The organism is Bacteroides sp. ET336, from assembly GCF_024733815.1.
In the GTDB taxonomy this organism is placed as follows: Bacteria; Bacteroidota; Bacteroidia; order Bacteroidales; family Bacteroidaceae; genus Phocaeicola; species Phocaeicola cellulolyticus.
This window is the reverse complement of sequence record NZ_JANRHK010000009.1, coordinates 1-115,343: the sequence shown is the minus strand read 5'-3', so window position 1 is coordinate 115,343 and position 115,343 is coordinate 1. Positions and strand designations below refer to the sequence as shown.

Annotated in this window: 90 protein-coding genes, 5 tRNA genes and 1 pseudogene (1 of these 96 running past the window's edge); 57 read left to right on the top strand and 39 right to left on the bottom strand. The window is 40.6% G+C overall.

Annotated elements, in window-relative coordinates; translation table 11 throughout:
• The 4 genes in view from NW213_RS09985 to NW213_RS09970 are tightly spaced (at most 48 nt apart) and all read right to left on the bottom strand, a layout consistent with a single transcriptional unit that may run on beyond the window.
• On the bottom strand, positions 1-1,098 hold the 5' portion of the coding sequence (locus tag NW213_RS09985) for a glycoside hydrolase family 32 protein (RefSeq protein ID WP_204394523.1). 477 nt of this gene lie to the left of the window's left edge; 1,098 of the gene's 1,575 nt are visible here — the first part of the coding sequence; its start codon is at positions 1,096-1,098; its stop codon lies beyond the left edge, outside the window.
• A gap of 20 nt (positions 1,099-1,118) precedes the next feature.
• On the bottom strand, positions 1,119-2,519 hold the full coding sequence (locus tag NW213_RS09980) for a DUF4960 domain-containing protein (protein WP_204394525.1): 1,401 nt from the start codon (positions 2,517-2,519) through the stop codon (positions 1,119-1,121).
• Positions 2,520-2,543: 24 nt separating this feature from the next.
• The gene (locus NW213_RS09975) at positions 2,544-4,277 is read right to left on the bottom strand and encodes a RagB/SusD family nutrient uptake outer membrane protein (RefSeq protein WP_258322661.1); all 1,734 of its coding nucleotides are present in this window, start codon (positions 4,275-4,277) and stop codon (positions 2,544-2,546) included.
• A 48-nt stretch (positions 4,278-4,325) separates the two neighbouring features.
• Complete coding sequence (locus tag NW213_RS09970) at positions 4,326-7,376, bottom strand: SusC/RagA family TonB-linked outer membrane protein (RefSeq protein ID WP_375338133.1); 3,051 nt, start codon at positions 7,374-7,376, stop codon at positions 4,326-4,328.
• A gap of 442 nt (positions 7,377-7,818) precedes the next feature.
• Between NW213_RS09970 and NW213_RS09965 the strand changes: the two genes are divergently transcribed.
• Both NW213_RS09965 and NW213_RS09960 read left to right on the top strand, forming a co-directional pair.
• Positions 7,819-9,102: a voltage-gated chloride channel family protein gene (locus tag NW213_RS09965; protein WP_258322659.1), complete on the top strand. Its 1,284-nt coding sequence runs from the start codon at positions 7,819-7,821 to the stop codon at positions 9,100-9,102.
• Positions 9,103-9,266: 164 nt separating this feature from the next.
• Positions 9,267-10,328: a choloylglycine hydrolase family protein gene (locus tag NW213_RS09960; protein ID WP_258322677.1), complete on the top strand. Its 1,062-nt coding sequence runs from the start codon at positions 9,267-9,269 to the stop codon at positions 10,326-10,328.
• Positions 10,329-10,387: 59 nt separating this feature from the next.
• On the opposite strand, the gene NW213_RS09955 is transcribed toward NW213_RS09960, so the two are convergent.
• The gene (locus NW213_RS09955) at positions 10,388-11,293 is read right to left on the bottom strand and encodes a nucleotidyltransferase (protein ID WP_154043382.1); all 906 of its coding nucleotides are present in this window, start codon (positions 11,291-11,293) and stop codon (positions 10,388-10,390) included.
• Positions 11,294-11,419: 126 nt separating this feature from the next.
• Here NW213_RS09955 and NW213_RS09950 point away from each other — a divergent pair, with 126 nt between their 5' ends.
• The 6 genes from NW213_RS09950 (at position 11,420) to NW213_RS09925 (ending at position 24,425) form a co-directional block, all read left to right on the top strand.
• Positions 11,420-16,021 carry a translocation/assembly module TamB gene (locus tag NW213_RS09950; RefSeq protein WP_258322658.1) on the top strand — a complete coding sequence of 1,534 codons (4,602 nt, stop codon included), beginning with the start codon at positions 11,420-11,422 and terminating at the stop codon, positions 16,019-16,021.
• Positions 16,002-18,326 carry a BamA/TamA family outer membrane protein gene (locus tag NW213_RS09945; protein WP_258322676.1) on the top strand — a complete coding sequence of 775 codons (2,325 nt, stop codon included), beginning with the start codon at positions 16,002-16,004 and terminating at the stop codon, positions 18,324-18,326. Before NW213_RS09950 ends, NW213_RS09945 begins: the two co-directional genes overlap by 20 nt.
• 26 nt (positions 18,327-18,352) lie before the next feature.
• Positions 18,353-19,195 (top strand): peptidylprolyl isomerase, encoded by an 843-nt coding sequence (locus tag NW213_RS09940; protein WP_375338132.1) that lies wholly within the window; start codon positions 18,353-18,355, stop codon positions 19,193-19,195.
• 6 nt (positions 19,196-19,201) lie between these two features.
• The gene (locus tag NW213_RS09935) at positions 19,202-20,452 is read left to right on the top strand and encodes a pitrilysin family protein (protein WP_258322657.1); all 1,251 of its coding nucleotides are present in this window, start codon (positions 19,202-19,204) and stop codon (positions 20,450-20,452) included.
• Entirely contained in the window at positions 20,449-21,768 is a 1,320-nt protein-coding gene (locus NW213_RS09930) for an MATE family efflux transporter (protein WP_258322656.1), read from the top strand. Before NW213_RS09935 ends, NW213_RS09930 begins: the two co-directional genes overlap by 4 nt.
• A 104-nt stretch (positions 21,769-21,872) precedes the next feature.
• On the top strand, positions 21,873-24,425 hold the full coding sequence (locus NW213_RS09925) for an ATP-binding protein (RefSeq protein ID WP_258322655.1): 2,553 nt from the start codon (positions 21,873-21,875) through the stop codon (positions 24,423-24,425).
• Positions 24,426-24,439: 14 nt separating this feature from the next.
• Here NW213_RS09925 and NW213_RS09920 read toward each other — a convergent pair.
• Positions 24,440-24,757 (bottom strand): annotated as a pseudogene (locus NW213_RS09920) (glycosyhydrolase); the annotation flags it as partial.
• A gap of 369 nt (positions 24,758-25,126) precedes the next feature.
• Between NW213_RS09920 and NW213_RS09915 the strand changes: the two are divergent.
• The 3 genes from NW213_RS09915 (at position 25,127) to NW213_RS09905 (ending at position 31,904) form a co-directional block, all read left to right on the top strand.
• Positions 25,127-28,267, top strand: a complete 3,141-nt coding sequence (locus tag NW213_RS09915) for a TonB-dependent receptor (RefSeq protein WP_258322654.1) — start codon at positions 25,127-25,129, stop codon at positions 28,265-28,267.
• 11 nt (positions 28,268-28,278) lie between these two features.
• On the top strand, positions 28,279-29,982 hold the full coding sequence (locus NW213_RS09910) for a RagB/SusD family nutrient uptake outer membrane protein (RefSeq protein WP_154043390.1): 1,704 nt from the start codon (positions 28,279-28,281) through the stop codon (positions 29,980-29,982).
• Positions 29,983-30,197: 215 nt separating this feature from the next.
• The gene (locus NW213_RS09905) at positions 30,198-31,904 is read left to right on the top strand and encodes a DUF5597 domain-containing protein (RefSeq protein ID WP_375338131.1); all 1,707 of its coding nucleotides are present in this window, start codon (positions 30,198-30,200) and stop codon (positions 31,902-31,904) included.
• A gap of 56 nt (positions 31,905-31,960) precedes the next feature.
• On the opposite strand, the gene NW213_RS09900 is transcribed toward NW213_RS09905, so the two are convergent.
• From NW213_RS09900 to NW213_RS09870, 7 genes are all read right to left on the bottom strand, one after another.
• Positions 31,961-33,241, bottom strand: coding sequence for a murein hydrolase activator EnvC (locus tag NW213_RS09900; RefSeq protein WP_258322653.1), 1,281 nt, complete (start codon positions 33,239-33,241; stop codon positions 31,961-31,963).
• A 6-nt stretch (positions 33,242-33,247) separates the two neighbouring features.
• Positions 33,248-34,072 carry a DUF4292 domain-containing protein gene (locus NW213_RS09895; protein ID WP_258322652.1) on the bottom strand — a complete coding sequence of 275 codons (825 nt, stop codon included), beginning with the start codon at positions 34,070-34,072 and terminating at the stop codon, positions 33,248-33,250.
• Positions 34,073-34,082: 10 nt separating this feature from the next.
• Positions 34,083-35,867: a tetratricopeptide repeat protein gene (locus tag NW213_RS09890; RefSeq protein WP_258322651.1), complete on the bottom strand. Its 1,785-nt coding sequence runs from the start codon at positions 35,865-35,867 to the stop codon at positions 34,083-34,085.
• A 13-nt stretch (positions 35,868-35,880) separates the two neighbouring features.
• A complete protein-coding gene (gene dut / locus NW213_RS09885) occupies positions 35,881-36,315 on the bottom strand; it encodes a dUTP diphosphatase (RefSeq protein WP_154043395.1) in 435 nt (144 codons plus the stop codon).
• Positions 36,316-36,368: 53 nt separating this feature from the next.
• Complete coding sequence (locus NW213_RS09880) at positions 36,369-37,700, bottom strand: deoxyguanosinetriphosphate triphosphohydrolase (protein WP_258322650.1); 1,332 nt, start codon at positions 37,698-37,700, stop codon at positions 36,369-36,371.
• Positions 37,701-37,836: 136 nt separating this feature from the next.
• A complete protein-coding gene (locus tag NW213_RS09875; protein WP_154043397.1) occupies positions 37,837-38,814 on the bottom strand; it encodes a GNAT family N-acetyltransferase in 978 nt (325 codons plus the stop codon).
• A gap of 27 nt (positions 38,815-38,841) precedes the next feature.
• On the bottom strand, positions 38,842-39,660 hold the full coding sequence (locus NW213_RS09870; protein WP_258322649.1) for a 1-acyl-sn-glycerol-3-phosphate acyltransferase: 819 nt from the start codon (positions 39,658-39,660) through the stop codon (positions 38,842-38,844).
• Positions 39,661-40,164: 504 nt separating this feature from the next.
• Here NW213_RS09870 and rsmH point away from each other — a divergent pair.
• The 15 genes from rsmH (at position 40,165) to NW213_RS09795 (ending at position 58,380) form a co-directional block, all read left to right on the top strand.
• Positions 40,165-41,079: a 16S rRNA (cytosine(1402)-N(4))-methyltransferase RsmH gene (gene rsmH, locus NW213_RS09865; protein WP_204390315.1), complete on the top strand. Its 915-nt coding sequence runs from the start codon at positions 40,165-40,167 to the stop codon at positions 41,077-41,079.
• A gap of 8 nt (positions 41,080-41,087) precedes the next feature.
• A complete protein-coding gene (locus tag NW213_RS09860; protein ID WP_154043400.1) occupies positions 41,088-41,444 on the top strand; it encodes an FtsL-like putative cell division protein in 357 nt (118 codons plus the stop codon).
• Positions 41,444-43,558, top strand: coding sequence for a penicillin-binding protein (locus NW213_RS09855; RefSeq protein ID WP_154043401.1), 2,115 nt, complete (start codon positions 41,444-41,446; stop codon positions 43,556-43,558). The genes NW213_RS09860 and NW213_RS09855 overlap by 1 nt, the downstream gene beginning before the upstream one ends.
• 43 nt (positions 43,559-43,601) lie before the next feature.
• Positions 43,602-45,053 carry a UDP-N-acetylmuramoyl-L-alanyl-D-glutamate--2,6-diaminopimelate ligase gene (locus NW213_RS09850; RefSeq protein ID WP_258322648.1) on the top strand — a complete coding sequence of 484 codons (1,452 nt, stop codon included), beginning with the start codon at positions 43,602-43,604 and terminating at the stop codon, positions 45,051-45,053.
• A 28-nt stretch (positions 45,054-45,081) separates the two neighbouring features.
• Positions 45,082-46,350, top strand: coding sequence for a phospho-N-acetylmuramoyl-pentapeptide-transferase (locus tag NW213_RS09845; RefSeq protein ID WP_154043403.1), 1,269 nt, complete (start codon positions 45,082-45,084; stop codon positions 46,348-46,350).
• A 10-nt stretch (positions 46,351-46,360) separates the two neighbouring features.
• Positions 46,361-47,695: a UDP-N-acetylmuramoyl-L-alanine--D-glutamate ligase gene (gene murD / locus NW213_RS09840; RefSeq protein ID WP_154043404.1), complete on the top strand. Its 1,335-nt coding sequence runs from the start codon at positions 46,361-46,363 to the stop codon at positions 47,693-47,695.
• Between the two features lie 12 nt (positions 47,696-47,707).
• Positions 47,708-48,991: an FtsW/RodA/SpoVE family cell cycle protein gene (locus tag NW213_RS09835; RefSeq protein ID WP_154043405.1), complete on the top strand. Its 1,284-nt coding sequence runs from the start codon at positions 47,708-47,710 to the stop codon at positions 48,989-48,991.
• A 142-nt stretch (positions 48,992-49,133) separates the two neighbouring features.
• Positions 49,134-50,264, top strand: coding sequence for an undecaprenyldiphospho-muramoylpentapeptide beta-N-acetylglucosaminyltransferase (murG, locus tag NW213_RS09830; RefSeq protein WP_258322647.1), 1,131 nt, complete (start codon positions 49,134-49,136; stop codon positions 50,262-50,264).
• The gene (murC, locus tag NW213_RS09825; protein WP_204390320.1) at positions 50,254-51,630 is read left to right on the top strand and encodes a UDP-N-acetylmuramate--L-alanine ligase; all 1,377 of its coding nucleotides are present in this window, start codon (positions 50,254-50,256) and stop codon (positions 51,628-51,630) included. Before murG ends, murC begins: the two co-directional genes overlap by 11 nt.
• Complete coding sequence (locus tag NW213_RS09820) at positions 51,627-52,361, top strand: cell division protein FtsQ/DivIB (RefSeq protein WP_154043408.1); 735 nt, start codon at positions 51,627-51,629, stop codon at positions 52,359-52,361. The genes murC and NW213_RS09820 overlap by 4 nt, the downstream gene beginning before the upstream one ends.
• Before the next feature lie 8 nt (positions 52,362-52,369).
• A complete protein-coding gene (gene ftsA / locus NW213_RS09815; protein ID WP_258322646.1) occupies positions 52,370-54,145 on the top strand; it encodes a cell division protein FtsA in 1,776 nt (591 codons plus the stop codon).
• Positions 54,146-54,208: 63 nt separating this feature from the next.
• The gene (gene ftsZ, locus NW213_RS09810) at positions 54,209-55,516 is read left to right on the top strand and encodes a cell division protein FtsZ (RefSeq protein WP_154043410.1); all 1,308 of its coding nucleotides are present in this window, start codon (positions 54,209-54,211) and stop codon (positions 55,514-55,516) included.
• 45 nt (positions 55,517-55,561) lie between these two features.
• Positions 55,562-56,011, top strand: a complete 450-nt coding sequence (locus tag NW213_RS09805; RefSeq protein WP_154043411.1) for a GatB/YqeY domain-containing protein — start codon at positions 55,562-55,564, stop codon at positions 56,009-56,011.
• 119 nt (positions 56,012-56,130) lie between these two features.
• Positions 56,131-57,048: an ABC transporter ATP-binding protein gene (locus NW213_RS09800; RefSeq protein ID WP_258322645.1), complete on the top strand. Its 918-nt coding sequence runs from the start codon at positions 56,131-56,133 to the stop codon at positions 57,046-57,048.
• Between the two features lie 33 nt (positions 57,049-57,081).
• On the top strand, positions 57,082-58,380 hold the full coding sequence (locus tag NW213_RS09795; RefSeq protein WP_154043413.1) for an ABC transporter permease: 1,299 nt from the start codon (positions 57,082-57,084) through the stop codon (positions 58,378-58,380).
• Between the two features lie 103 nt (positions 58,381-58,483).
• Here NW213_RS09795 and recO read toward each other — a convergent pair whose 3' ends face one another.
• The 3 genes from recO to NW213_RS09780 are packed head-to-tail and all read right to left on the bottom strand — an operon-like array spanning position 58,484 to position 61,145.
• Complete coding sequence (recO, locus tag NW213_RS09790; RefSeq protein ID WP_204390323.1) at positions 58,484-59,209, bottom strand: DNA repair protein RecO; 726 nt, start codon at positions 59,207-59,209, stop codon at positions 58,484-58,486.
• A 34-nt stretch (positions 59,210-59,243) separates the two neighbouring features.
• Positions 59,244-60,692, bottom strand: a complete 1,449-nt coding sequence (locus tag NW213_RS09785) for a catalase (protein ID WP_258322644.1) — start codon at positions 60,690-60,692, stop codon at positions 59,244-59,246.
• Positions 60,693-60,707: 15 nt separating this feature from the next.
• On the bottom strand, positions 60,708-61,145 hold the full coding sequence (locus tag NW213_RS09780; protein ID WP_258322643.1) for a flavodoxin domain-containing protein: 438 nt from the start codon (positions 61,143-61,145) through the stop codon (positions 60,708-60,710).
• A gap of 174 nt (positions 61,146-61,319) precedes the next feature.
• Here NW213_RS09780 and NW213_RS09775 point away from each other — a divergent pair, with 174 nt between their 5' ends.
• The 8 genes from NW213_RS09775 (at position 61,320) to NW213_RS09740 (ending at position 70,576) form a co-directional block, all read left to right on the top strand.
• Complete coding sequence (locus tag NW213_RS09775; RefSeq protein WP_258322642.1) at positions 61,320-62,204, top strand: LysR substrate-binding domain-containing protein; 885 nt, start codon at positions 61,320-61,322, stop codon at positions 62,202-62,204.
• 194 nt (positions 62,205-62,398) lie between these two features.
• A tRNA-Glu gene (locus NW213_RS09770) sits at positions 62,399-62,470 on the top strand.
• A gap of 42 nt (positions 62,471-62,512) precedes the next feature.
• A complete protein-coding gene (gene rpsT / locus NW213_RS09765) occupies positions 62,513-62,767 on the top strand; it encodes a 30S ribosomal protein S20 (protein WP_154043419.1) in 255 nt (84 codons plus the stop codon).
• 187 nt (positions 62,768-62,954) lie between these two features.
• Positions 62,955-64,916 carry a DNA topoisomerase (ATP-hydrolyzing) subunit B gene (gene gyrB, locus NW213_RS09760; RefSeq protein ID WP_154043420.1) on the top strand — a complete coding sequence of 654 codons (1,962 nt, stop codon included), beginning with the start codon at positions 62,955-62,957 and terminating at the stop codon, positions 64,914-64,916.
• Positions 64,917-65,177: 261 nt separating this feature from the next.
• Entirely contained in the window at positions 65,178-67,856 is a 2,679-nt protein-coding gene (locus tag NW213_RS09755) for a 4-alpha-glucanotransferase (RefSeq protein WP_258322641.1), read from the top strand.
• Positions 67,857-68,040: 184 nt separating this feature from the next.
• Positions 68,041-68,643 (top strand): ribonuclease HII, encoded by a 603-nt coding sequence (locus tag NW213_RS09750; RefSeq protein ID WP_204390327.1) that lies wholly within the window; start codon positions 68,041-68,043, stop codon positions 68,641-68,643.
• Positions 68,644-69,097: 454 nt separating this feature from the next.
• Entirely contained in the window at positions 69,098-69,535 is a 438-nt protein-coding gene (locus tag NW213_RS09745) for an Hsp20/alpha crystallin family protein (RefSeq protein WP_258322640.1), read from the top strand.
• A gap of 105 nt (positions 69,536-69,640) precedes the next feature.
• Positions 69,641-70,576, top strand: coding sequence for a DnaJ C-terminal domain-containing protein (locus NW213_RS09740; RefSeq protein ID WP_258322639.1), 936 nt, complete (start codon positions 69,641-69,643; stop codon positions 70,574-70,576).
• A gap of 37 nt (positions 70,577-70,613) precedes the next feature.
• Here NW213_RS09740 and NW213_RS09735 read toward each other — a convergent pair whose 3' ends face one another.
• A complete protein-coding gene (locus NW213_RS09735) occupies positions 70,614-71,006 on the bottom strand; it encodes an antitoxin HicB (protein ID WP_154043425.1) in 393 nt (130 codons plus the stop codon).
• A 39-nt stretch (positions 71,007-71,045) separates the two neighbouring features.
• Positions 71,046-71,234: a type II toxin-antitoxin system HicA family toxin gene (locus tag NW213_RS09730; RefSeq protein ID WP_154043426.1), complete on the bottom strand. Its 189-nt coding sequence runs from the start codon at positions 71,232-71,234 to the stop codon at positions 71,046-71,048.
• Between the two features lie 218 nt (positions 71,235-71,452).
• Between NW213_RS09730 and gpmI the strand changes: the two genes are divergently transcribed.
• Positions 71,453-72,967, top strand: a complete 1,515-nt coding sequence (gene gpmI / locus NW213_RS09725) for a 2,3-bisphosphoglycerate-independent phosphoglycerate mutase (RefSeq protein ID WP_204390329.1) — start codon at positions 71,453-71,455, stop codon at positions 72,965-72,967.
• 77 nt (positions 72,968-73,044) lie between these two features.
• Positions 73,045-73,626 (top strand): DUF3109 family protein, encoded by a 582-nt coding sequence (locus NW213_RS09720; RefSeq protein WP_258322638.1) that lies wholly within the window; start codon positions 73,045-73,047, stop codon positions 73,624-73,626.
• A gap of 90 nt (positions 73,627-73,716) precedes the next feature.
• On the opposite strand, the gene NW213_RS09715 is transcribed toward NW213_RS09720, so the two are convergent.
• From NW213_RS09715 to NW213_RS09705, 3 genes are read right to left on the bottom strand one after another with little or no spacing between them, the layout of a single operon-like run.
• Positions 73,717-75,432, bottom strand: a complete 1,716-nt coding sequence (locus tag NW213_RS09715) for an outer membrane beta-barrel protein (protein WP_258322637.1) — start codon at positions 75,430-75,432, stop codon at positions 73,717-73,719.
• 5 nt (positions 75,433-75,437) lie between these two features.
• Positions 75,438-78,446, bottom strand: a complete 3,009-nt coding sequence (locus NW213_RS09710; protein WP_258322636.1) for a tetratricopeptide repeat protein — start codon at positions 78,444-78,446, stop codon at positions 75,438-75,440.
• An 11-nt stretch (positions 78,447-78,457) separates the two neighbouring features.
• Positions 78,458-78,982, bottom strand: a complete 525-nt coding sequence (locus tag NW213_RS09705; RefSeq protein ID WP_154043433.1) for an NUDIX domain-containing protein — start codon at positions 78,980-78,982, stop codon at positions 78,458-78,460.
• Positions 78,983-79,255: 273 nt separating this feature from the next.
• Between NW213_RS09705 and NW213_RS09700 the strand changes: the two genes are divergently transcribed.
• From NW213_RS09700 to cysK, 3 genes are all read left to right on the top strand, one after another.
• Positions 79,256-79,720, top strand: a complete 465-nt coding sequence (locus NW213_RS09700) for an Lrp/AsnC family transcriptional regulator (protein WP_154043434.1) — start codon at positions 79,256-79,258, stop codon at positions 79,718-79,720.
• Positions 79,720-80,055 carry a DUF4491 family protein gene (locus NW213_RS09695; RefSeq protein ID WP_204401687.1) on the top strand — a complete coding sequence of 112 codons (336 nt, stop codon included), beginning with the start codon at positions 79,720-79,722 and terminating at the stop codon, positions 80,053-80,055. The genes NW213_RS09700 and NW213_RS09695 overlap by 1 nt, the downstream gene beginning before the upstream one ends.
• 82 nt (positions 80,056-80,137) lie before the next feature.
• A complete protein-coding gene (cysK, locus tag NW213_RS09690; RefSeq protein WP_258322635.1) occupies positions 80,138-81,070 on the top strand; it encodes a cysteine synthase A in 933 nt (310 codons plus the stop codon).
• A gap of 40 nt (positions 81,071-81,110) precedes the next feature.
• On the opposite strand, the gene NW213_RS09685 is transcribed toward cysK, so the two are convergent.
• The 6 genes from NW213_RS09685 to NW213_RS09660 form a co-directional block, all read right to left on the bottom strand.
• A complete protein-coding gene (locus tag NW213_RS09685; RefSeq protein ID WP_258322634.1) occupies positions 81,111-81,416 on the bottom strand; it encodes a nucleotidyltransferase domain-containing protein in 306 nt (101 codons plus the stop codon).
• A gap of 27 nt (positions 81,417-81,443) precedes the next feature.
• Positions 81,444-81,872 carry a nucleotidyltransferase substrate binding protein gene (locus NW213_RS09680; RefSeq protein ID WP_258322633.1) on the bottom strand — a complete coding sequence of 143 codons (429 nt, stop codon included), beginning with the start codon at positions 81,870-81,872 and terminating at the stop codon, positions 81,444-81,446.
• Positions 81,873-82,029: 157 nt separating this feature from the next.
• Positions 82,030-82,104, bottom strand: a tRNA-Val gene (locus NW213_RS09675).
• 36 nt (positions 82,105-82,140) lie between these two features.
• Positions 82,141-82,215: transfer RNA gene (locus tag NW213_RS09670), tRNA-Val, on the bottom strand.
• 35 nt (positions 82,216-82,250) lie between these two features.
• Positions 82,251-82,325, bottom strand: a tRNA-Val gene (locus NW213_RS09665).
• Positions 82,326-82,358: 33 nt separating this feature from the next.
• Positions 82,359-82,433 (bottom strand) — tRNA-Val (locus NW213_RS09660).
• A 458-nt stretch (positions 82,434-82,891) separates the two neighbouring features.
• Here NW213_RS09660 and NW213_RS09655 point away from each other — a divergent pair.
• Positions 82,892-83,860: a calcium/sodium antiporter gene (locus NW213_RS09655; protein ID WP_258322632.1), complete on the top strand. Its 969-nt coding sequence runs from the start codon at positions 82,892-82,894 to the stop codon at positions 83,858-83,860.
• Positions 83,861-83,941: 81 nt separating this feature from the next.
• Here NW213_RS09655 and trpS read toward each other — a convergent pair whose 3' ends face one another.
• Positions 83,942-85,033 carry a tryptophan--tRNA ligase gene (trpS, locus tag NW213_RS09650; RefSeq protein WP_258322631.1) on the bottom strand — a complete coding sequence of 364 codons (1,092 nt, stop codon included), beginning with the start codon at positions 85,031-85,033 and terminating at the stop codon, positions 83,942-83,944.
• 80 nt (positions 85,034-85,113) lie between these two features.
• Complete coding sequence (locus tag NW213_RS09645) at positions 85,114-85,752, bottom strand: lipoprotein signal peptidase (protein ID WP_258322630.1); 639 nt, start codon at positions 85,750-85,752, stop codon at positions 85,114-85,116.
• 321 nt (positions 85,753-86,073) lie between these two features.
• Between NW213_RS09645 and NW213_RS09640 the strand changes: the two genes are divergently transcribed.
• The 4 genes from NW213_RS09640 to carB all read left to right on the top strand — a co-directional run bounded on the left by NW213_RS09640 (position 86,074) and on the right by carB (position 92,277).
• The gene (locus NW213_RS09640; RefSeq protein ID WP_235327255.1) at positions 86,074-86,814 is read left to right on the top strand and encodes a (Fe-S)-binding protein; all 741 of its coding nucleotides are present in this window, start codon (positions 86,074-86,076) and stop codon (positions 86,812-86,814) included.
• Positions 86,811-88,178 carry a lactate utilization protein B gene (locus tag NW213_RS09635; protein WP_258322629.1) on the top strand — a complete coding sequence of 456 codons (1,368 nt, stop codon included), beginning with the start codon at positions 86,811-86,813 and terminating at the stop codon, positions 88,176-88,178. The genes NW213_RS09640 and NW213_RS09635 overlap by 4 nt, the downstream gene beginning before the upstream one ends.
• Before the next feature lie 2 nt (positions 88,179-88,180).
• Positions 88,181-88,795: an LUD domain-containing protein gene (locus NW213_RS09630; protein WP_258322628.1), complete on the top strand. Its 615-nt coding sequence runs from the start codon at positions 88,181-88,183 to the stop codon at positions 88,793-88,795.
• Between the two features lie 257 nt (positions 88,796-89,052).
• On the top strand, positions 89,053-92,277 hold the full coding sequence (carB, locus tag NW213_RS09625) for a carbamoyl-phosphate synthase (glutamine-hydrolyzing) large subunit (protein ID WP_258322627.1): 3,225 nt from the start codon (positions 89,053-89,055) through the stop codon (positions 92,275-92,277).
• 167 nt (positions 92,278-92,444) lie between these two features.
• Here carB and NW213_RS09620 read toward each other — a convergent pair whose 3' ends face one another.
• The 5 genes from NW213_RS09620 to NW213_RS09600 all read right to left on the bottom strand — a co-directional run bounded on the left by NW213_RS09620 (position 92,445) and on the right by NW213_RS09600 (position 97,749).
• On the bottom strand, positions 92,445-92,744 hold the full coding sequence (locus NW213_RS09620; protein WP_154043443.1) for a heavy-metal-associated domain-containing protein: 300 nt from the start codon (positions 92,742-92,744) through the stop codon (positions 92,445-92,447).
• A gap of 125 nt (positions 92,745-92,869) precedes the next feature.
• A complete protein-coding gene (locus tag NW213_RS09615) occupies positions 92,870-95,089 on the bottom strand; it encodes a TonB-dependent siderophore receptor (RefSeq protein ID WP_258322626.1) in 2,220 nt (739 codons plus the stop codon).
• Positions 95,090-95,205: 116 nt separating this feature from the next.
• Entirely contained in the window at positions 95,206-95,628 is a 423-nt protein-coding gene (locus tag NW213_RS09610) for a hypothetical protein (protein WP_154043445.1), read from the bottom strand.
• A gap of 131 nt (positions 95,629-95,759) precedes the next feature.
• Positions 95,760-96,824: a butyrate kinase gene (buk, locus tag NW213_RS09605; RefSeq protein ID WP_154043446.1), complete on the bottom strand. Its 1,065-nt coding sequence runs from the start codon at positions 96,822-96,824 to the stop codon at positions 95,760-95,762.
• A gap of 13 nt (positions 96,825-96,837) precedes the next feature.
• Positions 96,838-97,749, bottom strand: a complete 912-nt coding sequence (locus tag NW213_RS09600) for a phosphate acyltransferase (RefSeq protein ID WP_235340481.1) — start codon at positions 97,747-97,749, stop codon at positions 96,838-96,840.
• A 79-nt stretch (positions 97,750-97,828) separates the two neighbouring features.
• Here NW213_RS09600 and NW213_RS09595 point away from each other — a divergent pair, with 79 nt between their 5' ends.
• Positions 97,829-99,595, top strand: coding sequence for a gamma-glutamyl-gamma-aminobutyrate hydrolase family protein (locus tag NW213_RS09595; protein ID WP_258322625.1), 1,767 nt, complete (start codon positions 97,829-97,831; stop codon positions 99,593-99,595).
• A 70-nt stretch (positions 99,596-99,665) separates the two neighbouring features.
• Here NW213_RS09595 and NW213_RS09590 read toward each other — a convergent pair whose 3' ends face one another.
• Complete coding sequence (locus tag NW213_RS09590; protein WP_258322624.1) at positions 99,666-101,195, bottom strand: Gfo/Idh/MocA family protein; 1,530 nt, start codon at positions 101,193-101,195, stop codon at positions 99,666-99,668.
• A 371-nt stretch (positions 101,196-101,566) separates the two neighbouring features.
• Between NW213_RS09590 and NW213_RS09585 the strand changes: the two genes are divergently transcribed.
• Together NW213_RS09585 and NW213_RS09580 are read left to right on the top strand one after the other, a co-directional pair.
• Positions 101,567-101,794, top strand: a complete 228-nt coding sequence (locus NW213_RS09585; protein ID WP_154043450.1) for a winged helix-turn-helix domain-containing protein — start codon at positions 101,567-101,569, stop codon at positions 101,792-101,794.
• Between the two features lies 1 nt (position 101,795).
• Positions 101,796-102,017, top strand: coding sequence for a winged helix-turn-helix domain-containing protein (locus NW213_RS09580; protein WP_154043451.1), 222 nt, complete (start codon positions 101,796-101,798; stop codon positions 102,015-102,017).
• Positions 102,018-102,161: 144 nt separating this feature from the next.
• Here the strand turns inward: NW213_RS09580 and groL are convergent, their stop codons facing one another.
• The 3 genes from groL to NW213_RS09565 all read right to left on the bottom strand — a co-directional run bounded on the left by groL (position 102,162) and on the right by NW213_RS09565 (position 104,945).
• Positions 102,162-103,799, bottom strand: a complete 1,638-nt coding sequence (gene groL, locus NW213_RS09575; RefSeq protein ID WP_154043458.1) for a chaperonin GroEL — start codon at positions 103,797-103,799, stop codon at positions 102,162-102,164.
• A gap of 34 nt (positions 103,800-103,833) precedes the next feature.
• Positions 103,834-104,106: a co-chaperone GroES gene (locus NW213_RS09570; RefSeq protein ID WP_154043459.1), complete on the bottom strand. Its 273-nt coding sequence runs from the start codon at positions 104,104-104,106 to the stop codon at positions 103,834-103,836.
• 215 nt (positions 104,107-104,321) lie between these two features.
• A complete protein-coding gene (locus NW213_RS09565; protein WP_258322623.1) occupies positions 104,322-104,945 on the bottom strand; it encodes a Crp/Fnr family transcriptional regulator in 624 nt (207 codons plus the stop codon).
• A 132-nt stretch (positions 104,946-105,077) separates the two neighbouring features.
• On the opposite strand from NW213_RS09565, the gene hcp reads away from it, so the two are divergent.
• The 3 genes from hcp (at position 105,078) to NW213_RS09550 (ending at position 109,311) form a co-directional block, all read left to right on the top strand.
• Positions 105,078-106,757 carry a hydroxylamine reductase gene (gene hcp, locus NW213_RS09560; RefSeq protein ID WP_258322622.1) on the top strand — a complete coding sequence of 560 codons (1,680 nt, stop codon included), beginning with the start codon at positions 105,078-105,080 and terminating at the stop codon, positions 106,755-106,757.
• Between the two features lie 150 nt (positions 106,758-106,907).
• Positions 106,908-107,273: a BlaI/MecI/CopY family transcriptional regulator gene (locus NW213_RS09555; RefSeq protein ID WP_154043462.1), complete on the top strand. Its 366-nt coding sequence runs from the start codon at positions 106,908-106,910 to the stop codon at positions 107,271-107,273.
• A gap of 25 nt (positions 107,274-107,298) precedes the next feature.
• A complete protein-coding gene (locus NW213_RS09550; RefSeq protein WP_258322621.1) occupies positions 107,299-109,311 on the top strand; it encodes a M56 family metallopeptidase in 2,013 nt (670 codons plus the stop codon).
• A gap of 171 nt (positions 109,312-109,482) precedes the next feature.
• On the opposite strand, the gene efp is transcribed toward NW213_RS09550, so the two are convergent.
• Positions 109,483-110,049, bottom strand: coding sequence for an elongation factor P (gene efp / locus NW213_RS09545; RefSeq protein ID WP_204404571.1), 567 nt, complete (start codon positions 110,047-110,049; stop codon positions 109,483-109,485).
• Between the two features lie 192 nt (positions 110,050-110,241).
• Here efp and rpmH point away from each other — a divergent pair, with 192 nt between their 5' ends.
• The 7 genes from rpmH to NW213_RS09510 form a co-directional block, all read left to right on the top strand.
• Positions 110,242-110,403 (top strand): 50S ribosomal protein L34, encoded by a 162-nt coding sequence (gene rpmH, locus NW213_RS09540; protein ID WP_004292199.1) that lies wholly within the window; start codon positions 110,242-110,244, stop codon positions 110,401-110,403.
• 141 nt (positions 110,404-110,544) lie between these two features.
• Complete coding sequence (locus NW213_RS09535) at positions 110,545-111,195, top strand: PASTA domain-containing protein (RefSeq protein WP_258322620.1); 651 nt, start codon at positions 110,545-110,547, stop codon at positions 111,193-111,195.
• A 14-nt stretch (positions 111,196-111,209) separates the two neighbouring features.
• Positions 111,210-112,283: an RluA family pseudouridine synthase gene (locus tag NW213_RS09530; protein ID WP_258322619.1), complete on the top strand. Its 1,074-nt coding sequence runs from the start codon at positions 111,210-111,212 to the stop codon at positions 112,281-112,283.
• A gap of 15 nt (positions 112,284-112,298) precedes the next feature.
• On the top strand, positions 112,299-113,288 hold the full coding sequence (locus NW213_RS09525; RefSeq protein ID WP_258322618.1) for a D-alanine--D-alanine ligase: 990 nt from the start codon (positions 112,299-112,301) through the stop codon (positions 113,286-113,288).
• A 28-nt stretch (positions 113,289-113,316) separates the two neighbouring features.
• Complete coding sequence (locus tag NW213_RS09520) at positions 113,317-114,471, top strand: 1-acyl-sn-glycerol-3-phosphate acyltransferase (protein ID WP_204390351.1); 1,155 nt, start codon at positions 113,317-113,319, stop codon at positions 114,469-114,471.
• The gene (locus NW213_RS09515) at positions 114,468-115,124 is read left to right on the top strand and encodes a NigD-like protein (RefSeq protein ID WP_258322617.1); all 657 of its coding nucleotides are present in this window, start codon (positions 114,468-114,470) and stop codon (positions 115,122-115,124) included. Before NW213_RS09520 ends, NW213_RS09515 begins: the two co-directional genes overlap by 4 nt.
• 15 nt (positions 115,125-115,139) lie before the next feature.
• The coding region (locus NW213_RS09510) for a rhodanese-like domain-containing protein (protein WP_258322673.1) at positions 115,140-115,343 on the top strand (204 nt) is incomplete at its 3' end.

Below are 115,343 nucleotides of genomic sequence, written 5' to 3'. Positions count from 1 at the left end.
GTCTGATGTCTTATTATACTTATTGGCAAAACCGTCAACAGGACCTAAAGTAAGAGAACCGTCCTCATGCTGGATAAGCTTATGAGCAACAAGTGCTCCAGCCCATTCAGGCTCACTGTCGCTGCTCACCTCAGTATTGTCATTACCTTTTCTCGTAGGACACCATCCCCAGATATATCTGTCAGTACCATTAGAGGCAGTCTTGCCTGCATAGAAAGCTCTCGAGTCAAGATAACCGTTATGAGTGTCAGGCCATAAAGGATTATCATCATTAGGAATCACATTTCTAAGTTCGTCCAGTGTAGCAGCCTTGAAATACTGAACCCTTCTCTCATAGACATTCTGGTCAGAATATACCAAATACCACCAACTGCCCATCTTAAAGATATCAGCACACTCATAGAATCTGCCCCAACGGTTATTTAGGAAAACACCCTTGTCGGTCCATGTCATCAAATCAGCCGATGTCAACTCTGCAAGAACCCCTTTACCGTCCTTATTAGTAGAAACTATCATGTGAAACATTCCGTCTTCGCCTTTAAACACAAATGGATCGCGAAAATTCTTCACATCATAACCATAATCACTTCCCTGAAGGTAAAGTGTTCTGTTCTTTGTCCATGTACTGAAATCGGTAGAAGTGGCAAGCATTATAACTTCCTGAGATGGTGTATGGCCTGTATAGAAAGTATAATATGTTTTGTCCGTCTCATTGTATATAGTAGAACCTGTTCCTATAGCAGCATCAGCCTCAGACTTAGACCCACATGGAACCAGTTCGTCCAATGAAGTATAAGATGTAAAATCCTTAGTAGATACACCCCATATAGGATGGTAAGTCATATCAGGATTCGGACGTAGGTCGCGAAGGTACAAAATCTTAAAGTCCTCTGCTACCGGATCATAAAAAGGCATAGGATCGCCCACAAAACCAACGTATGGCTGATAAAACGTACCGAAAGTCTTCTCTTCTGTAGGAGAAAAATAGTTTGTAGTACCATCCCAGTCCTTTTGAGTAAGGACTGGAGATTCATCATTACAGCTTGCCATTGGCAGAGTCATAGTGGCCAAAAGCATTGTATATATCATATTTTTCATAAACTGTCTAAAAAATTGAATTATTCACCTTTTAAATAATTGATTGCATTCTCGGTCATCTTTGCCACATTACCGTGATACTTGTCGGCCGACACATCCACGCCATGAGCATACCAGTCATAACATCCGGAGCCGATACATACTATTCCGCCACGTCCGTCTTTAGGAAGATACTCCCATGCAACGATAGAGCCGTCGCCACCAAATCCAATAGCCTTGCCACCATGTCTTGACTCCCAATCAGCCTGAGTAGGATAACCACCCCAGTCCGAACCTATATGCCACTGTGCAGTACTGTTCGTAATTCTGTAGCCGGCGTCACAAGTATAAACTTTATCGTTCTCTCCATCGTTCATTATCAGGTTCTGGAACAGAGCATGACCCGAATTACTTTCGATAAAGAAACTCCACGGACCAGTAGTTATCTCGCCGCTTTCTTCCACCTGTCCCCAACAGTTGTTAGGATTGTTACCGTCAAGTGTAGCCCCCAGCTTCACAGCATAGTAAGTAGCAAATCTGGTCAGTAGTAGACTTCCTCCAGCCTCGTAGAAATCCTTCATAGTCTGTATAGCAGAAAGCGAAGCCGCAGCGTTTTGGTCGAATTTCTCCATATTGTCTATTCCGCCGTCAATATGCAGATGCCACCACATAACCTTACATTCGCTCAAATCTACAACACCCTTTGCAATATCGCTGAATGAAGCATACTGTGTACCGGAAACGTTACGCAACATCCAGTTTACAGCTTCCTTCTCTTCAGGATTCAATGCATCAACATTTTCGGCAAGACCTACATAAATCACTTCTGCCGCATCGGACTGAGTAACAACTACAGTATAAGTAATTCTTGCAGTATTGTTTTCAACCACGAATTCTACTGGCGAAGAATAATCCAAAGCCGAGTAATCAGCCGGAGAAACCACAGTAGTTCCCTCGTTCATTTCCAGGCTGGCAGTAAGAGAAGCGATATTCTCCGTAGTAGGAATTCTTACAGAGATAGTATGATTATCCTGATTTATAGATCCTACATATCCATTCAGCTTGAATGACAAAATTCTTGCGTCGTCATGCTTAACGCTGATAGTATAATCAAAAAAAGCATCTCCATTAGTAACCTTCACGCTCTGCGGAAAAGAGAAATTAATCTTATCGCCTATTTTTATTGTAGCTTGCGCACCCTCCGACAGTTCCAGCTGACTGACAGTCATTGCCTTTGTATCATAAGAGTAAGGAACCCCAATAGTAATACTGCCGTTCTTATTGTCTATAACACCTTCATACTGCTCGTCGAGCACAATTTTATTTATAAATGTGTCTCCATCCAACGACAGACTTGATTTGTTCTCGTTATTGCATCCGGACATTACCACTAGAAACAATGTCAGACACAATAAATATAATTTATTTATGTATGTTTTCATAACCGTTATCTTTTAATATATTGATTACCATCCTCCACAATTCTGTTCATAAATACCGTTGCTGGCACTTATCTGTGCAAAAGGAACAGGAAGATACTCATTCTTATTTTTAGTAAAGTGCGCATTAGAGTATATAGCACACACATCAGCTTCTGCTGCATAATATGCGTTAAGAACGCTTTCTGCCTCACCCCAACGAACCAGGTCGAAGAATCTGTCAGACTCCATTGCCAGTTCCACACGACGTTCAAACTTAAGTCTCTTCAATGCTTCTTCCTGTGTAAATGTTCCATAATATGGCTCTACATCGTATTTAACTCCGTATGCCGAAGGATAATTGGCTATCATCGAAGTAGAAGTCTTAGCTCTATTTCTCACACGGTTAATCAAATCAATAGCCTCTTGAATTCTTCCATCGTTAAGCTGGATAAGAGCTTCAGCTCTCATAAGCAACACATCGGCATATCTCAATACGATATGGTTCATAGGAGTTCCCCACCAAGAACCTTTTACAAGATATTCACTTTCAGGATCTACATTCTGTTTCAGAGTGACATAATAACCGTATAGTCCGTTACTTCTGCTCCATGTAGACGATTTATCCATTATAAAGTTAGAGTTGAACTCATAAGGAAGTCCTGGCATACCTACTGTAAGGAACAGACGAGGGTCCGCATTGTCTACACTCATGTCATAATCATCATCGTTGAAATTATCAAACAGCGGATGACCGTTATTGTCTGTCTTGAAAGCGTTCACTAGGTTCTGGCTAGGTTTATAGAAGTCGCAACCACCATCTGTCACTCCCGGAATATTAGGAACGATAAGACCATTAGACCAGTTACAGTTACCGTTTGTAGTACCATCATTGATAGAATACTGCATTGCCCACAAAGATTCCTTGCCGTTCTCATACTGAGGTTCAGGACGGAAATTATTATGGAAATCACTTTCCAAGTCATAACCACCTGCATTCATGATTGAAGCCTCAGTATATTCCACGACCTTTTTCAGGTCCTCAGCATTAATGCTTGTAACTTCATTTGTTTCCGGATTATCCTGTCTGTATGCCTTATACAGATAAGTCTTTGCTAGATAAGCAGCTGCTGCACCTCTTGTAGGTCTTCCTTTATCTGCTTGAGTATCAGGAAGGTTATCAAATGCAAACTGGAAATCGTTTGCTATCTGCTGCCAGCCTTCATCATTAGTATAAACAGTATTCGACAGATTATTATATTCCTCAGGAGACATATTTTCATCGTTGGCAATTACTATCTTCTTGAAAAGCTGTTTCAAAAGGAAATGACCATGTCCGCGCAGGAATCTCATTTCTGCTATTCTCTGCTGTTTTAGCGGATAAGTGCTTTCATCCATCTGATCGAGCAACTGCAATGCAGCATTCGCACGAGAGATACAGTTATAAAGTCTTTGCCACATATCGCTGATGTTCCATGCAGTAGTCATAATACCCTGTGAAACTTCAAGGTTATGGAACACGTCACCATCTTCTGTACCGTTTCCGCCTTTATAAGCGTCGTCTGAACGAACATCATAGTTCCACATAGAGAATGATGAATTTATATCCTCGGCTGAAATCCATATAGCATATGCAGAAATCACCAGATTGTCTACATATTCAGGGTTATTAAGCTGTTCATTATCTATCGTACCTTGAGGGGTGTGACGGTCAAGGAAATCAGAGCAACCTGATGATAGTAACATTAAACTTATAATGAATATATTTATATATGTTTTCATAAGTGTATGTTTGTAAGTTATTATATTTATAAAAGTTATTCCTCAGAATCAGAAACCAACGTTGATACCGAATGTCAAGTTCATAGGGATAGGGTAACCGTAGTTAGGGTTTTCCGGATCTACACCTGTAAATTCCTTGCTTGTGATAGTAAGCACATTCTGTGCACTAAGGTACAATCTCAATCTGTCTACCTTAAACTTCTGAGATATTGATTTTGGCAAGTTATAACCTAATTGTATATTTCTTAATTTAAGGAAAGAACCGTTTTCAACGAAGTATGTTGATACTCTCTTTTCATTATTAACGTCACTTCTTGTCAATGCAGGAATATCTGATGAAGAATTATATGGAGTCCATGCATCAAGAAGACGTTTACCCTTATTCAGGAAACCGATATTCAAACCGCTCCACAAGTCTGTTTCCTTCTTCAGGTCACTGATGATATCAACACCCTGTACACCCTGCCAGAACATTGTGAAATCAAAATCCTTATATTCGAAGTACATATTCAAACCGTAGCTGAATGCAGGTGTCGGATCATAGATCCACTGCTGATCTTTTTCATTGATTACACCGTTACCGTCCAAGTCACGCCAGCGGATACGTCCTACTCCGGCACCTTCCTGTACTGCATGATTATCAACTTCTTCCTGTGATTTGAATATTCCGTCTGCCACATAACCCACTTGCGAACCATTTGCATGACCGATGACACTTTCTACACCGTTACCACCGAATGTACCGTTAGCTGCTACAGTGATAGGCAAAGCAGTAATTTTGTTTCTATAAGTAGAGATATTAGCATTGAAATCATATTTGAATCCGTTGTCGAATGTTTTTCTATGACCGATATTGAATTCGAAACCTTTATTTTCCATTTCTCCGGCATTAATCCACTGGGTAGTACCTTCTCCCATAGAAGCGATACCCGCCATCTGAACAAGGATATCAGTAGTTTTCTTATAGAACCAGTCCAAAGATCCATATACCTGCTGATTGAATAATGAGAAGTCAATACCGATATTAGTCTGAGTTGTAGTTTCCCATTTTATATCATCATTACCCAACTGATTACGTTTAAATCCAGACTGAAGAGTCTTTCCACCGTTTGTACCTTCAATATCATAAGAAGTACCGTAACTCTGACCTCCTGATTCTGTAACGCCATAGTTAGGAACATAAAGAGTATAACGTGCAGTATTAGAAATTTCCTGGTTACCAGTCTGTCCCCAAGATGCTCTCACTTTAAGGTCATCAAGCCATTCAATATCTTTCATGAATTCTTCCTGACTCATACGCCATCCCAAAGATACAGAAGGGAAAGTTGCAAAACGATTATTCTTACCGAATCTTGAAGAACCATCCCTACGTACTGTCAATGAAGCCAGATATTTGTCATCGAATGTATAGTTGAATTTACCAAAGAATGATACCAATGAATAACCATCACCAGAACCGTAAGCCTGTGCTGTACCTACTCCGGCATCAGGCCACATGAAATCAGGATTCAGAATTGAGAAATCTTCTTTATAACCAGAGAACCATGTATTGTCTTCGTTATTCAACTCAACACCAATCATAGCATCACCTCTGTGCTTGCCTTTTTCGAAGTTATAAGTAGCAACGGCATTCCACATCCATCTCATCCAATGTTCCTGTTTTGCCTCAACAGCATTCTTGTCATTGGCTACGTTACCTTCAGTGATAGGATATGTGAATATTCTCTGTTGTTTCTGAGAATAATCGATACCAAAAGTAGAACGAACATTAAATCCTTTGAATAGATTAAGGTTGATGTATGCATCACCAAACATTCTCCAATAATAATATTTTGTATCAGAATTTCTCTCAAGGCGAGCTACCGGATTTTCACGGTCAGGATAACCACCTACCGGACCTGCATATTCTCCTTCGGTAGTATATACAGGCAAAGACGGATTGGCCTGCAACACATTCTGCAAGAAACCACCAGGTGCTACTACTTCAGAAGTTCTGTTGACAGTAAAATGCTCTCCTATAGTAAGGATGTTTTCAATCAAGTTATAATCTGAATTCATACGAGCTGAAAAACGTTCGAAATCAGAAGTCTTTATAATACCATTGTTCTTATAGTATCCTAAAGAGAAATAAGACGAGCCTTTCTCAGAACCATTGCTTACAGAAAGATTGTATTGCTGTATTACACCGGTACGGCTGATTTCGTCAAACCAATCTGTATCAGCAGAAGGAACGGTATTCGCAGAATCCAAGAAACGTGACATGCTGATTCCATGCAATACAGGAATACCATTCTGGTCGTATCCCCAATTATAAGAATATCCCAAAGCATTTGTATTCGGATCCTGACCATCGTTTACATAAGCTTGCCACATAGCCTGACCATATTCTCTGGCATTGAGGACTTCCATCTTGTTTGTGTACATGGAAGCTGATACAGAAGCGTCGAAATTAACTTTAATCTGACCTTGCTTACCTTTCTTAGTTGTTACAATGATAACACCGTTTGCCGCGCGCGAACCATAGATTGAAGCAGAAGCGGCATCTTTCAACACCTGAATAGACTCGATATCGTTACCATTCAACTCATGCATACCACCCTTTGTAGGCACACCATCAATAATGTATAAAGGGTCATTGTTGTTCAATGTTCCGATACCACGGATACGGATTGTTGTTGAACCGCTTGGGTTACCGTCAGCTGTAATATTCATACCTGGAACCCTTCCCTGAAGAGCTTTCATGGGATTGTTTTCGTTCTGTTTTGAGATTTCGTCCATACTGACAACAGAAACGGCACCGGTAAGGTCAGCCTTACGTTGAGTGGTATAACCCGTTACCACAACTTCTTCAAGTACCTCTGAATCTTCATTAAGCACAATGTTCATCATGCTTTCAGCTTTAAGAGTAACTGTCTTGAAACCGACAAAAGAAACAGTGATTGAACTTCCGGAAGCAACATTCAACGTAAATTTACCGTCAAAATCAGTAATAGTACCATTGGTATTATTACCATTCTCCACTATAGTTGCTCCAATTACAGGGAAATTATCAACGGCAGAAATGACCGTTCCCTGAACAACCAAATCTTGCGCATGCATGACTATGCATATAAATAAGAAGAGCGCAATAAGAAATTTTCTTTTTATGCTTTCCATACGCATTAAATAATTAGATTATTAATATTATTGTTTTAAAAAATTCTGCTGCAAATATAGAAATGTACAAGTAAGTACGTCATAAAAAATGTTTCACACCCAATAAAAAATGTTTCATGTATCATTTTTACATAACAATGAAACATTTGTTCTAATTAAGAGATAAAGCCTATTCTAATAAACATCTGATTTTCAATACATTATAAAACAATACTAAAACATCCTATCTTTCAATCAAAAATGAACTATCATTTTAATCAAAACGAAAAGGTATTTTTTTAAAACGTCTCAATCCATAAAAAAACACTCCGTATCTTGTAACAATCTTGTTATTATATAAATCATTTGAATTACTTTTGCGGCGTATTTGATTTTTTCAAAAAAAATGAGACTTAACAGAAATATTACAAGATTGAGAACAACTCCGGAGCAACTGCCTATATTATGGTACTTGCTGAAATGGACTATTATAGGTGCAATAGCAGGTGCATTGATAGGATCGGCATCAGCTTTGCTGTTAGCTTCGCTTAACTGGGCGACCGACTATCGTGAGAATAACCTGTGGATTATAGCTTTACTACCATTAGGAGGTCTGGTCATAGGACTGATGTACCATTATTTGGCAGGAACAGCAGCTAAAGGTAATAATTTCCTGATTGAGGAGATACGTTCATCTAAAAATATCATCCCTTTCAGAATGGCACCACTGGTGTATATTGGTACAGTACTGACACATCTGTTCGGTGGTTCTGCCGGACGTGAAGGTACAGGAGTACAGATGGGTGGAGCTATAGCCGATTTCATGTCAAGACTGCTGAAAATGCATCCTTACGACAGAAAGATAATGATACAGATAGGTATAGGAGCCGGATTTGCATCAATTTTCGGAACTCCATTGGCTGGAGCTGTTTTCGCTCTTGAAGTGATAATTGTAGGAAGACTGAGATATGATGCCATACTTCCGGTTTTCCTGTCGGCCTTCTTTGCTAATTTAACATGTCATGCCTGGGGGATAGCACATACTCATTACGTCATCAACTACACACCGGACATAAACATACAGACGTTATTGATTGTACTTGTGGCAAGTATCCTTTTCGGACTGGCAGCCATGACATTCTCACGTTTCATAGAGATATGGGGTGGTCTGGCTAAAAAATTTATAAGTTATCCACCGCTGCGCCCATTTATAGGCGGTATTTTCATTGCCTTGAGTGTTTATCTGTTGGGAACTACCAAATATATAGGTCTGGGCGTACCCACAATAGTAGCTTCATTCAGCGAAGTGCAGATGTGGTATGACTTTCTTCTGAAAATACTTCTCACCACGTTCACCATCGGAGTAGGATTCAAGGGCGGAGAGGTTACTCCATTGTTCTTCGTAGGTGCCACTTTGGGTAGTGCATTATCTGCCGTACTTCCATTGGATGTTTCATTGTTGGCAGGTTTGGGCTTCGTGGCTGTATTTGCAGGCGCCACCAACACTCCAATTGCATGTACTCTGATGGGTATAGAGCTGTTTGGTGCTGATGCAGCTGTTTACATAGGTATAGCATGTGTAACTGCATATATGTTCTCCGGACATACAGGTATCTACACATCACAAGTTATAGGAAGTCCGAAACATATCATTTTCTGGAAAAAGAAAAAAGGAAAGATGTTGGACTGATACTGTTTTTTCAAAGAAATCCTTGATTTTTATCAACAAAGTCTTTAATTTTGAGGATATAAGCAACAAAACTGTTATTTCTGTTGTTTAATATCATTAAAGAACAAAGACATTCACAGTTTATGAAAAAACAGATTCTTACAACCGGAAGATCAATTAAATTAATGTGTATCGCCGCTACCATTGCAGCAGTAGGCACAAATACGGCTAATGCATGTACGGGCATCACACTTACAGCCAAAGACAGTACAAAAATCCTTGCTAGAACAATTGAATGGGGAGGAAGCGACCTTAACAGCCAATACGTGATAGTTCCTCAAGGCTATACAGCACAATCATACATACCAGGCGGTATTGACGGTATGAAATTCACTTCGAAATACGGATACGTAGGTCTGGCTGTAGAGCAAAAGGAATTCATTGCCGAAGGGCTCAACGAAAAAGGGCTTTCAGCAGGCTTATTCTATTTTCCACGATATGGTAAATATGAGGATTATAATGCAGCATATAAAGAAGAAAGTATAGCCGACCTTCAGCTCGTGTCATGGATTCTCGGTGAATGTAAAAACGTGGAAGAAGTTAAAGACGCAATTAGCAAAGTCCATGTTATAGCCATTGATCCAAGAGCCTCGACTGTACATTGGAGATTTGCCGACACAACAGGAAGACAGATAGTGCTTGAAATAATAGACGGAAAGCCTGTGTTCTATGAAAACAAGCTTGGTGTGCTCACAAATTCACCCGATTTCAATTGGCAGATGACAAATCTGAACAATTATGTTAATCTCTTCCCGGGCTCGGCTCCTTCGCAAAAACTTGGAGAAACAGAGTTGTCACAGTTCGGTGCCGGAAGTGGTTTCCTAGGAATACCTGGAGATGTCACTCCCCCATCACGATTTGTAAGGGCTGCATTCTATCAGGCTACGGCACCAGTACAGGAAACTTCGGAAGAAACTGTTCTGCAGGGATTTCAGATATTAAATAATTTCGATATTCCGGTAGGAATAGAATTTGCAAAAGGACAGGTTCCGGTAAACATCCCGAGTGCTACACAATGGACATCGGCTACCGACATGAACAATCTGAAGATTTACTTCCGAACAATGTATAACAGTGCTATAAGAAGTATTAATCTGAAAGATATTGATTTCAAGAAAGTGAAATATCGTGCTGTACCAATGGATACAGAAAAACAACAGCCTGTGTTCAATATAAAGATTAAATAGACAAAAAAACGGATTGCCCCACAATAAGGCAATCCATTTATATATTGTAAAATTGCTTATCAGAACAATTTAGAAGGATATTCACCTGCATCTACCAATGCCTGCAATTTTTCAACTACACTAGGACGGTCTGCTGCATATGTTACACCGAACCATTTAGATGTAGTATCAAGAACCTTAACATTAGCAGTCTTTTCATTGATAAGTTTATTAACCATCAATGGAATAAAATACTCAGCCTTAAGGTTTTCCTTATTTGCATCAAGGAATTCAGTAAAGTAATCTTCTGAATATTTGAAATAGTCAGGAGTGAATCCCCACATATTCATAGAAACAGGTGTATTGTCATCAAGACCTACCCATTCACCATTTTCGTCCTTATAGCTTACAACACCATTTACACGCATGATTTCAGTACGTTCAACAACTGTAGTAAGGTTACCTTCTTCATTTGCAGAACATACGCCACGAGCTACAGAACCACTTTCTGACAAAGTATTACCAATACGGAAACCTACCATGCAATAGTCGTTCTTTGAACCCTCAGGAAGTTCAGACAAATATTTGCCCAATACGGCAAAACTGTCTCTTCCATAGAAATCATCTGCATTGATTACCGCAAACGGTTCTTTGATAACATCCTTACCCATAAGTACAGCATGGTTAGTACCCCATGGCTTAACACGGCCTTCCGGACAAGTATATCCGGCTGGAAGATTATCCAAAGCCTGGAAGACAACTTCTACAGGGATATGATTTTCATATTTGCTGAGAACGATTTTACGGAAGTCATCTTCAAAATCTTTACGGATTACAAATACTATTTTACCAAATCCACCACGGATAGCGTCATAAATAGAATAATCCATGATTGTTTCACCGCTTGGTCCGACTCCGTCAAGCTGTTTAAGACCGCCGTAACGGCTTCCCATACCGGCTGCCAATACAAATAATGTTGGTTTCATAAGTTTTATTTTTAGTTAGTAACTATGCAAAGATAGACATTTATTATTAATCACGTACTTCTTGAACAAATTATATTAATTAGTAGTTATTTTTTTAGTATATTCGCATCACAAACTGTCATTAACATGAAGAAATTTTTAAAATGGTGTGGAATAATAATATCTATTCCATTTGCTTTATTTATAATTATATCAATATTGATCTATATACCGCCTATACAGAACTTTGCTGTAAGAAAGGCGGCATCAATCGCTTCTGATGCTACAGGTATGGACATCAGTGTAGGAAGAATTTCACTTTCTTTTCCTTTGAATCTGGGAATCCATAATGTGACTGCCATACAGGAAAACGACACTCTTCTAAGTGCCGGGAAAATGACTTTAAAGGTTCAGATGAAACCTTTGTTCAGAAAACAGATTGAAGTTGATGCTTTAAAGCTGGAGAGTGTAAGCGTCAACACAAAGGACATGATTGAAGGATTCATGATGAAAGGTAAGATGGGAGAGCTTTATCTGGAATCGCACGGAGTAGCCTTATCACCGGAAACGGCAACCATCAACTCCTTTATAATAAAGGATACACATGTGGATATAAGCATAGCCGATACAACTGCCACAGATACAACTGCCAGCGAGCCTCTGTATTGGAAATTCATGCTGCAAAAGGCCAATTTTGAGAATGTAGCCGTAAATCTCAGTATGCCATTAGACAGTATGGACATGGGAATAAACATTGGTTCTGCAGTACTGACAGAGGGTATTGTAGATTTAAAGAAAGAGGCTTATTCTTTGCAAAAATTCAAAATCAGCAATTCATCAGCACAATATATTATTGGGGAAAAACAGCAGACTGAAGGTTTCAACCCGTCATTTATATCTCTTGCCGGATTAAATATAGATTTGAGTTCTATATATTATTGTGGTAATGCTGTAAATGCCGAGATCAAAGATTTCAAGATGAAAGAACATTCAGGACTGGAAATCACATCTGCAGGAGGAAAAATTACAGCCAATGATGAAAAGGTTGAAATTTCCGGGCTGGAACTGAAAACCACAGATTCGTACTTTTCTGTACAGGCAAATGCTGACTGGAACATCTCACAGATCAACAACGACGGCAGCATATCAGCCAGAATAATGGCAGACATCGGAAAGAATGACCTGTTCAGGTTCGTTACAGATATGCCTGAAGATTTAAAGAAAGATTTTCCTGCAGAACCAATACAGATAAGAGCCGGTATTGACGGAAGCATAAACGAAATGAAAATTACTGCCGTAAGCGCAGAAATACCGGAACATATTAAATTCACAGCAGGAGGATATGTGAATGATTTGCCGGACAGTACAAAAATGTCTGCACATTTGGATATGGATGCTGTTTTCCCTGACATGGCTTTTGCTAAATATTTTATTGGAACTGCAGTCATCCCATCGGATATGGTCTTAAAAGGAAGTGCCGATATAAGGAACGACAGTATAAGCGCATTATTAGGATTGACACAAGGTGAAGGTGCGATAAATCTCAACGCCGGCTTCATTCCAAAAACAGAATCATTTTTCGCTAAAATGGATATCAACGAACTGAATATCCATAACTTCATGCCGTCGGATTCACTGTTCAGAGTTACAGCTTCACTTATGGCGGAAGGAAAAGGTTTCGATATATTCTCGCCAAATACAAAAATGGGAATGGAAGCGGGTATATCATGCTTTGAATATGCCAGCTATTCTTTTTCCGGAATAAACATGAAAGCCGGACTGGAAAACTGTAAGTCGTCTGTAGCATTAAATATCAACGACAACACAATGGAAATAGGTTCCACACTGAATGCTGATATTTCCGCAAAAGAAATAGCGGCCCAAATGCGCACAGATATCAAACGTCTTGACTTGCATGGATTGGGACTTATTGCACAACCGTTCAAAATAGGACAAATAATAGACATTGATGCACATACAGACATGAATAACAGGCATCGTGCAAAAGTGTCTATAAACAACATCAAACTTATGACCGAAAAAAAGACTTTCAAAACGAAAGATCTGAACTTCGGTGTCAGTATGACAGAGGACTCCCTACGTACTTATATAAACTCGGGTGACATGACCATGCTGCTGCGTACAACGGGAGGAATAGATAAAGTTACGGGAAAAATAAGCAAGATTTCCGAACTGGCAGCCAAACAGTGGGAAAACAAGTTGATGGATCTTGAAGCATTGCGTACATTGTTGCCGGAAACATCGTTCAGGCTTTTTGCAGGCGACGACAATCCGTTTGCAAATACCATGGAAATGAGGAATATCGGATTCAAGAGACTTTATGCATCGCTAAATACATCCGAAAATAGCGGTATTAACAGCTCGGCATATCTCTATGGTCTGCATACGGACAGTCTGCGACTGGACACAATAACTTTCCGTGCTTCACAAGATTCTACAGGAATAATAATAGCTGGTGGAGTGAAAGCCAACCAGACGAAGCAACAGGAAGCTTTCAGTATAGCGTTGGATGGAGGTATATTCAACGAAAATGCACACATGCTTGTGAAATATGATAATGCACAGCAGCAAACAGGGGCACTGATCGGTATGAAGGCTGTACTTAGAGACAAAGGTATAAGCCTGCATATGTTGCCGGAAAATCCTATTCTGGTATATAGAAAATTCCATTTGAACGATGAAAACTATATTTTCCTGAGCGACAAAGGAAGGATACATGCAGATATGCGTCTGAACGATGATAATGGAACCGGATTGCAGATTTACTCTGTTCCAGATTCTACCGTTCTACAAGACGTAACTGTAAACATAAACAAACTTGATATCGGTGAATTCAGACGTATCATTCCATACATGCCACCTGTAGAAGGTATAATTAATGCTGAAGCACATTACGTACAGCAGAAGGAGGATATGTTCATGACAGCATTTGAGACAGATGTGAACAGACTTGCCTACGGAGGAAAGCCGCTTGGCAACTGGACTATGAGTGCTGTATATCTGCCTATGGAGAACAGTGGTCATCATGTGGATGGATACATAACACATAATGGAAACACTCTGGCAGAAATCAACGGACAGTACAATACACCGCTTACTGAAGAGGAAGAGGACAAGGTAAACGCACACCTGTCGATATACCGTTTTCCACTGGCACTGGCTGGAGCATTTGTTCCGGAAGAAATGGCACAGTTGAAAGGGTATGCAGGAGCAGACATATCTTTAAGCGGGTCAACATCAGCACCAGTCATAGATGGAAGTGTCACAACCGACAGCGTAAACGTGTTCATTCCTATGACATCAATGAACCTTAGATTTGAAAACAAGCCTATTACGGTAAAGAACAACAAGCTGATGTTTGACAAATATAGCATATTCTCAAGAGGCAAAAATCCGTATATAATAGACGGTAGTGTTGATTTTGCCAATATGGAGAATATGTATATGGATTTGAAAATGACTGCCAGAAACTTTGAGGTATTCAATTCAAAGAAAAACCGTACTTCAATGGTTTACGGGAAAATGTATATTGACCTCAACACTACCATAAAGGGTACACCTGACGCCATTTCGGTTAAAGGTAATGCCAATATTTTGGGTAGCAGTGATTTCACATACATACTCCGCGAATCGCCTCTGACGGTGGAAGACCGACTGGCTGAGACAGTAACATTCGTAAACTTTGCAGATACAGCCTCCGCACGCAGAAAACCGCTTCAGGAAATGCGCCCAGGCGGTATAGACATGCTTGTCAACCTGCATATTGACCAGGCTGTACAATGCCGTGTCGATATTAACGAGAGCGGTTCCAACTATATGGAAGTGGAAGGTGGAGGAGATCTGGCATTCCAATATACTCCCGACGGAAACATGTTGCTGAACGGACGTTACCAGCTGATGAGCGGAGAAATGAAATATGAAATGCCAGTCATACCGCTTAAGACATTTAAAATACGCGAAGGAAGCTACATTGAATGGACCGGAAACGTAATGGACCCGAAACTGAACATCCAGGCGTACGAAAGGACAAGAGCTTCAGTAACTCAGGAAGGCCAGGCTGCAAGAATGGTAAGCTTTGATGTGGGCGTAAGTATCACCAACAGACTAAACAATCTGGGATTTGAGTTTACAATCGAAGCTCCTGAAGACGGTTCAATGCAAAATGAACTGGCTGCAATGTCAGCGTCACAGAAGAATAAGGCTGCGGTAACAATGCTCGTAACAGGCATGTATATTTCAGACAGTTCGACAGCTAAACTGGATGCCAACAGTGCGCTTAACTCATATCTGCAAGGACAAATAAACAGCATTGCAGGAAATGCCCTAAAGACAATTGACCTTAGTGTGGGTATGGAAACAACAAATGCGACAGAGACAGGCGACACACGTACAGATTATAATTTCCAGTTTGCAAAACGTTTCTGGAACAACCGTGTGCGTGTAGTAATCGGTGGAAAAATTTCCACAGGAAATGCTGCAGTGAGAGACGAATCATTTATCGACAATATATCATTGGAATACAGACTGGACAATAGCGGTACCAGATATGTCAAACTTTTCCACGACAAAAAATATGCAAATGTCCTTGAAGGAGAAGTGACAGAAACAGGAGCCGGTATCGTTCTTAAAAAGAAAGTGAGCCGTATAAAGGACTTGTTTATATTCCAAAGAAAGAAAAAGAAGATTAATGAAACAGAGGAAAAAGGAAATGAAAATGAGAATAAATAACATAGTTGTGGCATTAATAGCCGTTTTAGGCTTTGCAGGATGTTCCACCACAAAAAATCTTCCTGAAGGCGAAACTCTTTATACCGGTATAAAGAGAATAGAAATAAACGAGAAAGACGAAAGCACCAATGGAGAAAAGACTATTGAGGAGGTGACAGCCGCAGTAAGCGTTGCACCTAACAATTCTTTCCTTGGAAGTGCGAAATACCGAATTCCCATTCCTTTCGGATTATGGATATACAATAATTTCCAGAAATACGAGAAAGGGCTGGGAAGATGGATATTCCGTAAAATGGCTGCCACTCCAGTCACGGTATCGTCTGTAAACCCTGACACGCGAGTAAAAATTGCATCCAATCTGCTTAAAGATTACGGATATTTCAACGGCAATGTGACTTACACTGTTGATAGCACACGTAACCCAAGAGCCGTAAAACTGAGTTACCAGATTGATATGGGAAAACCATATTACATTGATACCGTACTGTACGAAGGTTTCACAGGACGTGCCGACTCACTCATCAGGAAACACTTTGATGAAAGACTGATACACAGAAATGACAATTTTGACGTTACACGTCTGAATGAGGAACGCGAAAGGCTTGTTACATTATTCAAGAATAACGGGTATTATTTCTTCCGCAGCGAATATATCACATTTTTGGCAGATACACTTATGCGCCCCGGATATATCAATCTGAAGATTATACCAAAGAGCAACACACCTAAAGAAGCCAAGACAAAATATATAATAGGAAAAACCGATATTAATCTGATTGGATACAACGGAGAACAGCCTGACGATTCAATTTGCGCTAGAGACTTCACCGTACATTATTTTGGTGAAAAGCCGGAACTAAGATACGGCGTTTTAAGGAAAAGATTCCTTTACAGAAGTGGTGAGACTTACTCGCAACTCAGGATGAACTATACCCAGGAAGCACTTGCCAGACTAGGCGTATTCAAATTCAACGAGTTCCAATATACACCACGTAACGGATCGGATACCCTGGACATAAAAGTGAATTCGATGTTTGATCTGCCATACGACAGTGAACTGGAATTCAACCTGACGACCAAAGACACGAAACAGACAGGTCCGGGAGCCAAATTTAATCTTTCCAGAAAGAACTTCATGCGTATGGGAGCATCATTGAATCTGGAATTGAAAGGTTCGTATGAATGGCAGACAAGCTCCACAGTTGACGGACGTAGTTCTGTGATGAATTCATACGAACTGGGAGCTGCTCTGTCATTGGATTTTCCACGTCTTATCCTTCCATGGATAAAAAACAGGATAGATCCGTTCCGTTTCCCTTCAAATACCAACTTCAAGGTTTATGCCGAGCAGATTAACCGAGCTCGATATTTCAAGATGTTGTCATTCGGTGGAACCGTATCGTACAGTTTCCAGCCTAAAAGGAGTATAAAGCATTCTGTAACTCCTTTGAATCTGGCATTCAATACGCTGCAAAACAGTACGGATGAATTCAATCAGATAGCTGCACAGAACCCGATGCTGTTCTACAGTTTGAGTGACCAGTTCATCCCGTCGCAATCATATACTCTGACATACGACAACTCATTCCGCAAACGTAAGAACCGCTTGTGGTGGGAAAACTCACTTACCAGTGCAGGTAACGTGACATCACTGATTTATGCAGCTTTCGGACAGAAGTTTACAGAGAAAGACAAGAAACTTCTTGGTACACCATTCGCACAATTCCTGAAATACTCGTCGGAAGTAAGAAATACAATTTGGTTCAACGACATGCATCAGCTGGCATTCAGAGCTATGGGAGGAATAATTTGGTCGTACGGTAATAAGACGATAGCACCATATACGGAACAGTTCTACGTAGGAGGAGCCAACAGCATACGTGCGTTTACCATACGTTCAATAGGTCCGGGAAGATATCGTCCTTCGGAAAACAACACATATTCATACGTCGATCAGACCGGTGATATAAAACTTGAAGCCAATATGGAGTACCGTTTCAGAATATTGTCTAAATTTGCAGGCGGAAACCTGAACGGTGCGGTCTTCCTGGATGCCGGTAACGTATGGCTGCTAAGGGAAGATCCAGCACGACCGGATGCACAATTCACATTCAATCATTTCTTCGACAGTATAGCCCTAGGTACAGGTGCCGGAATAAGATATGACCTTGACTTTCTGGTTCTACGCTTAGATCTAGGTATTGCCCTCCACGTGCCATACGATACAGGGAAGAAGGGATATTATAATATTCCACGATTTAAAGACGGAATGGGACTGCATTTTGCAATAGGTTATCCGTTCTAAAAAATAAATGACTAAAATTTAAGACCATGACAAGAACTTTCATCACTATAATGATTGCCATCTTCATGACGGCATGTGCAGGAAACAGCAAATCAGAAAAAAAGATAAATATGGAAAATGTAAAGGAAACATTAGTATGCCTGGAAACTACTATGGGCAACATCACAGTGAAGCTGTATGACGAGACTCCAAAACACAAGGAAAACTTTATCAAACTGGTGAAAGAAGGTACATACGACAGTACACTGTTTCATCGTGTCATAAAGGATTTTATGATTCAGGCAGGCGATCCGCTTAGTAAAAATGCTACTGACACAACAACACTGGGAAGCGGTGATGTAGGCTACACTATCCCTGCAGAATTCAACAAAAACCTTTTCCACAAAAGAGGCGCCCTTGCAGCAGCACGTCAAGGCGATGAAGTGAACCCGGAAAGAGAATCATCAGGATGCCAGTTCTATATAGTGACAGGAAGAAAATTCAGCGAGGCACAAATGATAAATATGGAAAACCATATGAACGAAGCCCGTCTGGAAGAAGTCTTCAATAATCTGGCACGCAAACACATGAAAGAAATATACAAGATGCGTAAAGCAGGCGATACTGAAGGGTTGCTTGAACTTCAGGACTCTCTCGAATCGCAAGCACGCAACATCGTTGATAAAGAACCTGCACTGAGATATACCAAAGAACAGAAACAGGCTTATACCACAATAGGCGGTGCACCTCATCTGGACGGAGCATATACTGTATTCGGTGAAGTCGTTGACGGAATGGATGTTGTAGAAAAGATTGAGCAGGTAGGAACAAACCGTGCCGACCGTCCGAAAGTAGATATCCGTATCCTTAAAGCTACAGTGATTAATTAAACAGACATGATAACTGTAAACCGTCATATACTTGAAAATGGACTACGCATTGTACACAGTGAAGATACCACCACACAAATGGTGGCACTGAACCTGCTGTACGATGTGGGAGCAAGAGACGAACACCCTGAACATACGGGGTTTGCTCATCTGTTTGAACATCTTATGTTCGGAGGTTCAATAAATATTCCTGATTACGACACTCCTGTACAGAATGCCGGAGGGGAGAACAATGCGTGGACCAACAACGATATAACCAACTATTATATTACTCTGCCTTGCAACAATGCGGAAATAGGTTTCTGGCTGGAAAGCGACAGAATGCTGTCGCTTGACTTCAATGAAAAAAGCCTTGAGATACAAAAGAATGTGGTGACAGAGGAGTTCAAACAAAGAAACCTGAACCAGCCTTATGGTGATGTGTCGCACATTCTGAGGGAGATGGCATACAAGACACACCCCTACCGCTGGCCTACAATAGGAAAAGAAATAAGCCATATAATGAATGCTACACTGGAAGAGGTGAAAGACTTCTTCTATAGCTTCTATGCACCAAATAATGCAATACTGGCAGTCAGCGGAAATATCACATTCGAAGAGACAAAACGTCTTGCTGCAAAATGGTTCGGTGATATCCCTGCCAGAGACATCAAACCTAGAGAACTGCCACAGGAAGAGCCTCAGACAGAAGAACATCGCGTCACTGTATTCCGTGATGTTCCGGTGGATACACTCTACATGGCTTTCCATATCTGCGGAAGAAGAGACAGCAGTTATCATACATTCGACATCATGTCTGACATTCTTTGTAACGGACGTTCGTCACGTCTCATTCAAAGACTGGTAATTGAAAAGAAAATATTCAGTTCCATAGATGCATATATTTCCGGAAGCATAGACAGCGGACTTTTCCATATAACTGGAAAGCCATGTGACGGCATCAGTCTGGAAGAAGCGGAGAAAGCCGTTTGGGAAGAGCTTGAGGATCTGAAAAATCATCCCGTAGAGGAATTAGAGTTGGAGAAAGTAAAAAACAGATACGAGAGCGAGCAGATTTTCAGCAATATAAATTATCTGAACGTAGCAACAAATCTGGCTTTTTTTGAACTTATAGGCAAAGCGGAAGACATCAATGATGAAGTAAGGAAGTACCGTTCCGTATCGTCCGAACAAATAACCGAGATGGCAAGAAAGTGCTTCATCAAGACAAACAGCAACATTTTATATTACAAAAAAGCATCAGACGAAATAGAATGAAACAACACTACCGTACCCTTCTGGCACTGGGAATCCCTATAGTTATCGGACAAATAGGAGTTATAATACTGGGATTTGCCGATACACTGATGATTGGTCATCACAGCACTACAGAACTGGCTGCAGCAAGTTTTGTCAATAATATGTTCAACCTGGCAATAATCTTCAGTACAGGTTTTTCGTACGGGCTTACTCCTATTGTGGGTAGCCTGTTCGGACGCGGCATGCGCAGTGACGTAGGCCGTGCATTAAAGAACAGTCTTGCAGCCAATACACTGCTTGCCGTACTTGTGTGTGGAGTTATGGCATGTGTTTATGCAGCCATTCCACGAATGGGACAACCGGAAGAACTGATTCCGTACATCCGCCCATATTTCCTGATTCTGCTTGCCTCAATACCTTTTGTATTATGGTTCAACGGTTTCAAACAATTTGCCGATGGAATAACAGATACCAAGGTTTCGATGTGGATTCTTTTAGGTGGAAATGTACTTAATATCATAGGTAACTATATCCTTATATACGGTAAACTAGGATTCCCTGAAATGGGACTTTCAGGAGCCGGTATTTCTACTCTCACATCAAGAATTCTGATGGTAATAGCTTTCGTCACGCTGTTCTTCATGACCGACCGCTACAAAGAGTTCAAGGAAGGATTCAAACGCGGAAGAATAAATAAAGCGGAATTTGCCCACCTTAATAAACTGGGATGGCCTATAGCCGGACAGATGGGAATGGAAACAGCATCATTCAGCCTCAGCGCCATCATGATAGGATGGTTGGGAAGCATGGAGCTGGCATCCTATCAGATTATGATGGCCGTATCGCAAGTATGCTTCATGATGTATTATGGCATGGGAGCTGCGGTTTCAGTAAGGATAAGTAATTTCCACGGACAAGGAGATATGGAAAACGTACGCCGTACGGCAAATCACGGTTTCCACATTATACTGGTAATGTTACTTATGACCGGTATCCCTATATTTTTATTAAGGGAACACATCGGAGGCTGGTTTACAGACAGTGAAGAAGTTAGCCAGATGGTAGCAAGCGTCATTTACCCGTTCCTGCTCTACCAGTTTGGAGATGCACTACAGATAAACTTCGCAAATTCATTGCGTGGTATAGCAGATGTAAAACCTATGCTCCTGTATGCATTCATAGCCTACTTCGTAATCTCTCTGCCTGCCGGATATATTTTCGGTTTTGTTCTAGATGGAGGACTAACAGGAGTATGGATGGCATTTCCTTTCGGACTGACCAGCGCAGGCATCATGTACTGGCTACGTTTCAGGGAAAAAACTACGATTGCTTAATAGTTGTTAGTTGTTGGTTATTTGTTTTTAGTTTCCAGCCGCATGACTCTAACAACTAACAACTGAAAACTCATAACTTTTAATTATTAATTCTTAATTACCTCATGTTTTCCACCAAGACCAAACTGGCATTCGGATATATCATCCTGATTATCCTACTCTTAGGAGCTATAGGATATGTATATAAGCAGATGAACCTCCTTACGCAACCTACCGGACTGGAGGAAAGCATTTATAACCGCCGCCGTACGACACACAATATCATAAGCTGGTTATACGAGACTGAAGTTATAGGTCAGGCACTCCGTACTGGAAGTTCGGATGAAATATGGCTCTACACCAAAGCCATGAAAAGAGTACATCTTTCGCTTGACACTCTTAGAAACCAGCTAACCGACACTGTACAACAGGCACGTATTGACACTGTAAACATGCTCTTGCGCGACAAGGAGCGTAACATGCTGGCTGTGTTGGATGCCATGAGCACTACTCCCACCGACATTATCTACAGAAAGCAACTTGACAGCCTTCTGCACGAACATGATTCTCTCATTACAGAAAGTCATGTACGCCGTCGTGTGGTGACACATCACAACACATATACCATTCATCATGAGCCTAAAAGTTTCTTCCGACGCCTGGCAGATGTTTTCTCTCCCGGTAAAGCAGACTCTACGGAAGTGAGCAATGTAGTTGAGGAAGTATTCACCGACACAATTGATCAGGTATTCAGTCCGATAGACACCATTGCATCAATGCTGTCCGGAATACAAGACAAGGTATTCCAAACACGTCAGGATGAGCTTCGCACTCTAAGTTACAGAATAAACCGTCTGAAAATAGCAGGAAGCCACCTAAGCCGACGTGTAAACCAACTGCTTGAAAGCATAGAACAAGACGAACAGGAAGCCTTGGCAGCACGTATGTATCACGAACAGTCCATACGCCGCGATGCAGCTCTGGCAATGGCAGGCATATCCGTTGCTGCAATAATACTCGTTCTGGTATTCTTCACGATAATATGGAGAGACCTGACACGCAGCAATCACTATAGGAATGAATTGGAAAAGGCACGCGACTATGCCGAAAACCTGCTTATGGCACGCGAGAAACTGATGCTCACCATTACACACGACATAAAGGCTCCTGCAGGCTCGATAATAGGATATACAGACCTGCTGGAACGTCTTATAACAGACAAACGGCAGACATTCTATCTTAACAGTATGAAGAACTCTGCCCAACACCTTCTGGCCCTCGTTACGTCATTACTTGACTATCACCGCCTTGAAGCCGGAAAGATGGATCTTAATCCGGTAGCGTTCCGTCCATACAGACTGATGGAAGATATATACAACAGTTTCCTTCCACTGGCTGAGAAGAAAGGAATCACACTGTCATACGTTCCTGATTTACAGCAAGACCTTACACTTGAAGGTGATCCTTTCCGCATAAGACAAATAGTGGAAAACCTGTTGTCGAATGCCCTAAAATTCACAAACGAAGGCAGTATCACTTTAAAGGTTTCATATTCAGGTGTACGCCTGACATTCAGCGTAGAAGATACCGGCTGCGGTATGAGCAAGGCCGAGCAGGAAAAGATATTCACCGAGTTCACACGTCTGCCAGGAGCACAGGGACAGGAAGGATTCGGATTGGGACTTTCAATTACCCGCAAATTAGTTGAACTCCAGGACGGAGAAATAAATGTAGAGAGTACACCGGGACATGGCAGCTGTTTCAGTGTAATAATTCCATTGCCATCATACGTTCACGAAAAGCCGGCAGAAGAAAAAGAAATTGAAAATCCTGTATCATTCATCTCTGGAATACGTATTCTCATAATAGACGATGACCGCATCCAGCTTGGTCTGACACGTGACATGCTGTTAAGTCTTACCAACACAAGCAAGGATGCAATGCCTGATATTGTATGCTGTCAGCATCCGGAAGAAGTATTCGAACATATCAGAAAAGAGAAATTTGACCTTCTTTTCACAGATATCCAGATGCCTGCCATGGATGGTTTCAATCTTCTGGAAGCGATACGCGCACTTTCTTGCGAGCAAGCCAAGAACATCCCTGTAGTGGCAATCACCGCACGTGCCATTCCGGATGATGAAGGTTTCCGTGCAAGAGGTTTTGCAGCCGTACTACGCAAGCCATTCAGCCGCAAAGATATCATTAACGCAATAAGTCTGGCACTAAACAAGAGATCTATTGATACGTCAGAAATCAGTGATTCAACGAAGGAGTCTGTTTTACCTTCAGACAACATTCAGCCATCTGAAGAAAGTATTACAGAAAATTCTTCCAGACAAACAACGTTCAATTTTTCACGTCTTACAGAATTTTCTATGGACGATGAAGAAGCCGCACGCTGCATACTCAATACGTTTGCCGAAGAGACACGTAAAAATATCATCAAGATGAATGAAGCCATTGACAAAGGAGACACCACAGAAATATGTGCCATAGCACATAAGATGCTCCCTACATTTATTATGATAGAAGCACGCGAAGCAATCCCTGCACTCCAATGGCTTGACGAACATAAAAATAAAGGCACAGACCCTGCTACAGCAGAGGCCCATGCCCATACAGTGATACGTATTGCACAAGAGGCAATAGAGGTTATACAATCAGAAAGTAAATAATAAATTCTATCTGATTATTTTCTTCTACATTCCGATTCGTTCATATAAAGATATGACTTTTCATATCCCCCGAAGTCAACAACGATTTTCTCCAATACAACCGCAGGATCATGTGGCATAAAATCAAGCACATACATTCCATCATCCGATGCAGGGAGAGACAATGTCACTTCATTCTCCACTACCCTACGGGCCACTGTCGGATAATATATTGTATATATGTTCTCAGGGTTTTCATTTAGATTAGCATTAAAGTTAACCCTTTCTGCTTTTGCCCCTCTGAAACCGATAGAATATTCATGGCGGATGAAAGCAAGGAAGGATTTTAGTATACCTATACTTAATTTATTCTTGAAGAATTCTTTTAATTATTACGATGTAAATAAGTATAAATATGTTATATAGCATTTTACTACATCTATTGTTACATACTTGATAAAATATATAACATTTATCTTCTTTTCTATTACATCTAGAAAACAATTGGTAACGTCTGAAATTTTATCTTATTGATTAATACGTACCTTTGTATTGTCGATAACAATTGTTTTACTTTAATATACTAAGTATGAAAAACGGTTCAATTTAAGTATATAAAAAAATTGTTATTAGGTTACTTATTACCTATATATTAATTAATAGAAGAAGTGATATTAATTTATAAAACTTAATACTTAATGTTTAATTTAATTATTTCAATCATGAAAAGCACAAGAAATCTGAAACCTTTATGGTTATTGATGTTTTTTTGCCTGATACCTTTTTGGGCAACAGCACAGACCGTAACTATTAGTGGTAATGTTAAGGACTCGGCAGGTGTACCGGTAATCGGTGCCAGCGTGCTAGAAAAAGGTACTACCAATGGTATTATCACCGACTTTGACGGAAACTTCACTTTATCTGTAGAAAACAATTCTACACTCGTTATCTCTTTTGTCGGATATAAGACACAAGAAATAATTGTAAATGGTCAGACTTCGTTCAATGTAATATTAAAAGAAGATACAGAAGTATTGGAAGAAGTTGTAGTCGTTGGCTATGGTGTTCAAAAGAAGAAACTTGTAACAGGTGCTACAGTGCAAGTTAAAGGAGATGACTTACAGAAGTTAAACACTGTAAGTGCTTTAGGTGCATTGCAGAGCCAGAGTCCTGGTGTTAACATAACACAAAGTTCAGGTATGCCTGGAGAAGGATACAAGGTTAATATCCGTGGTATGGGTACTATTGGCTCTTCAGCACCTCTATATGTTATTGATGGTGTGGCAGGTGGAGACATCAATATGCTTAACCCATCAGATATTGAATCTATTGATGTATTAAAAGATGCCGCTTCGGCTGCAATCTATGGTGCCCGTGCAGCAAACGGTGTAATCCTTGTCACAACCAAACAAGGTAAAACAGGAAAAGTGCGCGTATCTTATGACGGATATTATGGTGTACAGCAGATAGCCAAGAAACCGGAATTATTGAATGCCAAGCAGTATATGGAGATAATGGATAGAAAAGACGGCGCATACGATTGGGAAAGCTTACTTCCGTCATACCTTTATGATTCTATTATGGACGGTTCATGGAACGGAACAAATTGGCTGGATGAAGCCACAAACAATAATGCACCCACCCAGAACCATGCATTCAATATTACAGGTGGAAATGAATTCTCTAAATTCTCATTAGGTTTGTCATATACTTCTCAGGAAGGAACCATTGGTAAACCCGTTGAACCTAACTATGAACGTTATACATCTCGTCTAAATTCAGAACATGTAATTTTGAAGAACAATGATTTTGATGTTATCAAGTTCGGAGAAAACATGACCTACAGCTATACAGAAAGATCAGGTATAGGAATTGGTAATATATATTGGAACGACGTCCATAACTTCCTTGTAGCAAATCCTTTGATGCCTGTTTACGACAGCGAAGGCAATTATTATGACCAGGACGACAAAGTAGCAGAAGGTTGGGGGTTTGAACCTAATGCTGCCAACCCTATTGCTTCGATGGTTTATCAAAGAGGTAAAAACCTTACAAGGAATCATGCTTTCCGTGGAAACTTCTATTTGGAAATACAGCCAATAAAGAATTTAAAATATAAAACCAGCTTTGGCTATCGTTTCAATTCATCAAGTTACAGATCTTATACAGACAAGTTCAATTTATCTGCAGCTACAATAAATACAAACGATAAAGTAACACAAACTCAGAGCATGGATTTAGCATGGACATGGGAAAATACTTTAAGCTATAGCCTGAAAAAGAACTATCATGCTTTTGATGCCGTTATCGGTCAGTCAATGGAAAAATGGGGTATAGGAGAAAATGTTTCTGCTACAAATGCAAACTCATTGTTCCCAGGACTGTTTGACTACGCTTATTTGAGCAATACACAAGGTATTAATTCAAGTTTGACAACTGTCAGCGGAGCACCTCAGACAGCAGGTCGTCTAGCTTCTTTCTTCGGTAGAGTTAACTACAACTATAACGAAAAATATATGTTCTCTGCAACTTTACGTGCCGATGGTTCAGGAAACTTTGCAAGAGGAAACAGATGGGGCGTCTTCCCATCATTCTCAGCAGGTTGGGTAATTACTAATGAATCGTTCATGGAAAGTGTTCAAAACTGGATGGACTTTTTGAAAATCCGTGCCAGCTGGGGTCAGAACGGTAACTCAGACATAACTAACTTCCAGTATCTTTCAACTATTGCTTTTGATGCCCAGAACTCATATGTGTTTGGAACAGATAAAATTACACAAACTACAGGAGCTTATGCAAATATATTGCCAAATAAAGACATCTCATGGGAAACATCAGAACAGTTAGACTTGGGTATTGATGCACGTTTCTTTAATTCCAGACTTGGATTAGCTTTCGATTACTATCACAAAGTAACTAAGGACTGGCTTGTTCAGGCTCCTATCCTTGCCAGCTACGGTACAGGTGCTCCATACATAAATGGTGGTGACATTGTAAACAAAGGTTTTGAAATAGCTTTGAACTGGAATGAAAGAATAAGAGACTTTAATTATGGTATCAATTTCAACCTGTCACACAATAAAAACGAAGTTACAAGAATCGCCAATACAGAAGGCATTATCCACGGTCCTAGCGATGTGCTTACAGCTATGAGTGGCGGTGAAATTTACAGAGCCGAAGTCGGTTATCCAATAGGATATTTCTGGGGATATAAAACTGCAGGAGTATTCCAGAACCAGGCACAAGTAGATGCTACAAAAGCTAAATTATCAACAGCTGCTCCAGGTGAACTTATATTTGTTGATGTAAACGGTGACGGAGAAATATCAGAGGCTGATAAAACTATGTTAGGTGATCCAAACCCTGATTTCCGTATGGGATTCTCTTTCAACCTCGGTTATAAAGGATGGGATTTGTCTGTTACAACTAACGGTGCTTTCGGACAGCAAGTTGTAAAATCATACCGTCAATATTTGGGTGAAACAAAACAGAACTTTACAACAGATGTTTACGAATGCTGGAATGGTGAAGGCACATCAAACACTATGCCGTCTATCTACAAGATGGAAAGTAGCGAAAGCTGGAAAAACTTCTCTGACATTTTCGTTGAAGATGCCAGCTATCTGAGAATACAGAACATCACATTAGGATATGATTTCAAGAAATTGTTCCCTAAAATGCCTCTTGAACAAGCCAGAATATATTTGTCTGTTCTTAATGCTTACACATTCACAGGTTATTCTGGTATGGATCCGGAAGTTGGTGCAAGCGGTAACGATTCTTATAGCTGGGCTTCAGGTATAGATTTAGGTTTCTATCCAAGTCCTCGTACATATATGGTTGGTGTAAATCTTAAATTTTAAATAGTATAGTCATGAAACTAAAATATATATACGCAGCAATTTTTGCAGCACTTACATTAAACAGTTGTGAAAACTTTCTCGATACTGAGAATTACACACAGAAAACTACAAGTAACTTCCCTAAAACATCTGAGGATATCAGTATGATGTTGTCAGGTTTGTATTCAACATTGAATCATCAAAACAGACAGCACACTGTCAATATATACTATGTGGCAGGAGCAGCTTCAGACGAATTATTCGGCGGTGGCGGTTCTGCAGATAAAGCATTCCAAATGACAGACAAGCTTTTAAATGTAGGAGTTGATGCATTCCAATCATTCTGGGAAGAAAATTATAAGGGAATATATCGTGCAAACATGATACTTGAATACGTTGGCAATGTAACTGATTGGGTTGACGAAGCAACGAAAAATCAGGCTATCGGCGAAGCCAAGTTCATGAGAGCCTTGCTTTATTTCCAGATGGCACAAATGTTTGGCGAAGTTCCGATGCCGTTAACTTCTGAGGCGCAAAACCTGCCAAAATCTTCTGCCGAAGAAATATATGCCCAAATAACTACAGATTTGAAAGAATGTATTGAAAGCATGCCTGACAAGAAATATTCTCCTGATTTCTCCGGTCATGCAACAAAATATGTAGCAGAAGCTTATATGGCAAGGGTATTCTTATTCTACACTGGTTACTATAAGAAAGATACATTACCTTTGGCTGATGGTGGAAGTGTTACAAAAGATGAAGTTATAAGCTGGCTGGAAGATTGCAAGGACAACGGTGGTTATGGTCTTGTAAATGATTATAGGGAATTATGGCCATATACTAATCCTTATACTATAAATGACTATTCTTATACAAAGGGGCAAAATGCAATTGACGGTACAAAACTGGCATGGGAAACGGATGTGAATAATGAAGTGCTTTTCGCTACTAAATATAACGTATATGGTTCATGGGATGATGTAAGTCTTTCAAACATGTTTCCACTTTTCTATGGTCTCAGAAATCAGGATTACGCCAAGACTTTCCCATTTGGCCAAGGTTGGGGATGTGGAACTGTAAACTCGGTATTATTTAATGACTGGTTGGCAGACGAGCCTAACGACCCAAGACGTAATGCTTCTATCTTAGATGTTAAAGAAGAAGGAATAACATATTCATGGGACGGTAATGACCAAATGGAATATACAGGATATTTCCAGAAGAAATATATGAATATAAATGCTAAAGCATCTGATGGTTCACTTGTGGTATATTCATATTTAATGTATGGTGCACAAAACAATATGCAGCTAGGTCAGACTCAGGATTTGGTAATGATGCGTTATGCCGATGTTCTTTTAATGCACTCTGAATTGACAGAAACAGCAGATGGCTTGAATAAAGTACGTAACAGAGTAGGACTTCCAAGTGTTGACTATTCACTGGACAACATAAAAAAGGAAAGAAGATACGAACTAGCATTCGAAGGTATCCGTTGGTTTGACCTTATGAGATGGGGCGATGTAGAAACTCAGTTGGAAAGACAGATAGGCGTAAAAATCATAAATGCCGGAAAAGAAACTACAATGCAATCATTCGGTGGCGGATTTACCAAGAGATATCAGGAAACTGGTGGTTTCTGGCCAATACCTAAATCTCAGATGGATTTGTCAGGCGGTGTACTAGTTCAGAATAAAGGATGGGGTACTACTGATGCGGAATTCTTAGGCTGGTAAAAAATCTAAATTCAAAATACTTAAAATAAAACCGACATATATCGTAATTAAAAAAATTGATATATGCCGGTTTTTTTATACTCATTAATATAAACAACGAATATGTTACAAATGCTTCCGTATATATTACATACAACACCATTTTTACATCAGATATTATTATTTTGAAGAAATAAAATAATTTACCTTTGTCTCATTCTCAAAACATAATATCAATGAAAAAACATTTATTATCCATGGCATTATTTTTTGCCATATCAGCATCGTATTCACAAGAACTGCCTCATTGGACCAGACAAGGGACAGCCACACAAATAACAGTCAATGACAAGCCCATGCTCCTCCTGGCCGGTGAACTTGGAAACTCCTCGGCTTCATCGCCAGAAGACATTGAGAGTATATTTCCAAGATTAAAACGTATTGGACTGAATACAGTACTTGTACCGGCTTATTGGGATCTTATAGAGCCGGAAGAGGGGAAATTCGACTTCTCACTCATTGACAAGACCATCACTGAAGCAAGGAAACAAGATATGAAAGTCGTTTTCCTATGGTTCGGCGCATGGAAAAACTCCATGAGCTGTTATGCACCGCTATGGTTCAAAAACAATTACAAGAAATATCCACGGTGTTATACCGAAGCCGGAAAGCCACTGGAAATAGCCAGTCCATTTTCAGAAAATGTTTTCGAAGCAGACTCCAAAGCTTTCGTAAAACTGATGAGTCATATAAAGGATTTTGATTCAAAGGAGAATACGGTAATCATGATTCAGGTGGAGAATGAGATAGGTATGCTGGAAAGCGCCAGAGACCACTCAAAGATGGCTGATAAGCTGTTCAAATCTCCGATACCTGAAGAGCTGAAAAAATATCTGAAGAAGAATATCAATACTCTTCACCCATGGCTGAAAGAAAAATGGCAGAAAGCCGGTGGAAAAACGGAAGGCACATGGGAAGATGTCTTCGGAAAAGACATTTTCACTGATGAAATCTTCATGGCATGGCAATATGCCGCATACGTAGAGAAAATGATTCAGAAAGGAAGGGAAGTATATAACCTGCCAATGTATGTCAATGCAGCGATGAACAGCCGTAACAGGAAACCGGGCGAATATCCTTCAGCAGGACAGCTTGCACACCTTATTGATATATGGAAATGTGCAGCTCCAAGCATAGACCTTCTGGCTCCGGACTTGTATGACAAAGGATTTGTGGATTGGGTTGCACAGTACAAACTTCATAACAATCCGCTTTTCATTCCAGAAATAAGACTCGAGCCTAATGATGGGGTGAGAGCATTCTATGTGTTCGGACAGCATGATGCCATAGGCTTCAGTCCTTTCTCAATAGAGGATGCTCCCTACGACGGCAATTACAAACTCACCAAGGCCTATGCCAAACTTGACGAACTTATGCCTCTGATTATAAAATATCAGGGTAAGGAACAGATGAAAGGCATATTATTCGACCAGACGAACAAGGAAAAGAACATAGAATGGGACGGGATTATGCTTTCATGCAAGCATTTCTTCACTCTTCCTTGGGATGCCCGTGCCACTGACGGAAGTGTATGGCCCGAAGGCGGAGGTATCATAATAAAGCTTGACAGTTACGAATATATTGTTGCCGGAAGCGGTATTGTAATAGAATTCAAAAATCCTGATGAATTGAAGGGATTTATACAGAAGAAGCTTGGTGAGGACGGTTTCATTGCTGCCAGTGGTAATACCGCCAATGAAGAAAAATGGTATGCGGAAAAACGTATAGGAATAGGTTCGGTAGATGAGGTCAGTATAGACGAGGAAGGAAATATGAAATATTTGCGCCGGCTTAACGGCGATCAGGATCATCAGGGCCGACACGTCAGAATTGGAGTCGATGACTTCAGTATTTTACACGTGAAACTATACGAATATAGATGAGCGTTCATTTAATTTAAAACGACAGTTCATTTTACATCGAATGAACTGTCGTTTTTTTATCTTGCTATCCAAAGCTCTGGATTAAGCTTTTCTTTCTCCTTTCGTAACTGAAAATGAAGTACTGTATTGCCGTCTGTATCAGTATTTATCTGCCCTATTACATCACGCGTTTTCAACTGGCTTCCTTGTTTCACTATCACTGATTCCAGATTACAATATACGGAGATATAACTTCCGTGACGAACCAGAACATTTGCCAGACCGTTATATTGGAACACAGCAGTAACTTCTCCATCAAATATGGTACGTGCCATCGCACCGGATTTAGCCTTAATGTCTATACCTTTATTATCTAGACGAACATTTTTCAATCCTTCCACCTGATACTGACCGTAACGACCGACAATTACATATGGACCTGTAACCGGTATAGGAAGTCTTCCTTTATTGCGTTCGAATGTTCCTGATAATTTACGGTCCGAATCATCAACTTTATAGACGTCCATCTGTTCCTTTTCTTTCTTGACACTTTCACCTGCAGGCTGTTTTTTAGTCTGTGCTTGTTTACGCCTGCGTTCCTCCTCTGCCCTTTTACGTGCCGCTTCTATTTCTATAGCAATCAGACGGTCTATTTCCGCATTAAGCCTGTTTGCAGCCTTACGTTGTTTGTCCAACTCACTTCGCAGTTGTATCTGCTTTTTTTGCATAGATGCAAGCAGTTTCTTTCTGTCAGCCTCTTGAGTTTCAAGTTTCTTTTTCTCGGCTTCCTGATGTTTAAGCAAGGCAATCTTTGCCTGATAGGTTTCTTCGGTCACCTTCTTCTTCTCCTGAATCTCAGACATTTTCGCCTTTATTTCCTCACCTTTAAGACGCTGGAAGTTGGCATACTGTCTCACATAGCGCAAGCGCCGGTACATCTGACTCAGATTATCTGCAGAGAAAATGAACATAAGTTTTTCCTGTATAGAGCTGTTACGATGAAGATATTTGAGGGATTTTTCATAACCGGCACGTTTACGTTCCAAATCTCCATCCAATACTTTCATCTCACTTTCCAGACGGTTTATTTCCTGCTGAATGCTATTTACATCACTCTGTATAGCTGATAGATAGCGGCGTCTTTCGGCAATCTGTCCGCTTATAAGAGCCAGATTGTCCAACTGGCTTTTAACGTCCTTCCCTGCCGACTGCAAAAGTGTTTCAGATTCGTTTATGCGCTGATGAAGTTCATTACGTTCCTTCTCCAACTGCCTTATCTTGGGAGTTGACTGTGCACAAACAAACTGTACAAGTTGTATGCAAATAAATAGTAATATGTACCTTGACGAAATATACATCTTTGCTTACTGTTTTATAAATAGTTTCAACAGTTCCTGTACTGACATTTTTCTATATTTTGATGATAGTTCAGTCTTGGAATCCCAATTGGAATCTGTATTGACACGGGATAATTTCATATCCAATGAATACTTCTTGTCAGTTCCTTCGGACATCATCTCTATAGACTGAGGGAATACGTCATTTCCCAACATGGTGAAATCCGCATAACGGCAATGAAGCGAATAGGGCAAGTCTTTAAGCGCTATGACCGTCTCTTCCAGACGACCGTCTGTGGCAGACGTAAAGAAACTGTACCCTATACGCTTTGTTCCTTTCACCTGCAATCGAGCCCTGTCTGCATAAGGAGACAAAGTAAATCCGGAAGCATCAGCCACTGAAAGCTTATCTTTTCCGGGAATAAATATTTCATTCAATATTAAAGACTGGAGAATATTAAAATCCAGTTCAGTATTCAGAAGACTGCTTATTTCGGCAAAACCTAACTTAACATAACGCTTGTTCATCCTGTCAACTGCCATGATTTTATCAGGAGTTATGTCTATACGTGCCACTTCTATACCCAATATAGGAGCCACACTGAAACGTATTATCTCACCACGACGCACACGCATATTTGCATTAACACTCATAGGCGAGGATGAGCCTACATTCAACTCTATACGGGCACGGGCGGTCAGATTATCACGTGATGGAGTCCACTCTATCACCTTTTCCATATATTCAGTTCCGGAAAGACCACCAATCGTAGTATTACGCAATGTATTCCTGGAAGTTGAACACGATGTCAGGATTAATACAAGCAGAACTATGTAGCTGATTTGTTTCATAAAAGCACTATTATTCAATGTATTTACGCAGGGCTATTTTCTGTTTCAGTCTTTTTATCTCTTTTTCGGGACGTGGAGTTGCACCCTCTTCCTTAGAATCATCAATAGTTAAAGCTTTCTTCCACAACTCCAGGGCCTTTTCCTTCTCTCCCAATTTAAAATATATGTCACCGCAATGCTCTACTATTACCTGACTGCTGTCGCCACCGTTTTTCATCGCCTGTTCTATATATATGCGTGCTTCAGTAAATTTACCTTTTTCAAACAGTATCCATGCATACGTATCCAGATAAGTAGAGTTTTCAGGCTCAGCTTTAACAGTCAAGAAACTCATCTCCTCAGCCTTATCCAGATTTGTACGTTCTACAGAAAGATAGTAGGCATAATTGTTAAGTGTATTGATATTATTAGGATTATATACCAAAGAAGAGTCGTATGCAGCATAAGCCTCAGCCTTCATTTCACGCGAATGATATAAATCGCCCAGTATGGAATAAAAATCCGAAGCTATATTCTTATCACTCTTTTCGTTTATCTGCTGTACTCCTTTTTTGAACACTTCAAGAGCCTTTTCTGTCTGGTCTTTCTGATAATGCGCCAAACCCAGATAGTAATAAAACTCCATAGCGTCAGGATTATATACCAATGCCGGAGTCGCCACACGTATAACTTCATCAAGATTGTTATCCGCTATGGCATAACTTAGCAATTGAAGTCTGGCTGGTTTATTTTCAGGATCAAGTTCCAGTACCTTATTCAATACAGGAACTGATTCTTTTTCCATTTTCTTTGTTATAAGATACTGTGCATAAAGCATCGGCACATCGGCATTCGGCTGTTTTCCAGTCAGTATTGTCTCAAAAAGGCTTATGATTTTTGTACTGTCCTTATCTGTCTGTTCCGATTTTACTATAAGCTGACGCATAAAGTCAAGCTTGAGTTTTGTATCTACATTCTCATTGACCAGAATTGAATCAAGCTGAATGTTATACAAGCTGTCCTGACCGGTTTTCTGATAATATGAAGCCAGAGAAACCATGGCAGGCGCATAATCAGGTTCTTCTTTAAGAATATCCTGATATACTTTCAGGGCCTCTTCATTGCGTCCGTTGCTGAGATAAACATCTCCAAGCACCGTACGATAACGCATATCGTATGGATATTCGTCCACCAACGACTGTATTTCCATAAATGCCTTATCCATATTGTCCAACTGGAGATATGCACGGAATTTCTCCATACTTATCTGCTCTGATTTTCCGTCAAGTTCTTCTATGCGGTCAAGTGTAGAGACAAGGCTGTCATAACTCTTGGTTCTGTTATATAAGTCTGCCAGTGAAAGCAACGGTTCCAGACGTGACGGAAATATCTGTGCCATATCCTCATATACAGATATAGCTTTAAGCCAGTTTTGCTTTGACTGGTAATATGAAGCCAATGTCTGCTTATACCAAAAATTGGTATCATCCGAACGAGACGCCTGTTTCAAAGCTTCTTCTCCTTTGGCCTCCTGTCCAAGGAACATATAGAACTGTGATATTTCATACAAAACGGCAGCCGACTGCGGATATATGTCCAGACAATGGGTATATAGCTGAAAAGCAGCATCGTATTCCCCCTTCTGTTTCATACGGACAGCTTCCAGAAAATAATAGTCAAACTTTCGGCGTTGTTCGTATGTCAAAGGATCTTTCAATTCAGACGATACCTTATTAGCGCGCTGTTTTCTCTGATTTAATGTTCCACATGACGAAAGCAACGGCAATATAAGAATTAATAAATAAATGTACTTCATTGTTTTTATATTATTATTTCTTTCCGCTGTGACCGAATCCTCCTGCTCCACGCTCGGTTTCATCAAGCGTATCTGTCTCTTCCCATTCAGCCTGTTCATGACGTGCTATGACCATTTGAGCCACACGCTCTCCGTCTTCTATTACAAAAGGTTCGTTAGACAGATTTACAAGTATTATACATATTTCACCCCTGTAATCGGCATCAATAGTGCCCGGGCTGTTCAATACCGTTATACCTTTCTTTATTGCAAGTCCGCTACGTGGGCGCACCTGTGCCTCATATCCTTCAGGCAGAGCTATATAAAGACCTGTCGGAACAAGACAACGCTGAAGAGGTTGGAGTGTTATTGGAGTATCTATATTGGCACGAAGGTCAAGACCTGCCGAAAGAGGTGTTGCATACTGTGGCAACGGATGTTTTGACTTATTGATAATTTTAATTTTCATACGAGTAATATTTTTACGTCACAAAGTAAATAGAAATATTTTATTTCTCAAAATCAAACGGCAGGCAGGCTGTTCCCGTTAATTTTTCTATACAAATCAAGAGCATATACATCTGTCATTCCGGAAATATAGTCCAATACCGCTATTATTCTTCCGTAAAGCGTAGGAGCAGAAATGTCATACTGGGTAGATACCCTGTTTATCAACAGCTGAGAATATGCCTTTTCAGGGTAGCGTACGGCTTCTATCATCAAATCGGTAAGTGTGGATATCACCTGATAACCTGCCAATTCTATGTCAACCACATCTTTAGAGCAATATATACGCTTGAATGCAGTTTCCGAACATGTTTCGTATGCCTTTCTGACATGTTCGTCAAGATGACTTATCAACGGGCCTGTAAAAGTACCGTCCAATATGCTTTCTTCATTTTCTACGAACACACGTGTACACTCCTTTACCAATATTCCTATAGCCGTACTTCTAAGATATGCTATCTGTTCGTTCGTATCAGTCACCATAGAACATATCATGTCTGTGCGTTCAAGCCTTTCTTTGCTCAGAAAACCTCTATACAGCTGTTTTGTTTCTTCGGTTGTCAGGATTTTAAGCTTATGCGCATCCTCTATATCCATCATCTGATAACAAATGTCATCGGCAGCCTCAACAAGATACACTAAAGGATAGCGCGCATATCTCACCGGTTCTCCGTCTTTGCTAAGTCTTATAATACCTAATTCATCAGCTATCTTCTTGAAATATTCTTCTTCTGTGATAAAGAAGCCGAATTTCTGTTTCTTTCCCGCCAGAACTGAAGAATAGGGATATTTTACAATCGAGGCCAGAGTGGAATATGTCATTACGAATCCTCCCTGACGACGCCCCTTAAACTGATGCGTAAGCAAACGGAAAGCATTGGCATTTCCCTCAAAATGTATGATATCGTTCCATTCTTCAGGAGTAAGCATGTCTTTCAATATCTGTCCTTTTCCTTCCGAAAAATAAGTTCCGATAGCTTTTTCACCAGAATGTCCGAAAGGAGGATTACCAAGGTCATGGGCAAGACACGCAGCCGACACTATTGCTCCTATCTCACTAAGATGAGTATTTGCCAGTTCAGGATGTTTTTCAAGAAGTCTTTGAGATACCTCATTCCCCAACGAGCGTCCCACGCACGACACTTCCAGGCTATGGGTAAGACGGTTATGAACGAAAATGCTTCCCGGTAGCGGGAAAACCTGAGTTTTATTCTGCAATCGGCGGAAAGGAGCCGAAAACACCAGTCTGTCATAGTCACGCTGGAACTCGGTTCTGTCATCCTTACGCAATTCGTGAAGATGTTCCAGACCGAAACGTTTATTTGATATAAGTTGTTGCCAATTCATGTACATTTGTATTAACTATGCAAATATATAGTTTTGTTTCCCAATATTCAACTTTTTGATAATCAATAAGACTTACACACAAAAAGGGCAGAGATAGAAACCTCTGCCCTTACATATATTATAATTCATTTTAAAATTATCTGACAATCGGATTTGCTCCTGATGTTAAGTTCAATGCTTCAGGATGCTCTTTAATATAAGATTCGATATGACGCACACGCTTTTCTTCCAGAATTTCATCTACCGCTATAAGTATTCCTGTTTCCTCCACATCGCCAAAACCGTAATTGATGGCTGTACCGAACATACGCATTGTAGGTGACAGACTCATATAAGCATTAACCAAAGGAGGTATGTTATATCCTAACTTACGTACTTCAGTATTAAGAATCTTATAATCTTCCTTGAACGTATCGCAGCAGAACAGTTTTTCAAGTACTTTCTCGTCAGTCTCTATTTTAAGAGGTTGTTCCGGCAAAATAAGTCCGTCGGGATCATTAAAATGTTTGTTCAGGAAATAAAGTATCATGTCACGACCAAATCTGTTATAACTTGGATACATTGTCATCTTACCGAAAAAATATTTCATTTTAGGATTTATAACTGTAAGTGCTCCAAGTCCGTCCCATAAATTGTCAAGGGCAAACAATCCCTTAGAACCGGCACGGCTAGACTGATATTCCAAAGTTACAAATGAACGTCCTAGTTCAACAGTGTATGGCATGTATTCTTTAAGGAATTTTTCTGAAAAGTTGAACATGTGGGCAGTTGCTAATACAGGCTTGCCATGTTCGTCGAATTCCACCTCATCTCCAAACAGATAACGATAACCACCAAGTATCTCTTCGGCATCAGGATTCCATACAACCAGCTGTTTGTAAGGATTTTCCATCAAGTCATATTCGTCAAGGTCAAGCGATTTACCGGTACCTCCACCCGCCTCACGGAAAGCTATCTCGCGAAGACGACCAATTTCTTTAAGGACATTAGGAGAGTCTTTCCATGTAACAATATATATTTCATTGTTACTTTTATTGGTAAATCTCAATCGTTTTTCTTCTGTCAATTCCGATTTAAGGACTTCCTTGTCAATCGGAGCAATAATATCTTCCATATATCTTCTTGTTTATTTTCTTCTTTTCTATAACTTGTAAACAAGTTCGCGGACATAAGCTGCCCATGCTGCCTGAGAGCGCGATTTATCGAATGTCTGCCAAGGTATAGGCTTTCCAATAGTAATCTTAAACGTCTTATGTCTGTTCTTATACATCTCGTCAGCAAGATACAGCATGGCAATATTGAATTTTATGCCAAAAAATTTGCACAAATTTGCCAAATTATAAAAGAAATCGGAGTTTCTTCCCTCAAAATGAATAGGTACGACATCTCTCTGAGTTTCTACACTCTTCGCTATAAAAGTTTTCTTCCATTCCAGATCCCTTATTACGCCATTACGTCGTCTGGAACACAAACCGGCAGGAAACATAATGATATGCTGATCGGAACGAAACCCCGCTTCTACCATACGCGGAAAACCCCTTGACTGGGAACCTGTTTTATTAATCGGAATACAAAGCGGAGCAAGTCCGTGCAGATTCATCAAAAGGTCATTTACAAGGTATTTTATTTTTCCATCATAGTGTTTGCCAAGAACATAGCCGAGAGCAATACCGTCCTGACCTCCCAAAGGATGATTGGAAACGAATGTACATAATCTGTCGTCAGGCAGGTTTTCCAGTCCTTCAACCTCAAGCTTTATGTCAAGATAGTCCATACATGCTTCCAGAAAATCCACTCCTTTCTTATCAGACACGCTTGACAGGAATGCATTTATCTCATCCTGATGAACTATGCGTTTAAGATAAGAAACAACAAAACGAGGAACACGACGAGCTTTGCTGCCCGCTTTTTCCTTTAATATTTTATCAATATCAATCAGAAAAACTGAACCGTCTGACATATTAATTCTTGTTTTTTTGAAGTTATACAGCGCAAAAATAGTGTATCTTTTGCAAAAAGTTACACTTTCAACGGAAAATTATACAATAATACGCTAAAAAAGATGTAATAATATATTTTAGGGAAGGAATTTTACAATTGGTTTAAATATTCTTTTTTATGCTACGAGGAGTAGTATTATTACAGAAGTAAGTTAATAAACAGGTGCCGACAATCGTCGGCAGAGCGTATCATAATGGTCAGCAATGCATACCACGATGGTCAGCAGCATTACCGTCCATCGTCAGCACCACCCCAAAAGGCACTGGTTTCTCCTCGATACACTAAATTTGAGTAACACTAATAATCCAAACAAAAAACTAATGCCAAATTCATATTTTCTTACCATACCTGTTGATAACTTTTAGAAAGATTTTCCGTTTTCGGTAGCTAATCTTTGTAAGGAAATTTATAATTTTACGCCTAAATTGGATAATAAGGTATAAAGCATAAAAAAACGACATATATGGACGATGTAAAACAGACATATCACGTACCTGTCCTACTGGAAGAGAGTATAGATGGACTGAACCTTAAAAAGGGAGGAATCTATGTTGACGTTACTTTCGGAGGGGGAGGTCACTCCAAAGAGATACTGCGCAGGATGGACAAAAGCTGTAAACTCTACAGTTTCGACCAGGATGAGGATGCCGAAAGGAACATTGTCCATGATGAAAGATTCACATTTGTCAGAAGCAATTTCAGATATCTGAAAAATTTCCTCAAGTATTATGGTGTTGAAGAAGTTGACGGGATACTGGCAGACCTTGGTGTTTCATCGCATCATTTCGATGACTCAGAAAGAGGGTTTTCATTCAGATTCGACGGAAAACTGGACATGCGAATGAACAAAAGAGCCGGTATGACTGCAGCCGATATATTAAACAATTATGATGAAGAGAAATTGGCAGATATTTTCTACCTATATGGAGAATTGAAAAACAGCAGAAAACTGGCTTCGGTAATAGTCAAAAGAAGAAGCGTAAAACCTTTTGACACTATTGGTGATTTTCTTGAAACGGTAAAACCGCTATACGGTAAAGAAAGAGAGAAAAAAGAGATGGCAAAAGTATTTCAGGCTCTTAGAATAGAAGTAAATCAAGAGATGGAAGCCCTGAAAGAGATGCTGTATTCAGCTACAGAAATGCTTAAGCCGGGAGGAAGACTGTCAGTCATTACCTACCATTCACTTGAAGACAGAATGGTAAAGAACATAATGAAGACAGGGAATATCGAAGGAAAAATGGAACAGGACTTTTTCGGAAACGTAAAGACCCCATATAAGACAATAAACAATAAAGTCATTGTACCGGACGATGATGAAATAGAAACAAATCCACGTTCTAGAAGCGCGAAACTGAGAATAGCAGAAAAAAGATAAATTAAATTATGAGTAACAAAGGCGACACAAAAAATGAACATAAAAGCGCGAATATCACCTGGGGTAGTATTCTGGGAGGAGATATTCTGGCTCATGACTTCTTCAAAAGACAGGTCAACTTGCTATGTCTGATTGTGGTGCTTACAATTGTATATATCGACAACAGATATTCAAGCCAGAGAGAAATGATAGAAATAGACAAGCTCAAAAAGGAACTGACAGACATCAAATATGATGCTCTGACCATTTCATCTGAACTAACAGAAAGAAGCAGGCAGTCAAAAATTGAGACCTATATTTCTGAAAAGAGCACTCCTTTGGCTACTTCTACAAAACCACCATACTTGATCAAGGAGGATTATTGATGATACCCGGACATAAAAACCTAACTCTAAGATATACGTTTTTCGTACTGATTATGGCTTTACTGGCCATAGCCGTAATAGTTAAGGCAGGCATAATAATGTTTGCCGAAAGACAGTATTGGAAAGACGTTGCCGACAGGTTCGTCAGAGAAAATGTAATTGTATTCCCTACAAGGGGTAACATAATATCGTCCGACGGTAAACTTATGGCAAGCAGTCTGCCGGAATTCAGAATATACATGGATTTCAAGGCTGGTGGCGTACAGAAAGACACAATGTTGATGAACCACTTGCAGGAAATATGCGAAGGACTGCACAGAATATTTCCCGACCAGAGTGCCGCTGAATTCAGAAGAACAATACTGAAAGGGAGAAAAGCCGGAAGCAGAAATTATCTGCTTTATCCTAAAAGGATTTCCTATATCGAGTACAAAGAAGTGAAAAAGCTTCCCGTTTTCTCACTTAGCAGATACAGAAGCGGACTTCATGAGCTGGCTTATAACCAAAGAAAAAAACCGTTCGGTTCACTTGCCATGCGAACATTAGGAGATTTGTATCCGGACACAGCTTTGGGAGCAAAAAACGGTCTGGAACTGACATATGACAAGTATCTTAAAGGAGAAGTTGGTATTACACACAGGCAAAAGGTCAGAAACCAATATCTGAACATTGTAGATAAGGCACCTGTTGACGGATGCGACCTGATAACAACAATAGATGTTGACATGCAGGATATTGCCGAGAAGGCATTGGTAGATCAGCTGACCAATCTTGAAGCTGAAGCCGGTGTAGCAATAGTTATGGAAGTAAAGACAGGAGAAGTCAAGGCTAATGTAAATATGACAAGAGCCGGAGACGGGAAATACTACGAGATGAGAAATCTTGCAGTAAGCAACCTTATGGAACCCGGTTCTACATTCAAGACAGCATCAATAATGGTGGCCATGGAAGACGGATACATAACACCCGACTACGAAGTAGATACGGAAAAAGGTATTGTGAACATGCATGGCAGCAGGATGAGAGACTGGAACTGGTATAAAGGAGGATATGGAGTAATTGACGTTACAAAAATCCTTGAAGTTTCTTCAAATATAGGTGTTTCAAAGATTATAGACCATTTTTACGGTGATAATCCTCAGAAATTCATTGACGGTCTTAAAAGAATGAGCATTGACACTCCATTGGAACTGGGATTTACAGGTGAGGCCAGTCCAAGAATTTTAGGTCCTAAAGAAAGATACTTCGCAAAGACTACCCTACCATGGATGAGTATAGGATATGAGACACAGATTCCTCCTATATATATACTCAATTTCTACAATGCAATAGCAAACGACGGAAAGATGGTTAAACCCAAGTTCGTCAAGGCTATCACAAAGGATGGTGACATTATAAAGGATTTCCCGACAGAAACCGTAAACGAACAGATTTGTTCTGAAAAGACTTTGGAACAAATAAGAGCAATACTTAAAAGTGTTGTAGCAAACGGACTGGCAAAACCGGCAGGAAGCAAACTGTTCAGTGTATCCGGTAAAACAGGAACAGCTCAGATCTCACAAGGAAAAGCGGGTTACAAGAGTGGAGGAACGAAACACCTTGTAAGCTTTTGCGGTTATTTCCCTTCTGAGAATCCGATGTACAGCTGCTACGTAGCTATACAGGCCCCAAAGGCTAGTCCGTCAGGAGGTGTGCAGGCAGGTAGCGTATTCAGCAAGATTGCGGAACGTGTTTATGCAAAACATCTGTTCTTCGATTTGGCACAAGCCAAAGACTCGACTTCAATAATGATTCCTGACACAAAAAACGGACTCAAAAGTGAAATTGCATATATATTAAACGAATTGGATATCGACTGCAACGAGCCTGGAGATGAAATTGTATGGTGTAAAACTGCAAATGGCAGCAACAGTGTTCAATTGAGCGAGCTCAACACCAATGAGAAATCCGTTCCTAATGTAAGAGGAATGGGAGCTAAAGATGCAGTATTCCTCCTGGAAGAAAGAGGTCTGAGAGTAAGAATAAGCGGTATGGGTAAAGTTGTCTCACAAAACATACCACCCGGAAGTACCGTAAGAAAAGGACAAACCATAACATTAACCCTCAGACAATAAGAATACATAAGTACAAGAATTAACAAACTAAAAGTTCAAACATATGTTACTGAAAGAACTATTACAGACAGCCGGAAAATATGAAATATCCGGTTCTGACGAGATTGAAATCAACGGTATAGAAATAGATTCAAGAAAGATAAAAGACGGCAACGCATTTATAGCAATCAGAGGTACACAGGCTGATGGTCACGACTATATCTCAAAAGCCATTGAACTGGGAGCAAAAGCCATTATATGCGAAAAATTGCCTGAAACTACTATAGAAGGCATAACATATGCTATTTTCAGCGATACGGAAGATGCGGTAGGTAAAATTGCAACCACATTTTATGGTAATCCGACAGAAAAACTAGACTTGGTAGGTGTAACAGGAACTAACGGAAAAACTACAATCGCTACATTATTATATAATATGTTCAGAGCTTTCGGATATAAAGCAGGACTTATATCAACAGTATGCAATTATATCGACGGGGAAGCTATACCGACAGAACACACTACTCCCGATCCTATCACACTTAATCAGCTGCTGGGAAAAATGGCAGACGAAGGATGCAAATATGCTTTCATGGAAGTCAGTTCACATTCTGTAGCACAAAAACGTATAGGCGGGCTTAAGTTTGCCGGAGGAATATTTACCAATCTGACCAGAGACCATCTGGATTATCACAAGACCGTAGAGAATTATCTGAAAGCTAAAAAAGCATTCTTCGACGGGCTTCCAAAGACTGCATTTGCCCTTACAAACGCAGATGACAAGAATGGAATGGTAATGGTACAAAATACAAAGGCTAAAGTAGCCACCTATTCCCTGCGTACCATGGCAGACTTTAAAGGTAAAGTTCTGGAAGACGGATTTGAAGGTATGTTGCTGGATATAAACAATACAGAGGTAAATGTACAGTTTATAGGCAGATTCAACGCATATAACCTTTTAGCTGTTTACGGAGCAGCAAGTCTGCTTGGCAAAAAGCCTGAAGATATTTTATTACAGCTGAGTACCCTCAAACCGGTAAGCGGACGTTTTGATTCACTGCGTTCACCTGAAGGCTACACGGCAATAGTTGATTATGCACACACTCCGGATGCACTTACTAATGTGCTGGATGCTATACACGATGTGTTAAAAGGCAGAGGTAAGGTTATAACTGTAGTAGGAGCAGGCGGCAACAGAGACAAAGGTAAGAGACCTATTATGGCCAAAGAGTCTGTAAGACAAAGCGACAAAGTAATAATTACATCCGACAATCCACGCTTCGAGGAGCCGCAAGATATCATAAACGACATGCTTGCCGGACTAAATAAAGATGAGATGAAGAAGGTCGTTGCCATCACAGACAGAAAAGAAGCTATACGTACAGCTTGCATGATGGCTTCGCAAGGTGACGTAATTCTGATTGCCGGAAAGGGACATGAGAATTATCAGGACATAAAAGGTGTGAAATATCATTTTGACGACAAAGAAATAGTAAGAGATATTTTCTCTAATTGATTATAACCAATAATTTTAGAAGAACTGAATGTTATACTATCTGTTTAAATATTTAGAGCAATTTGACTTCCCGGGTGCGAGAATGTTCGGCTATGTCTCGTTCAGAGCTTTAATGGCTGTTATCCTGTCGCTCCTTATTTCTGCAATTTTCGGTGAGTTTTTCATTAACAAGCTAAAGAAAAAACAAATCACCGAGGTACAAAGGGATGCATCGATAGACCCTTTTAACGTAAACAAGAAGGGGGTGCCTACTATGGGAGGAATAATAATCATAGTAGCGATACTGATACCATGCCTGCTTTTAGGTAAACTGCATAACATATATATGATACTTATGCTGATTACAACCATATGGCTTGGTACATTGGGCTTTCTTGACGACTATATAAAAGTATTCAAGAAAGACAAGGAAGGGCTTCACGGCAAATTCAAAATAATAGGTCAGGTTGGTCTTGGCTTCATAGTAGGCCTGACACTTTATCTCAGCCCGGACGTTGTTATCAGAGAAAATGTTGAAGTACAGAAAAACGGAGAGGTGGTAGATGTGATACACAAGGCACAGGACGAGAAATCAACCAAAACCACTATTCCATTTTTCAAGAACAACAATCTTGATTATGCCGATATAGTAGGCTTCATGGGTGAACATGCACAGGCTGCCGGATGGGTGGTATTCGTAATTATAACCATATTCGTTGTGACAGCAGTTTCAAACGGTGCAAACCTTAACGACGGAATGGATGGTATGACGGCCGGTAACTCCGCTATAATAGGTGTCACATTGGGTATATTGGCATACGTATCGAGCCACATAGAATATGCATCATATCTGAATATAATGTATATACCTGGCAGCGAGGAACTTGTTATATATATATGCGCCTTTATAGGTGCCCTGATAGGTTTCTTATGGTATAACGCATTTCCGGCACAGGTATTTATGGGCGACACCGGCAGTTTGACCATAGGTGGTATCATCGCTGTCTTTGCTATTATCATACACAAAGAACTGCTGATACCTATACTGTGCGGAGTTTTCCTTGTAGAAAATCTTTCTGTTATCCTACAAGTGAAATATTTTCAGAGAGGTAAGAAGAAAGGAGTCAAACAAAGAGTGTTCAAACGTACACCGATACATGATCATTTCAGAACGACCATGGCGCAACTTGACCCTAACTGTACATATATATTTACCGGACCAAGTAACGTTTTCCATGAATCAAAAATAACTGTCAGATTCTGGATTGTTACCATAGTTCTGGCTGCAATAACGATTATAACTTTAAAGATCAGATAAATTTATCATCATGGCAAAAAGAATTGTCATTTTAGGAGCCGGAGAAAGCGGAGCGGGAGCTGCCGTACTGGCAAAGAAGAAAGGATTTGACACGTTCGTATCAGACATGTCACTCATCAAGGACAAGTATAAGTATATGCTTGACAGTAAAGGTATTGCCTGGGAAGAAGGCAAACACACTGAAGAACTCATTCTCAATGCAGATGAGGTTATTAAAAGTCCGGGAATACCGAACGACGCACCTATGATTTTAAAGATCAAGGAGAAAAACATTCCAATCATATCTGAAATAGAATTTGCAGGCAGATATACTAATGCAAAGATGATATGTATTACAGGAAGTAACGGAAAAACGACAACAACGTCGCTGATTTATCACATATTCAAAAAAGCAGGACTCAATGTAGGTCTTGCAGGAAACATTGGCCAGAGCCTGGCATATCAGGTTGCTGAATGCAATTATGACTATTACGTAATAGAACTAAGCAGTTTCCAGCTTGACAACATGTACGATTTCCATGCAAACATTGCCGTACTTATGAATATCACTCCGGATCATCTGGACAGATACGAATATAAGATGCAGAATTACATTGACGCAAAATTCAGAATCATCCAGAACCAGACAGAGAACGACGCATTCATTTTCTGGAATGACGATCCTGTAATACAAAGAGAACTGCATAAATATGGAATACACGGACACTATTATCCTTTTTCAGAGACAAAGGAAGAAGGTACTGTGGCTTATGTGAAAGAAAAAAGAATTTGCTTCACCGAGCCTATAGCGTTCAACATGGAACAGGAAGAACTTGCACTGACAGGAAAGCATAATCTGTTCAATTCCATGGCTGCCGGACTTTCCGCCAATATTGCTGGTATAAAGAAAGAGTGTATCCGCGAGGCTTTGAGCGATTTCAAGGGAGTGGAACACAGACTTGAGAAAGTAGCCAGAATAAAAGGAGTGGAATACATAAACGACTCTAAAGCTACAAACGTAAACTCATGCTGGTATGCACTCCAGAGCATGACTACAAAGACTGTGCTAATCCTTGGCGGAAAAGACAAAGGAAACGATTACAACGAAATAGCCGACCTGGTAAAAGAAAAATGTAGCGGTCTTATATTCATGGGACTGCATAACGAAAAACTACATGACTTCTTCGATGGTTTCGGACTTCCAATAGCAGAAGTAAAAAACATGAAAGATGCAGTTGATGCAGCATATAAGATGGCAAAAGACGGTGAGACTGTTCTTTTGAGCCCTTGCTGCGCAAGCTTTGACCTGTTTAAAAGCTACGAAGACCGAGGTGACCAGTTTAAGGAATGTGTAAAAAAACTATAATCTGCAACAAAGATGGATTTGCTAAAGAAATTATTTAAAGGCGACAGAATAGTATGGATTATCTTCATGCTATTCTGCCTTATATCAATCATTGAAGTTTTCAGTGCTTCCAGTACACTTACATTCAAGTCGGGTGACCACTGGAGACCGATAACTTCACATATTTCATTGATAATGGCAGGTACCATCATAGTATTTTTCACACACTTGATGCCATGCCGGTGGTTCAAAAAATTCAATATGCTTCTTCCGATATCATGGGGATTGCTTTTGGTAGTACTCATAATTGGTGCCATGACTAACGGGGCAAAAAGGTGGATTGATTTGGGAGTATTCCAATTCCAGCCGTCAGAAGTTGCAAAAATGGCTCTGATAATATCTGTTGCAACTACACTGGCAAAATTCCAGCAGGAAGACGGTGCAGACAAAAAGGCTTTCAAATACATACTGATATCAACAGGTATAACGGTAATGCTTATCATTTCAGAAAACCTGTCAACAGCTGCCCTACTCTGTGCCACAGTGTTCGTTATGATGTTTATAGGAAGAGTACCGATGAAACAGTTGGGCAAACTGGCAGGAGCAGCAATACTATTCATTGTAATAGCACTCAGCGCCATAAAGTTCATACCAGACCAAGCCTGGGACGCAGTAGGACTTCACCGTTTCACTACATGGAAAAGCCGACTTGACAATCATTTCAATCAGGCTCAGGTTCCTGCAGCCAAATTTGATATTGACAATGATGCTCAGGTTGCACATGCCAACATAGCAATAGCTACAAGTAACATTATAGGAAAAGGTCCCGGCAACAGTGTGCAACGTGACTTCCTGTCGCAGGCATTCTCGGACTTCATCTATGCTATCATCATAGAAGAGCTCGGACTGATTGGAGGAGCTTTTGTGGCACTGCTGTATATAGTACTATTACTTAGAATAGGTAAAATAGCACGAGGGTGCGATGAACCTTATTACGCTTTACTCGTTATAGGTATAGGCATATTATTGTCAATACAGGCAATGTTCAACATGCTGGTGGCAGTAGGCATAATACCGGTAACAGGACAACCTCTACCACTTATAAGCAAAGGAGGAACATCCATACTTATCAATTCGGTTTATATCGGTATAATATTAAGTATAAGCCGACACGTATATGACCTTCAGGCAAAAGAGGAAGAGGAAAAAGCTGCAGAAGAAGCCAGATTACATGATGCGGCAGTCTCAATACTGAAGAATGCAGCATTGGAACTGGCAGAAAAAGATCCAAAAGACAAAGATGAGAATTTCAACTAAAAAGTTGGGATATAACGATATAAATATATTAATTTCTTATTATTCTGTTTTTATTTGAAGTTTATTAATAACTTTGCGAAAAATAGTTTTAAAAGAAAATATAAAATAGCAGGGCAATAAAGGCCTGACAAAATATAAAACAATGAACGATAATCTACGTATAATAATAAGCGGAGGTGGAACCGGAGGACATATTTTCCCGGCAATATCCATAGCAAATGCCATAAAAGAATTAAGACCAGACACAGAAATACTCTTTGTAGGTGCAGAAGGAAGAATGGAAATGCAAAGAGTTCCGGCTGCTGGATATAAGATAATAGGTCTGCCAGTAGCAGGTTTTGACAGGAAAAATCTCTTAAAAAACTTTGCAGTGATAGTGCGACTTATAAAAAGCCAGATGATAGCGCGTAAGATTATCAATGACTTTAAGCCACATGCAGCTGTCGGAGTGGGTGGATACGCAAGTGGTCCGACTCTGAAAATGGCTGGAGCAATGGGAATACCTACTCTTATTCAGGAACAGAACTCATATGCCGGAGTAACAAACAAACTACTTGCAGGAAAAGCATCTAAAATATGTGTGGCTTATCCTGGCATGGAAAAATTCTTCGATAAGGATAAAATAATAATGACTGGAAATCCTGTAAGACAAGGATTATTGGAAAACAATCTGTCTAAAGAGGATGCCATTAAGTCATTCGGTCTTGACACTAAAAAGAAGACAATCCTTATTATAGGCGGCAGCCTGGGAGCCAGAACACTGAACAACTGCGTGATGCACTCTATGGGAATGATTAAATCATCAGATGTGCAGTTTATATGGCAGACAGGTAAGTACTACATCAACGAAGCCAAAGAATGCTACAAGGCTGAAGGTAATCCGGAAATGATTCACACTACAGACTTCATATCTAATATGAATGCTGCATATACGGCTGCCGACCTGGTAGTCAGCAGAGCTGGTGCAGGTTCTATTTCAGAATTCTGTCTTTTGGGCAAGCCTGTGATCTTGGTTCCATCACCAAACGTGGCAGAAGACCATCAGACAAAAAATGCTATGGCCCTTGTGGATAAAGGAGCTGCCGTTTATATAAAAGATTCGGAAGCTGAAGATAAACTAATAGCCACTGCCATTGAACTGGTAAATGATGAATCAAGACTAAAAGCCCTTAGTGAAAATATAAAGAAACTGGCCTTTAACAACTCTGCAACTATCATTGCTGAAGAAGTTTGTAAACTGGCTGATAAATACAAGAACGAACATGAACATTAATTCTATAAAATCCGTATATTTTATTGGTGCAGGCGGTATAGGAATGAGTGCACTGGTCAGATACTTCCTGTCAAAAGGCAAGAAGGTGGCCGGCTACGACCGTACTCAAAGCGAACTTACCGACAGACTGATAGAAGAAGGAGCAGAGATACATTACGAAGAGAATATTTCCCTGATTCCGGAAGAATGTAAAGACAAAGAGAATACGCTGGTTATATACACCCCGGCAATACCTTTGACACATAAGGAATTCGTTTACTTCAAAGAAAACGGGTTCGAGATTCTAAAACGTGCTCAGGTGCTTGGAATGATAACAAAGACCGAAAAAGGATTGTGCGTGGCAGGTACACACGGAAAGACTACAACATCTACGCTTACCGCACATCTGCTTCACCAGTCACATATAGGCTGCAATGCATTCCTTGGCGGTATCTCTAAAAATTACAAGACAAATCTTCTATTATCCGATACCAGCGAATATGTAGTAATAGAAGCAGATGAGTTTGACAGATCATTCCACTGGCTTACACCATTTGCAACTGTTATAACAGCAACGGATTCTGACCATCTGGATATATACGGAACACGTGAAGCATATCTGGAAAGCTTCAACAAATATACTTCGTTAATACGTCCGGACGGATATCTCATTGTGAAAAAAGGAATAGACCTCTCTCCAAGAGTACAAGATGGTGTAAAGACATATTCATACGGAATCAACGAAGGGGATTTCAAGGCTGAAAATATAAGAATCGGGAATGGCGAAATAATTTTCGACTATATATCCCCATTCGGCAATATAAAAGATATAAAGCTCGGAGTGCCTGTATATGTTAATATAGAGAATGGTATAGCTGCGATGGCTCTGGCACAAATAGCAGGAGTAAGCAACGAAGAGATTAAAAGCGCAATGCCTACATTTGGAGGTGTTGACCGACGTTTTGACTTCAAAATAAAGGAAGACAATCTGGTGTTCCTGAGCGACTATGCGCACCACCCGGCAGAAATAAAGCAAAGCATTTCTTCAATAAAAGCACTTTATCCTGACAAAAAAGTTACAGCTGTATTCCAGCCGCACTTATATACCAGGACCAGAGACTTCTATAAAGAATTTGCAGAAAGTCTGTCACTGGCAGACGAAATTATACTGCTTGACATTTATCCTGCCAGAGAGCTTCCTATTGAAGGAGTTACAAGCAAGCTGATATATGATAATATTGCATCCGGAAAAACAAAAAGTTTATGCAGCAAAGACGAACTTCCTGAAATAATCAGGAACAAGGATATTGAGGTTCTCATAACTTTGGGCGCCGGCGACATAGACAACATGGTTCCACAAATTTATAATATACTGAAAAATAAATGATAAAACGAATTCTTATACTCTTGGCTTTGATTGCAACATCGGTTTATCTGGTGTTGGCAGTCACTATGTTTAACGCAAAGCCTCTTGACAGGCCTTGTGAGGGTATGGAATTGGAAATTATGGACGACATTGATTATGAGTTCATAACACTACGTGATATCGAAGCAATATTAAAGAACAAAAAACTTCTACCTACAGGTAAAAAACAAAAGGAGATAAATGTCAGGAACTTAGAAATAGAACTTGAGAAGAATTCTTTTGTAAAAGATGCGGAATGTTACATCACCAAAGGCGGTAAAGTAAAAATAGATGTATATCAGAGAATACCACTGATGAGGGTAATGAGCAGCAACGGCGACAATTATTACATTGACAACGAAGGGAAAGTGATGAACGCAAGCGGTAAAGCCGTACACGTTGCCGTAGCTACAGGATACATTGACAGAAAATTTGCAAGCGACAAACTTTTCCAACTTGCATGTTTTCTTAAATCGGATAAATTCTGGAATTCACAGATTGAACAAATCAACGTGACTCCCAAACAAGAAATTGAACTTGTGCCAAGAGTAGGAAATCATATACTATTCTTAGGGAAGCCTGAAATGTTCGAAACTAAATTCAAGAAACTAAAGGCATTCTACACTGAAGGTTTAAATAAAGTAGGATGGAATAAATACCAACGTATCAGCGTTGAATTCAACAACCAGATAATTTGCACAAAAAAGGAGTAATATAAGATATGGCAGCAACAGATTTCATAGTAGCGATTGAATTAGGTTCAATAGAGATAACCGGCATCGCAGGTAAGAAAAATGCAGATGGCAGCTTGAATATACTGGCTTATTCTTCTGAAAAGTCAGCCGACTGTATTAAAAAAGGAGTTATCTATAATCTGGATAAAACCACACAAAAGCTCACTTCAGTTATAAAAGGGCTTGAAAACAAACTTCAGGCCGGTATAAAGAAAGTTTATATCGGTGTGGGCGGTCTATCACTAAGAAGTGTCAGGAATTCCGAAAACAGACAGTTGGGAGAAGACACCAGAATATCGCAAGCCATAATTGACAGTATGATGCAGAATAATCTGGACATACCTCTATTGGACTATGAAATACTAGCTGTTGAACCTCAAGAATATAAGATAGGTAACAATCTACTTACAGAGCCTGTAGGTACAACTGCCAACAGCATAGAAGGAAACTATCTGAATATCATTGCGCGCCCGTCTGTCAAACAAAATATAAGACAATGTCTGGCACATACAGGATATGACATTGCCGGATTTACCATATCGCCTATGGCGACAGCAGATGCAGTGCTCACTACCAACGAAAAAAGATCCGGTTGTGCACTTATTGATTTCGGAGCCGACACCACAACTGTAAGTGTATATAAAAACAATATATTACGCCATGTATGTGTAATTCCGTTAGGCGGAAACAACATTACCAAAGATATAACCAGCAAACAGATAGAGGAAGACGATGCAGAACAAATCAAGCTAAGATATGCATCTGCCTATACTGAACACAAAGAAGGAGAAGAAGTACAAGATTGTGAGCTAACCATCGACGGAAAATTCACCATACTGTCAAGAACACTTGAAGACATTGTAGAAGCCAGAGTAAATGAAATCCTGAACAATGTATTCAACCAAATAAAGCTTTCAAACTATAGCGATTCGCTAATGGCCGGTATCATCGTTACAGGTGGAATGGCTAATATGCCCGATATTGACAAGGCTATTACAAATATTACAAAAATAGAAAAGGTAAGAATAGCCTTAGCAGGAGAGACAAATATTGTAGGAAACACAATTATCCCTAAAAACGGTAAATCAAATACCTTAATAGGAATATTGATGTCCGGCGAAGAAAATTGTTGCAGAATTGACCCAAGAAAGGGACATCAGCTTGATTTTAATGAAGATACTGTAGCGGAAAACGACAAGCAAGAGAATAACAACGCGGAAGAGCAGCAAAAAGAGCCGGAAGAAACCAAAGCCGAAGAGACAATAAAAGAGGTTGAAACTGTAGATAACACAAAAGAATGTCATCAACTGGTTATTACAGCATCACAGCTGATATTGAGCAGAGGATATTCTGAAGCGCTTGAAGTATTGGACAAGGCCAAGAAGCTGAACGTAGAAGCCAAAGCCAGAGAAATCGACTCACTGGAAAAAGAGGCAAAGAGACTTTTGGAAGAAGCCGAAAGAGTGAGAGCTATAAAAGAGGCAAAATTACAGGCTGAAAAGCAACGTGAAGCACAGAAAAAAGAAGAATGTAATAAATTGTTGGAAGAAGCAATAGAGCTCATAGACAAAGAAAAGTACAAAACCGCAAAAGAAAAACTTGACGCTGCAAGGGTATATAATATTGCGGAATGTAACCTGATTATAGAAGATCTGGAAGAAAAAATTGTGAAGACCCAGAAAAACAAGAAAAGAAGTATCTTCGACAGAATCAAACAAGGAATGAGCAAAGCTTCGGAAGAGTTTTTCGACGGAATAAAATAATAATGCATCATTTGATACCAACAATAAAACAGTTATAACTAATAAACTAAAACTAAAAACGATATGTCAGACGAAACAACAATGCCTTTCGATTTTCCGAGAGACGTACAACATATAATAAAAGTCATTGGTGTAGGTGGCGGTGGCGGTAATGCCGTCAACCACATGTACAGAGAAGGTATCCATGATGTAAACTTTGTAGTCTGCAATACAGATAACCAGGCCTTGGATGAGTCGCCTGTACCTATAAAGCTACAGTTGGGTAGCGAAGGTCTGGGAGCCGGTAACCGTCCGGAAAGAGCCAGAGCCGCAGCCGAGGAAAGTATCGAACAGGTAAAAGATATGCTCAACGACGGATGCCGTATGGCTTTCATCACTGCCGGAATGGGTGGTGGAACAGGAACAGGTGCAGCTCCAATCATCGCCAAGGCAGCCAAGGATATGGACATCCTTACCGTAGGTATCGTTACCATTCCATTCCTTTTTGAAGGAAACAAGAAAATTGACCAGGCTCTTGACGGTGTGGAAGAAATGAGCAAACATGTCGATGCACTTCTGGTTATCAACAACGAAAGACTTCGTGATGTATATTCAGACATCAGCGTAATGAACGCTTTTGGAAAGGCCGACGACACCCTGTCTGTTGCAGCCAAGAGTATAGCAGAGATAATAACATTGAGAGGTAAGATAAACCTTGACTTCAACGATGTGAAGACCGTACTTAAGGATGGCGGTGTGGCTATCATGAGTACAGGTTATGGCGAAGGTGAAGGTAGGGTTTCAAAGGCCATCAACGATGCTTTAAACTCGCCATTGCTGAACAACAACGATATTTTCAATTCAAAGAAAGTACTTTTCGTCATTACATATAGTCCGACAAGCGAACTTATGATGAACGAGATGGATGAAATCCACGATTTCATGAGCAAATTCGGAAAAGACTTCGAAACCAAATGGGGTCTTTATGAAGACAGCTCTCTTGAATCGAAAATCAAGTTTACCATACTTGCCACAGGTTTCGGTATTTCGGATGTTCCGGGAATGGACAATGTAATACAGAAACATACCAAAGAAGAAGAGGAACGTCTGGCTGAACAGGAAGAAATCAGACAGAAGAAGGAAGACCGCCGAAGCAACTACTACGGGGCGAATATAGTAAGAACCAACAGAAAGAGAAGACATCACTTGTATGTATTCAGTCAGGAAGATCTTGACAACGATGATATTATAAGCATGGTAGAAACTATACCTGCCTACAAGAGAACAAAGAGTGAGCTTGAAAGCATACAGTCGAAAGCAGCTATGCAGGAAAACCCGTCACAGAATTCGGAATCCAACAATTCTGAAAGTACTGTCATAAGCTTCTTCTAATACCAACAAAGATAAAATACTTATAAACTTAAAAACTCATATATTATGGATTTATTCGAACAGATCAGCAACGATATCAAGGAAGCCATGAAGGCTAAAGACAAAGTTAAACTTGAAACTTTGCGTAATGTGAAAAAATTCTTCCTTGAAGCAAAAACAGCTCCGGGAGCTAACGATACCCTGACAGACGATGCAGCACTGAAGATTATGCAGAAACTAGTGAAACAAGGAAAAGATTCAGCTGCTGTGTATGAAGGACAGGGCCGTGCAGACCTGGCAGAAGCTGAAATGGCACAGGTAAGAGTAATTGAAACTTATCTTCCAAAACAACTTTCTGCAGAAGAACTTGAAGCAAAGCTTAAAGAAATCATTGAACGTACAGGTGCAAAAGACGGAAAAGATATGGGTAAGGTCATGGGAGTGGCATCTAAAGAACTTGCAGGCCTGGCAGAAGGAAGAGCAATATCAGCAAAAGTAAAAGAACTTCTGAACTAATATTACTCACAAAATTAGAATATAATGACAGCGGTATATATATTATGATTTAGACAAAAGCTTATTTCATAACTATATATACCGTTTTTTCTTATTATAAGATTAAAGACCAAACATTTATGAGCGAATTCTTTTTGGAAGCGCATAACATAGTGAAAAGTTATGCCAACCACACAGCCCTGAACGGCGTAAGCATCAATGTCCCAAAAGGAAAAGTATTCGGACTTCTGGGACCTAATGGAGCAGGAAAGACAACATTGATAAGAATAATAAACCGTATAACTGCCCCTGATTCAGGAGAAGTATATTTCGACGGTCATCTGTCACAACCTGACGATATCTACAGTATAGGATACCTGCCTGAGGAAAGAGGACTTTACAAAAAGATGAAAGTTGGCGAACAGGCTATCTACCTTGCACAACTCAAAGGATTGGACAAACGTGAAGCGACAAAACGTCTGAAAGAATGGTTCGACAAATTCGAAATAACCCAATGGTGGGACAAAAAGCTGGAAGAGCTGTCGAAAGGTATGCAACAGAAAGTTCAGTTCGTTATAACAGTACTTCACAAACCACAATTGTTGATATTCGATGAGCCATTTTCAGGTTTCGATCCTGTAAACGCAGAGCTTCTGAAAAGAGAAATCCTGGAACTTAAAAATCAGGGACACACAATAATCTTTTCTACTCATAACATGTCTTCAGTTGAGGAAATTTGTGATAACATCGCCTTGATAAACCACTCACAAGTAGTACTGCAAGGGGAAGTAAACGAGGTACGTTCGCAATTCAAGTCTAACACATACAGACTAGGATTACACATGGGAGACAAACTGGCAGAGAACAGTATGTTCGAAATCCTATCATCCGAAATCAAAGGAGGAGAACATATTTATACCATAAAGAAGACAAACGAGATGAGCAATTCACAACTTCTGACAGCTATTGCTGCTGGAAATGAAGTGACATCATTCTCCGAATGCCTTCCTTCGATGAACGAAATATTCATCAGAACTGTGGAGAACAGCAAACCGTAAAACTCAAAAACTTATAAACTCACAAACTTATATATGAACAAGACATTCATTATAATTCACCGCGAGTTCATGAACCGCGTGAGCAAAAAATCATTTATCATACTGACTGTTCTGATGCCGTTCATTTTTGCAGCACTGATATTCGTACCACTGATGCTTTCGATGGTAAAGAGCGACGAACAGAAAAACATTGCTGTGATAGACCATACTGGAAAATATTTCCCTATGATGGCCAATGACGAATCATATTTATTCTTCCCTGAGACAGAAATGAAAGATGAGTTCCGCTCGGATACGACAGCCTACAGCGCAGTTATAGAAATCACGGCAGATCTGATAGAAAATCCTGATGCAGCAGCTATCTATTCGCGCAAGGAAATCCCACAGGGACTGTCGCGCATAGTTAACAATGCCATAAACGAACAGATCCGTCACGACAAACTGACAAACTACAACATTCCTCAGTTGCAGAGGATTATGAACGATTTCGAACAGACCTACAGCATACGCACAATCAAGTGGAGCGACGACGGCAGCGAGAGCGAATCGAATGCAGGAGTAGCCGTAGCAGCAGGTATGATACTGACATTCCTCATCTATATGTTCGTTATGTCATACGGAGGTATGGTAATGCAAAGCGTAATGGAAGAGAAGACCAACCGTATAGTAGAACTTATGATTTCATCTGTACGCCCATTCCAGCTGATGATAGGTAAAATCATAGGAATCGGACTTGTAGGAATATTGCAGCTTGCCATTTGGGGAGTAATGCTTGTTATAATACTTACTGCTGCCGGATTAATGTTCGGAGTATCAGCAATGTCAAATCCTGACGCAATGATGGCTGCAACTTCAACACCGATGCCGGAACCTACAGAAGCAAATGCCATACTTGCATCTATCAACAACCTTAACCTGCCTGCACTGGGTGGTATCTTCGTACTGAACTTCATAGGCGGTTATCTGGTTTATGCTTCTATATTTGCAGCGATAGGCGCATCTATCAATGAGGCTGAAGACTCACAGCAGTTTATGACTCCAATAGTGTTCCTTCTTATTTTTGCACTATATGCAGCTATATACAGTGCGGAAAATGCCGATGGCCCGTTAGCCGTGTGGTGCTCAATGATTCCTTTCACATCTCCAGTGGTCTCAATGGTACGTGTATCTCTCGACGCTCCTGTATGGCAGACAACTGTTTCTCTGATAATTCTATATATATCTGCTTTCACACTGATATGGCTTGCAGGAAAGATTTACAGAGTGGGAATCCTGATGTACGGAAAGAAGCCATCATTAAAAGAGATGATTAAATGGATAAGCTATAAATAAGTTTTCTAATGCCGACTACTGTCGGCATATAAAAAAGACTATAAATACGAAAACTTTATACCCGTTGGCAGAGTTAAATTATAGTTCTGCCAACGGGTATTTCTTATATAAACAGTTCCTGTAATACGGACAAAGATTTCAGTTCCGGAAAATCCGGCAGATGCAACCGGTAATATTCGTTTATAATATCCAGACATCTGTTTCTCTCCATACGGTTCATGGCAAACAGATGCATATTGTCGTACTTCATACGCATCAGGTTGACTATACGTGCCGATTCCTCAGGATGAAGGAACATTCCATGAAAAGGTTTCTCTATAGTAAAACATGCATTCATAAGGTCGAAATAAGCACCTTCTGCGTAATCCTCAGTATTGGGATAGAGTCCGAGAAATCTTGACAGGCGGATAAGGAACACGAGATGAAAATTAGAAAAACTTTTTTCGCAGGCATCAAGCCACATTATCGAACCTGCCAAATACGAGAAAAGAGCTTCATCTCTACCCTCTTCTTTCAAAGCACGGAAAAGGAATTCTGACAGGAACATTGCTATTCCCGATTTATATGGATCATATGGAAGTGAACTCAGGACATGCCACAATCTGGCTTCACGTACAGGATGCAACGAAGCTCGCGGGCGGACTTCTGCATCAATCTCAACCATTGCAAAAGGCTGAAACAAAAGACTCATCGCACCTTTTTTCTTCGATCGCGACACAGGTATAAGAAAAGACATTCGCCCATTCTCACGTGTGAAGATATGGGCGATGTTCTTTGTGTCATTATACTTGAATGAACATAATACTATTCCTTGATATCTCTGCAACATAACAGTGCAAAGTTAAAGAATATATCATAAAAAATCAATCAATTTCCAATCCAAGTGCTTTTGCCACTCCACGACCGTAAGCCTCATCAGCTTTCATACAGTTATTGATATGTCTGCGCTTGATTTCTACAGGTATATCACCCATAGCACGGGCAGTATTTTCAAACAATACCTGCTGCTGTTCCGGTGTCATCAGGCGGAAGAGGGCTCTCGGCTGTGAATAATAATCAGTATCGTCCTCACGGTAATCCCATTGGTATGCTGCACCGTCGAGTTCCAAAGGTGGCTCCTTATATTCTGTCTGGTTAATCCATTCTCCGAAGCTGTTAGGCTCGTAGCCGATAGTAGAACCGTGATTGCCATCCACACGCATCTGTCCATCACGGTGATACATATTCAGGAACGGACAACGGCTGCGGTTTACAGGTATCTGATGATGGTTCACCCCAAGACGGTAACGCTGTGTATCTCCGTATGAGAACAATCGTCCCTGAAGCATGCGGTCAGGCGAGAAGCTGATGCCCGGAACTACATTTGCCGGATTAAAGGCCGCCTGTTCCACATCGGCAAAATAGTTTTCAGGATTACGGTTAAGCTCCATGATCCCCACCTCTATCAACGGATATTCTTTCTGCGACCATACCTTGGTCAAGTCGAACGGATTGTAAGGACAGTTTCTTGCCTGTTCCTCTGTCATAAGCTGTACGAACATCTTCCATTTCGGGAAGTCACCCTTCTCAATGCTTTCATACAAATCACGCTGATGACTTTCACGGTCTTTTGCTATGATAGCCTCAGCCTCTTGGTCTGTCAGGTTCTTGATACCCTGCATGGTGTGAAGGTGGAATTTCACCCATGTGCGCACGCCTTCGGCATTAATAAACGAGAATGTATGGCTTCCATATCCGTGCATGTGTCTGTATGAATACGGAATACCTCTGTCACTCATAGTGATTGTTACCTGATGTAGTGCTTCTGGAAGCAGTGTCCAGAAATCCCAGTTATTCTTAGGACTACGCATGTTTGTGCGAGGGTCACGTTTCACGGCATGGTTCAAATCAGGGAATTTAAGCGGATCGCGCAAGAAGAATACAGGAGTATTGTTTCCCACGAGGTCCCAGTTGCCTTCCTCTGTATAGAACTTGATGGCGAAACCTCTGATGTCGCGTTCTGCATCGGCTGCTCCGCGTTCGCCTGCCACAGTAGAGAAACGAACAAACAATTCCGTTTCCTTTCCTACTTCAGAGAAGATGGCAGCTTTAGTGTATTTGGTAATATCATTAGTAACGGTGAATTTTCCGAAAGCGCCCGAACCTTTGGCGTGCATACGTCTTTCAGGAATTACCTCTCTGTCAAAATGTGCAAGCTTTTCAAGAAACCATACATCCTGTAAAAGCATAGGTCCTCTTTTTCCGGCTGTAGCCACATTCTGATTGTCGGCTACCGGTGCCCCCTGGGCTGTTGTTAGTTTTTTTGTTTCCATAAATACCTCCTTAAATTATTTAGTTAACATGTTACTTTGTATAAAAGTGTCCAGTTTAGTTTTGTCTTCGTCTGTCAAACGTGCTGTCTTCGATTTCAGGAAACCGCTTACTCCCTTTCCGGTCATATTCATAGCCTTTCTCATCCTGCGGTACATACTTCCGGTCCTTATCTTGTAGGTAGTAAAAAACATGACCTTACGTTCATCAATAAGACCTGCAACAGACTTGCTGAAGTCAATCCACTTCCGATGCGGATGCTGTCCTATAACAAACCAGCCGCAAGTCCAACACCCTGATAACACAAAGTCTGATTTCAACAATCTCTGCTTGTCGAAATCCGAAATTGAGGACAGGCTGACATCAAGTCCCTTCGACCACAGATACATGGCAATCTCTCTGGCATATGCAGCTGTCCGGCCGGTATGGCTATAGTATAAAACCGTCGCTTTCATTATTATTAATACTTTACTATTATTACTTCGTTGTCAAACAAATCAGATATAATCAACAAAGTTTTCATATGCATTTAAAATTTGTAACAAATATAAATATGCAAAAGATATTTCACTATATTTGTGAAATTCTATTTTCCGATAACAGTTATTGATAAAATCGATATAGCACAAATGGAACTAAGACAACTAAAGTATTTCGAGAAGGCATGCGAACTCAAAAACTTCTCCGAAGCATCCAGAATGCTTCATATATCGCAAAGCACATTGTCGCAACAAATCAAGCAACTGGAGGACGAACTCAACGTTCTGCTTTTCGACAGAATAGGCAAAAGAATTATACCGACAGAAGCCGGTATGGCTTTTCTGCCATTTGCAAGAAATTCCATACTGGAGGCAGAAAACGGAAAACAGATTATAAAAGACCTTAAAGGTATTATGACAGGAACGCTCAATATCGGTGTAACCTACAGTCTAAGTCATCTGTTGAGATGCTCCATAACCGATTTCAAGAAAGTTTATCCGGGAATAAATGTCATTATAAATTTCGGTACGTCAAAAGAACAGATAAGGCTTCTTGAGAATAAGCATGTGGATTGCGTTCTGTCATTCGAACCGGAAGAAATAGATGAAGAATATGAAAAAATCAAACTCTTCTCATCCAAACTGTATTTCATAGTTCATGAATCACACCCAATGTCTTACCTGTCATCCATATCGTTAAAAAAACTACAGGAAATCGACTTGATTTTACCGGCTGTAGGATTTGCCACTCGCATGAAAACAGACGAGGTGTGCAACAAGAACAACCTCAAACTAAATATGGTAATGGAAATAAACGATGTGCAGACCATAATACATCTAATAAGAAAAGGAAACTGGGGAACTATACTGACCAGAGCAGCAATAAAAGACGAACCTGACCTAAAGGCCATACCTATACTTACAGCCGAAACACTAACATCTCAGGCGTACTTGTTCTGGCCCAAAGGCAGCTACAGAAAGAAATCAGCAACAGCTTTTGCCGAATTCGTACTAAATACTATAAAAAACGGATAATCAGAACTGCATAATACGCTTAAAGTCACTTGAAAACATAAACTGACACCATCGAAGCAGTCTAAAACATAAATTCTCACCTCTTTAGAAAAAAAATAGCACAGAAGTTTTGGTAATTTGAAAAAACTTCATACCTTTGCATCCGCAATCGAGAAATAATAACCTCGACAATATCGGAATATCCGATTTAGGATGGCCCGTTCGTCTATCGGTTAGGACGCAAGATTTTCATTCTTGAAAGGGGGGTTCGATTCCCCCACGGGCTACATAATAAACAATATCACGAACAATATTAAAGATTAGTCGAGATGGCAAATCACAAATCATCTATCAAAAGAATTAGACAGGAAGAAAAAAGAAGACTTCACAACAGATATTATGCTAAAACTATGCGTAATGCTGTAAGAAAACTTCGTGCTACAACAGACAAAGCTGAAGCAGTAGCATTGTATCCAAAAGTACAGAAAATGTTGGATAAATTGGCTAAGGTTAACATTATCCACAAGAACAAGGCTGCTAACTTGAAGTCAAAATTAGCTGCACACATCGCTAAGATTGCTTAATTTTGGTACCTTAAAAAGATATTAAGGCTAGGTTTTTACCTAGCCTTTTGTCGTTTATACACTTCACATCCGAAAGCCAGGTGAAAATCAAAAAACATGCTGATTTTCACCTTTTTTTTGGCTATTTGGAAAGATTATTACACAGATTTTTCGTAACTTTGAACGATTAAATAAACTATTTAAAAACATGAGTGAAGAACTGACACCAAACAGCGGAAGTAACTACTCGGCAAGCAGTATTCAGGTGCTTGAAGGACTTGAAGCCGTACGTAAACGTCCCGCTATGTATATCGGCGACATCAGCGAAAAAGGTTTGCATCACCTCGTATATGAAGTTGTGGACAACTCTATCGACGAAGCTCTGGCCGGATATTGTACACATATAGAAGTAACCATAAACGAAGATAATTCAATCACCGTACAGGACAACGGACGTGGTATCCCTGTTGATTTCCATGAGAAAGAGAAAAAATCGGCTTTGGAAGTCGTTATGACAGTGCTGCACGCCGGAGGTAAATTCGACAAAGGTTCATATAAAGTTTCAGGAGGTTTGCATGGTGTGGGTGTATCGTGTGTGAATGCACTTTCTACTCACATGACAACAAACGTATTCAGAAACGGAAAAATTTATCAGCAGGAATATGAATGCGGTAAGCCACTCTATCCTGTAAAGGAAGTAGGTACCACTGATTTGAGAGGTACGAAACAGACTTTCTGGCCGGATGCATCAATATTCACCGTAACCGAATATAAATATAACATTCTTCAGGCACGTCTTAGAGAACTGGCATATCTGAACAAGGGTATCACTATCACTCTTACAGACAAGCGCGAAACAGAAGAAGACGGAAGCTACAAGAGTGAGGTATTCCACTCTGACGAAGGTGTTAAGGAATTCGTACGTTTCCTCAATTCTACAAATACTCCACTTTTTGATGATGTAATCTATCTGAACACTGAAAAACAGGGTGTTCCTATAGAGTGTGCCATCATGTACAACACAGGTTTCCGCGAGAACCTGCATTCATACGTAAACAACATCAACACTATAGAAGGCGGTACTCACGAAGGTGGTTTCCGTGCGGCACTTACACGTGTATTGAAGAAATACGCCGAAGAAAGTAAGGCACTGGAAAAAGCCAAAGTTGAAATCTCAGGTGAGGACTTCCGCGAAGGCCTTATCGCAGTAATCTCTGTAAAAGTTGCCGAACCTCAGTTCGAAGGTCAGACAAAGACCAAACTTGGAAACAGCGAAGTAAGCGGTGCCGTACAGCAGGCTGTAGGTGAAGCTCTTTCAAACTATCTTGAAGAACATCCTAAAGAAGCAAAAGTCATTGTTGACAAGGTGGTGCTTGCGGCAACAGCACGTATCGCAGCAAGAAAGGCACGCGAGTCTGTACAGCGCAAGAGCCCTATGGGCGGCGGCGGACTTCCAGGTAAATTGGCAGACTGCTCAAGCCGAGTAGCTGAAGAATGCGAGTTGTTCCTAGTCGAGGGTGACTCTGCGGGTGGTTCTGCAAAACAGGGACGAAGCAGACAGTTCCAGGCTATCCTGCCTCTGCGAGGAAAAATCCTTAACGTAGAGAAAGCGATGTGGCACAAGGCATTCGAGAGTGATGAAGTAAACAACATCATTCAGGCACTTGGAATACGTTTCGGTGTTGAAGAAGAAGACAGCAAGAAGGCAAACATCGAAAAACTCCGCTACCACAAAGTGATAATCATGACCGATGCCGATGTCGATGGTTCTCACATCGACACACTTATCATGACTCTATTCTACAGATATATGCCTGAAATCATTCAGGAAGGTCACCTGTATATAGCTACTCCTCCATTGTACAAATGTACAAAGGGTAAGGTCAGCGAATATTGCTACACCGAAGAAGCGAGACATGCTTTCATTCAGAAATACGGTGACGGAAGCGAACAGGGAATACACACTCAGAGATACAAAGGTTTGGGTGAAATGAATCCGGAACAGCTTTGGGAAACAACAATGAATCCTGAAACTCGTATCCTGAAACAAGTACAGATTGAAAATGCCGCTGAAGCGGACTATATCTTCTCTATGCTTATGGGAGATGATGTAGCTCCACGACGCGAGTTCATAGAAAAGAATGCTACTTATGCCAATATTGACGCATAATGTAGTTTATATGTTTAACTAAATTTTTTACCTCCTCACATCTTACATGGAGGAAAGCCTCGGAATTCACAAAGTTCCGGGGCTTTTTTATTTATAAAAATCTTATATTTTATACAGTATAAATCATGCTCAGAAAGCGTATGAGGCCGTTTCATGCCATAAAACATTTATATTTTTTAGATTTAACGATTAAGCATTATTATAAAATAGCTACATTTGGAAAAAGAAACAACTAAATAAAAACTAATACCTAAGAAAGATATGAAACTGACATTTCGTATTAAGTATCGTACAGTATGGGGCGAAAGCATGAGAGTTATTATCAACAACGATGAAGAAAACTCACTTCCCCTATTCACTCGCGACGGACAAGAATGGCAAGGAACTTTCAACTACGATTTGCCCGAAAATGAAGATATGGCAGCATACAGATATGCCGTATTCAGAAATGAAAGATGCGTAAGAAAAGAGTTCGGTGCAATTCCTCACTCTATTATAAAAGGTAATGCACAGCAACACCATTTTATTTTTGACGATTGCTGGCGTGACCTTCCCGAAGGAAATCACAGATACAGTTCCGCATTCAATGGTATTCCACATACAGAAGAGCCAAAGAAACTTACTGACAACGTAGGCAGCTGTATAACATTCAGAGCACTGTGTCCAGGACTGAGACACAAAGAACAGGAACTGGGAATAATAGGCAGCTGTAACGCACTTGGCAACTGGGAGTATTACCGTCCGCTCAGAATGCAGGAGATATTGCCTGACGTATGGTACATATCCATAGACACTTCATCACTCACATTCCCTTTTGAATACAAGTTTGTAGTAATCAGCTCTAAAACCGGAGCTGTAGAGGAATGGGAATGTGGATACAACCGTACATTCCACATCCAGCCATTAATGCGTGGCGAAACTTACTTCCCTACGGAAACGGAAGTGTTCTTCAATCTGCCTGAAAGAAAAGTTGCAGGAAGTGCGATACCGGTTTTCTCACTCCGCTCGGAAGGCAGTTTCGGTGTAGGCGATTTCGGCGACCTGAAAACATACATAGACTGGGCAGCGGAAACAAACCAGCAGGCAGTACAGATATTACCTATAAACGACACCACAAGAACAAAGACATGGGTAGATTCATATCCGTACAATGCTATTTCAATATACGCATTCCATCCTATGTATATTGACCTGAGACAACTTCCTGCTCTTAAGGATACAGATAAGGCTGCAGAATATGAAAATGAACGCCAGAAACTGAACAGTCTTCCACAAGTGGAATACGAAGGAGTAAACAACACCAAACGTGCATACCTGAAGGACATATTCACTCAGGAAGCCGAAAACATCCTTTCATCGGAAGATTTCAAAACATTCTATTGCAAGAACGAAGAATGGCTTAAACCGTATTCGGCATTCAGCTATCTGAGAGATCTGTATGGTACAGCCGACTTCAATACTTGGCCGGAATACAGCACATACGTTTCCGAAGAGATAGACAAGCTATGCGACAAGGAAGCCGAAACATATCCCGAAATTTCATTCTATTACTTCCTGCAATACGTACTGCATGTACAGCTCCTCGCAGCTGCCAACCATGCACGCAGCAAAGGTGTGATTCTGAAAGGAGATATTCCTATCGGTATAAGCCGCGGAAGTGTGGAAGCATGGGTAGAACCATATTACTTCAATATGAACGGACAGGCAGGTGCGCCACCTGATGCTTTCTCAGTTAACGGTCAGAACTGGGGATTCCCTACATACAACTGGGATATGATGGAAAAAGACAACTACCAGTGGTGGAGAAAGCGTTTCTCAAAAATGGCTGAATACTTCACTGCTTACCGTATCGACCACATACTTGGTTTCTTCCGTATATGGGAAATTCCTGTACACTCTGTACACGGACTGTTAGGACAGTTTGTTCCGGCACTGCCTATGAGCGCGGATGAGATAAAAGGTTTCGGACTGAACTTCCAGAAAGAGTTCATGACAGAACCTTTCATCAACGACTATATGCTTAACACCATATTCGGCGACAAGAGTGATGAGGTACGCAACACTTTCGTACAGCATGATCACCATGACATCTACCGCATGCGTCCTAAGTTCGATACACAGCGTAAAGTCGAAGCTTACTTTGCAGGAAAGACCGATCAGGAAAGCCTCAACTTGAAGGAAGGCCTATACTCATTGATAAGCAATGTTCTGTTCGTAAAAGACAGAAAAAATCCTGAGATGTATCACCCGAGAATATCTGTACAGAACGACTTCATCTACAAGCAGCTCAACTGGCAGGAACAGGAAGCATTCAACAGACTATACAATCATTACTACTACCAGCGACATAACAAGTTCTGGTACGACGAGGCGATGAAAAAATTACCTGTCCTCACCCAGTCAACTTCAATGCTTGTTTGCGGTGAAGACTTGGGAATGGTACCAGACTGTGTGCCATGGGTAATGAACCAGCTGCAGATTCTTTCTCTCGAAATACAGAGAATGCCTAAAGACCCGAAAGACGAGTTCGGACATGTCTATAACTATCCGTTCCGCTCTGTTTGTACTATAGGTACTCACGATATGTCAACCCTCCGTGGTTACTGGAAGGAAGATGCACAAATCACAGAACGCTACTATCATTATGAACTTGGACATTGGGGCGAAGTTCCACAAGATGCACCGGGATGGCTATGCCGTGAGGTTGTAAGCCAGCATCTGAACTGCCCGTCACTACTATGTATCCTGACATGGCAGGACTGGACATCAATAGATGAAACTCTCCGCAATCCGGACATTGAGATAGAACGTATCAACGTTCCTGCAAATCCTCGCCACTACTGGAGATGGAGAATGCACGTCACTCTGGAAGACCTTATGAAGAAAGACGATTTTAACGAACAGATAAGAAACATGATTTCTGAAAGCGGAAGAATCTAAGAATAATCCGCAATCAAGTTATTAACAACCAGACAGGGTTTAAACAGTATTTACAGGCTGTTTAAACCCTGTTCCTTTTTAACACCGTATGTGAATAACACATTAATAACCCCATACATAAATATTGCTACAAGAAAAACAAAATGCGTACCTTTGCACCCGGAAATTTTAAAACCCCATAAAGATGCTTTTACCATACTTGAATGAAAACCTTATAGAAGCCGGATGCGATGAAGCAGGACGAGGATGTCTTGCCGGAGCAGTTTATGCCGCAGCCGTCATTCTGCCGAAGGACTTCAAGAATGAGATGCTGAACGATTCGAAGCAACTGTCTGAGAAACAGCGATATCAGCTAAGAGAAATTATAGAAAAGGAAGCATTGGCATGGGCAATTGGTATTGTAGAACCGGAAGAAATTGATAAAATCAACATTCTGAACGCTTCGTTCCTCGCGATGCACAGAGCAATTGACCAACTGAAAATTACTCCAGAACATTTGCTGATAGACGGCAACCGTTTCAACAAATACAAGAATATTCCGCATACCACAATAGTGAAAGGCGATGGAAAATATCTTTCAATAGCAGCCGCTTCGATACTTGCGAAGACTTATCGTGACGACTATATGAACAGGCTGCACAGTGAATATCCTATGTACGCATGGGATATGAATAAGGGATATCCCACAAAAAAACACCGACAAGCTATAAAGGAATTCGGCACTTCTCCTTATCACCGCCTGAGTTACAACCTTTTAGGCGATACTCAGCTTTCATTAGATTTCTAAATCAAATCATGGATTTTTAACTTCAACAGACGTTATTAACAACATGTTGAAAACCTACGTTATTAACGACCTGTTAATAACCATGTTTCCATGCACTTTCTCTTTGGAAATCATCCGGTAATAATTATAACATTTTTCCAGCATACAAACGCTAAACACGGACATCAAAGTCCACGATAGGACAATTTGACATTAAAACCAGCACCCATAGATGACAATTTGTCAATCTATAAGTTTATCAACACCTGTTAATATATTAATAATGTTTCCACATATTTAAAACGATGGTCTGAAGGTTTAAAATCAGATTATAAACATTAAACGTCGTCTGACAAAAATTCAAGCTTCCGACATCGGCACACAGTTTGCAATATCAATAGTGAACTTGAGGTTCAAAAACCAAGAGTTCAGAAATAATTGAAAATGTATAACTTAAATATAGGAGATTAAAACTATGATGCCGATTAGAAAATATTACAATCAGAACTGGTTACCAAGTATCTTTAACGATTTCTTCGATAACGACTGGATGGAAAAAGCTAACGCTACAGCCCCGGCTATCAATGTTATTGAGAGCGAAAAGAACTACAAAGTAGAGGTTGCAGCTCCAGGAATGACAAAAGACGATTTCAACATCCATTTGGTAGATGACAATGAACTTGTTATTTCTATGGAAAAGAAAGTTGAAAACGAAGATAAGAATAAAGAAGACAAGAAATACTTGCGACGCGAGTTCTCTTACACAAAATTCCAACAGTCACTTTACTTGCCTGACAATGTTGATAAGGAAAAGATAAGTGCTAATGTTTCAGATGGTGTATTGACTATCGAGTTGCCGAAGTATTCACCAGAAGAAAAAGCTAAGGTTAATCGTGTTATTGAAATACATTAATCATTGGTAAACCAAATAAGAGCCTCCCGCCAACAGTCAACGGGGGGCTCTGTTTTTATGTGAAAAAAACATTTATAAACCACCAACTTTAAAAACTCAAAATATATGGCTTTTATAGATTATTACAAAGTACTGGGCGTAGAACGTAATGCCACACAAGATGATATCAAGAAAGCCTATCGTAAGATGGCCAGAAAGTATCATCCTGACCTGAACAAAGACGACCCTAACGCCAAAGACAAGTTTCAGGAGATAAACGAAGCTAACGAAGTTTTGAGCGATCCTGAAAAAAGAAAGAAATACGACGAATACGGCGAACACTGGAAACATGCCGACGAATTCAAGGCTGAACGTGAAGCATACCAGAGAGCACAAGAGAAAGGCGGACAATCTGCATACTGGTACTCCGTAAATGGCGACGATTTCATGGGCGGATTCGGAAGAGGAAATGCAAGCGGATTCTCCGACTTCTTCGAGCAGCTGTTCGGACATGGAGCCTCAGCGGGCAGAAGCGGAAGAGATTACAACATGATGAGCCGTGGAGGTGATATAGAAGCACAGATGAATCTTTCACTCCGTGAGGCAGCTGTCACGCACAAACAGACTTTCAGCGTGAACGGCGAGAACCTGCGTATAACCATACCTGCAGGTATTGCCGACGGACAAATGATAAAGCTGAAAGGCCACGGCGAGAAAGGCAGCAACGGAGCTCCTGACGGTGACCTTTACATCACCTTCCAGATAGCTCCAGATCCAGAGTTCAAACGTGAAGGTGACGACCTGTTCACAGATGTCGATATAGACCTTTATACAGCTGTTCTTGGAGGTACTGTGAACGTCAAGACCATAGACGGAATGGTTAAGCTGAAAGTAAATCCGGGCACTCAGAACGACACAAAAGTCAGACTGCGTGGTAAAGGATTCCCTGTTTATAAGAAAGAAGGTACTTTCGGCGATTTGATTGTGACATATCATGTGGATATACCTACATCTTTAAGCGAAAAGCAGAAAGAACTGTTCACACAGTTGAAAAATAGCTAAAATTGAAGCGATAATCCATAGATAATAACTTTATCAATTACAACAGATTTATGGCAGCCAATTCCTCAGTCAGTGCGTTAATACCTTTCTGAATCTTCTCCAACTGCTGCTTGCGAGGTTTATGCACTCCGGCCGCATAATGCCACAACTGGCGTTCATTGATGCCGGTTATCCGACTCAATGCGGCCTTAGTGAAAATACTACTGTAGTAGTTGATAAATGTAGAAGCATCTATTTTAAATTTTAAGGAAAATTCCCCTTTGAGAATTTCGCAAGGATTCGGATTGTCCTCCAAATATAAGTCTATAGCTTCTTTCATGTTATCTTCAATCTCCCTTATGTTATTACCAACCGTAATAACAGGAGCACCTTCGATATAAGCACTAAGATTGTTGCCGGCATGTTCCACAATAACTTCAACTGTTCTCATTTTGACCACCATTTTATAGTTAAACAAAAGAGGCTGGGGCTATTTTAGCCCCGCTTGCCTCAAAATGCTGTAATAAGTGCCTTTTTCAACGCCTTTCTTTCCATGATTCGGAACGACTACCGTTATTCCGTCTTTTTCAAACTTCATGTGGCTGCCCTTCTGGCTTTTTAGAACGAAGCCGTTGTCAAGCAACATAGTTACAACCTCCTTAACTGACTTGTAACTCATAGCGTTTTTGACTTTATTACTTTGCAAATATAGTAAATCCACGAATAATTCACAAACAATATATTCTCATTTTTACTATAATTGAAAGTATATTCTAAATTATCCATTATAAGCTCTATATTAAAAATACTCAAAACATTCGCTCAAAAAGCAGATATTTTGTACTTTTGCAGCCGGAAAACAAATTGGATTTCAAACTTCTAAAACATATTACAATTATGGCAAAGAAAGCACTTTTAATGATCCTCGACGGATGGGGCTGCGGCGACCATCAAAAAGACGATGTAATCTTTAACACTCCTACTCCTTACTGGGACAGCCTGTTGGCTAACTACCCTCACTCACAATTGCAGGCAAGCGGTGAAAACGTAGGTCTTCCTGACGGACAGATGGGTAACTCAGAAGTTGGTCACCTCAACATCGGTGCAGGACGCATCGTTTATCAGGATTTGGTAAAAATCAACCGTGCTTGTGCCGACGGAAGCATCATGAAGAACCCTGAAGTTGTTTCTGCCTTCACATACGCTAAGGAAAACGGTAAGAACATACACTTCATGGGTCTTACTTCAAACGGTGGCGTTCACTCTTCACTAGACCACTTGTTCCGCCTTTGCGACATCGCTAAAGAATACGGAATCGAAAATACTTTCATCCACTGCTTCATGGACGGTCGTGACACAGACCCTAAGAGCGGTAAAGGATTTATTGAAGAACTTACTGCACACTGCGCTAAATCAGCAGGTAAAATTGCTTCTATCGTAGGTCGTTTCTATGCAATGGACCGCGACAAACGTTGGGAACGTGTGAAAGAAGCTTACGACTTGCTCGTTAACGGTACAGGCAAGAAAGCTACAGACATGGTTCAGGCTATGCAGGAATCATACGATGAAGGTGTTACTGACGAATTCATCAAACCTATCTCTAACGCTAACTTCGACGGTACTATCAAAGAAGGCGACGTAGTTATCTTCTTCAACTACCGTAACGACCGTGCAAAAGAGCTTACTATCGTTCTTACTCAGCAGGATATGCCTGAAGCTGGTATGAAGACTATTCCAGGACTTCAGTACTACTGTATGACTCCATACGATGCTTCATTCAAGGGTGTACACATCCTCTTCCCTAAGGAAAACGTACAGAACACTCTTGGCGAATACCTCGCTGCAAACGGAAAGACTCAGCTTCACATCGCTGAAACAGAAAAGTATGCACACGTTACATTCTTCTTCAACGGTGGACGTGAAACTCCGTACGACAACGAAGACCGTATCCTGGTTCCTTCTCCAAAGGTTGCTACTTACGACCTGAAGCCTGAAATGAGCGCTTACGAAGTTAAGGACAAACTGGTAGAAGCTATCAACACTCAGAAATACGACTTCATCGTTGTTAACTATGCTAACGGTGACATGGTAGGCCACACTGGTATCTACGAAGCTATCGAAAAGGCTGTTGTTGCTATCGACAACTGCGTGAAAGATACAGTAGAAGCTGCTAAGGCTAACGACTACGAAGTAATCATCATCGCTGACCACGGAAATGCTGACCACGCATTGAACGAAGACGGAACTCCTAACACTGCTCACTCACTTAACCCGGTTCCATTTGTTTACGTAACAGCAAACAAGGACGCTAAGGTTGAAAATGGTGTATTGGCAGACGTTGCTCCTTCTATCCTTCACATCATGGGTATGGCTCAGCCAGCTGATATGACAGGAAAAGACCTAATTAAATAATTATTATCAGAATATTAAATATAAAGGGGTGGATGCACAAACATCCACCTTTTTTTTAATCATAAATCAATAATAACGTGGTTCAGATAGACGATGTAGTAGTAAGCCTCGACGTATTCCGCGAGAAATTCCTTTGCAATCTTGATGCCTGCAAGGGAGAATGCTGTATAGAAGGTGATGCCGGCGCACCTGTAGAACTTGAAGAGGTAGAAAAACTTGAGGAAGTACTTCCTGTGATATGGGACGACCTTTCGCCTGAAGCACGTGCGGTTATAGACAAACAGGGAGTAGTTTATACAGACCAGGACGGTGATCTGGTGACTTCCATCGTAAACGGCAAAGATTGTGTTTTCACATATTACGACGAGAAAGGCTACTGTTATTGCGCAATAGAAAAAGCCTATCGCGAAGGCAAATGTAATTTCTACAAACCGATATCTTGTCATCTGTATCCTATCAGAATAGGCGATTACGGCCCTTTCAAGGCTGTAAACTATCACAGATGGGACGTATGTAAGGCTGCGGTTCTGCTTGGAAAGAAAGAAAATCTGCCGGTCTATAAATTTCTGAAAGAACCTTTGATAAGGAAGTTCGGTCAGGCATGGTATGATGAATTGGAGAATGTGGCAGAGGAACTGAAGAAACAGAAGTTGATATAATATTATTCATAAAACATTTATCCCCTGTTTAGAAGTACTTTGTAAATACTATCCAAACAGGGGATAAACATATAATGTAATCTATTATCTTCAGAAATTCAGACTCACTCCCGCCATTACATTAAATCCCTGAACAGGATATCCGCTTTCCGTCACATAATTCTTATTCAAGATATTGTTCAGCTTCAGGAATACATTCACCCTGTCGTTGAACAGATATTCCGCGCCTAAATTCAGTTCATTCACAGCATCAGCCTTTATGCTCAATGTCTTTTTACGCCCCTCGTAAGTATATTCTAGCATTGCATGGAAGCCATTGAATACCTTGGCACGGGCATTAAATCCGATACTGTAAAGCGGTTTCAACCATAACAGATGTTCCATTTCATTCTGAACATTCCAACTGTAGAAATTACCGTTAAAACCAAAGTCCAACATATCTCTGAAAGAATAATCAACAGAAAGACCAGCATATGCCACACGCGCCTTTGCCTGTGCTATTCCATTATAAATACCTCCTCCATCTGCATAAGGCATAGAGAAAAGTTCATTTCTCGTCTCACGATATCCTCCATATATTCCTAAGCCGAAACCTGCAACCGGCGATGCCTTCAGACCGAGTTTTGCATCATACGGAGTGTATGAAGTATTAAGCTGTATTGGCTGAACCCAGAACGGAGAGAAACCGTTTATTGTTCCGAAATCATTCAGACGTGTATTACCCGTAACATGAACATAAAGCACATAATTGTCGGCAAATGTATAATCAAACTTTACATCTGGCGAAAGTTTCAGTCCACCATCGTTCGAAATCTGGAAATCAACATTCACTCCGGCAGTAAAAGATACAGATTCTGTACTTACCGAATAATAAGGACGAAGCTTTATCAGTGAATAGTTGCTGAACGACTTGTCATAGAACACATTGTCCATACCCAATAATACACCTACATCCTGTCTGTCATCAATCCCAGCTGAAATATATCCTTGAGTATGTACTACACTCTCCGACATGCTTCCCGGAATATATATGCCATGTTTGCGGTTGAACATCTTATATCCCGTCTGTAAGCCGAATTCTACCGGAAGAGCATCTTTCACAGAAGATACACCTACATATCCACCACCTGACATGAACAACTGATGTCCGAACGAAGGTGCATCAGTTTTCTCTTCAGTCTGTGATGTTGACGCTGACAACTGTACATCAGGCATATAACTGAATACCTGCGATGCAAAATTACCGCCTACGTACATGCTCACCTTATCGAAATCGTGAGTATATTTAAGTGAAGCACCTGTACGGAAGAAACGATGCTTCCACTCCTTATCGTAATTGAGAGTCGGTATATCCGTCACCGGATCAAAATCATATCCTGCATCAATATTACCTGAATAGCCATGGAATGTAGCCATTACATCCAAGACATCCCTGTCGGTGATATTCCACAAATATGAGCCTTTAAAATCAGTATTGTTTCTGTTTCCGTAAGCCAGACGCACGTAACCTCTTCTGGCCTTATCCTCTGTAACCTCCCTGTTCATAACATCCATGTGATAAACAGGAAACTTGTTCAACTGATGCACTGACGATGCATAGTTGATCTGTGTTTTCGCCACAGCCGGTTCTTCTATCTTTGGCAATACATTCACCTTGAATGCATCCATCACCTCAGGATTATACTGGTTCTCTACCACCACCGTACGGTTTACGGTAGAGTCATTCTTCTGTTGCTGTTGTGCCGCCACATTAGTCAGTGTGACAAGTCCGGCACATATCAAAATCTGTTTTCTATATTTCTTCATTGTCGTTACTGGTTAAGTTTAGCCAATCTGGTTTCTATCATTTCCGCTATGTCATCTTCTGCCTGATAGTTCTGCTGCAGAGACAACAGATACTGTTTTGCATCCAGTTTGCGTCCGAGTTTCACATACACATCACTCAACAGCACAAAACTTCTTGCAAGCCAGTAGGCGTGCGGTGTACTTACCTCGATATATTGCAGTATTTCCTTCTCGGCTGCCTCGGTCTTTCCTTCATCGAAGTAAATTTGTGCCACCAGATATTTGGCTTCGGCACCATATACATTTCTAGTATCTCCTGCAAGGGCTTTCAGGTCAGCAAGAGCTTCATTGCTCTGTCCGTTCTTGATGAATGCCTTTGCTCTATAGTATCTTGCCTCGTTTTCCAGTTCAGGTGCAAGCTTGCTGTGAGCCATCATAGCCGATGCGGCACTGATAGTTTCGTTTGTATCTCCAGCCATATATGCGCTGCGCAAAGCACCGGTCTGTGCCTGAAGACGTTCTTCCTGGTTTCCGGCACGGTCAGCCAAGCGTTTATAAAGTTCCAATGAACGGCTATACTCTTTACCATTGTAAGCCATCTGCGCGCACAGAGTCATAGCCTCTGTAGAGAATTTGCTGTCAGGATATTCCAGAACCTTGTTCAGATGTGATGTAGCTCCAGAGTAATCCTTTTCGTTATATGCTATGATACCTAGATAATATGATGCATTCACACTGAAGGCTCCCTGCGGGAACGACTGCAAATAAGACGTAAAGCTACTCTTGGCCTCAGCAATGTTTCCACGCATATACGCACGTTCGGCAGCTGTATATGTCAGTGAATCACGTTCGTTTACGTCAAAGTTTGCGCCACCCGGCAGAGATGAAGCATACGACATATATTCGTCCACCTTATTAATATCTATATATACAGATTTCAAGTCACGCTGAGCCATTCTAGCCTCTTCACTTCCAGGATAATCTGCAATAACCTTCTTATATGCGGCAATAGCTTCATTGAATTTGTCATTCTGATAATAAAGCAGAGCTATCTCGCTTGCCGCCTTGCGTGCCAGCTGGCTTTCAGGCCATTTTTCAACAAGGATCTTATATCGTCCTATAGCATTGTCTGCCTGTTCCATCTGTACAAAAGCACGTCCCTGTTCGTACAGCGCATCATCAATGTATTGTGATGAAGGATATTTTGACAGAAGGATATTTAGTGTTTCTATCTTTCCGGTATAGTCGCGCTGCAAACCTTTCACGAAAGCCTCCTGGAACAGAGAGTAGTCACCGTATGAAGGTTCGATAGATACAGCCTTGGCATACTGTGCACGTGCCTCATCAAAACGGCGTGCATAGAAATAGCAGTCGCCGGCACGATTGCAGGCATCCCCCCTAACAGAAGCATCTATGGCAGCATCCGTATCTGCACATCTCACGAACCATGTCAGAGCCTTATCGTAATTCTTCTGTTTGAACGATGTATATCCCATGTTATAAAGAGCAAGACCATACTCCATACTCTTCTTGTCTGTGGCAAATTCCATATACTGTCTATAGTCGGCAGCCGCCTGTGCAAACCTGTCAAGACGGTATTTTGCCTCACCACGCCAGAAATATGAGTCAGCTTTGGTCTGTGCATTATATCTGCCAAGCTGAAGCGACTGAGAGAAATAGTCTATGGCATTCTCGAACGAAGCCTGGGCAAAAGCCTGTGTACCAAGACGGAACAGCAGTTTCTGTTTTGCTTCCAATATTCGCGTTCCAGGCTGGCTGATTTTAGCAATGGAGTTCAAGGCAGCCATATAACTGCGAGTGTTCATATACACCTCGATAAGATAATCATTCACCTTATCGGTATATTGCGAATGTGGAAATTCATTAAGGAAACGTTCGAACACCGTAACAGACTCTGCAAACGGAGAATACGACGTTTCATGAATACACAGGGCATAGTTATATAGAGCCTGCTCCTTTATCTGCATATTACGGTTGGATGCAGCCGCCTGTTCGAAAGCCATTCGCGCCTGGTTACGTTCTTTCAGGTTCAGATACGCAAGTCCCATGTGCAGATAAGCATTCTGCGACATGTCATCATCCGCACCTGTCACTCTTCCCAGATTTTCTGCAGCTTCAGAATAAACTTGAGTATTGAAATAACTCATACCCAGCTTATACAGAGCATTACGCTGCGGATTAGAAGCCTCGTTACAATAAGGAGAAAGATAATTCACAGCAGCTGTATAATCCCTCTGCGAGTAAGCAGCCTCACCCGCTATTCTCTTCATTTCAAGCGATTTTTCATTTCCGGGATAGTCATTAAGATATTTCAGAGCCATATTCCTTGCTGCAGCATAATCACCAGTGATAAGGCTGATGTCTGCCATATAATATGGAGCAAGTTCCGCATAGTTCTTATTGTCCTTTACAGAAGAAAAGCCTTTCATTGCAGAATCGTATCTTCCTGCCGAATAGTCTATATAAGCCAGGCTGTATGTGGCGTCGTCCGAATATTTCGTGCTGGCCTCTTTCAATACCGTGAGCCATGCAGTAGCTTCCTCTGTATTTCCTATCTCAAGATAAGACTGCGCCAGACGATAGACATTATCGTCTCTTTCTTCATTTCCCAAGGCATCGAAATCACAACCTCTGTAACATGCAATGGCTTTCAGGTATTCCTTATCGAAGAAATACGAAGATGCGATAAGAGCCTGTACCCTATTCTTGTATCTTGACTCAGGATGATTTTCCAGATATGTCTCAAGTTTCTTGATGCGGTCCGGCAAGCGCAACTCGTATGCAGTACATGCCAGCATATACTCGGCCTCATCCACAAACTCCGCACAGTTACCCGAATCCATATAACGCATCAATGTCTGTCGGGCAGCAGCATAATCATGACGCATAAACAGTTGTTTTCCATCGTTGAACAGCCTGCTCTGACCTGTCAACGGTTCAGTCTGCTGCGCACCTGCCACAATAGGCATAGTCATCAACAGACCGGCTATAAATGCGTTTCCTTTATTCTTCATAAATATATAAGTTATCTATTGTATTCATTTATAAAACGTTCCACTCCCTTGCGTACAGAATCCAGTCCGAAGTCCTGAGGATTTATCTTGTCCAAAGGCATCCAGAAAGTCTCTGCCACGTCGTCCATAGCTTCCAGAACAGAGTCATTCTCTACCCTGCATAGGAAAAACATATCCATGGTGTGTACAAGAAAACCTGAATAAAGATATGTATTCGGATATGAGAACAGATACTCTGCCTTCACCACATCAAGCCCTGTCTCTTCCTTCACTTCACGCGCAACTCCTTCTTCCGCCGTCTCAAACATATCAATAAATCCTCCGGACAGGTCAAGAGTCCCTTTGGCAGGATCTTTCGCACGTCGGCACACCAAAAGTTCATTTTTGGAATTAAGGATGAAAGCTACAGTTGCCGCACTGGAGTTGAAATAATACACAAAGCCACAGTCGGCACATTTCTTCGATTTGAAATTGTGTTCCTCAAAATGCGGAGAACCGCATACAGGACAATATTTGAACAGATGTAAAGGGTGCATAATAACACAAGTTTAGTTACAGTGGCAAAGTTAACAGAAATAATGATAATATGTTACATTTCTGACATAAAGAACAATTTAGAATAAAGTTGTGTTTATATCATTTAGTCAGTTTATGAAAGTTTTGCAAAACAAAACTATAAAAAATATTGTTATATAACAGATATAATGCTCTTTTTATTTAAAAAATGATGATTTTCTGAATAAAATATCGAAATAATAAAAAAGTTTTTCTACATTTGCTTACAAAATGACATAACAAAACATACAATTATGGAAAAAATTGATAAATTAGACAAACAAATTCTGGAAATTATCTCTCAGAACGCGCGTATTCCTTTCAAAGACGTAGCAGCTGAATGTGGAGTATCACGTGCAGCAATTCATCAGCGCGTACAACGCCTGATCGATCTGGGCGTAATTATCGGTTCAGGATACAATGTCAACCCTAAGAGCTTAGGCTACATGACATGTACATACGTTGGTATCAAGCTGGAAAAAGGCTCAATGTATAAAAGCGTTGTGGCAGAACTGAACAAGATTCCTGAAATCGTGGAATGTCACTTCACTACAGGTCCTTACACAATGCTTACAAAGCTATATTCTAAAGACAACGAGCATCTGATGGATTTATTGAACTCACGTATTCAGGAAATTCCTGGTGTTACTGCCACTGAAACACTGATTTCATTGGAACAGAGCATAAAGAAAGAAATCCCTATTCATCTGGATAAATAATGGAAATCATAACCGAACTTAACGCGGGAGGCATTATAATCGGCCTGTGTACATTCCTTATAATAGGACTTTTCCACCCCATAGTGGTAAAAGCGGAATATTATTGGGGTACAAAGTGCTGGTGGATTTTTCTACTTCTTGGAATATTAGGTATAGCAGGTTCTGTTATAACCGACAACATCCTTGTTTCCACACTTCTTGGTGTATTTTCTTTCTCATCTTTTTGGACGATAAAGGAACTTTTCGAACAAAGGGAAAGAGTCATTAAAGGATGGTTCCCCATGAATCCTAAAAGGAAGGATGAATACAGGAAATACTCCGATAATAAAAGATAAACATTTATGAGATAAAAGAGTTCATGGATTTCTTTGCTGAAACACATGAACTCTTTTTTTATCCAATAAAAACCGAAAAATCATGCAAAACATAAAGAACAATCTGACAGAACTAATAGGAAACACTCCGATGCTTAGACTCAACAATATAGAGACTGCTCATAATTCGGTAGCAACAGTTATAGCCAAGCTTGAAATGTTCAATCCCGGAGGAAGCGCAAAAGACAGGATTGCACTCAACATGATAAACGATGCCGAGAAAAAAGGCATACTCAAACCAGGAGCAACAATAATAGAACCTACAAGCGGCAACACAGGTGTAGGGTTGGCATGGATTGCCGGACTCAAAGGATACAAGCTGATACTGACAATGCCGGAGACCATGAGTCGCGAACGTCAGCTCCTGCTGAAAGCATACGGTGCTGAACTTGTACTGACAACAGGGAGCAAAGGAATGAGCGGAGCAATAGAAAAAGCGAAGGAACTGAATTCGGAAATATCCGGCTCAGTAATATTGCAGCAATTCTGCAACCCTGCCAACCCTGAAGCGCATTATAATACTACAGCCGAAGAAATATGGAGAGACACTGAAGGCAAAATAGACGTATTCGTGGCCGGAGTTGGCACAGGAGGAACAATAAGCGGAACAGGCTGTAAGCTGAAAGAAAAAAATCCGGCGATAGAACTGGTAGCCGTAGAACCTGACTCATCAGCCGTTATATCAGGAGACAAACCCGGACCACACAAGCTACAAGGTATTGGGGCAGGATTTATTCCCGACACACTAAATACAAAAATCTTAGACCGAGTAATTAGAGTTACTAACGAAGATGCGATGTCCACAGCACGCGAACTGGCAACCAAAGAGGGAATATTATGCGGAATATCATCAGGAGCGGCAGCATACGCAGCCATCAAACTGTCGCAAGAGCCGGAATATAAAGGAAAGAATATAGTGGTATTATTGCCTGACACAGGCGAGAGATACCTCTCGACAGAACTTTTCGACAGATAAAGAAAAAGCCCCGCTAATGCGAGGCTTTTCTTGTATAGTATCAACTCTCTTTCTTATAAAAAATCTTTCCCACACGGTTTATATGCTCACCTATAGGAGTATCCATATTCTTATTATAATCAACCACATCAACCTTATAGAGCAATCCCAAATCCTCTATCTGAATATTTATATCCATCAGTTGATTAAATGTGAGATCATGTCCTATAGCCGCCAAATCAATATCAGACCCTTCCGAATAAGAGCCTTTGGCTCTGGAACCAAAAATAAGCACCTCTTCAATATTCGGAAAACGCTGAAAGACACTGCATATATCCGCTACAACCGTATCACTTAAACCGTACATAATGTATTTATCAATTTAGTTTATCAGTTAAACCAACCCCAAGCGGAGTTTCTCCTGTTCGAGTTTATCATCCAACTGTTTCAGCAGATGAGAATATTCATCATATATCTTGCGTACAATCTCAATGGCATCTCCCTCATTATAAGTATGCGAAGTGGTTATCCGTGCCTTAGCCATTCTGCGCCAACCATCATGGTTTGAAATCATACCATCCTCAAACGCCATCTGAAGTGTACCATTCGGACCTTGTACAAACTCGTAGCCCTTATACCTCATCAAATCCTGAAGAGTCTTCCAGGCAAGTTCGAAAGTATACTCAAAACGCTGTATCAACCCTTCCATTTCCAGTTCAGACAAATCATCCGCCCTCTTTTCAGATTCTGTTATATCCAGAATACGCTTATTCGCACGATGATAGCTATCATATCTTTGTAACCAACGTATATCCTGTTCCATATTTATATCAATAGTCATATATTTATAAAATGAAATACGAGTAACACAAAGATAACGATTTATTATAAATCGTCAAAATACTATACTAAAGAAATATAAATGAATGGAATTAGCTTTTTAGGACTAAACTTAATTAAAGAAAGAATATCTTCTGAAGTGGGCGTTGACGGATTCGAACCGCCGACCCTCTGCTTGTAAGGCAGATGCTCTGAACCAGCTGAGCTAAACGCCCGAAAGGAGAATATTTGATCAAATTATTTCTTTGAAGTGGGCGTTGACGGATTCGAACCGCCGACCCTCTGCTTGTAAGGCAGATGCTCTGAACCAGCTGAGCTAAACGCCCGAAAGGGGGAAATTTGATCAATTATTTTTTAGGAGTGGGCGTTGACGGATTCGAACCGCCGACCCTCTGCTTGTAAGGCAGATGCTCTGAACCAGCTGAGCTAAACGCCCCTAAAACAAATTGATAAAGAGATTTAATAGGAGTGGGCGTTGACGGATTCGAACCGCCGACCCTCTGCTTGTAAGGCAGATGCTCTGAACCAGCTGAGCTAAACGCCCGAAAAGGTCTCTTTGTCAATTGCGATGCAAAGGTATTACTTTTTTTTTAACCGACAATACATTTCCCGTTTTTTTTCTCAAAAAAACCTGTTTTTATTCTTTTTCGTACGTAATCATCATGCAGAAAGACCTTACATGTTTATCTCCACACGGCCGTGTGGAGTACTCGACACGAACGTGAGGAGAACTCCGCACGAGCGTGTGGAGATCTTGACACGAGCGTGTGGAGACAGACCAGTTTTGTATTTCTGAAAACTGAAACACCTCATTCATTTCAGTAACTCAAAAAGACATTTCAGAAAGTTAAAATCTTATCATACAGTCAGCGCATCCCCCGAGTTTGAAGGTTCAATACAGATAAGCCGTGAGAAAGTTCCTGCAATAAAAATGTGGTTGGCTGAGGGAATATAATATTAAACTATATCTTTGCAACCGGAAAAAACAATAAACTAAAAGTTATGATTTGGAATATCTTTATATTGGTTGCAGGTCTGGCACTGATATTGGCAGGAGCCAACGCACTGACAGACGGAGCCGCATCGGTGGCTAAACGGTTTAAAATATCCGACCTCGTAATCGGTCTTACTATCGTGGCATTCGGTACATCAGCCCCTGAGCTGGTAATAAGCCTCCTGTCTTCAATACAGGGTAGCGCGGAAATGGCGATAGGTAATGTGGTGGGTAGCAATATCTTCAACATACTTATGATTATAGGCTGTACGGCTATGGTACTCCCGATACAGGTGGGACAAGGCACAATGAGCAAGGAGACACCTCTGGTTATTCTTTCTTCGTTTGTACTTGCCTTCATGGCCAATGATATCTGGCTTGACGGTGGAAGCAGCAATGTGATAGGCCGTGCCGACGGACTTGTACTCTTAGCTTTCTTCCTTATATTCATGCGCTACACATTCTCAATAGCCCGCAATCAGGAGGGAGAATCTGAAGAACAGAAAATAGCAGAAATGCCTGTATGGCGTTCTTCAGTCTATATCCTTGGCGGACTGGCAGGACTGATTTTCGGAGGACAATGGTTTGTGGAAGGTGCCAGCGGTATAGCCTCATCACTTGGAGTGAGCGACTCTATTATAGGTCTGACACTTGTAGCCGGAGGTACATCACTGCCTGAGCTTGCCACTTCGGTGACAGCCGCTCTGAAGAAAAATCCGGGAATAGCTATAGGAAACGTGATAGGAAGCAACCTGTTCAATCTGTTCTTCGTACTGGGATGCAGTGCTTCGGTATCGCCACTGCCTATGGGAAATATCAACAACATTGATATTCTGGTACTTGTATTGTCGTCCGTACTGTTCTGGTTGGTAGGCTGGTTCTTCAAAAAACGCACTATTACAAGAATCGAGGGTGCCTTACTTGTGATTTGTTATATAGCTTACACAACATATCTTATTATGCAGCAACAGGCATAACAGACATATATAAAGAAAACGTCCGGAGAGATAAACACAATTATCATCCGGACGTTTTTCTTTATATATTAGTTCAAAAAATTATTCAGCAAAACGCTTAGCCTGTTCAGCAATCAGTTCTACGTCATCAAAATAATTGATTTTCATTGCCTTGCGAACCTCATCCATGGTCTGTGCAGCTGTTTCGCGTGCCACTTCGCAACCTTTCTTCAACATTTCGTAAACAGCAGGGATATCTTTCTCGAACTCGCTGCGGCGTTCACGGATAGGTCCGAGTTCTTCCTGCATGATGGCTGCAAGGAACTTCTTCACCTTCATGTCACCAAGACCGCCACGTGTGTAGTGAGCTTTCAATTCGTCAAGATTCGGATAGTCAGGCAAGTAACGTCCGAAGTGTTCAGGACGGCAGAATGCGTCAAGATATGTAAACACACAGTTGCCTTCCAGTTTTCCCGGGTCGCTCACCTTGATGTGTGTAGGGTCGGTGTACATGCTCTTTACCTTCTTTTCCACTTCATCGGCAGAATCTGACAGATAGATACAGTTTCCAAGCGATTTACTCATCTTAGCCTTTCCGTCTGTTCCAGGAAGACGAAGACATGCTGCATTGTCAGGAAGAAGGATTTCAGGTTCTACCAGTGTCTCGCCGTAAATATGGTTGAAACGGCGGACGATTTCACGAGTCTGTTCTATCATAGGTTCCTGGTCTTCACCCACAGGCACTGTAGTAGCCTTGAAAGCAGTGATATCAGCCGCCTGGCTGATAGGATATGTAAAGAAGCCTACCGGGATACTTGTCTCGAAGTTACGCATTTGGATTTCAGTCTTCACTGTCGGGTTACGCTGAAGGCGTGACACAGTAACAAGGTCCATGAAATAGAAACTCAACTCGCAAAGTTCCGGGATCTGTGACTGAATGAAAATGGTAGATTTGTTCGGGTCAAGACCTACTGCAAGATAGTCAAGAGCCACTTCGATAACATTTTGACGAACTTTTTCAGGATTGTCTATATTGTCAGTCAAAGCCTGTCCATCGGCTTCAAAAACGAATATCTTATCAAATTTTCCAGAGTTCTGGAGTTCCACACGACGACGCAGAGAACCCACATAATGACCTATATGAAGCTTACCGGTTGGACGGTCGCCGGTCAGTATAATTTTTTCTTTTGCCATATATTAATTTATTTATAATTCCGATTTGCCGCAAAAATACAAAATAAAGAAGTATTTTGCACTAAACATTTAAACTTTAATTACTTGGATGTATTATTCTTACCGAATAACGAAAAACTCTCACCGAAAGTTTTTGAATAGAAAATCAGCAATGCTATAGTGCCACAACTTATTGCCGCATCTGCAAGATTAAACACAGGTGCAAAGAAAATAAAGTGATTTCCACCTACAACAGGCATCCATGCCGGCCAGTCAAATTCGAATAACGGGAAATAAAACATATCCACTACCCTACCATAAAGCCAATCCGCATAACCTTCTCCGGCAGGAACGAAAGTAGCGACACTGGAATAAGTACTTTCACTGAAAATTGCTCCGTAGAATATACTGTCGATTACATTTCCTATGGCTCCGGCAAAAATCAGGGAGATACAGGTTATATAACCGTTCTTGTATTTCGCCTTCACAAGCTTCATTATATACCACAATATAAACCCTGAAAATATCAGTCGCATAATTGTCTGAACAGCCTTAGGCATAACCTGCATACCGAATGCCATACCGTTATTTTCGATGAATGTAAGATAGAACCAGTCTGTTATACGAACACTTTCTCCATAATGGAAATTGGTCTTTATTATTATCTTAATGAGTTGGTCAAGAATTATAGTAACAAGTATCACGGCTATTGCCAATATTGATTTTGATTTATTGTTCATATAAATGTCTGATTAATTTAATTTCTGTTTCATTGAAGTGTGAATTACAGTAAGCCCGTAACTGTTTGCAAAGATAGTTATTCGAATGAAGAAACCTATTATATTTATCATAATTCATGATACGATATTTACCTCATAAATTTCTACTGAATAATGATGACTAAGATTTTAGCCACATTAAAGAAATTCCATCAATCTGTTAACAGAGTTATGTCACTATCGTGTAAACAATAAAGGTTTATTACTTTTTTATTTTTATTTTCTTGTTTATTCGATAATAACACATACCTTTGTTTATACAGAAACAAAATAGACAAAAAGATGAAAGTAGGATTATTTATTCCCTGTTATATCAATGCTGTTTATCCCGAAGTTGGAGTCGCTTCATATAAGCTTCTTAAAAGCTTGGGGGTAGATGTTGACTATCCGTTAGACCAGACCTGCTGCGGACAGCCTATGGCGAATGCAGGGTTCGAAAACGAATCGAAGGAATTAGCCAAGCGATTCGATAGATTATTTGAAAGCTATGATTATATAGTCGGTCCTTCTGCCAGTTGTGTAGTATTTGTGCGCGATCATTATGGCAATCTGCTGGAAGGAGAAAAACATCGTTGTGCCAGCGAAGGCAAGATATACGATATCTGCGAGTTTATTCACGATGTAGTAAAACCGTCTTCCCTTCAGGCTTCATTCCCTCATAAAGTAAGTATTCAGAACAGTTGTCATGGAGTGCGTCTGATGAAACTTTCTTCTCCAAGCGAATTGAACATACCTTATTATAATAAATTGCGCGATTTGCTGTCGTTGGTGAAGGATATCACGATTGTAGAGCCGGAACGTCCTGACGAGTGTTGTGGTTTTGGCGGTATGTTTGCCGTAGAAGAGCACGATGTATCAGGGCAAATGGGGCGTGATAAAGTAAAACGTCACATGGCTACGGGAGCCGAATATATTGTAGGAGCTGATGGCTCTTGTCTGATGCATCAGAACGGTATTATCTCCCGTGAGAAACTTCCTATAAAGACAATTCATATTGTTCAAATATTAGCTGCAGGACTATGAGTACGAAACATTCAAAAGCTGCCGGAAAGTTTTTGGAGAATAAAGAACTGGCAGCATGGCACGATGAAACATTGTGGATGGTTCGTGCCAAGCGTGATAAAGTGAGTAAAGAAGTTCCCGAATGGGAACATCTGCGTGATATGGCATCTGCTATAAAGATGTATAGCAACAGTCATTTGGAGAAGTTACTGTTGGAATTTGAAAAAAATGCCTTGGCCAACGGTGCCCATGTCTATTGGGCGAAAGATGCCGATGAGTATTGTTCCATTGTCTATAATATATTGAAAGGACATCAGGTGAAGCATTTTATCAAAAGCAAATCAATGCTTGCTGAGGAATGTGGACTGAATGAATTTCTGGAGAAGAAAGGTATAGATGTAGTTGAAAGCGATTTGGGAGAACGTATTCTTCAGCTTATGCACCAGCGTCCCAGTCATATTGTAATGCCCGCCATCCATATAAAGAAAGAAGAGATAGGAGAGTTATTTGTACGTGAGATGGGGACAGAACCTGGGAATAATGATCAGACTTATCTTACCCATGCTGCACGTAAAAACCTGCGCCGTAAGTTTATCGAAGCCGAAGCAGCTATGACAGGTGCAAATTTTGCTGTTGCTTCAACCGGAGAATGCGTCGTTTGTACAAACGAAGGTAATGCCGATATGGGAACATCGCAGCCCAAACTTCAGATAACAGCGTTCGGTATGGAGAAAATTGTACCGGACCGTGATGCACTGGGAGTATTTACCCGTCTGCTTGCCCGTTCTGGTACCGGACAGCCTATCACAACCTATACATCTCATTATCGTAAACCTCGCAAGGGAGGAGAGTTGCATATCATCATTGTAGATAATGGCCGAAGCCGTATTTTGGCCGATCAGGAACATGTCAAAACATTGAACTGTCTTCGCTGTGGAGCATGTATGAATACATGTCCTGTATATCGCCGTTCGGGAGGTTACTCATACACTTACTTTATCCCCGGTCCTATAGGTATCAATCTGGGCATGCTGAAAGCACCTCTTCATTACTATGATAACGTATCGGCATGTTCTTTGTGCTATTCATGTCAGAACGTGTGTCCTGCAAAGGTAGATCTGGCAGATCAGATTTATCACTGGAGACAGCAACTACATACACTAGGGGTAGCCAACTCTTCCAAGAAACTGATGTCAGGTGGTATGAAATTCCTTATGTCGCGTCCGGCATTATTCAATTTCGCTTTAAAAAATGCTCCGATTGTAAACTCATTGCCTCGAGGCATGATATACAACGACTTGAATGATTGGGGTAAAGAACGTGAAATACCAGAATTTGCCAAAGAGAGTTTCAACGAAATGTGGAAAAAGAATAAAGTGAAATAAGTATGAGTAGCAGAGAAGACATATTGCAAAGCATACGCCGCAATACCAGAGTGCGTTATGAAAAGCCAGACTTATCCGGTTTGGAGCATGAAGCTCTTACGTACGAAGATAAACTTTCGAAGTTTTGTGAGATTCTAAAACAGGTAGGCGGACAGGCTGTAATACTGAAAGATAAGGAAAATGTCAATGACGTGATAAAGGCTGCATATCCTGAAGCCAAACGCATTGCTTCAACAATAAAGAAAATAAAGACAGGAAATACAATACAGTCTATTACTTGCAGCACTTTTCATCCGGACGATGTAGAGAAATCGGGAGACCTGGATGGTACTGATGTGGCAATTGTAGAAGGACATATAGGAGTCTGTGAGAATGGAGCTGTATGGTTGACACAAGATGTGGAACAACGTGCCGTATATTTTATATCCGAAGCGCTTGTAATTATACTCGACAGGAACAATCTGGTAAATAACATGCACGAGGCTTATAAGCAAATCGATACAGGCGAATATGGCTATGGCGTATTTATCTCAGGGCCTTCAAAAACAGCTGATATCGAACAAGCGCTTGTTATGGGAGCACACGGAGCCCGCAGCGTTACGGTAATTCTGATTTGAAAATTCTTTAAAACCTGAATAAAAGCTTGCCCTTACACATAGAGCAAGCTTTTTTTATTGGTATGTCCGGCACATATATTAGCCAGTCAAACCTTTAAAATCCAATTTCAGCGAAATATTGTTCATTCAACTGATGGATGAATTGTTTAAAGGCTGACAAATACTTTGTTTTCTTCGAAATAATTGTTTTCTTTGCATATATTGTAAAACACATTGAATTGAAAAACATAAACAACCTTAAATAAAAACAACATCTTATGAAACAGAAATTTAAAAAAGTACTTGTCCTTGGTTCAGGAGCACTGAAAATAGGTCAGGCTGGTGAGTTTGACTATTCAGGTTCACAAGCCCTCAAAGCCCTGCGCGAGGAAGGAATCAAGTCTGTTCTTATCAACCCAAACATCGCTACAATCCAGACATCCGAAGGTATAGCCGACAGAGTATATTTCCTGCCTGTAAATACACACTTCGTTACTGAAATTATAAAGAAAGAAAGACCTGACGGTATTCTTCTTGCCTTCGGCGGTCAGACTGCATTGAACTGTGGTACTGAACTTTATCAGCAGGGTATTCTCAAGGAATATGGAGTTGAAGTTCTGGGTACATCTGTAGAAGCTATCATGTACACTGAGGACCGTGACCTCTTCGTAAAGAAACTGAACGAAATTCAGATGAAAACTCCTGTCAGCCAGGCGGTAGAGAACATGAAAGATGCTCTGGAAGCTGCACGCAGAATAGGTTATCCGGTAATGATCCGTTCGGCATACGCACTTGGAGGTTTGGGTAGCGGCATATGCCCTAACGAAGAAAAATTTATCGAACTGGCAGAAAGTGCATTCACATTCTCTCCTCAGATTTTGGTGGAAGAATCTTTGAAAGGATGGAAAGAAATTGAATTTGAGGTTATCCGCGATGCAAACGACCACTGCTTCACTGTTGCCAGCATGGAGAACTTCGACCCTCTGGGTATCCATACCGGTGAGTCTATCGTTGTTGCTCCTACTTGTTCACTCACAGAAGAACAGGTTACAATGCTTCAGGATCTGTCAAAGAAATGTATCCGTCACCTTGGTATAGTAGGTGAATGTAATATCCAGTACGCTTTCAATGCTGAGACAAACGACTATCGTGTAATCGAGGTTAATGCACGTCTGAGCCGTTCTTCTGCTCTGGCTTCAAAAGCTACAGGTTATCCTCTTGCTTTCGTAGCAGCCAAGATCGGTTTGGGATATACTCTCGACGAAATCGGTGAAATGGGTACTCCTAACTCTGCTTACAAGGCTCCGGAACTTGACTATCTGATTTGTAAGATTCCTCGCTGGGACTTGACTAAGTTTGCAGGTGTTTCAAGACGTATCGGTTCAAGCATGAAATCTGTAGGCGAAATCATGTCTATAGGACGTACTTTCGAAGAAATCATCCAGAAAGGTCTCCGTATGATTGGTCAGGGTATGCACGGTTTCGTAGGTAATGACCACACTAAGTTCGAAAATCTTGATGACGAACTTGCCAACCCGACAGACTTACGTATCTTCGCCATTGCACAGGCTTTGGAAGAAGGCTATAGCATAGAGCGTATATTCGACCTTACTAAAATAGATCCTTGGTTTATCAGCAAACTGAAAAATATTGTTGATTACAAGGCAAAACTCCAGACATATAACTCATTGGAAGAAGTTCCTGCCGACGTATTGCGCCAGGCTAAGGTTCTTGGTTTCTCAGACTTCCAGATAGCACGCTTCGTTCTTAAACCTACAAGCGGAAATATGGAAAAAGAAAATCTGGCTGTACGCGAATACCGTAAGAAGCTTGGTATCCTTCCGGCTGTTAAACGTATCAATACGGTTGCTTCAGAACATCCTGAACTGACGAACTATCTGTATATGACATATGCTGTGGAAGGTTACGACGTAAACTATTACAAGAACGAAAAATCAGTAGTGGTTCTCGGTTCGGGTGCATACAGAATCGGTTCTTCTGTAGAGTTTGACTGGTGTTCTGTAAATGCTATCCAGACAGCACGTAAGTTAGGCTACAAGTCTATCATGATTAACTACAACCCTGAAACAGTATCTACAGACTATGACATGTGCGACCGTCTGTACTTCGACGAGCTTTCATTTGAACGTGTTCTCGACGTAATCGACCTTGAACAGCCTCGCGGAGTTATCGTTTCAGTGGGTGGACAGATTCCTAATAACCTGGCAATGAAGCTTTACCGTCAGTCAGTGCCTATCCTCGGAACATCACCAGTATCTATCGACCGTGCAGAAAACAGAAACAAATTCTCTGCAATGCTCGACCAGCTTGGTATCGACCAGCCGGCATGGCAGGAACTTACAAGTCTGGACGATGTGAAATCATTCGTACAGAAGGTAGGCTATCCTGTTCTTGTACGTCCTTCGTACGTATTGAGTGGTGCAGCCATGAACGTATGCTACGATGAAGAAGAACTGACACGATTCCTGCAGATGGCAAGTGAGGTATCTAAGGAATATCCTGTAGTAGTATCTCAGTTCATGCAGGAAACTAAGGAAATAGAGTTCGACGCAGTGGCACAAAACGGAGAGGTTGTGGAATATGCAATCTCTGAACATGTGGAATATGCAGGTGTACACTCAGGTGACGCTACATTGGTATTCCCAGCCCAGCAGATTTATTTCTCAACAGCACGTCTGATAAAGAAAATCAGCCGCTGCATCGCTAAAGAACTTAACATATCAGGTCCTTTCAATATCCAGTTCCTTGCACGCAAAAATGAGGTTAAGGTTATCGAATGTAACCTTCGTGCTTCAAGAAGTTTCCCATTCGTATCAAAAGTTCTGAAGAGAAACTTAATCGAAACAGCTACACGCATCATGCTGGATGCTCCTTATACACAGCCTGACAAATCTGCATTCGACATTGACCGCATTGGTGTCAAGGCTTCTCAGTTCTCATTTGCACGTCTGCAGAATGCCGACCCTGTATTGGGTGTTGACATGTCGTCAACAGGTGAAGTAGGATGTCTTGGAGATGACTTCAACGAAGCTCTGCTCAACGCTATGATTGCTACAGGATATAAGATTCCTAAGAAAGGTATCCTTGTTTCTTCAGGAGCTACCAAATCTAAGGTTGACTTGCTCGATGCCAGCCACGCTCTAAGCCAGAAAGGTTACAGCCTATACGCTACAGCCGGTACTGCTGCATTCCTCAACTCACATGGTATCCCTACAACTCCTGTATTCTGGCCGGATGAACGTCCTGATGCAGAAAACAATGTGATAAAGATGATAGCTGAACATAAGTTCGATCTGATTGTGAACATTCCTAAGAACCACACAAAACGCGAGCTTACAAACGGTTACCGTATCCGTCGTGGTGCGATAGACCACAATATTCCTCTTATCACAAATGCGCGTCTTGCAAAGGCATTTATCGAAGCATTCTGCTCTATGGATGAAAAAGATATCCAGATAAAAAGCTGGCAGGAGTATGTATAATGAATATTTTCTAAATCAATAATTTAAATCCCGGATACCGAACTGGTGTTCGGGATTTATTTGTTAAATGAGATATGCAAAATCGCGTATTTTAACAGTATATAGACAAAAAAGTAGAGCACAATATAACTTGTACCCTACTCTCTTCAATATTTTAAAAATCTATCTTACTTTACTTCAACATCGCTGATGACCTTAGCCTCATATTTGAATTTTGCAAAGCCGTCTTTCAGTTTCTGTATATTTGTTTTATCTGAATCGTAAGTAATAGTAACTGTACGTGTCTTAAGATCTGTTTCCATCTTCTTGACACCTTTCTCGAAAGGTATATTCTTCTTCACTTTGTTTTCACAGTTAACGCATTCCATCTGGTCAACCTTGAATACAATCTTACGAAGTTCTTTAGCAGATACCTGAGCTGCACACATGAAAGCAGCCATAAATGTAAACAATAATACTCGTTTCATGTTAATCAATTAAGAATTAAAAATTAATAATTAAAAACCTTATTCAATTTAGTAATTAACAATTAAAAATTAATAATGGCGTTAAACTAATTATTAACTCTTAATTATTAATTATTAATTCGTCGTTAGTTTCTTGGTAAATTATATCTCACTCCTATATATCCCTTTGCTCCGTGCATAGGTCCCCATATCATTGAAGCATCAAAGTTATCACCCCAAGGATCATCTGCACCGATAATGGCATTCTTCTGCTTGAAGTTTGTAAGGTTCTCGCCACCTATATATACAGACCAGTTTCTGAAGAAACGTGTAACCTGGAAGCTCAACTGTTCGAAGCCTTTGTATCTTTCATTCCATGATAATGTACCGTCGGCAAGAGTTTCCGGTGTCGGCATACGTCCACCACCGTTCAACTGCAACGTTCCGTCAAACTGCCATTTTCCAAGAGGAGTCTTGTAAGATGCAGTCAAGAGACCTTTATACTTTCCGGTAAGTGCTTTTTCGTAAAGTTTTCCGTTTATATCCTGCTTGACATCTGTCATACGCCATGCCGCAGTAAGGTTAAATCCTTCGAAGAACGGATATGTAGCCTCAATCTGGAATACCTGTGAATATGAACGTCCGTCAAGATTGGTAAAAGCTATTGTATGAGCATCTGATTCCATATCCACTACCAGCTGATTCTGGAAATCCGTATAGTAATATTCTGCATTCAGATTAAGTGTCTTACCGAACAAAGGAATATACGACGCTATACTCAAACCATAGTTCCATGCCTGCTCCTGATCCAAATCGTCAGCAATAACTACTTTTCTGCTGCTGGCAAGCATATAACAGTTTTCTGCCAATATATGGTTTGTGCGATACCCCTTTCCTGCAGAAGCACGGAAATTGATATATTCATTAGGAGCGTAGCGTACATTTGCACGCGGAGTAACAAAGAATCCGTACAAACTGCTGTAATCACCTCTAAGACCGGCCATAACAGTCAGTTTATCACTTGGCATATATGTATATTGTGCATAGACACCACTCACAGTCTCTTTGTCAAGTTCCGGAGTCAGACCTAGATTTACATCATTCACAAGACGGTATTCCTGATCATAACGGTCATAGTTCAAGCTAAGACCTGTTGACAAAGAATGCTGGGAAGTAAATTCTGTCTCGAACAAAAGTGATGCGTATGCATTCTGCTGATCTACGTTATAGAGTTTACGTCCATACACAGCATCCATATTATGAATGGTACCGGAAGTGATAAGCGCGATATTTGTGTTATGTTCCTTATTGAAGATATAAGCTTGTTTAATAAAAGCCTCATATCTGTCTGTATTCATGTCTATACGATATGGATCGGTATATGTATGTCCGCCATGAGATACCTGTCCGCTGGCACGTTCTTCATTTATAAATTTGATACCTGCCTGGAACACATAGTGTTCGCCCATATAAGCCCATCTGTTGAAAAGATTGTATTGTTCCACCTGTGGGATATCGGCAAATCCGTCACCATCGCTGTCGTGCGCCTTTGTCTCATTCTCATAATGAGCAAAAAGCATTGTACTCCACTTGTCCGACAGTTTAACTGAAGCATCAGCATTTGCCTCATAACGATTTGTAGTACTTGCAAACAGATTTGCAGAGAACCAGTCTGCCTCGGCAGCCTGAGGTTTCTTGAACTCGATATTAATCTGACCTGTAAGGGCCTCGTAACCGTTCTTTACAGAAGATGTACCTTTGCTCACCTGAATACTGCTCATCCACGGTCCCGGAACATATCCCAGTCCGTAAGGCGCAGAAGCACCTCTGAAGTTAGGAATATTTTCAGTAAGCATCTGTACATATGTACCTGACAGTCCAAGAAGTTTTATCTGCTTTGCGCCTGTTGCCGCATCAGAATAATTCACATCAACAGAAGGGTTAGTGACAAAGCTTTCTCCAAGGTTACAGCATGCGGCACGGCACAACTCATCCGAATTAATAAGTTCCGCGTTTGTCACGCTGCTACGTAGTTTCTGGAAACCCATTTTTCTTCCGGTCACGTTTACTTCAGCCAGCTGTACACCTTCATTCAATACTATATCAATATATTCCTGATAAGATGCAATGCTTATGGTATCTGTGTTATAACCGATAAAGCTCACAATAAGCTTGTCAGCATTAGCCGGACGTTCAAGAGTAAACTCACCATTCATATCAGTACTGGCTCCACGCGAAGAATTGAGCCATACAAGGTTTGCTCCGGGTATAGGTTCGCTGTTACTATCTTTCACTGTACCCGTAAGAGTATTTGCCGCCATCATAGGCAAAGCGGTCAAAGACAATAAAATAATCAAGTATTTCATTAAAAAAATATTTAGTTAAACACATTTTCACGGTGCAAATGTAGCTATTCCTCAATGCAACACGATTGCAAAGAAGGGGCAGCACATCAAGCATAACAAAAGCAAAATGTGTAAAACTAAATAATCAATACTGAATGAAAAGCCAATAATGTCCGTCCACTGTTATATACCGGAGGAGCATTAGGAGCCTGTGAGAATAAAAGTCCGGAAGAAACCGGAGGTATTATATAAGATACATGTTCAGGCAAATCAAATGGCATCGGAACAAACGACACCATATCATCATCCTGCGACACCTTAAAGAAATCTATGTTATAATGAACATTGATACAAGAACATTCCTCAGAAACAGATGTACACGAAGTGTCTTCATTTGAATGATGACAACATCCTGACATATCAGTATGCTTATGCAAAATAGAAGAACATGTCTGTGTCTTGCAATAAGCCGAACAGATATGTACCATTCCTGCACCTGCTCCCAAGTTAAATACGGTGAAAGCAAGTATAAATACCAATATGTTGCACAAGTTCTTCATCGGCTGCAAAGATAATACAAACCGAGCGAAGTACAAAGTGAAAACAAAGTTTTCGACTTTTAATTCCGAGGTGCAGGCTATCTTATATAAAGATGCGAAAAACTATCAAAATATGACAATTTCGTGACAAACTATTCCGGATTGTAAACCTGCAAAGGCAATTCGCCACGTAATGCCCCCAGTGCATTCATAGCCAAAGCACCCATCTCGTCTTCACCCGGAATTACTTCTATCGGAGCAAGTCCGTCTATCCATGATGATATTTCAGATATGACATAATCACCGTGAGCCATTCCACCTGTAAGTATTATCGCATCTGTCTTTTGCCTCAAAACAATATGCATACTGCCTATAGTTTTTGCGATATTATATGCCATGGCATGCAAGACATTATATGCATGCTTGTTTCCGGCCTTTATTTCTGCAACGATACTTCTTACATCTGTAGTTCCCAAGTGAGCAAACAATCCTCCATGTCCGTTTATCATCTTACGTATCTCGTCATACGAATATTTTCCGCTGAAACATAAATCCACAAGTTGCCTCGTAGGTATCGAACCGGCTCTTTCGGGACTGAAAGGTCCGTCACCGTCAAGTGCGTTATTCACATCTATAACCCTGCCTTTTGAGTGTGCACTGATAGAGATTCCACCACCCAAATGGGCAACTATAAGATTAAGGTCTTCATACCTGCGTCCAACACTTGCAGCATATCTTCGTGATACGGCGCGACTGTTCAACGCATGAAAAACCGATATACGGGATATTTCAGGCATTCCGGTTACACGTGCCAGGTCGCTCATTTCATCCGTTACCACCGGATCAGCAATATACGCAGGACAATTACATCCTTTGGCAATCTCATCGGCAATCAATCCTGCCAGATTGGACGCATGCTCCATCTTGGCATTTATCAAATCGTATTTAATCTTTTCATCTACCAGATAAACACCACCCTGTGTAGGTTTAAGCAAACCTCCGCGTCCTATCACCGCATCGAATTCCACATTGAAACCTGCCTCTTCCAAAGACTTTATAATAAGCTCCTTTCTGAAATCGTGCTGTTCGTTGACATGCGAAAAACGCGAAAGTTCCTCAGCCGGATGATATACATTTTCACTCCACAGTTGTTTCTCATTATCATAAACGGCAACCTTGGTTGAGGTTGATCCGGGGTTTATTACAAGTATTCTCATAAAAACATAAGATTTATTTTCCTGCAAGGCATGCCAGCACAAGACTGTAGTATTTAGAATTACCGGAATCGCTTCGCGAAGGAACAACTACCGGAGCTATAGTACCGGTAAGCATTCCTGCCATGTTGGCATCTCCAAACAGGGAAAGTGTTTTATAAAAGGTATTTCCAGATTCGATGTTAGGGAATATCATAATATCGGCATTGCCGATAACAGGCGACGACATTCCTTTTATTTCTCCACTATGAGCGTCACAAGCAGTTTTCGCATCCATCGGACCATCAATATAAACCTTGCCCATCTTTCCTTCAGACGCTTCTTTTTTCAGTTCAGTATAACAAATGGTATGAGGGAATTTGGCATTCACCTTCTCCGAACAATGTATAAGAGCGACACGAGGTTCTTCCATTCCAAGCCTGTTGCATATCCTGATATCGTTCATTATCATAGCTCTGAACTGGTCTAATGTAGGTTTGGGAATTACGGCTGCATCCGAAAAGAACAATAATTTATGATAAAGCGGAATCTGTGCCACTGCCACATGACTAAGAATTCCACCTGGAGGAAGTAATCCTCTCTCTTTATGCAGAACTGCTCTCAGAAGATTGTCTGTATTTATCAATCCCTTCATAAGCACATCAGCCTCACCGGAACGGACCAGCTCCACAGCCAAAGCTGCTGCATCATCCGGAGTGGGAGCCGTATATACACGAACAAAATCAGGAGATGCGGCATAAAGACTATTTGAAATGTCAACGTGATCAACATCAGTCACCAAAAGATATTCGGCAATTTCTTCTCTCAGACTTCTTATTATAACATATTCGGTGTGCGGATCATTAGGACAAACAACGGCAACCCTGCGTCGTGTTTTTCTCAAGCGCAACCTATTTACCATTTGGGAGAGTGTTCTTACTGGTTCCATAGAATGTTATTTTAAACAAATATCCGAAATAAATCCGATTTTTCCGTATATTTGTCAGAGTTATAATAAAGATTAACGTATGAAAACGTATAATACATTCGATATACAGGCTGATTATGACTATTTGCATAGCAAATTGCCATCCGACAAAAGACGTCCGATAATTGGCATTACCGCCAATATAAGCGATGGAAACGTATCACTGTTTCCGGGATATTTCAAATCGATATATGAAGCCGGAGGAGTTCCCCTGGTTATTCCTCCTTCTGATGACCTGACCATTCTGCCAAATCTGCTTGATTCATTAGACGGAATACTTCTCAGCGGAGGCGCAGATATCAATCCGTTATTTCTGGGAGAAGACCCTGTAAGGGAACTCCATAATATAAATCCTTACCGCGACCGTCAGGAACTGATGATAGTGAAAATGGCTGCCGACAGACAGATTCCGATTCTCGGCATTTGCAGAGGTATCCAGATAATGACTGCCGCATTGGGAGGTACTTTATATCAGGACATCTACTCACAAGCTGAAGGCAAACTGATAAAACACAGTCAGGATCTTGACAGATCATATGCATCACACACGGTAAATATAGATGAAGACAGCCTGCTTGCCGAAATAATGGGTAATACAATATTGCCAGTAAATTCGTTCCACCACCAGGCAGTCAAGGAGCCGGCTCCAGGATTCAGAGTATGTGCACGTTCAAACGACGGTATAATAGAAGCAGTGGAAAGCACTGAATACAAATCGATGCTCGGAGTCCAATGGCATCCCGAATGTTTTATCCTTAACGGGGATAGAAGCATGATGCCTATATTCGAATGGCTGATAAAAGAATCATCATCATTCAAAGAAGCAAAAAGGCTTCATCAGAGGATCCTGACACTAGATACCCATTGTGACACTCCCATGTTTTTCGGACAGGGAATAAACTTCGCAACAAGAGACAGCAAGATAAAAGTCGATCTTCATAAAATGACAGAAGGAAGACAAGATGCCACAATAATGGTTGCATATATTCCGCAGAAAGAACGTACAGACGAAGCATTGCTTGCTGCCACAGCAAAGGCAGACAGACTGCTCAATGAAATGGAAAAGATGATAGCCGAAAACTGTACTGCTGTGGATATCGCATACGCACCTTCGGATCTTTACCGTCTTAAAACGGAAGGGAAAAAAGCTATAATGTTAGGTATTGAAAACGGATATGCCATTGGTAAAGACATCACCAATGTAGAACGTTTCAGAAAAAGAGGTGTGGTATATATGACATTGTGCCACAACGGTAACAACGACATCTGCGGTTCGGCAAGATATAATGACGAAAATCTTGGTGTAAGTCAGTTCGGTGAAGCTGTCATACGTGAAATGAACCGCACGGGTATGATGATAGACCTGTCGCACAGTGGAGAAAGAAGTTTCTACGAAACACTGGAGATAAGCCAGATGCCTGTAGTATGTTCACACTCCTCATGCCGTTCTTTATGCGATCATCCGCGAAACCTTACAGATGACCAGATAAAAGCCATTACCCGTAAAGGCGGAGTAATACAGGTTTGTCTTTACAGCGGTTTCCTCCGCTCAGACCGTGAAGCAAATATCCTTGATGCGATAGAACATCTGAACCACATAGTAAATCTTGCAGGTGTGGAACATGTGGGAATAGGAACAGACTTCGATGGCGACGGCGGAATAATAGGATGCAACGACTCATCGGAACTTATAAACTTCACCCGTCGTCTCATGAAAGAAAGATATAGCGAGGATGATATCAGACGAATATGGGGAGGCAACTTCCTGCGAGTAATGGAAGAAGTTCAAAAACACTCTTCACTATAAAATTTAAAGCCTTTTGAAAACTGTTTGCAAAGAGTTTTCAAAAGGCTTTAAAAATATCATATACTCTGATTTATTTCCAATCCTCAGCACCCTGAAGTTTTAGTTTCTGTGTATAAGCCTCAGCTTTCTTGGCAGCTTCAGCCTCATCTTCAGGTGAAGCAAAGGCATGTCTGTATCCTTTCACCTTATTCCAGTCACCACGTGTGAAGTCAGGGAATTCTACAGGAGCACAGTTATTGTCCATAGACAATTCACCAAGCTCGGCAAGGCAGCACCATTCAGCCAAATCATAAACATCCATATCCAATGGCAAACCGTTCTGTAGGCAATAAACCAGACGTGAATCCATAATGAAGTCCATACCACCGTGTCCGCCTACTTCCTTGGCCATATCACCGTATTTCTTCAATATAGGATGTCTGTATTTCTCTACCAGTGCATTCATTTCCTTTTCAGGAAGGAAGCTGTGTGCATTCAGATTGTCAACTTCCGGTTTTACGCCTGAAGCCTCAAGCTGGTCACCTCCTACAGCATATCCCTCAATAGGATATTTGTTTGCAAAACCTTTTGTTCCTGTAAGTTGATAAAGTCTGTTGTATGGTTGCGGAGTCATTACGTTATGCTGTATTTCGATAACCTTACCATTTTCTGTACGTATCAAAGTTGTAGTATGATCACCGTTTCTGAAATTCTCGCATACTGAATCTGCAGATGCTTCAACCCATGCTTTTCCATTCACAGATTTGGTATCCATTGCCACCAAAGTCTTCATTCTGTCGCCACGATGAATATCAAGAGCCTGAGCTACAGGGCCTAAACCATGAGTGGCATATACATCACCACGATGACGCATATTATAATCCAAACGCCATCCCAACTTGTCTGATTCACCATTTTTCCAGTAATGTTTCCAGAATGGACTTAAATCGTGGATATAGGCACCCTGAGCACGTATCACCTCACCGAATACTCCCTGCTGTGCCATATTAAGGGTATTCATCTCGAACCAGTCATAACAGCAGTTCTCAAGAATCATACAGTGCTTCTGATATTTCTCACTCAAGTTTACCAATGTCCAACATTCATTTAAATTCATTGCAGAAGGAACTTCTATAGCCACATGCTTGCCATTTTCAAGGGCACATTTTGCTACAGGGAAATGATGCAGCCAGTCTGTTGCTATATAAACCAGATCAATATCCTCTCTTTTACACAGTTCCTCATATCCTTTTTCACCTGAATATATCTCAGCCTTTGGCAAAGAAGCATTCTTCAAATACTCCTGACAAGCCTCAGCACGAGAAGCCTCATGATCACATAAAGCTACAATATGTGTACCCGGAATGTGAGTGAAACGTTCCACGGCTCCAGGTCCACGCATTCCAAGCCCTACAAAGCCTACTCTGACTACTTCCATTTTAGGAGCTGTAAGTCCCAATACACTCTTTTGTCCGGCCTCGCGTTCAGGAGTGTTTACGACGATAGTACCGCCATTCCACTTCCACTCGGTTCCATGCTCATTGACATTTACCTTATCCGTGTTGGTCGCAGTACACGCACATAAGGCAATACACACAATTAAATATAAAATTCTCCTCATAACACTTATAACCTCCACATTTATAAACTACCATCCTATATGTAGTGGAGTTTTACCATGATAAGACAGTTCTTTTTTCAGGCGTAAAGATATGAAGATTTTATACAATAACCTCCAATTATTAGGAAACATTATAATCACAAAATACTGGAGCGAATTAAAAAAAAACGGATAAACAGACTATCCTAATAATTAACACATTAGTAATATTATCACCAAAACTGGTATATTTAATAACATCATATTAAAAAAAAGAATGTTCAAAGTTATAACATATACAAAAAAACAGTATATTTGTGAAAAGCCAGTATTTAAAAACGACTTAGTTTATGAGGAAATAACCTGTTTTATTAACCCAAATATTTAAATATATGGATGTACAAAGTATAGGAAATTGCGCAGGAGTAATTTGGAAATTACTGAATGGCGAACACCGCAAATGGTCTTACAACGAGATCAAGAAGTCAACCGGATTGTCTGACAGAGAAATAAATGCTGCCATAGGATGGCTGGCCAGAGAAGGCAAACTCAATATAGAGGAGACTCAACAAGGAAAAAGAAATATTCTATACATTGAACTGAACTTTTTTATTGGTTAATATGGATAAACACATTATAGGAGAAAACGCAGGAGTTATCTGGCGTCTCCTCAACAACGGCGAAAGATGGGAGTATGAGAGCCTGAAAGCTGCTTCCGGACTTTCTGACAGAGATTTGAATCTTGCCATAGGATGGCTGGCAAGGGAAAACAAGATATTCTTTGAACGAAGTAAAGATCAGGATAAAGAATACATGTACCTGTCAATTGACTTGTATTTGTAGGACACAAGTCTAACCATATAGAAAATGCACGAATTTCATCAATTGGAATGTCATTCGTGCATTTTTTATTATAAAAAAACTCCTGCCGGACATCAGTCCGACAGGAGTCTAATATCAATATTTTATGTGATTAAAAGGGGAAGATTACATCATGCCACCCATGCCGCCCATTCCTGGAGCGCCCATTGGCATTTCAGGTTTGTCTTCTTTCTTTTCAACAATTACACATTCAGTAGTCAAGAACATACCTGCTATTGAAGCTGCGTTTTCAAGAGCAACACGAGTTACTTTTGCAGGATCTACTACACCGGCAGCGTGCAAGTGTTCGTAAACATCTGTACGTGCATTGTAACCGAAGTCATCTTTACCTTCACGTACTTTCTGTACCACTACAGCACCTTCCTTACCAGCGTTAGCTACAATCTGACGAAGAGGTTCCTCGATAGCACGTTTGATGATTTCGATACCGGTTGTTTCGTCAGCGTTGTCACCCTTCAAGCCTTCCAATGCATCGATTGCACGGATGTAAGTTACACCACCTCCAGGTACGATACCTTCTTCGATAGCGGCACGAGTTGCGCACAAAGCATCATCAACACGGTCTTTCTTTTCCTTCATTTCAACTTCGCTTGCAGCACCTACATAAAGAACTGCTACGCCACCTGACAATTTGGCAAGACGTTCCTGAAGTTTTTCTTTGTCATAGTCAGAAGTAGAGTTCTTCATCTCAGCTTTGATCTGGTTGATACGTTCCTGGATGAGTTCTTTCTGACCGGCACCGTTTACGATAGTAGTATTTTCCTTAGAAACAGTAACCTTATCACAAGTACCAAGCATTTCGAGAGTAGCCTGTTCAAGTTTCAAGCCTTTTTCTTCGCTGATAACTACACCACCTGTCAATACTGCGATATCTTCAAGCATAGCCTTACGACGGTCGCCGAAGCCCGGAGCCTTAACAGCACAAATCTTCAACTGTCCGCGCAGACGGTTAACTACAAGTGTAGTCAATGCTTCGCTGTCAACATCTTCTGCTATAACCAACAAAGGACGTCCGCTCTGTACTGCCGGTTCAAGGATAGGCAAGAAATCTTTCAGATTAGAAATCTTCTTGTCATAGATAAGAATGTATGGGTGTTCCATTACACATTCCATCTTTTCTGTATCAGTTACGAAGTAAGCTGACAAGTAACCACGGTCGAACTGCATACCTTCTACAACACCGATTGTAGTGTCAGTACCTTTAGCTTCCTCGATAGTGATAACACCGTCTTTTGAAACCTTGCGCATAGCATCTGCAATAAGCTTACCGATAACAGGGTCGTTGTTTGCAGAGATTGTAGCAACCTGTTCAATCTTGTCGTAGTTGTCACCTACAGTTTCAGCCTGTGACTTGATAGATTCTACAACTTTAGCAACAGCCTTGTCGATACCACGTTTCAAGTCCATTGGGTTGGCACCTGCTGTAACATTCTTCAAACCTACACCTACGATAGCCTGAGCCAATACAGTTGCAGTAGTAGTACCGTCACCTGCATCATCACCAGTCTTTGAAGCTACAGATTTTACAAGCTGTGCACCTGTGTTCTGGAATGCGTCAGCCAATTCTATTTCTTTAGCTACAGTCACACCATCTTTAGTGATGTGAGGAGCACCGAATTTCTTTTCTATAATAACGTTACGTCCTTTAGGACCAAGTGTTACTTTCACTGCGTTAGCAAGTTCGTCCACACCTTTTTTCAACTGATCGCGAGCATCAATGTTGAAGAGAATATCTTTTGCCATAATTTTCTAAACTTTAAAATGTTGATTATATTTATTATTCCACAACAGCGAGTACGTCACTCTGGCGCATCATCAAGTATTTTACACCTTCGTGTTCGATTTCAGTACCAGAATATTTTCCATACAAAACAGTATCATTAACTTTCAATACCATTTCTTCGTCTTTAGTACCGTTGCCTACTGCAATTACTTTACCCTGTAATGGTTTTTCTTTTGCTGTATCAGGAATGATGATACCGCCGATAGTTTTTTCTTCTGCAGGAGCAGGAAGAATCAGAACTCTGTCTGCTAATGGTTTAATAGTCATAATAGTATATTTTTATTGTTATTTTTCAGTTTATCTAATGTCTTTAATAAGACACAATACTCAATACGAAAAGCGTGCCAAATACTAATTCTGTCATATTGGCATATCATTTCTTAATAAAGTATATGTAACACTGACATTTAATCAGTAGTGACACATATTTATATTGCTAAATCTACTGTTGTTCTAAAAAGCGGCAGGATATTTTTCCGAACTTAATATTTTGACAATCTATACCCTTCTTCAGTCTTTATCAATACACCTTCCTCAACCATAGCAGACAGCGTACGCGACAGTGACGGACGTGCCACTCCCATGATAAAAGCAACATCCTGAATATTGGTTATAACACCATTCCTCTGCAAATAGCTCACAATCCTTGTACTAAGATTCTGCAAGGCAAATTCATTAAGTTTACGACTCAGAAAGACACTCCTGTCTGATATCTGACGTAGAAAATTTCTCAGAAGAGCGTCGTCGGTTTCCATCATCTTAAGAAAATCATCTTTCGACAGAGACCATATTATGACATCATCCTCGGCCTGCAATGTTACAGGAAATCTGTTCTCTGTTCCGTAAATAAATGCAGGTGCCAATATCTCCGGAGCCGCCAGATGTTCTATCACTATTTCCTTTCCCTCGGCATTCGTCATCTTGGCAAGCAGCGTACCCTGACACAACAGAGACAATGACTTACACAAACTGTCTTGAAAGATGGCGATATCTCCTTTCTTATACGAAGAAATCTTTTTAGAAGCATTCTTCAGAAATTCCGCAATACCATCTTTGTTTACTCCTTCGAAAAGAGTGAAGTCCAATATGTCATAAAATCGTCCCATACCTATTATCTGTGTATTAATTATTTTTATCAGTCATGGTAACATCTGTTACGGAATAAAGACTTACAACAGAATACCTTTGCACAAAAATAACAACAATAGTATTAGCCACAAATTCAAATCACATTTATTATGACTGAAAATTCTATTGCAGTAAACGAAATGTTCTGTTTCCAATGTCAGGAAACAGCCAAAGGAATAGCCTGTACCATCAAGGGTGTATGCGGCAAGAGCAGCTCAACATCGGCAGCCATGGACTTGCTGTTGTTCGTAGTTAGAGGCGTGTGCTCCGTAGCAGACATTTTGAGAGAAAACGGCATTAAAACAAATCATGAGGTAAACACTTTCGTAACAGACGCATTATTCTCAACCATTACAAATGCCAATTTCGACGATGAAAGCATTCTGAAAAGAGTGGACCGAGGATTGGAACTGAAAACTAAACTGAAAAATATTGCAGAGAAAGAGAATATCAAACTTCCGGCAGTAGATGAAATAATCTGGAATACAGAAAACAGAAAATTCTACGATGAGAAATCAAGAACTGTTGGTATTCTTAGGGAAAAGAATGAGGATATTCGCTCACTGAAAGAGCTGATAATATATGGTCTGAAAGGTATGGCCGCATATCACGAGCACGCCATGCGCCTGGGATATAATGATGAAAGCATACACACTTTCATGCAGTCAACAATAAGAAAAATCACAGTCGGCAACCTATCGGCAGATGAACTTACAGCATTAACACTTGCCGTGGGCGAAACAGGAGTGAAGGTAATGGCTCTATTGGATAAGGCAAATACGGAGACTTACGGAAATCCTGAAATCACAAAAGTGAATATCGGTGTAGGAACAAATCCGGGAATACTGATAAGCGGACACGACCTGCACGACATAGAGGAATTGCTAAAACAGACTGAAGGTACCGGAGTAGATGTATATACACACAGCGAGATGCTGCCGGCACACTACTACCCGGCATTCAAGAAATACAAACATTTCATCGGTAACTACGGTAATGCGTGGTGGAAGCAGCGCGAAGAATTCTCTTCGTTCAACGGTCCGGTGATATTCACTACGAACTGTATCGTACCTCCTACCTCGAATGCTGTATATAAGGACAGAATCTTCACCACCAACTCTACCGGTTATCCGGGATGGAAACATATCACTGCAAACGAGAACGGAGTAAAAGACTTCTCCGAAGTGATTGAACTTGCAAAGAAATGCGATGCGCCAACACAGATTGAGGAAGGCGAAATAATAGGTGGATTTGCACATAATCAGATATTGAGTCTGGCAGACAAGGTAGTGGATGCTATCAAGGCAGGCGCAATAAGAAAATTCATTGTTATGGCAGGATGCGACGGCAGAATGAAAAGCAGAGACTACTACACCGAGTTCGCAAAGGCATTGCCGCAAGACTGTGTAATCCTTACTGCAGGATGTGCGAAGTATAAATATAACAAACTTCCATTGGGCGATATTAACGGTATCCCTCGCATTCTTGATGCAGGACAATGCAATGACAGTTACTCACTGGCCGTTGTAGCTATGAAGCTGAAAGAGGTATTCAATCTAAACGATATAAACGAACTGCCTATAGCATACAACATTGCATGGTATGAACAGAAAGCGGTAATCGTTCTGCTCGCTCTGTTGTCGCTTGGAGTGAAGAACATCCACCTCGGTCCTACTCTTCCGGCATTCCTCTCGCCTAATGTGGCCAAAGTACTTATTGACAACTTCGGTATCGCAGGTATAGGAACTGTTGACGAAGATATGAAGACACTTGGTATTAGTGTGGAATAAAAATACAAAAATCATTGAATTTCCGGGCCCAGAACTCTGGGTTCGGAAATTGTCGTTTATTGGCATTAATTATCTTTAACTATAAAAATTAGTTGGCTAACTATATTTTTTAGTTACTTTGTCATAAACAAAAATCTAAAGCAAAGCCTTATGAAAAAACTGACATCAAAAGAAGAGGAAATCATGGAACTTTTCTGGGAAAAAGGTCCATTGTTCGTGAAAGAACTCCTTTCATTTTATGACGAACCGAAACCGCACATCAACACACTGTCAACAATTGTCCGCGGCTTGGAAGACAAAGGCTACATAGGACACAAAGCATACGGGAACACATTCCAATATTATGCCACAGTGAGCCGAAATGATTTCAGCACCAGCACATTGAAAAATGTAATTAGCAAATATTTCAATAATTCCTACCTTAATGTAGTATCTTCCTTAGTTAAGGAAGAAGACATATCAATTGACGAGCTTAAAGAACTTATAAAGAAAGTTGAAGAAGAGAACAGGAAATAAGCAATGATAGAAAAAGTTTAATAATATGGGAACACTACTTATATATATACTGAAATCGGCTGTTTGTCTGGCAGTATTCTATCTGTTCTACAAACTGCTGATGAGTCGCGAAACTTTTCATCGTTTCAATCGTTTCTCTCTTCTTGGCCTGATGATTATATGTTCCATAATTCCTTTCGCAAAGATAAGTATGGATACCCCGGATGAAACTGTTCAGGTTGAAATATCTATGGACGAGTCACTGATGATGCCTGTCATGGTCGATGAAAATATAGCAACAGAAGCCAGTGATATCTCTACGATGGAATATATCACCACATTTGCAGCCATCATATACATCACAGGAATTCTGTTCTTTGCCGTAAAAGAGATTTTACAGTTCATAAAAGTGCTGAACATAACGCACAAGGGTAAAGAGGAAGATATCAGTCTGTATGTAAAAGATAATACCGGAAACATAAGACTGATAGTGACAGACGAAAACATATCACCTTTCAGCTGGATGAACCATATAGTAATATCACGTACCGACCTGGAAGAAAACGGCAGAGAGATACTGTGTCATGAAATGGCACATATCACCAACCATCATTCCATCGACCTTGTCCTGGCAGATATATGCATACTTCTGCAATGGTTCAACCCGGCATCATGGCTTATAAAATCGGAACTTCAGAACGTACATGAATTTGAAGCCGACGAAACAGTAATAAGAAACGGAATAGACGCAAAGAATTATCAATTATTATTAATAAAAAAAGCTGTCGGCTCAAGGCTCTACTCAATCGCCAACAGCTTTAATCACAGTAAACTTAAAAAACGTATCACTATGATGATGAAAAAGAAATCCAGCCCATGGGCACGCGCGAAGTATCTCTACGTACTTCCACTGGCAGCTGTAGCAGTTGCCGCCTTTGCCCATCCTGAAATCTCAAAATTAAGTGACGAGATTTCAAGTGTCAAAGTTAATGATTTTTCGGCAATTACGAAAAATCATGAGGTAGAAAACACTTATTCCAAACCTAACGGACTTATTCTGGTGAAAGGTACAGTAGTTGACGATGCCACCGGAAAAGCGATAAGGGGAGCCAGCATCCTGGAAAGAGGTACTACAAACGGAACTATCTCAGATGAGAACGGAGATTTCACATTACGAACTACAGAAAACTCCGTAATAATAATTTCATTCATCGGGAAACAGACTTATACTTTCATAGCGTCGGAAATGGAAATAAAAGGATTAAAAAATAACCCCATAAAGCTTAAGGACGATGTGCAGAATATGGACGAGATAGTTGTAGTGGGATATGAACCGGCCGAGCAACCAAAGAAAGAAGAAAAAGTTCAGCAGAAAGCCGGAAATGAGGAGGAAGTATTCATAGTAGTGGAACAGATGCCTGAATTCCCCGGTGGCATGTCCGAATGCTTAAAATATATAGCCCGCAACATCAAATATCCTACACTTGCACAGGAAGCAAAAATTGAAGGACGTGTAATAGTCAGATTCGTTGTAGGTATAGACGGATACACATCAAACTTCGAGATTCTACACAGTGTATGTCCGGCCTTAGATGCGGAAGCCATCAGAGTTTTGGCACAAATGCCTAAATGGAAACCTGGCATGCAAAGGGGTGTTGCTGTTCCTGTGAAATACACCGTTCCTGTAACCTTTAAACTTGAAAAACAAAATACGCCCCAAACGCAAACCATTAAAAGTAATCCGGTTATGCCCGGAAACGTAAGTTTCAACAAGTCATTGGAGAATGTCCTGATTGTTATAGACGAGAAAGTGGCATCACAGCAAGAATTCAGTGCCTTGAAACCTCAAAACATTGAAAGCATACATGTCATAAAAGAAGAGAACAAGGCACAGGAGATATTCCGTAAATACGGTGTATTCGACAAGAAAGAAGGAGTGATAATTATTAAGACGAAAGTATGGAACGAAGAACCCACAGTAACTCTTAGCGTTGACAAAATGGACAATAAAATAGCAAAAATAATAAAAGACAAGCTGATTAACGACTACAAAAAATAGGCTAATAAAAAACGTGCGCACATTCGATTTAAAACGTGCGTTCATTTAATCCAAAACGTGCGCACGTTTTACTTAAAACGCCTTGTCGTTTTTTTAAAAGATATGCTCCCCCTATCAGAGTTCTGAAAGAGGGAGCATTTATACTATTAAAATTCGTGCAAAAACAAATTATCAAGCCTTAACACGACCTACGTATGAACCATCGCGAGTATCAACTTCGATGATTTCATCCTGATTGATGAACAATGGAACACGTACTGTAGCACCTGTTTCTACTGTAGCAGGTTTAGTCGCGTTTGTAGCAGTATCACCCTTCAATCCCGGTTCTGTATAAGTAACCTTCAACTGAACCTTAACAGGCAATTCTGCGAAAAGGATAGTTTCAGTAGAAGCGTCAGAAACAACTTCGATAACCATCTCTTCCTTCAAGAAGTCAACACCTTCGATAAGATCGTGTGCGATAGGCACCTGTTCGTAAGTTTCCTGATTCATGAAGATATAGTCAGCACCTTCCTTATACAAGTACTGGTAAGGACGACGTTCAACACGTACATCTTCAAGTTTTTCACCAATATTGAAACGACGTTCCAAAACGTAACCGTCAACAACATCTTTCAGTTTTGTACGCATGAAAGTGTTTCCTTTACCCGGTTTTACATGAAGGAAGTCAATACAGAAATAAATCTTGCCATCCATACGGATTGCTGTTCCGATTTTAATGTCTTGAGCATTAATCATAAGTAGAAATCTTTATATAAATATGTAATAATTGATATTCAGAGTAATAATTCGGGTGCAAAATTAATCTAAATCACGAAAAAACGCAAAAAGTTTTGTGTAAAAATGACTTATATCTTTGATTATTAAAAAAAAGTCACTAATTTTGCAGCCCGAACGCATAGAATAATAACATAAATAGTATATACGAAAATGAAAAGAACATTCCAACCCTCTAACAGAAAGAGAAAAAACAAACACGGTTTCCGTGAAAGAATGGCTACTGCAAATGGTCGCCGAGTATTGGCTGCACGTCGTGCTAAAGGTCGTAAAAAATTGACTGTATCTGACGAATACAACGGAGTCAAGGCTTAAGCCGTGCTTTGGAATTAAGATTTAAGAAAAGCCGCAAGATATTGGTAACAGTATTTTGCGGCTTTTTCTGTTGTTTATTTTTCTGCCAATAAAACGAATAACCAAAAAAATCGTATCTTTGTCGAAAATATTCAACAAATTATGATAGGATTTAAAGACTTCTTTTCGTTCCGGAAAAACAAATTATTCTGGATTAACATAATTGGTATGGTTGTGGTAATAATAGCTGTGACATGGGGAACTTTGGCATGGCTTGATTCATATACCAGACATGGAGAAGCACATATAGTGCCTGACGTAAAAAACAAAAACATAGAGGAAGCAGTCAGGATTCTGAATGAAGGTACAATGGAAAGTGTAGTCATAGACTCAAATTACGTTAAAGGTGTACCGGCAGGAATGGTTCTGGAACAAACTCCCGCTGCAGGAGCCAGAGTAAAGGAAGGCAGAACTGTATATCTGACAATAACCACTACCTCTGTTCCACTGATACAGCTACCAGACATTATTGACAACAGTTCTATAAGACAGGCAGAAGCAAAACTGAAAAGTATAGGTTTCAAGCTTACAGAACCTGAACTCGTTCCGGGAGAGCAGGATTGGGTGTATGGAATAAAATACAGAGGAAGAGAACTGAAATCGGGCGATAAAGTGCCTAACGAGGCTCTTCTCACCTTGTGTGTGGGAGATACTCATTTAAGGGATTCACTTGCTATGGATTCCACTATGATTGAAATAAATCCAATGCCTCAAAATGAAGAAAAACCTGAGGTGGATGATTCCTGGTTCTAACTAATAATGAAAGAATGGCAGAAGATATTTTTCTTGATGATATTGACGATACATTAGACGACCTTGAGCCGACCGGAAATTCCGGAGAGTTGTATGAACATTTCAAGGTTGTGGTCGATAAAGGACAGTCGCCGGTAAGAATAGACAAATACCTTTTTGAAAGGATAGTAAACGCCTCAAGAAACAGGATACAGGCTGCTGCGGATGCGGGATTCGTTATGGCTAACGGAAAACCGGTGAAAAGCAGCTATAAGGTGAAACCTTCGGATGTACTGACGGTGATGATGGACCGTCCGAAATATGACAACGACATTATTCCTGAAGATATTCCACTTGACATTGTTTACGAGGACAGTGAACTTATGGTGATAAACAAGCCTGCAGGACTTGTGGTACATCCGGGATGCGGCAATTATCATGGCACATTGGTCAATGCTATTGCATGGCATTTGAGAGACGTTCCTACATACGACCCGAACGATCCTCAAGTGGGATTGGTGCATAGAATAGACAAGGATACATCCGGACTGTTGGTTATAGCCAAGACGCCTGATGCGAAGACCAGCCTGGGAATGCAATTCTACAATAAGACCACAAAACGTGAATACAATGCACTGGTGTGGGGAATAGTGGAAGAGGACGAAGGAACAATAACGGGCAACATAGGACGTAATCCTAAAGACAGGATGCAAATGGCTGTAATGGCTGACCAGAATCAGGGAAAGCATGCCGTGACGCACTATAAGGTTTTGGAAAGGCTGGGATATGTGACGCTTGTAAAATGTGTGCTGGAGACAGGAAGAACACATCAGATTCGCGTACATATGAAGCACATAGGGCACGTTCTTTTCAATGACGAAAGATATGGCGGTAACGAAATTCTGAAAGGGACTCATTTCAGCAAATACAAACAATTCGTAAACAACTGTTTTGATATTTGTCCGAGACAGGCGTTACATGCCAAGACTTTAGGTTTCGTACATCCTAAGACCGGAGAAGAAATGTTCTTCACATCGGAACTGCCTAAGGATATGACAGAACTGATTGAGAAATGGAGAACTTATATCAGTAATAGAGAACAGATTTGAATAATATAAATAAAGATGAAACGTACAGTAGCAATTATTGCAGGCGGTGACTCTTCGGAACATGAAGTGTCAATGAACAGTGCAAAAGGCATTTATTCTTTTATTGATAAGGAAAAATACAATCTATATATAGTAGAATTGAGCAAGAAGGCCTGGGAAGCCGTGCTTGCCGATGGAACTCGTTCGAAAATAGACAAGAACGATTTCAGTTTTATGGATGGCGACAAAAAGGTGAAACCTGACTTCGCATATATCACCATACATGGCACTCCGGGTGAAAATGGTATCCTGCAGGGGTATTTCGAATTGTTGGATATCCCCTACTCTACTTGCGACGTCCTGGTTTCTGCCATGACTTTCAGCAAGTTTACATTGAACCAATATCTGAAAGGATTCGGCATCAGAGTTGCGGAGTCTATGCTGGTAAACAAACGTTTCGGCATAGAGGATAAGGATGTTATAGAGAAAATAGGTCTTCCTTGTTTTATCAAGCCTAATGCCAGCGGTTCAAGCTTCGGTGTGACAAAAGTAAAAACAGCGGATCAGATACAACCTGCCCTGAAAGCTGCCTTTGCAGAATCGGATGATGTGATGATAGAGGCATTCATGGACGGTATTGAGCTGGCAAACGGATGTTATAAGACAAAGAATAAATCTGTAGTATTCCCTATCACTGAAGTGGTTAGCGACAATGAGTTTTTCGATTATAACGCAAAATATAAAGGCGAAGTGACTGAAATAACTCCTGCACGTCTCAGTCCTGAGCTTACAGAGAGGGTAAAGAAGCTGACTTCTGCCGTGTATGATATTTTGGGATGTAAGGGTATAGTAAGAGTTGACTATATCATTACTGAGGGTGAAAAGATTAATATGCTCGAGATAAACACCACTCCGGGAATGACATCTACAAGCTTTATTCCACAGCAGGTAAAGGCTGCAGGACTTGACATAAAAGATGTGATGACAGACATCATAGAAGAAGGACTGGAAAAGTATTCTAAATAAACATTCATAACCATAAAAACTGAAAGCCATGAGAATACCTGAAGAATTTGACGAAATCCGCCCCTATTCTCCGGAAGAACTTCCAAAGATCTTCGAAGAATTATTGTCTGACAGTGATTTTATAGAGGTGATAAAAAAGGTATTGCCAGATACTCCAATTGAGGCATTGGCCAATATATTGAGAAATTGCAAGACTAACCTTGATGTGCAGAAGAATATTTTTTATGGATTACTGCATGACATCATAAAGAAATGCAGCGACGGATTCAGTTTCGACAGCTCGCAGATTGCAGACAAGAACAAAGGATATACTTTTATATCCAATCACAGGGATATTGTACTGGATTCCGGATTCCTTTCAGTAGGACTCATTGACAACGGATTCCCTACTACAGTAGAAATAGCAATAGGTGACAATCTTCTGATATACCCGTGGATAAAGAAGCTGGTGCGTGTAAACAAGGCGTTCATAGTACAAAGGGCACTGAGCATGCGACAAATGCTTGAGGCTTCGGCCAGAATGTCAAGATACATTCATTTTGCAGTTACACAGAAGCAGGAAAATATATGGATAGCGCAACGCGAGGGAAGAGCAAAGGACTCTAATGACCGTACTCAGGACAGTGTGCTGAAGATGCTGGCAATGGGTGGTAGCGGCGACGTAATAGACAGTCTGAAGGAGCTTAACATAGTACCTTTGTCACTGTCATATGAATATGACCCGTGCGATTTCCTTAAAGCTCAGGAAATGCAGCTGAAAAGAGATGTAGAAGGCTTCAAGAAAAGCCAGCAGGACGACCTGGTGAATATGCAGACAGGAATTTTCGGATACAAGGGAAGAATACATTTCCAGACAGGCCCATGCATAAACGACGAACTGGAGGCTTTGCGCGGATTGCCTAAAGTGGAGATATTTACAAAAGTTTCTGAGATTATAGACAGATATATCCACCGCAATTACAGAATGTATCCTGCCAATTATATTGCGTGCGATATGCTTAACGGAAACAAGGCGATGGCAGAACATTATACGGCTGAAGACAAGGCCAAATTTGAGGCTTATCTCGAAAAGAAGATTTCGCTTATAAACATTCCTGACAAGGATATTGACTTCTTACGTGAACGTATTCTGACTATGTATGCAAATCCTGCTATCAATCATCTCCATGCGATAAAGGAATGAGGAAAGGTTTTTACATAATAATTCTAGTATGCATTGTGGCTTTTTCATCTTGCAAGAAAGATGAATATGTATATCCTAGTGTACTGACAGAACTTGTTGACATAAAGACAAATTCTTCCGGGAAACTATCGTATATTCAAAGCGACAACGGAGATATGTATCAGATAATGGAGAGGAGTGGACTGGAAGGTTTCACTCCGGACTCTACTTATAGGGCACTATCAATCTTCGAACCCGGAGAAAGCAGCAACGATGTTTTTACTGCCAAGGTTTATTCATGTCAGTTTGTTATTTCAGTTATTCCATCTCCGGCAGACAAGTTTGATAAAGGGATAAAAACTGATTCGCTGGATATAGACAGAATTTGGAGTTCGGGAAACTATATAAATATGGTACTGGATATTATGGCGAAAGACAAAACGCACGTATTGAATTTCGTCGATAACGGAATAACAGACAATGCAGATGGAAGCAAGACACTGAATATAACGGTTTATCATGATCAGAATGGTGATTATGAAGCCTACACGAAAAAAGCGTATGCTTCTATTCCGTTATGGCCTTATAGAGGAGTTTTGGCAGAAGGTGACAGAATAATAGTGCACATAAACACATTTAAGGAAGGAAATACGACAAGAGAGTTCCATTACTAAACATTCTATATTATGATATTGAAGAGTATATATTTCATGTTCTTTGTATGTGTCTTTCTGTTTGGGCTGATGGCATGCAGTTCGAAACCAAAAGACAAATTCACAAATCTTTCGGCAGACGAATTCGAGAAGCTGATAGAAAACGATGATGTACAAAGACTGGATGTAAGAACTGTTGCCGAATATAGTGAAGGTCACATACCAGGCAGCATAAACATC

Coding starts and splice junctions, on each gene's coding strand:
- NW213_RS09980 (WP_204394525.1), bottom strand. CDS start 2,519: ATGAAAACATACATAAATAAATTATATTTATTGTGTCTGACATTGTTT.
- NW213_RS09975 (WP_258322661.1), bottom strand. CDS start 4,277: ATGAAAACATATATAAATATATTCATTATAAGTTTAATGTTACTATCA.
- NW213_RS09970 (WP_375338133.1), bottom strand. CDS start 7,376: ATGCATGCGCAAGATTTGGTTGTTCAGGGAACGGTCATTTCTGCCGTT.
- NW213_RS09965 (WP_258322659.1), top strand. CDS start 7,819: ATGAGACTTAACAGAAATATTACAAGATTGAGAACAACTCCGGAGCAA.
- NW213_RS09960 (WP_258322677.1), top strand. CDS start 9,267: ATGTGTATCGCCGCTACCATTGCAGCAGTAGGCACAAATACGGCTAAT.
- NW213_RS09955 (WP_154043382.1), bottom strand. CDS start 11,293: ATGAAACCAACATTATTTGTATTGGCAGCCGGTATGGGAAGCCGTTAC.
- NW213_RS09950 (WP_258322658.1), top strand. CDS start 11,420: ATGAAGAAATTTTTAAAATGGTGTGGAATAATAATATCTATTCCATTT.
- NW213_RS09945 (WP_258322676.1), top strand. CDS start 16,002: ATGAAAATGAGAATAAATAACATAGTTGTGGCATTAATAGCCGTTTTA.
- NW213_RS09940 (WP_375338132.1), top strand. CDS start 18,353: ATGACAAGAACTTTCATCACTATAATGATTGCCATCTTCATGACGGCA.
- NW213_RS09935 (WP_258322657.1), top strand. CDS start 19,202: ATGATAACTGTAAACCGTCATATACTTGAAAATGGACTACGCATTGTA.
- NW213_RS09930 (WP_258322656.1), top strand. CDS start 20,449: ATGAAACAACACTACCGTACCCTTCTGGCACTGGGAATCCCTATAGTT.
- NW213_RS09925 (WP_258322655.1), top strand. CDS start 21,873: ATGTTTTCCACCAAGACCAAACTGGCATTCGGATATATCATCCTGATT.
- NW213_RS09915 (WP_258322654.1), top strand. CDS start 25,127: ATGAAAAGCACAAGAAATCTGAAACCTTTATGGTTATTGATGTTTTTT.
- NW213_RS09910 (WP_154043390.1), top strand. CDS start 28,279: ATGAAACTAAAATATATATACGCAGCAATTTTTGCAGCACTTACATTA.
- NW213_RS09905 (WP_375338131.1), top strand. CDS start 30,198: ATGAAAAAACATTTATTATCCATGGCATTATTTTTTGCCATATCAGCA.
- NW213_RS09900 (WP_258322653.1), bottom strand. CDS start 33,241: ATGTATATTTCGTCAAGGTACATATTACTATTTATTTGCATACAACTT.
- NW213_RS09895 (WP_258322652.1), bottom strand. CDS start 34,072: ATGAAACAAATCAGCTACATAGTTCTGCTTGTATTAATCCTGACATCG.
- NW213_RS09890 (WP_258322651.1), bottom strand. CDS start 35,867: ATGAAGTACATTTATTTATTAATTCTTATATTGCCGTTGCTTTCGTCA.
- dut (WP_154043395.1), bottom strand. CDS start 36,315: ATGAAAATTAAAATTATCAATAAGTCAAAACATCCGTTGCCACAGTAT.
- NW213_RS09880 (WP_258322650.1), bottom strand. CDS start 37,700: ATGAATTGGCAACAACTTATATCAAATAAACGTTTCGGTCTGGAACAT.
- NW213_RS09875 (WP_154043397.1), bottom strand. CDS start 38,814: ATGGAAGATATTATTGCTCCGATTGACAAGGAAGTCCTTAAATCGGAA.
- NW213_RS09870 (WP_258322649.1), bottom strand. CDS start 39,660: ATGTCAGACGGTTCAGTTTTTCTGATTGATATTGATAAAATATTAAAG.
- rsmH (WP_204390315.1), top strand. CDS start 40,165: ATGGACGATGTAAAACAGACATATCACGTACCTGTCCTACTGGAAGAG.
- NW213_RS09860 (WP_154043400.1), top strand. CDS start 41,088: ATGAGTAACAAAGGCGACACAAAAAATGAACATAAAAGCGCGAATATC.
- NW213_RS09855 (WP_154043401.1), top strand. CDS start 41,444: ATGATACCCGGACATAAAAACCTAACTCTAAGATATACGTTTTTCGTA.
- NW213_RS09850 (WP_258322648.1), top strand. CDS start 43,602: ATGTTACTGAAAGAACTATTACAGACAGCCGGAAAATATGAAATATCC.
- NW213_RS09845 (WP_154043403.1), top strand. CDS start 45,082: ATGTTATACTATCTGTTTAAATATTTAGAGCAATTTGACTTCCCGGGT.
- murD (WP_154043404.1), top strand. CDS start 46,361: ATGGCAAAAAGAATTGTCATTTTAGGAGCCGGAGAAAGCGGAGCGGGA.
- NW213_RS09835 (WP_154043405.1), top strand. CDS start 47,708: ATGGATTTGCTAAAGAAATTATTTAAAGGCGACAGAATAGTATGGATT.
- murG (WP_258322647.1), top strand. CDS start 49,134: ATGAACGATAATCTACGTATAATAATAAGCGGAGGTGGAACCGGAGGA.
- murC (WP_204390320.1), top strand. CDS start 50,254: ATGAACATTAATTCTATAAAATCCGTATATTTTATTGGTGCAGGCGGT.
- NW213_RS09820 (WP_154043408.1), top strand. CDS start 51,627: ATGATAAAACGAATTCTTATACTCTTGGCTTTGATTGCAACATCGGTT.
- ftsA (WP_258322646.1), top strand. CDS start 52,370: ATGGCAGCAACAGATTTCATAGTAGCGATTGAATTAGGTTCAATAGAG.
- ftsZ (WP_154043410.1), top strand. CDS start 54,209: ATGTCAGACGAAACAACAATGCCTTTCGATTTTCCGAGAGACGTACAA.
- NW213_RS09805 (WP_154043411.1), top strand. CDS start 55,562: ATGGATTTATTCGAACAGATCAGCAACGATATCAAGGAAGCCATGAAG.
- NW213_RS09800 (WP_258322645.1), top strand. CDS start 56,131: ATGAGCGAATTCTTTTTGGAAGCGCATAACATAGTGAAAAGTTATGCC.
- NW213_RS09795 (WP_154043413.1), top strand. CDS start 57,082: ATGAACAAGACATTCATTATAATTCACCGCGAGTTCATGAACCGCGTG.
- recO (WP_204390323.1), bottom strand. CDS start 59,209: ATGTTGCAGAGATATCAAGGAATAGTATTATGTTCATTCAAGTATAAT.
- NW213_RS09785 (WP_258322644.1), bottom strand. CDS start 60,692: ATGGAAACAAAAAAACTAACAACAGCCCAGGGGGCACCGGTAGCCGAC.
- NW213_RS09780 (WP_258322643.1), bottom strand. CDS start 61,145: ATGAAAGCGACGGTTTTATACTATAGCCATACCGGCCGGACAGCTGCA.
- NW213_RS09775 (WP_258322642.1), top strand. CDS start 61,320: ATGGAACTAAGACAACTAAAGTATTTCGAGAAGGCATGCGAACTCAAA.
- rpsT (WP_154043419.1), top strand. CDS start 62,513: ATGGCAAATCACAAATCATCTATCAAAAGAATTAGACAGGAAGAAAAA.
- gyrB (WP_154043420.1), top strand. CDS start 62,955: ATGAGTGAAGAACTGACACCAAACAGCGGAAGTAACTACTCGGCAAGC.
- NW213_RS09755 (WP_258322641.1), top strand. CDS start 65,178: ATGAAACTGACATTTCGTATTAAGTATCGTACAGTATGGGGCGAAAGC.
- NW213_RS09750 (WP_204390327.1), top strand. CDS start 68,041: ATGCTTTTACCATACTTGAATGAAAACCTTATAGAAGCCGGATGCGAT.
- NW213_RS09745 (WP_258322640.1), top strand. CDS start 69,098: ATGATGCCGATTAGAAAATATTACAATCAGAACTGGTTACCAAGTATC.
- NW213_RS09740 (WP_258322639.1), top strand. CDS start 69,641: ATGGCTTTTATAGATTATTACAAAGTACTGGGCGTAGAACGTAATGCC.
- NW213_RS09735 (WP_154043425.1), bottom strand. CDS start 71,006: ATGAGAACAGTTGAAGTTATTGTGGAACATGCCGGCAACAATCTTAGT.
- NW213_RS09730 (WP_154043426.1), bottom strand. CDS start 71,234: ATGAGTTACAAGTCAGTTAAGGAGGTTGTAACTATGTTGCTTGACAAC.
- gpmI (WP_204390329.1), top strand. CDS start 71,453: ATGGCAAAGAAAGCACTTTTAATGATCCTCGACGGATGGGGCTGCGGC.
- NW213_RS09715 (WP_258322637.1), bottom strand. CDS start 75,432: ATGAAGAAATATAGAAAACAGATTTTGATATGTGCCGGACTTGTCACA.
- NW213_RS09710 (WP_258322636.1), bottom strand. CDS start 78,446: ATGAAGAATAAAGGAAACGCATTTATAGCCGGTCTGTTGATGACTATG.
- NW213_RS09705 (WP_154043433.1), bottom strand. CDS start 78,982: ATGCACCCTTTACATCTGTTCAAATATTGTCCTGTATGCGGTTCTCCG.
- NW213_RS09700 (WP_154043434.1), top strand. CDS start 79,256: ATGGAAAAAATTGATAAATTAGACAAACAAATTCTGGAAATTATCTCT.
- NW213_RS09695 (WP_204401687.1), top strand. CDS start 79,720: ATGGAAATCATAACCGAACTTAACGCGGGAGGCATTATAATCGGCCTG.
- cysK (WP_258322635.1), top strand. CDS start 80,138: ATGCAAAACATAAAGAACAATCTGACAGAACTAATAGGAAACACTCCG.
- NW213_RS09685 (WP_258322634.1), bottom strand. CDS start 81,416: ATGTACGGTTTAAGTGATACGGTTGTAGCGGATATATGCAGTGTCTTT.
- NW213_RS09680 (WP_258322633.1), bottom strand. CDS start 81,872: ATGGAACAGGATATACGTTGGTTACAAAGATATGATAGCTATCATCGT.
- NW213_RS09655 (WP_258322632.1), top strand. CDS start 82,892: ATGATTTGGAATATCTTTATATTGGTTGCAGGTCTGGCACTGATATTG.
- trpS (WP_258322631.1), bottom strand. CDS start 85,033: ATGGCAAAAGAAAAAATTATACTGACCGGCGACCGTCCAACCGGTAAG.
- NW213_RS09645 (WP_258322630.1), bottom strand. CDS start 85,752: ATGAACAATAAATCAAAATCAATATTGGCAATAGCCGTGATACTTGTT.
- NW213_RS09640 (WP_235327255.1), top strand. CDS start 86,074: ATGAAAGTAGGATTATTTATTCCCTGTTATATCAATGCTGTTTATCCC.
- NW213_RS09635 (WP_258322629.1), top strand. CDS start 86,811: ATGAGTACGAAACATTCAAAAGCTGCCGGAAAGTTTTTGGAGAATAAA.
- NW213_RS09630 (WP_258322628.1), top strand. CDS start 88,181: ATGAGTAGCAGAGAAGACATATTGCAAAGCATACGCCGCAATACCAGA.
- carB (WP_258322627.1), top strand. CDS start 89,053: ATGAAACAGAAATTTAAAAAAGTACTTGTCCTTGGTTCAGGAGCACTG.
- NW213_RS09620 (WP_154043443.1), bottom strand. CDS start 92,744: ATGAAACGAGTATTATTGTTTACATTTATGGCTGCTTTCATGTGTGCA.
- NW213_RS09615 (WP_258322626.1), bottom strand. CDS start 95,089: ATGAAATACTTGATTATTTTATTGTCTTTGACCGCTTTGCCTATGATG.
- NW213_RS09610 (WP_154043445.1), bottom strand. CDS start 95,628: ATGAAGAACTTGTGCAACATATTGGTATTTATACTTGCTTTCACCGTA.
- buk (WP_154043446.1), bottom strand. CDS start 96,824: ATGAGAATACTTGTAATAAACCCCGGATCAACCTCAACCAAGGTTGCC.
- NW213_RS09600 (WP_235340481.1), bottom strand. CDS start 97,749: ATGGAACCAGTAAGAACACTCTCCCAAATGGTAAATAGGTTGCGCTTG.
- NW213_RS09595 (WP_258322625.1), top strand. CDS start 97,829: ATGAAAACGTATAATACATTCGATATACAGGCTGATTATGACTATTTG.
- NW213_RS09590 (WP_258322624.1), bottom strand. CDS start 101,195: ATGAGGAGAATTTTATATTTAATTGTGTGTATTGCCTTATGTGCGTGT.
- NW213_RS09585 (WP_154043450.1), top strand. CDS start 101,567: ATGGATGTACAAAGTATAGGAAATTGCGCAGGAGTAATTTGGAAATTA.
- NW213_RS09580 (WP_154043451.1), top strand. CDS start 101,796: ATGGATAAACACATTATAGGAGAAAACGCAGGAGTTATCTGGCGTCTC.
- groL (WP_154043458.1), bottom strand. CDS start 103,799: ATGGCAAAAGATATTCTCTTCAACATTGATGCTCGCGATCAGTTGAAA.
- NW213_RS09570 (WP_154043459.1), bottom strand. CDS start 104,106: ATGACTATTAAACCATTAGCAGACAGAGTTCTGATTCTTCCTGCTCCT.
- NW213_RS09565 (WP_258322623.1), bottom strand. CDS start 104,945: ATGGGACGATTTTATGACATATTGGACTTCACTCTTTTCGAAGGAGTA.
- hcp (WP_258322622.1), top strand. CDS start 105,078: ATGACTGAAAATTCTATTGCAGTAAACGAAATGTTCTGTTTCCAATGT.
- NW213_RS09555 (WP_154043462.1), top strand. CDS start 106,908: ATGAAAAAACTGACATCAAAAGAAGAGGAAATCATGGAACTTTTCTGG.
- NW213_RS09550 (WP_258322621.1), top strand. CDS start 107,299: ATGGGAACACTACTTATATATATACTGAAATCGGCTGTTTGTCTGGCA.
- efp (WP_204404571.1), bottom strand. CDS start 110,049: ATGATTAATGCTCAAGACATTAAAATCGGAACAGCAATCCGTATGGAT.
- rpmH (WP_004292199.1), top strand. CDS start 110,242: ATGAAAAGAACATTCCAACCCTCTAACAGAAAGAGAAAAAACAAACAC.
- NW213_RS09535 (WP_258322620.1), top strand. CDS start 110,545: ATGATAGGATTTAAAGACTTCTTTTCGTTCCGGAAAAACAAATTATTC.
- NW213_RS09530 (WP_258322619.1), top strand. CDS start 111,210: ATGGCAGAAGATATTTTTCTTGATGATATTGACGATACATTAGACGAC.
- NW213_RS09525 (WP_258322618.1), top strand. CDS start 112,299: ATGAAACGTACAGTAGCAATTATTGCAGGCGGTGACTCTTCGGAACAT.
- NW213_RS09520 (WP_204390351.1), top strand. CDS start 113,317: ATGAGAATACCTGAAGAATTTGACGAAATCCGCCCCTATTCTCCGGAA.
- NW213_RS09515 (WP_258322617.1), top strand. CDS start 114,468: ATGAGGAAAGGTTTTTACATAATAATTCTAGTATGCATTGTGGCTTTT.